Source organism: Nostoc sp. C96 (assembly GCF_059384975.1).
Genome location: NZ_CM182020.1, coordinates 1477672 through 1593014, shown reverse-complemented (window position 1 = coordinate 1593014; position 115343 = coordinate 1477672). Strand labels below are relative to the sequence as shown.

General features: G+C 40.6%; 96 protein-coding genes, 1 tRNA gene, 3 pseudogenes and 1 riboswitch (2 of these 101 only partly in view). Of the genes and pseudogenes, 58 read left to right on the top strand and 42 right to left on the bottom strand.

The annotated features are described in order from the left end of the window. Positions 1–3862 carry the 3' portion of a HEAT repeat domain-containing protein gene (locus tag AC504W_RS06835; protein WP_494876948.1) on the top strand. The gene continues 38 nt to the left of window position 1, outside the view, so only the last 3862 of its 3900 coding nucleotides appear in the window; its start codon lies beyond the left edge, outside the window; it ends in the stop codon at positions 3860–3862. A gap of 129 nt (positions 3863–3991) precedes the next feature. Here AC504W_RS06835 and AC504W_RS06830 read toward each other — a convergent pair whose 3' ends face one another. Then, complete coding sequence (locus tag AC504W_RS06830) at positions 3992–4852, bottom strand: N-acetylmuramoyl-L-alanine amidase (protein ID WP_494876946.1); 861 nt, start codon at positions 4850–4852, stop codon at positions 3992–3994. A gap of 432 nt (positions 4853–5284) precedes the next feature. Between AC504W_RS06830 and AC504W_RS06825 the strand changes: the two are divergent. The 3 genes and pseudogenes from AC504W_RS06825 to AC504W_RS06815 all read left to right on the top strand — a co-directional run. Beyond that, a pseudogene (locus tag AC504W_RS06825) lies at positions 5285–8143 on the top strand (phytase); the annotation flags it as partial. 219 nt (positions 8144–8362) lie between these two features. Continuing rightward, positions 8363–8455: pseudogene (locus tag AC504W_RS06820) on the top strand (glycerophosphodiester phosphodiesterase family protein); the annotation flags it as partial. 522 nt (positions 8456–8977) lie between these two features. Continuing rightward, positions 8978–11302, top strand: coding sequence for an esterase-like activity of phytase family protein (locus AC504W_RS06815; protein ID WP_494878597.1), 2325 nt, complete (start codon positions 8978–8980; stop codon positions 11300–11302). 265 nt (positions 11303–11567) lie between these two features. Here AC504W_RS06815 and AC504W_RS06810 read toward each other — a convergent pair whose 3' ends face one another. Continuing rightward, positions 11568–11918, bottom strand: coding sequence for an STAS domain-containing protein (locus AC504W_RS06810; protein WP_494876945.1), 351 nt, complete (start codon positions 11916–11918; stop codon positions 11568–11570). Between the two features lie 379 nt (positions 11919–12297). After that, positions 12298–17760 (bottom strand): trifunctional serine/threonine-protein kinase/ATP-binding protein/sensor histidine kinase, encoded by a 5463-nt coding sequence (locus tag AC504W_RS06805; RefSeq protein ID WP_494876943.1) that lies wholly within the window; start codon positions 17758–17760, stop codon positions 12298–12300. 672 nt (positions 17761–18432) lie between these two features. On the opposite strand from AC504W_RS06805, the gene AC504W_RS06800 reads away from it, so the two are divergent. Together AC504W_RS06800 and AC504W_RS06795 are read left to right on the top strand one after the other, a co-directional pair. Beyond that, positions 18433–18687 carry a DUF7219 family protein gene (locus AC504W_RS06800; RefSeq protein ID WP_494876941.1) on the top strand — a complete coding sequence of 85 codons (255 nt, stop codon included), beginning with the start codon at positions 18433–18435 and terminating at the stop codon, positions 18685–18687. 46 nt (positions 18688–18733) lie between these two features. Continuing rightward, positions 18734–19000 carry a hypothetical protein gene (locus AC504W_RS06795; protein ID WP_494876940.1) on the top strand — a complete coding sequence of 89 codons (267 nt, stop codon included), beginning with the start codon at positions 18734–18736 and terminating at the stop codon, positions 18998–19000. Between the two features lie 311 nt (positions 19001–19311). On the opposite strand, the gene AC504W_RS06790 is transcribed toward AC504W_RS06795, so the two are convergent. Both AC504W_RS06790 and AC504W_RS06785 read right to left on the bottom strand, forming a co-directional pair. Continuing rightward, positions 19312–19776, bottom strand: coding sequence for a CYTH domain-containing protein (locus AC504W_RS06790; protein ID WP_494876938.1), 465 nt, complete (start codon positions 19774–19776; stop codon positions 19312–19314). Positions 19777–19897: 121 nt separating this feature from the next. Then, a complete protein-coding gene (locus AC504W_RS06785) occupies positions 19898–22579 on the bottom strand; it encodes a PAS domain S-box protein (protein WP_494876936.1) in 2682 nt (893 codons plus the stop codon). A 711-nt stretch (positions 22580–23290) separates the two neighbouring features. Here AC504W_RS06785 and AC504W_RS06780 point away from each other — a divergent pair. Together AC504W_RS06780 and AC504W_RS06775 are read left to right on the top strand one after the other, a co-directional pair. Then, on the top strand, positions 23291–23623 hold the full coding sequence (locus AC504W_RS06780) for an antibiotic biosynthesis monooxygenase (RefSeq protein ID WP_494876934.1): 333 nt from the start codon (positions 23291–23293) through the stop codon (positions 23621–23623). A 179-nt stretch (positions 23624–23802) separates the two neighbouring features. Continuing rightward, positions 23803–25242 (top strand): deoxyribodipyrimidine photo-lyase, 8-HDF type, encoded by a 1440-nt coding sequence (locus AC504W_RS06775; RefSeq protein WP_494876932.1) that lies wholly within the window; start codon positions 23803–23805, stop codon positions 25240–25242. A gap of 209 nt (positions 25243–25451) precedes the next feature. Here the strand turns inward: AC504W_RS06775 and AC504W_RS06770 are convergent, their stop codons facing one another. Beyond that, on the bottom strand, positions 25452–25724 hold the full coding sequence (locus tag AC504W_RS06770) for a GlsB/YeaQ/YmgE family stress response membrane protein (RefSeq protein ID WP_096582765.1): 273 nt from the start codon (positions 25722–25724) through the stop codon (positions 25452–25454). A gap of 407 nt (positions 25725–26131) precedes the next feature. Between AC504W_RS06770 and AC504W_RS06765 the strand changes: the two genes are divergently transcribed. Continuing rightward, the gene (locus AC504W_RS06765) at positions 26132–26344 is read left to right on the top strand and encodes a bromodomain-containing protein (protein WP_096582767.1); all 213 of its coding nucleotides are present in this window, start codon (positions 26132–26134) and stop codon (positions 26342–26344) included. Between the two features lie 140 nt (positions 26345–26484). Here AC504W_RS06765 and pyrE read toward each other — a convergent pair whose 3' ends face one another. Further along, positions 26485–27105 carry an orotate phosphoribosyltransferase gene (pyrE, locus tag AC504W_RS06760; protein WP_494876929.1) on the bottom strand — a complete coding sequence of 207 codons (621 nt, stop codon included), beginning with the start codon at positions 27103–27105 and terminating at the stop codon, positions 26485–26487. A 101-nt stretch (positions 27106–27206) separates the two neighbouring features. On the opposite strand from pyrE, the gene AC504W_RS06755 reads away from it, so the two are divergent. After that, positions 27207–27623, top strand: coding sequence for a hypothetical protein (locus AC504W_RS06755; protein WP_494876927.1), 417 nt, complete (start codon positions 27207–27209; stop codon positions 27621–27623). 120 nt (positions 27624–27743) lie between these two features. On the opposite strand, the gene AC504W_RS06750 is transcribed toward AC504W_RS06755, so the two are convergent. Beyond that, a tRNA-Ile gene (locus AC504W_RS06750) sits at positions 27744–27816 on the bottom strand. A gap of 190 nt (positions 27817–28006) precedes the next feature. Here AC504W_RS06750 and AC504W_RS06745 point away from each other — a divergent pair. Together AC504W_RS06745 and AC504W_RS06740 are read left to right on the top strand one after the other, a co-directional pair. Continuing rightward, the gene (locus AC504W_RS06745; RefSeq protein WP_494876925.1) at positions 28007–28705 is read left to right on the top strand and encodes a hypothetical protein; all 699 of its coding nucleotides are present in this window, start codon (positions 28007–28009) and stop codon (positions 28703–28705) included. A 158-nt stretch (positions 28706–28863) separates the two neighbouring features. Then, positions 28864–30213, top strand: coding sequence for a hemolysin family protein (locus AC504W_RS06740; RefSeq protein WP_494878595.1), 1350 nt, complete (start codon positions 28864–28866; stop codon positions 30211–30213). Positions 30214–30271: 58 nt separating this feature from the next. Here AC504W_RS06740 and queC read toward each other — a convergent pair whose 3' ends face one another. Further along, entirely contained in the window at positions 30272–30946 is a 675-nt protein-coding gene (gene queC, locus AC504W_RS06735) for a 7-cyano-7-deazaguanine synthase QueC (RefSeq protein WP_494876924.1), read from the bottom strand. Between the two features lie 494 nt (positions 30947–31440). Here queC and AC504W_RS06730 point away from each other — a divergent pair, with 494 nt between their 5' ends. From AC504W_RS06730 to fcmC, 4 genes are all read left to right on the top strand, one after another. Next, entirely contained in the window at positions 31441–32520 is a 1080-nt protein-coding gene (locus AC504W_RS06730; RefSeq protein WP_494876922.1) for a Gfo/Idh/MocA family oxidoreductase, read from the top strand. A gap of 301 nt (positions 32521–32821) precedes the next feature. Further along, complete coding sequence (locus tag AC504W_RS06725) at positions 32822–33436, top strand: DedA family protein (RefSeq protein ID WP_096582779.1); 615 nt, start codon at positions 32822–32824, stop codon at positions 33434–33436. A 223-nt stretch (positions 33437–33659) separates the two neighbouring features. Further along, complete coding sequence (fcmB, locus tag AC504W_RS06720) at positions 33660–34808, top strand: filament morphology actin-like protein FcmB (protein WP_096582781.1); 1149 nt, start codon at positions 33660–33662, stop codon at positions 34806–34808. A gap of 5 nt (positions 34809–34813) precedes the next feature. Next, the gene (gene fcmC / locus AC504W_RS06715; RefSeq protein ID WP_103126536.1) at positions 34814–35332 is read left to right on the top strand and encodes a filament morphology membrane protein FcmC; all 519 of its coding nucleotides are present in this window, start codon (positions 34814–34816) and stop codon (positions 35330–35332) included. Between the two features lie 152 nt (positions 35333–35484). On the opposite strand, the gene AC504W_RS06710 is transcribed toward fcmC, so the two are convergent. After that, complete coding sequence (locus AC504W_RS06710) at positions 35485–35637, bottom strand: hypothetical protein (RefSeq protein WP_494876919.1); 153 nt, start codon at positions 35635–35637, stop codon at positions 35485–35487. A 170-nt stretch (positions 35638–35807) separates the two neighbouring features. Between AC504W_RS06710 and AC504W_RS06705 the strand changes: the two genes are divergently transcribed. Continuing rightward, positions 35808–38699, top strand: coding sequence for a tetratricopeptide repeat protein (locus tag AC504W_RS06705; protein WP_494876917.1), 2892 nt, complete (start codon positions 35808–35810; stop codon positions 38697–38699). 22 nt (positions 38700–38721) lie between these two features. On the opposite strand, the gene AC504W_RS06700 is transcribed toward AC504W_RS06705, so the two are convergent. Then, positions 38722–38943, bottom strand: coding sequence for a hypothetical protein (locus tag AC504W_RS06700; protein ID WP_494876916.1), 222 nt, complete (start codon positions 38941–38943; stop codon positions 38722–38724). 212 nt (positions 38944–39155) lie between these two features. On the opposite strand from AC504W_RS06700, the pseudogene AC504W_RS06695 reads away from it, so the two are divergent. From AC504W_RS06695 to AC504W_RS06670, 6 genes and pseudogenes are all read left to right on the top strand, one after another. After that, positions 39156–39365, top strand: a pseudogene (locus AC504W_RS06695) (transposase); the annotation flags it as partial. A gap of 133 nt (positions 39366–39498) precedes the next feature. After that, positions 39499–40119, top strand: a complete 621-nt coding sequence (locus tag AC504W_RS06690) for an RpnC/YadD family protein (protein ID WP_494878593.1) — start codon at positions 39499–39501, stop codon at positions 40117–40119. A gap of 426 nt (positions 40120–40545) precedes the next feature. Then, entirely contained in the window at positions 40546–41982 is a 1437-nt protein-coding gene (locus AC504W_RS06685; protein ID WP_494876914.1) for a phosphoglucomutase/phosphomannomutase family protein, read from the top strand. Positions 41983–42087: 105 nt separating this feature from the next. Beyond that, positions 42088–42672 carry an RdgB/HAM1 family non-canonical purine NTP pyrophosphatase gene (gene rdgB / locus AC504W_RS06680; RefSeq protein WP_494878591.1) on the top strand — a complete coding sequence of 195 codons (585 nt, stop codon included), beginning with the start codon at positions 42088–42090 and terminating at the stop codon, positions 42670–42672. A 53-nt stretch (positions 42673–42725) separates the two neighbouring features. After that, positions 42726–43196, top strand: coding sequence for a CRR6 family NdhI maturation factor (locus AC504W_RS06675; protein WP_494876913.1), 471 nt, complete (start codon positions 42726–42728; stop codon positions 43194–43196). Between the two features lie 80 nt (positions 43197–43276). After that, on the top strand, positions 43277–44215 hold the full coding sequence (locus AC504W_RS06670) for an RpnC/YadD family protein (RefSeq protein WP_494876912.1): 939 nt from the start codon (positions 43277–43279) through the stop codon (positions 44213–44215). A 162-nt stretch (positions 44216–44377) separates the two neighbouring features. Here the strand turns inward: AC504W_RS06670 and AC504W_RS06665 are convergent, their stop codons facing one another. Beyond that, positions 44378–45337 (bottom strand): glycosyltransferase family 9 protein, encoded by a 960-nt coding sequence (locus tag AC504W_RS06665; RefSeq protein WP_494876910.1) that lies wholly within the window; start codon positions 45335–45337, stop codon positions 44378–44380. Positions 45338–45513: 176 nt separating this feature from the next. Between AC504W_RS06665 and ispD the strand changes: the two genes are divergently transcribed. The 5 genes from ispD to AC504W_RS06640 all read left to right on the top strand — a co-directional run bounded on the left by ispD (position 45514) and on the right by AC504W_RS06640 (position 49412). Next, positions 45514–46206, top strand: coding sequence for a 2-C-methyl-D-erythritol 4-phosphate cytidylyltransferase (gene ispD, locus AC504W_RS06660; protein WP_494876909.1), 693 nt, complete (start codon positions 45514–45516; stop codon positions 46204–46206). A gap of 293 nt (positions 46207–46499) precedes the next feature. Beyond that, positions 46500–47054, top strand: a complete 555-nt coding sequence (gene scpB / locus AC504W_RS06655) for an SMC-Scp complex subunit ScpB (RefSeq protein WP_494876908.1) — start codon at positions 46500–46502, stop codon at positions 47052–47054. 66 nt (positions 47055–47120) lie between these two features. Continuing rightward, positions 47121–47906, top strand: coding sequence for a DUF928 domain-containing protein (locus tag AC504W_RS06650; RefSeq protein ID WP_494876907.1), 786 nt, complete (start codon positions 47121–47123; stop codon positions 47904–47906). Positions 47907–47983: 77 nt separating this feature from the next. Next, a complete protein-coding gene (locus tag AC504W_RS06645; protein ID WP_494876906.1) occupies positions 47984–48736 on the top strand; it encodes a DUF928 domain-containing protein in 753 nt (250 codons plus the stop codon). Positions 48737–49064: 328 nt separating this feature from the next. Beyond that, positions 49065–49412 (top strand): DUF760 domain-containing protein, encoded by a 348-nt coding sequence (locus tag AC504W_RS06640; protein ID WP_096582808.1) that lies wholly within the window; start codon positions 49065–49067, stop codon positions 49410–49412. Positions 49413–49463: 51 nt separating this feature from the next. Here the strand turns inward: AC504W_RS06640 and AC504W_RS06635 are convergent, their stop codons facing one another. Continuing rightward, positions 49464–50669: an HhoA/HhoB/HtrA family serine endopeptidase gene (locus AC504W_RS06635; RefSeq protein WP_494876905.1), complete on the bottom strand. Its 1206-nt coding sequence runs from the start codon at positions 50667–50669 to the stop codon at positions 49464–49466. A 273-nt stretch (positions 50670–50942) separates the two neighbouring features. Between AC504W_RS06635 and AC504W_RS06630 the strand changes: the two genes are divergently transcribed. The 5 genes from AC504W_RS06630 to AC504W_RS06610 all read left to right on the top strand — a co-directional run bounded on the left by AC504W_RS06630 (position 50943) and on the right by AC504W_RS06610 (position 57096). Beyond that, on the top strand, positions 50943–51104 hold the full coding sequence (locus tag AC504W_RS06630) for a hypothetical protein (protein ID WP_494876904.1): 162 nt from the start codon (positions 50943–50945) through the stop codon (positions 51102–51104). Further along, complete coding sequence (locus tag AC504W_RS06625; protein ID WP_494876903.1) at positions 51077–51256, top strand: hypothetical protein; 180 nt, start codon at positions 51077–51079, stop codon at positions 51254–51256. The genes AC504W_RS06630 and AC504W_RS06625 overlap by 28 nt, the downstream gene beginning before the upstream one ends. Further along, the gene (locus AC504W_RS06620) at positions 51243–53228 is read left to right on the top strand and encodes a GAF domain-containing sensor histidine kinase (RefSeq protein ID WP_494876902.1); all 1986 of its coding nucleotides are present in this window, start codon (positions 51243–51245) and stop codon (positions 53226–53228) included. Before AC504W_RS06625 ends, AC504W_RS06620 begins: the two co-directional genes overlap by 14 nt. Positions 53229–53246: 18 nt before the next feature. After that, positions 53247–56621, top strand: coding sequence for a PAS domain S-box protein (locus AC504W_RS06615; protein WP_494876901.1), 3375 nt, complete (start codon positions 53247–53249; stop codon positions 56619–56621). A gap of 97 nt (positions 56622–56718) precedes the next feature. Then, positions 56719–57096 (top strand): response regulator transcription factor, encoded by a 378-nt coding sequence (locus AC504W_RS06610; protein ID WP_494876900.1) that lies wholly within the window; start codon positions 56719–56721, stop codon positions 57094–57096. A 164-nt stretch (positions 57097–57260) separates the two neighbouring features. On the opposite strand, the gene AC504W_RS06605 is transcribed toward AC504W_RS06610, so the two are convergent. Beyond that, the gene (locus AC504W_RS06605) at positions 57261–57503 is read right to left on the bottom strand and encodes a hypothetical protein (RefSeq protein ID WP_494876899.1); all 243 of its coding nucleotides are present in this window, start codon (positions 57501–57503) and stop codon (positions 57261–57263) included. A gap of 418 nt (positions 57504–57921) precedes the next feature. Here AC504W_RS06605 and AC504W_RS06600 point away from each other — a divergent pair, with 418 nt between their 5' ends. Then, positions 57922–58113 carry a hypothetical protein gene (locus AC504W_RS06600; RefSeq protein ID WP_494876898.1) on the top strand — a complete coding sequence of 64 codons (192 nt, stop codon included), beginning with the start codon at positions 57922–57924 and terminating at the stop codon, positions 58111–58113. A gap of 44 nt (positions 58114–58157) precedes the next feature. On the opposite strand, the gene AC504W_RS06595 is transcribed toward AC504W_RS06600, so the two are convergent. The 5 genes from AC504W_RS06595 to AC504W_RS06575 form a co-directional block, all read right to left on the bottom strand. Beyond that, a complete protein-coding gene (locus AC504W_RS06595) occupies positions 58158–60599 on the bottom strand; it encodes a tetratricopeptide repeat protein (protein ID WP_494878589.1) in 2442 nt (813 codons plus the stop codon). Positions 60600–60671: 72 nt separating this feature from the next. Further along, entirely contained in the window at positions 60672–61130 is a 459-nt protein-coding gene (locus tag AC504W_RS06590) for a hypothetical protein (protein WP_494876897.1), read from the bottom strand. 402 nt (positions 61131–61532) lie between these two features. Continuing rightward, positions 61533–62669, bottom strand: coding sequence for an FMNH2-dependent alkanesulfonate monooxygenase (gene ssuD, locus AC504W_RS06585; RefSeq protein WP_494876896.1), 1137 nt, complete (start codon positions 62667–62669; stop codon positions 61533–61535). Positions 62670–62673: 4 nt separating this feature from the next. Beyond that, entirely contained in the window at positions 62674–63720 is a 1047-nt protein-coding gene (locus tag AC504W_RS06580) for a sulfonate ABC transporter substrate-binding protein (protein WP_494876895.1), read from the bottom strand. Positions 63721–63953: 233 nt separating this feature from the next. Further along, positions 63954–64709 carry a dienelactone hydrolase family protein gene (locus AC504W_RS06575; protein WP_494876894.1) on the bottom strand — a complete coding sequence of 252 codons (756 nt, stop codon included), beginning with the start codon at positions 64707–64709 and terminating at the stop codon, positions 63954–63956. Positions 64710–64901: 192 nt separating this feature from the next. Between AC504W_RS06575 and AC504W_RS06570 the strand changes: the two genes are divergently transcribed. The 4 genes from AC504W_RS06570 (at position 64902) to AC504W_RS06555 (ending at position 68757) form a co-directional block, all read left to right on the top strand. Next, a complete protein-coding gene (locus AC504W_RS06570) occupies positions 64902–65276 on the top strand; it encodes a VOC family protein (RefSeq protein WP_494876892.1) in 375 nt (124 codons plus the stop codon). A gap of 23 nt (positions 65277–65299) precedes the next feature. After that, the gene (curA, locus tag AC504W_RS06565) at positions 65300–66310 is read left to right on the top strand and encodes an NADPH-dependent curcumin/dihydrocurcumin reductase (RefSeq protein ID WP_494876891.1); all 1011 of its coding nucleotides are present in this window, start codon (positions 65300–65302) and stop codon (positions 66308–66310) included. 306 nt (positions 66311–66616) lie between these two features. Next, on the top strand, positions 66617–67633 hold the full coding sequence (locus AC504W_RS06560) for a FecCD family ABC transporter permease (protein WP_494876889.1): 1017 nt from the start codon (positions 66617–66619) through the stop codon (positions 67631–67633). A gap of 347 nt (positions 67634–67980) precedes the next feature. Then, positions 67981–68757: an ABC transporter ATP-binding protein gene (locus AC504W_RS06555; protein WP_096582836.1), complete on the top strand. Its 777-nt coding sequence runs from the start codon at positions 67981–67983 to the stop codon at positions 68755–68757. An 87-nt stretch (positions 68758–68844) separates the two neighbouring features. On the opposite strand, the gene AC504W_RS06550 is transcribed toward AC504W_RS06555, so the two are convergent. From AC504W_RS06550 to AC504W_RS06540, 3 genes are all read right to left on the bottom strand, one after another. After that, positions 68845–69465 (bottom strand): hypothetical protein, encoded by a 621-nt coding sequence (locus AC504W_RS06550; protein WP_494876888.1) that lies wholly within the window; start codon positions 69463–69465, stop codon positions 68845–68847. Positions 69466–69518: 53 nt separating this feature from the next. Then, positions 69519–70235: a cadmium resistance transporter gene (locus AC504W_RS06545; protein WP_494876886.1), complete on the bottom strand. Its 717-nt coding sequence runs from the start codon at positions 70233–70235 to the stop codon at positions 69519–69521. A 252-nt stretch (positions 70236–70487) separates the two neighbouring features. Continuing rightward, positions 70488–71102, bottom strand: coding sequence for a DUF1003 domain-containing protein (locus AC504W_RS06540; protein WP_494876885.1), 615 nt, complete (start codon positions 71100–71102; stop codon positions 70488–70490). A 221-nt stretch (positions 71103–71323) separates the two neighbouring features. Here AC504W_RS06540 and AC504W_RS06535 point away from each other — a divergent pair, with 221 nt between their 5' ends. The 4 genes from AC504W_RS06535 (at position 71324) to AC504W_RS06520 (ending at position 74417) form a co-directional block, all read left to right on the top strand. Further along, a complete protein-coding gene (locus AC504W_RS06535; RefSeq protein WP_494876884.1) occupies positions 71324–72250 on the top strand; it encodes a carbohydrate ABC transporter permease in 927 nt (308 codons plus the stop codon). Positions 72251–72266: 16 nt separating this feature from the next. Beyond that, on the top strand, positions 72267–72512 hold the full coding sequence (locus AC504W_RS06530) for a hypothetical protein (protein WP_494876882.1): 246 nt from the start codon (positions 72267–72269) through the stop codon (positions 72510–72512). A 154-nt stretch (positions 72513–72666) separates the two neighbouring features. Further along, positions 72667–73497 (top strand): metallophosphoesterase, encoded by an 831-nt coding sequence (locus tag AC504W_RS06525; RefSeq protein ID WP_494876881.1) that lies wholly within the window; start codon positions 72667–72669, stop codon positions 73495–73497. A gap of 86 nt (positions 73498–73583) precedes the next feature. Beyond that, entirely contained in the window at positions 73584–74417 is an 834-nt protein-coding gene (locus AC504W_RS06520) for a metallophosphoesterase (RefSeq protein WP_096582848.1), read from the top strand. Between the two features lie 699 nt (positions 74418–75116). Here the strand turns inward: AC504W_RS06520 and cbiE are convergent. The 6 genes from cbiE to AC504W_RS06490 all read right to left on the bottom strand — a co-directional run bounded on the left by cbiE (position 75117) and on the right by AC504W_RS06490 (position 82713). Then, on the bottom strand, positions 75117–76319 hold the full coding sequence (cbiE, locus tag AC504W_RS06515; protein WP_494876880.1) for a precorrin-6y C5,15-methyltransferase (decarboxylating) subunit CbiE: 1203 nt from the start codon (positions 76317–76319) through the stop codon (positions 75117–75119). Positions 76320–76323: 4 nt separating this feature from the next. Beyond that, entirely contained in the window at positions 76324–77529 is a 1206-nt protein-coding gene (locus AC504W_RS06510) for an MFS transporter (protein WP_494876879.1), read from the bottom strand. Between the two features lie 547 nt (positions 77530–78076). Beyond that, positions 78077–79687, bottom strand: a complete 1611-nt coding sequence (locus AC504W_RS06505) for a glycosyltransferase family 39 protein (protein WP_494876877.1) — start codon at positions 79685–79687, stop codon at positions 78077–78079. Between the two features lie 64 nt (positions 79688–79751). After that, the gene (locus AC504W_RS06500) at positions 79752–80567 is read right to left on the bottom strand and encodes a GNAT family N-acetyltransferase (protein ID WP_494876876.1); all 816 of its coding nucleotides are present in this window, start codon (positions 80565–80567) and stop codon (positions 79752–79754) included. 441 nt (positions 80568–81008) lie between these two features. Next, a complete protein-coding gene (gene radC / locus AC504W_RS06495) occupies positions 81009–81740 on the bottom strand; it encodes a RadC family protein (RefSeq protein ID WP_494876875.1) in 732 nt (243 codons plus the stop codon). 352 nt (positions 81741–82092) lie between these two features. Next, the gene (locus AC504W_RS06490; RefSeq protein WP_494878588.1) at positions 82093–82713 is read right to left on the bottom strand and encodes a TMEM165/GDT1 family protein; all 621 of its coding nucleotides are present in this window, start codon (positions 82711–82713) and stop codon (positions 82093–82095) included. Between the two features lie 303 nt (positions 82714–83016). On the opposite strand from AC504W_RS06490, the gene AC504W_RS06485 reads away from it, so the two are divergent. The 4 genes from AC504W_RS06485 to AC504W_RS06470 all read left to right on the top strand — a co-directional run bounded on the left by AC504W_RS06485 (position 83017) and on the right by AC504W_RS06470 (position 86996). Continuing rightward, positions 83017–83702 (top strand): IS1 family transposase gene (locus tag AC504W_RS06485; RefSeq protein WP_494873060.1). Its coding sequence is split into 2 segments (ribosomal slippage): positions 83017–83356 and positions 83356–83702, totalling 687 coding nucleotides; the frame shifts between segments, so codons are not numbered across the junction. Between the two features lie 328 nt (positions 83703–84030). Continuing rightward, positions 84031–84114: riboswitch (adenosylcobalamin-variant (AdoCbl-variant) riboswitch) on the top strand. Between the two features lie 61 nt (positions 84115–84175). Then, positions 84176–85642 carry a precorrin-3B synthase gene (cobG, locus tag AC504W_RS06480; protein WP_494876874.1) on the top strand — a complete coding sequence of 489 codons (1467 nt, stop codon included), beginning with the start codon at positions 84176–84178 and terminating at the stop codon, positions 85640–85642. Positions 85643–85662: 20 nt separating this feature from the next. Continuing rightward, on the top strand, positions 85663–86289 hold the full coding sequence (locus tag AC504W_RS06475) for a precorrin-8X methylmutase (protein ID WP_103126509.1): 627 nt from the start codon (positions 85663–85665) through the stop codon (positions 86287–86289). Positions 86290–86291: 2 nt separating this feature from the next. Beyond that, the gene (locus AC504W_RS06470) at positions 86292–86996 is read left to right on the top strand and encodes a precorrin-2 C(20)-methyltransferase (RefSeq protein WP_494876873.1); all 705 of its coding nucleotides are present in this window, start codon (positions 86292–86294) and stop codon (positions 86994–86996) included. 187 nt (positions 86997–87183) lie between these two features. Here the strand turns inward: AC504W_RS06470 and AC504W_RS06465 are convergent, their stop codons facing one another. The 5 genes from AC504W_RS06465 to ctpB form a co-directional block, all read right to left on the bottom strand. Continuing rightward, the gene (locus tag AC504W_RS06465; protein WP_494876871.1) at positions 87184–87411 is read right to left on the bottom strand and encodes a type II toxin-antitoxin system RelE/ParE family toxin; all 228 of its coding nucleotides are present in this window, start codon (positions 87409–87411) and stop codon (positions 87184–87186) included. Beyond that, positions 87395–87685, bottom strand: coding sequence for a type II toxin-antitoxin system Phd/YefM family antitoxin (locus AC504W_RS06460; protein ID WP_494876870.1), 291 nt, complete (start codon positions 87683–87685; stop codon positions 87395–87397). The genes AC504W_RS06465 and AC504W_RS06460 overlap by 17 nt, the downstream gene beginning before the upstream one ends. 38 nt (positions 87686–87723) lie before the next feature. Further along, complete coding sequence (locus tag AC504W_RS06455; protein ID WP_494876869.1) at positions 87724–88851, bottom strand: S1 RNA-binding domain-containing protein; 1128 nt, start codon at positions 88849–88851, stop codon at positions 87724–87726. A gap of 2 nt (positions 88852–88853) precedes the next feature. Beyond that, positions 88854–89822, bottom strand: a complete 969-nt coding sequence (locus tag AC504W_RS06450; protein ID WP_494878586.1) for a glycosyltransferase family 2 protein — start codon at positions 89820–89822, stop codon at positions 88854–88856. A gap of 130 nt (positions 89823–89952) precedes the next feature. Then, positions 89953–91290, bottom strand: a complete 1338-nt coding sequence (ctpB, locus tag AC504W_RS06445; RefSeq protein WP_494876868.1) for a carboxyl-terminal processing protease CtpB — start codon at positions 91288–91290, stop codon at positions 89953–89955. 326 nt (positions 91291–91616) lie between these two features. Between ctpB and AC504W_RS06440 the strand changes: the two genes are divergently transcribed. Next, positions 91617–92354, top strand: a complete 738-nt coding sequence (locus AC504W_RS06440) for a YdcF family protein (protein ID WP_494876866.1) — start codon at positions 91617–91619, stop codon at positions 92352–92354. A gap of 160 nt (positions 92355–92514) precedes the next feature. On the opposite strand, the gene AC504W_RS06435 is transcribed toward AC504W_RS06440, so the two are convergent. Both AC504W_RS06435 and AC504W_RS06430 read right to left on the bottom strand, forming a co-directional pair. Continuing rightward, a complete protein-coding gene (locus AC504W_RS06435; protein ID WP_494876865.1) occupies positions 92515–93861 on the bottom strand; it encodes a pentapeptide repeat-containing protein in 1347 nt (448 codons plus the stop codon). 193 nt (positions 93862–94054) lie between these two features. Beyond that, the gene (locus tag AC504W_RS06430; protein ID WP_494876864.1) at positions 94055–94684 is read right to left on the bottom strand and encodes a TetR/AcrR family transcriptional regulator; all 630 of its coding nucleotides are present in this window, start codon (positions 94682–94684) and stop codon (positions 94055–94057) included. 269 nt (positions 94685–94953) lie between these two features. Here AC504W_RS06430 and AC504W_RS06425 point away from each other — a divergent pair, with 269 nt between their 5' ends. Next, the gene (locus tag AC504W_RS06425) at positions 94954–95814 is read left to right on the top strand and encodes a tetratricopeptide repeat protein (RefSeq protein ID WP_494876863.1); all 861 of its coding nucleotides are present in this window, start codon (positions 94954–94956) and stop codon (positions 95812–95814) included. Between the two features lie 255 nt (positions 95815–96069). On the opposite strand, the gene AC504W_RS06420 is transcribed toward AC504W_RS06425, so the two are convergent. After that, positions 96070–96465: a response regulator gene (locus AC504W_RS06420; protein ID WP_096585573.1), complete on the bottom strand. Its 396-nt coding sequence runs from the start codon at positions 96463–96465 to the stop codon at positions 96070–96072. A 227-nt stretch (positions 96466–96692) separates the two neighbouring features. Between AC504W_RS06420 and gyrA the strand changes: the two genes are divergently transcribed. From gyrA to AC504W_RS06405, 3 genes are all read left to right on the top strand, one after another. Continuing rightward, the gene (gene gyrA, locus AC504W_RS06415; protein WP_494876862.1) at positions 96693–99194 is read left to right on the top strand and encodes a DNA gyrase subunit A; all 2502 of its coding nucleotides are present in this window, start codon (positions 96693–96695) and stop codon (positions 99192–99194) included. 5 nt (positions 99195–99199) lie between these two features. Continuing rightward, the gene (locus tag AC504W_RS06410; protein WP_494876860.1) at positions 99200–99886 is read left to right on the top strand and encodes a phosphatase PAP2 family protein; all 687 of its coding nucleotides are present in this window, start codon (positions 99200–99202) and stop codon (positions 99884–99886) included. A 126-nt stretch (positions 99887–100012) separates the two neighbouring features. After that, positions 100013–100195 carry a chlorophyll a/b-binding protein gene (locus AC504W_RS06405; protein ID WP_015111343.1) on the top strand — a complete coding sequence of 61 codons (183 nt, stop codon included), beginning with the start codon at positions 100013–100015 and terminating at the stop codon, positions 100193–100195. 136 nt (positions 100196–100331) lie between these two features. Here the strand turns inward: AC504W_RS06405 and rpoD are convergent, their stop codons facing one another. Both rpoD and gyrB read right to left on the bottom strand, forming a co-directional pair. Next, complete coding sequence (gene rpoD, locus AC504W_RS06400; RefSeq protein ID WP_096582886.1) at positions 100332–101507, bottom strand: RNA polymerase sigma factor RpoD; 1176 nt, start codon at positions 101505–101507, stop codon at positions 100332–100334. Positions 101508–103097: 1590 nt separating this feature from the next. Then, positions 103098–105035, bottom strand: coding sequence for a DNA topoisomerase (ATP-hydrolyzing) subunit B (gene gyrB, locus AC504W_RS06395; protein ID WP_494876859.1), 1938 nt, complete (start codon positions 105033–105035; stop codon positions 103098–103100). A 375-nt stretch (positions 105036–105410) separates the two neighbouring features. Here gyrB and miaA point away from each other — a divergent pair, with 375 nt between their 5' ends. After that, a complete protein-coding gene (gene miaA / locus AC504W_RS06390; protein ID WP_494876858.1) occupies positions 105411–106304 on the top strand; it encodes a tRNA (adenosine(37)-N6)-dimethylallyltransferase MiaA in 894 nt (297 codons plus the stop codon). A gap of 17 nt (positions 106305–106321) precedes the next feature. Here miaA and AC504W_RS06385 read toward each other — a convergent pair whose 3' ends face one another. Continuing rightward, positions 106322–106786, bottom strand: a complete 465-nt coding sequence (locus AC504W_RS06385; protein WP_494876857.1) for a GNAT family N-acetyltransferase — start codon at positions 106784–106786, stop codon at positions 106322–106324. A gap of 173 nt (positions 106787–106959) precedes the next feature. Between AC504W_RS06385 and AC504W_RS06380 the strand changes: the two genes are divergently transcribed. The 5 genes from AC504W_RS06380 to AC504W_RS06360 all read left to right on the top strand — a co-directional run bounded on the left by AC504W_RS06380 (position 106960) and on the right by AC504W_RS06360 (position 111711). Beyond that, positions 106960–107163, top strand: coding sequence for a hypothetical protein (locus AC504W_RS06380; RefSeq protein ID WP_494876855.1), 204 nt, complete (start codon positions 106960–106962; stop codon positions 107161–107163). Positions 107164–107721: 558 nt separating this feature from the next. Next, positions 107722–108948, top strand: a complete 1227-nt coding sequence (locus AC504W_RS06375) for a CHASE3 domain-containing protein (RefSeq protein ID WP_494879576.1) — start codon at positions 107722–107724, stop codon at positions 108946–108948. After that, on the top strand, positions 108893–109918 hold the full coding sequence (locus tag AC504W_RS06370; RefSeq protein ID WP_494879574.1) for a sensor histidine kinase: 1026 nt from the start codon (positions 108893–108895) through the stop codon (positions 109916–109918). The genes AC504W_RS06375 and AC504W_RS06370 overlap by 56 nt, the downstream gene beginning before the upstream one ends. A 27-nt stretch (positions 109919–109945) precedes the next feature. After that, a complete protein-coding gene (locus AC504W_RS06365) occupies positions 109946–110416 on the top strand; it encodes a response regulator (RefSeq protein ID WP_103126651.1) in 471 nt (156 codons plus the stop codon). 113 nt (positions 110417–110529) lie between these two features. Further along, the gene (locus tag AC504W_RS06360) at positions 110530–111711 is read left to right on the top strand and encodes a sensor histidine kinase (RefSeq protein ID WP_494876853.1); all 1182 of its coding nucleotides are present in this window, start codon (positions 110530–110532) and stop codon (positions 111709–111711) included. An 82-nt stretch (positions 111712–111793) separates the two neighbouring features. On the opposite strand, the gene AC504W_RS06355 is transcribed toward AC504W_RS06360, so the two are convergent. The 3 genes from AC504W_RS06355 to AC504W_RS06345 form a co-directional block, all read right to left on the bottom strand. Next, entirely contained in the window at positions 111794–113230 is a 1437-nt protein-coding gene (locus AC504W_RS06355; protein WP_494878584.1) for a sensor histidine kinase, read from the bottom strand. Next, the gene (locus tag AC504W_RS06350; protein WP_494876851.1) at positions 113227–113940 is read right to left on the bottom strand and encodes a DUF4079 domain-containing protein; all 714 of its coding nucleotides are present in this window, start codon (positions 113938–113940) and stop codon (positions 113227–113229) included. Before AC504W_RS06350 ends, AC504W_RS06355 begins: the two co-directional genes overlap by 4 nt. Positions 113941–114104: 164 nt before the next feature. Beyond that, entirely contained in the window at positions 114105–114572 is a 468-nt protein-coding gene (locus AC504W_RS06345; RefSeq protein ID WP_494876849.1) for a DM13 domain-containing protein, read from the bottom strand. A gap of 268 nt (positions 114573–114840) precedes the next feature. Between AC504W_RS06345 and AC504W_RS06340 the strand changes: the two genes are divergently transcribed. After that, positions 114841–115343, top strand: partial view of a glycosyltransferase gene (locus AC504W_RS06340; protein ID WP_494876847.1) — the beginning only. The gene runs 1792 nt beyond the window's last position; the window shows 503 of its 2295 coding nt (coding positions 1–503); the start codon lies at positions 114841–114843; the stop codon falls past the right edge of the window.

Genomic DNA, 115343 nt, shown 5'->3' with positions numbered 1-115343 from the left:
GAATGTACTCAGTCTGGTAGAAGCATTGCTGCAACTTTCAGAAGAGCAAGACTGTGAATCAAAACTTCCACTTGGCGTTGTCTGGAATGCTGAAAAGCTGCGAATTACCGGATATAAAAGCCAACAAACAAGAGGAAACAGAAGTAAAAAAACTGAAGTTGGTACAAAGAAAGACTATTTAATTAAGCAGATTAAAGATGCTGGCAAAACTTTAAAACTTCCCCCGCAAAAAGCAGAATCTAACGTTTCTCAAAAAGACAGAGAATTAGCCGAGCTTCAAACTGCACTTGACTGGTTGAAAAAGTTGGGAGTCCGAGAAGACCAAAAATCTACTAAGAGTCAAGGTTATTGGAAATTTACCCTGACACTAAAACATCAAACAGCGACGATAAAAGAGAATCTGGAGGTGGTTAAGCAGAAGTGGAAGGAATACCACCAAACGACAAATTTAAAAGAAACATCCCAGGTACAAACAACAGATAATAGCTTTGATTGGCAAGAAATCTGCGGCGCTATGCTGGAAAAGCACAAGCGTCTCACCACAAATGAGTTCCTGTTTGCTGATGATGAGATGAAATTTGAGCTAGAGGCAATTCATGTCCCTTTAGCATTGGTGGAGCGTAACAAACCGAAGAAGTGCAGCGAGGATATTTCCCCAGAACAAGGTTCGCGGCTTTATGAACCGAGTTATGAAGAGAAGCAGCGATTTGAACATGAGGCTTTTTTAGAGCAAGTTATCCGTGATGGTGTTGGTAAAACTCAAGGACACCGCATCGCTTTAATTGGGGAACCGGGTGCGGGAAAAACTACTCAGTTGCAAACTATAGCTTTTTGGATATTAAAAAAAAATCTGGGTTTACCAATTTGGATTTCTTTGGCAGACTTGCAAGGAAAGAGTGTAGAAAATTATCTGCTGCAAGATTGGCTGAAGAATGCTTTAAAAGTGGTGCGTGTAAAAGAAGAACAGGAAAACGCTTTTGTAGATTTATTCAAGAATAATTCTGTGTGGTTGTTGTTGGATGCAGCAAATGAAATGTCTTCACTCCAACCATTAACTGAGATTTCCCAGCAGTTGACGGGATGGGTAGAAGATGCGCGGGTTGTGCTGACTTGTCGGCTAAATGTTTGGGAAGCAAACGGCGGTGCTTTAGAAGAGTTTAAGACGTATCAGTTACTCAATTTTGCATATCCGCAACAAGTGCAAGAGTTTATTGGGCGTTGCTTTGACAAAAAGAATCCAGACAAAGGAAAAAGATTATGGAACGAATTAAATAAACCTGAACGTCAGCGTATCCAAGATTTAGTTAAAAATCCCTTGCGGTTAGCGCTGTTGTGTAGCACTTGGCAATACTCAGATAAAGGTTTACCGGAAACTAAAGCTGAACTTTATCAGCATTTTGTGGAAGAGTTTTATAAGTGGGAAAACCGCTTCCCTACTACCGAACAGCAGCAAGAGCAATTAAACGAAGCCTTGGCACGTTTGGCAAAACGGGCAATTGATCAAGAAACGTCACGGTTTCGGCTACGACATAAGTTTGTGCGTGAGGTATTAGATGATCCAAAACAGCAAAATTCTTTATTTTGGTTAGCGTTAAAGTTGGGATGGCTCAATGAAGTTGGACTGGCTGCGGAATTAGCAACGAAAGAGAAAGTTTACGCTTTCTACCATCCTACATTTGAGGAATATTTTGCAGCGTTGGCAGTTAAGAAGTGGAACGAGTTTCTGAATCATGTTCCCGACAACCCCGCGCTAGGCGTTTATCGCATTTTTGCCCCGCAGTGGAAAGAGGTGATTTTGCTGTGGTTGGGACGTGAGGATGTGGGGAAGGAGAAGAAGGAAGAGTTTATTCAGGTGTTGGTAGAATTTGATGATGGGTGCGGAGAATACAGAGCTATTGATAGAGTCAGAAGGGGATTTTACGAGTTTCGCGCTTATTTTCTCGCTGCTGCGGGGGTTGATGAATGGAAAAATTCTGTTAACGCAGATGCTATTGTGGCGGAGATCGTTAAATGGGATTGTGGTGAGTTTAAAGTTGAACAAAATGAGCTGGTAGAATTTCTCATACCAATCACACAGGGAGCAAAGACAGCAATACCTCAGACAAATCGCATAAAAGCGATTGATGCTTTGGTGGAATTAATCGGCAATCCACAACTGGATGATTATCCCCGAAGGCAAGTGGCATCTAGCTTAGGGGAAATTGGCTCTGGCAACCAAAAAGCGATTGATGTTTTGGTGGAGTTAATTGGCAATCCACAACTGGATGATTCTACCCAAAGGCAAGTGGCATCTAGCTTAGTGAAAATTAGCTCTGGCAACCAAAAAGCGATTAATGCTTTGGTGGAGTTAATCGGCAATCCACAACTGGATGATTCTACCCGAAGGCAAGTGGCATCTAGCTTAGGGGAAATTGACCTAGGCAACAAAAAAGTGATTGATACTTTGGTGGAGTTAATCGGCAATCTACAACTGGATGATTCTACCCGATGGCTAGCGGCATATAGCTTAGGTAAAATTGACCTAGGCAACCAAAAAGCGATTGATGCTTTGGTAAAGTTAATCGGCAATCCACAACTGGATGATTCTATCCGAAGGCAAGCGGCAGATAGCTTAGGGAAAATTGGCTCTGGCAACCAAAAAGCGATTGATGTTTTGGTGGAGTTAATCGGCAATCCGCAACTGAGTAATTATACTCTAAAACTAGCGGCATATAGCTTAGGGAAAATTGGCTCTGGCAACCAAAAAGCGATTGATGCTTTGGTAGAGTTAATCGGCAATCCACAACCGAGTAATTATACTCTAAAACTAGCGGCATATAGCTTAGGGAAAATTGGCTCTGGGAATCAAAAAGCGATTGATTCTTTTGTAGAGTTAATTGGCAAACCACAACTGGATGATGATACCCGATGGCTAGCGGCACATAGCTTAGGGGAAATTGACTGTGGCAACGAAAAAGCGATTGATGCTTTGGTAGAGTTAATCGGCAATCCACAACTAGATGATGATACTCGAAGGGACGCGGCATCTAGCTTAGGGAAAATTGGCTCTGGGAATCAAAAAGCGATTGATTCTTTGGTAGATTTAATCGGCAATCCACAACTGGATTATAATACCCGAAGACAAGCGGCAGAAAGCTTAGGGCAAATTGGCTCTGGCAACGAAAAAGCGATTGATGCTTTGGTAGAGTTAATCGGCAATCCACAACTGGATTATTCTATCCAAAGGCAAGTGGCATATAGCTTAAGGCAAATTGGCTCTAGAAACCAAAAAGTGATTGATGTTTTGGTGGAGTTAATCGGCAAATCACAACTGAATGATTATACCCAATGGCTAGCGGCATATAACTTAGGGCAAATTGGCTTTGGCAACCAAAAAGTGATTGATGCTTTAATAAAGTTAATCTGCAAACCACAACTAGATGATGATACCCGAAGAATTGCGGCATCTAGCTTATGGCAAATTGACCCTGGCAACCAAAAAGCAATTGATTCTTTGGTAGAGTTAATCGGAAAACCACAACTGGATTATTCTACCCGAAGGCAAGTGACAGAAAGCTTAGGAAAAATTGACTCTGGAAACCAAAAAGCGATTGATGCTTTGGTGAAGTTAATCAGCAAACCACAACTGGATGATTTTACCCAAAGGCTAGCGGCATTTAGCTTAGAGCAAATTATGTTAGAGGAACAGATGCCGAATGTTGTCAGCCTGTTGAAGGGATACTTATCACCTGAAACTTACAAAAATGACTTTAAGCAATTTGATAATTGCTACAAATTGATCTGGAAGTGCGCCCAAAGTATGCCCTACCCAGCTTTTTATCAAGCTTGGCATCAACAAGAGAAAGTGAAAGATGGAGAGTAGGAAAGAAAAACCTAACCCCCAACCCCTTCCCTACAAGGGAAGGGGAGTAAGACTCAAAGCCTCTCTCCTTGTAGGAGAGAGGTTTGGAGAGAGGTCAAAATGTACTGCACCCAACCAAGAAATGCTATATTATGACCTCTGCGCTCGATAAACTGGACTGATTTGACGATAAGTATTAAGTAAAGTCAGGAATTGATCAAAATCAAAACTTACTGGGTCAATTTTTTGACCAGAACGGTCAACTTGCTGATGGGTAGTGATGCGGTCTTCGGGAATTTGACTTTGAGCAATTAACCAAGCTAAAGAATGATATTGTTCTTCGGTATAACCGCTATGAGCTTTAATATAATTATCACCCCGGCCATCGGGTGGGGTTTCTAAAGAAACATGATAGGCAAAATTATTCACAGATGGCGATAAATTAGGATTAGTCTGGACAGTTTCAACGCCATTAAAGCTTTCAAATACTGAGTTAGCTGCCCCAAAAGCTCGCTTTTCTGGTGGTACTAAATAAACAACTGTGCCATCTAGTTTAATTAATGTATGATAACTTGCTTGGACACTTTCATCTTCATGGGGTGTCTGAAAAAAATTAATTGCACTATCGGCGGAATAACCAGTTTCATGTATGACGATAATTGGTTGATTGGTGAGTTTTACACCATTAATGTCTTGAGTATAGCGATCGCCATAATTACTTGGATCTACCGCAGCGATTTGATATCTCGGCTGATATCTCGCAAAAGCTTCTGTAGTTCTATATCTGCCAAGGTGTTGCTTGGGAGTAACTGAAGATTTGCTGGGTTGATTTTTAGAGGATTGCAATTGTGTTTGGGGATATTCACTCCAATTGCTAGTAATCTCTTGATTTGATGGCGTGATTGGATGCGTTTTTAATTGGTTAAGTTTGCCAATCAAGAGTGCCACACTCAAAGCCGTGAACATTAGAGAAATTAATAGCACCCTGGTTGCCCAGTCTCTAAAACTCATGTTTGCAGATTTCAGAATACAGCTAGTACAACAAGGCAAAAGTAAAAAGTGAGCCAGTGCGGTGGACGGGTTTCCCGGCATAAAGCAACTGGCAAACTCGCAAGAGGCAAAAGGCAAAAGAAAGAATAGTTATCCCCCAAGCCTTTTAGCAATTCCAGATGGTCTGTTTATTTCCGCCGTACTGTACTAGAAATAATCTTAATCGAAACGAGAGTTTAACTCCTGCCTTGTTTAATTAACCTTTTGCTAGACATTCCTTAACCTAGCTGGGATAGCCTGAAGCACTGAATCTAACAGTTATTTCATGGTGCGATCGCCAAGCTGTAAAGTACATCTTTGCAGTTTATATTGTCTTGCCAAATTTGCGTAGACGCGAAGCGGCTTGCCAGAGGCATCGCTTTCTCCTATTCTGCTTTATCCACACCCAAAAATATGCAAGCTGGTAAAACTATCACCAACGTCGGATTTTCAGGACAGCAAATTTTGGCTACAGGCCTTATTCCCTCTGATGTAGCCGGAATCGTCAATGGTACACCAACTCAAGTGGATAGTTTGTCTGGATTCAACCAAATTCTCACTTTGGATGCAGATTTAATTCCCACCGTTGCGCCGACTGTTGAAACTAACCCTGCTTTATTGGATGATGACATCCAAAATGCGGATGCAGATGACCCAGCTATTTATGTCAACGCCACCAATTCTGCCGACAGCTTGGTATTAACCTCAGTGAAAAATGGCGGGTTGCGAGTTTACAACTTGTCTGGGGAATTGTTGCAAACATTCAATCCGGGGGACATCCGCTACAACAATATTGATTTGCAATATGGCTTTAAGTTGGGTAATAACACAATTGATATTGCCGTAGCCAGCGATCGCGAAAATGATAAATTAGCAATCTTCAAAATTAATCCCAACCCCACAACTCCCGGTGCATATTTAGAAGATATTACTGATAGCAGCATCAGTACTATCTTCCAAGCAGCGCCCTTTAACCCGCCTTACTCATCTTCATCACGCAGTGCTTACGGTTTGGCACTATACCGCAGCCCCCAAACTAATGATTACTACGCCTTTGTTAGCCGTCGCCAAACCGGAGACGTAGCCCAGTTGAAATTAATCGACAAAGGTAACGGCCAAATTGGTGCTGAACTAGTGCGGGAATTTACCATTCCTACCACAGCAGGGCGATCGCCCCAAACTGAAGGGATGGTAGTTGACCAAGAAACAGGCTATCTCTACATTGGTCAAGAAGATGTCGGTATTTGGAAATTTGACGCAGAACCTTACGGTAGTAATACAGGTACACTGATTGATCGTGTCCGGGCTTTGGGCGGTAGTAATCTCACCGATGATGTGGAAGGATTAACTATTTACTATGGTAGCGATGGTCAAGGCTATCTGTTAGCTTCTAGCCAAGGCGATAACACCTTTGTGGCTTACAACCGTGCAGGTAATAACCAATATATAGGTAGCTTTGCTGTCGGGAATAACGGGTCAATTGATAGCGTACAAGAGTCTGATGGCGCAGATGTGATAAATGTGCCTTTAGGTGCTAACTTCCCCTCTGGTGTATTCATTACCCAAGACGGTTCTAATGAACCAGGAGTAATTGCTGATGGGGAGAATATCAGCAGTAACTTTAAATTTGTTCCTTGGGAAAACATCGCCAACGCCTTCCCCGATGCTTTAACCATCGACACCACTAGTTACAATCCCCGCAACCCCGATACTTCCCAGTTTGTCCCCAGAGTCACCCTCGAAGGCTTTGCTTCACTTCCTGCTGATACCTTCGCTGAGGGGCCAAGGTCTGGTAGTGCAATCACCGGAACCAACGGACGGAATGTCCCCTTCGCCGCCCAACCAGTACAAGGTTTTAGTGGTGTGCAAGTTGCGGATGATAATTCCTTCTACTTTTTATCTGACAACGGTTTTGGTAGTCAAAGTAACAGCGCAGACTACCTGTTGCGGATTTATCGCGCTGATCCGAGTTTCCGGGGTGCAGAACCGGGTGGGAATGGTAGCGTAAATATCTTAGACTTTATTCAGCTATCTGACCCAGATAATAAAGTTCCTTTCCAGATTGTGAATGAAAACACCAGTCAACGCCTTCTCACTGGTGCAGATTTCGATGTTGAATCTTTTGTAATTGCGGAAGATGGCACTTTCTGGGTTGGTGATGAGTTTGGCCCTTACTTACTGCACTTTGATGCAACGGGCAAACTGTTAGATGCACCCATTCCCACACCCAACATCACCGATCTCAATACTTTAAATGGTCAAGCACCAATTGTAATTGGACACCGAGGCGCAAGCGGCGAACGACCAGAACACACCCTTGGTTCTTATATGCGGGCGATAGAACAAGGTGCAGACTTTATCGAACCCGATGTTGTGGTAACAAAAGATGGTGTATTGATTGCCCGTCACGAACCAAATATCATTGCCACTACCAATGTTTTAGATCATCCAGAATTTGCCGATCGCCGGAGAACTAAAATTGTTGATGGTAACTCAGAGGATGGCTTCTTTGTTGAAGATTTTACCCTAGCGGAAATCAAAACCCTCCGCGCTATTGAACGTTTGCCAGGTATCAGAGGAACCAGATTCGACAACTTGTATGAGATTCCTACCTTGCAAGAAATCATTGATTTGGTGAAGCAGGTAGAAAGAGATACAGGTAAGAAAATCGGCATTTATCCCGAAACCAAACATCCCACCTACTTTGCATCAGTTGGTACACGTTTGGATGGCACACCAATTCATCAAGATATCAGTCAAAAATTAGTTGATTTGTTGGTTGCCAATAATTTTACTGATCCATCAAGAGTATTTATTCAATCTTTTGAGGTTGGTAATCTCAGGCAACTCAATGATGTGATTTTACCTGCGGCTGGGATTGATTTACCGTTAATCCAGTTATTAGATGCGATTGATACCAGACTTGACGGTTCGCTGATTGAGTATCAACCTTTTGACTTCCAAGTTAGTGGCGATTCTCGTACTTACGGCGATTTAAGAACACCCGAAGGTTTGCGAGAAATTGCTACCTACGCCGAAGGAATTGGCCCTTGGAAACGGATGATTGTATCGGTTCGCGGTGTTGATGCTAACGGCGATGGTCAAGCTGATGATGTCAACGGCGATGGTGTAGTCAACGACGCAGATAAAACCTTAACAGCCCCAACTTCTTTAGTGAGTGATGCCCATACTGCTGGCTTATTAGTGCATCCTTATACATTCCGCAACGAAGGGCTTTATCTCGCATCCGACTACAACGGTGATCCCCAAGCGGAATTCCGCCAGTTTATCAATTTGGGTGTTGATGGTTACTTTACCGATTTCCCTGGTACTGGTGATTTTGTCCGTGACCAGTTAACCGGAGAGTTTGTCCGATCTCCCCAAAATCCCGATGTCCGCAACCTGCAAGAGTTTAATACTTTAAGTGGTAATGCACCGTTAGTTATTGGACACCGTGGCGCGAGTGGTTCCCGCCCCGAACATACCTTAGAATCTTATCGATTAGCGATCGCTTTAGGTGCAGATTTCATCGAACCAGACTTAGTAGTTACCAAAGATGGCTATTTAGTCGCGCGTCATGAACCTAACATCATTGCCACTACCGATGTCTTAAATCATCCAGAGTTTGCTAATCGCCGCACCACAAAAGTTGTTGATGGTGTAGCGGAGAATGGCTTCTTTGTCGAAGATTTTACCCTAGCAGAACTGAAAACCCTCAATGCGATTGAACGTTTGCCGCAACTGCGCGGAACCAGATTCAACAATGATGGCTTGAAAATTCCTACCCTTGAAGAAATCATTGATTTAGTCAAGCAAGTTGAAGCCGAAACTGGGCGGAAAATCGGCATTTATCCCGAAACTAAGCACCCGGTTTACTTTGAATCAGTTGGTACACGCCTTGACGGTACACCCATCAACACTAATATCAGTCAATTACTGGTTGACACATTAGTTCGAGAAAATTTCACTGACCCCAACAGAGTATTTATTCAGTCCTTTGAGGTCGGTAATCTACGGGAATTGAAGCAAGACATCCTCCCCGCAGCAGGTATCAATATACCTCTAATTCAGTTAATTGGTGGTGCAGCGGGTAGACCCTATGACTTTGTGGTTAGCGGTGATACTCGCACCTACGGCGACTTAATTAGACCGACAGGACTTGCAGCGATCGCAACTTACGCAGCAGGTATTGGCCCGGATAAACGCTTGATTGTTCCGGCTACAACGGTAGACCGCAACGGTGATGGCAGACCAGATGATCTCAACGGCGATGGACAGATTAGTGATGGCGATCGCGTTTTGGGTACTCCCACAACCTTAGTACAAGATGCCCACGCCGCAGGTTTGCAGGTGCATCCTTACACCTTCCGCAGCGAAAGCTTTTTCTTGTCACCGAGCTACAACGGCGACCCCCTGGCAGAATACAGACAGTTCATCAATTTGGGTGTAGATGCCTACTTTACTGATTTTCCCGGTGTTGGTGATTTAGTCCGCGACCAATTTGTCGGACAGCCAGCCGTGGCTAACCTTGGTGGTTCTAGGGGTTTTGAAGGTTTAGCCATCAGTCCAGATAGACAAACTCTGTACCCATTATTAGAAGGTACTGTGGCTGGCGACCCTGCTGGTTCACTGCGGATTTATAAATTTGATGTCGCTTCTCAGCAATATCAAGGTCTGGTTGGTTATTACCATTTGGATAACCCCAACTACTCGATTGGTGACTTCACCGTAGTTAATGACCATGAGTATCTGGTGATTGAACGAGATCAAAACCAAGGTAGCGCCGCCCAATTCAAAAAAATCTTCAAAGTTGACTTCTCAAAACGCGATGCAAATGGCTTTGTTGAAAAACAAGAAATTGCAGATTTGCTGAATATTCAAGACCCCAACGACTTGAATCGAGATGGTAGCACAACATTTACCTTTCCCTTTGTCACCATTGAAAATGTCTTGGTGTTGGATGCAAACACTATCTTGGTTGCTAATGATAATAACTATCCCTTCTCTCAAGGTAGACCAGGAGATATCGACAACGACGAAATAATTCTTCTGGAGTTAGACAGGCCGTTAAATTTGGCTACCAGTGTGGTTAGCATTACCAGCACGACTCCTAATATCACAGAAGGTGATTCCACCCCTGGAACGTTCCGCATTTCGCGGGTTGGTAATACCAATACAGCCTTGACCTTTAATTACACCCTTGGCGGTACTGCTATTAACGGTAGTGATTACGACAGCCTCACAGGGACTGCAACCATTGCTGCTGGTAGATCCTACGTGGATATTGCCGTTAAACCAATTGATGATAATTTGGTCGAAGGTAATGAAACTGTGACTTTGAGCTTGGTTGATGGTAATAATTACAACCTTGGTACAACTAACACAGCTGCAACTGTTACCATTATTGATCGCGATCGCCCCCTCGTCCAAACTCCTAACAGTGATATCTTTACCATTAAAGGCAGTGGTGCTAAAACCAGACTGCAAGTAGACCTCACCAGACGCGGTGCAAACCGTACCAATGAACTTGGTGTGTTTACTGTAGATGATGCCGCAGGTAGAATCAACGGTATCGCCCCAAGTGAAGCAGGTTACACCGCAGCTGCTTTAGAAAGAGCAAAAACCATTTTCTCGGCGGTGAATCGTGGCTTGAACACTGCCGATATTTCCAGATTACTAGAATTTGACTCAGGCGATCGCCTCAGATTCTATGTAGTCAGCAATGGTACTAGTGATGATGTCCGTGCTGGTAATATCTCTAGCAACAGCGTCATCTTTGCTAATCCCAATACCCAAAGAATCACCGACTTAGGTAACGATAAATTCTCCCTCGCTTGGGAATTTCAACCAGGAAATGGTCAGCCTTTCCAAGATTTGGTAGTCAACATTCAATCTACCGACACAGTTTTACCAATTGGTACAGCATTACAAGGTCAATCACAAGCCGAACTCATTGACTTACGTAACGTTACAGAATTAGTCACGGCTGATTTTGTCGTTAGCAAAGATGCAGGTTACAGAAACTATGCCAGTTTCTATCGAGTCACCAATGTGAATGGTGGTATTGACCTCAACGGTGATGGTCAAGCAGATATCTTACCCGGACAAGCTGGTTACACCGAAGCGGCTGTCAGCCACCGTGTTCCTGGGATTGATCTCACAGCCAACACTGGTAGATCGACTTACTCTGCAACCTTGCAAGGAGGTTATATCTATGCACCATTCATTATTGCCAATGGCACACCAGAAGCAATTTTAGATAGTAATCCCAGAAATCCAGCGGTTTACTTCCCCTTTTTAGGTGCTAACACCAGACAAACCGACCAAATTGCTTTGTTAGGTAGTAATATCTTTGGCTTTGAAGATTTGCCAAGAGGTGGCGATCGCGACTTTAACGATTTAGTTGTCCGCGTTGATTTAAACATCGCCTAGTTTTGTCGTTCAGCTAAAATAACCACGCTGAAAAAGAAAAAAACATAGTCATAAATCATTCGTGAACAACAAGATCCCCGACTTTTCTAAGAAGTCGGGGATCTGAGCCTCTCAATTTTCGCAAATCAAATAGGATTGCTATATCAGCTATTTTTCAAATTGGTATTATTAGTAAGCATAGCAGTATAAAGTGGTTACATTAAAATTCGATTAGTTTACTATCAAATATTTTCTATCTCACTTTTGCGGGTGAAAATGATTTTTATTACTGCTGAGGAACCCGGTATAAATTTGTTAATATATAACGTTTACAGTCATCCTGATCAATAAAAACTTGCAAAAATTTATTTACTTTAGTTAATTCAAACAACATTCTAACCTGTTCATTAATAGAGCAGATAAAGAATTTGGCGTTAGCCTTGGATGCCATTTGCATTATAGACATTAACAAACCTAAGCCAGAACTATCTATAAATTTAATGTCTTTCATATCAATCAATATAATATTAGTGCCATTATTTATCAGGTCACTAATGCCGCTATGCAATTGATTGCCTCTAATTTTATCTAAAATCCCTGATGGTGCAACTACTGTTAGTCGAAGTTTAGTATTCATAAATTAATTACCCATTAATATTAAGTCCTTGATATAACAATCCTATGTGAGTTGTGAAAAAATATTCTTTTTAACGAACCACAAAGGACGCATACACGCGATAGCGGCTTCCCGCAGGGTAAGACACAAAGCACACAAATAAGGAGAAGAAGCAGAACGTCACAAATAATTTAGGATTGCTATAGCATTTATGCAATCAAAGAAATCAACCTTATAAGTTCTGGAAAAATTGCTTGTACTGGAGTTACTTTTTTTTGGGTAAATACTTTATATCGCAATTAGATGTTAAACGTCCATACTTAATAATTCTTTTTTGCTAAGTCTTTATCAATGAAGTAGCAAAGCTTTATTTGATAAAGTATCTCGAAACGAGAGGATGTTAATTTGCTTTGATGGGTAAGGTGATGATGAATTCTGTTCCTTGACCTAATATAGAATTGAGGTGAATTGAACCACTATGTTTCTCAGTAATAACTTGATGGCTAATTGATAAGCCTAAACCTGTACCTTTACCTACAGGTTTGGTAGTGAAAAAAGGATCGAATAAGCGAGATTGTATATGTTCGGGAATACCGATTCCGTTATCGGCGATGATAATCTCTACTTGGTTTTGTTCTTTTTTCGTAGTACGAATCAGAATCTGATTTGGGTTGGCGGTGATTTCTGATAAACTGCGACCCTGATTACTTTGTTCCAAGGCATCGATCGCATTTACAATCAAATTGATAAATACCTGGTTAATTTCTCTGGCGTAGCATTCTACTAACGGTAGCTCACCATATTCCTTGATGATGTTAATGGCTGGACGCTCAGGCTGTGCTTGCAGTCGATATTGCAACATGACTAAGGTGTTATCAATGCCTTCATGCAGATTTACAGCTTTGTATTCTGATTCATCTAAGCGAGAAAAGTTGCGTAAAGATACAACCATTTGTCGAATGCGCTCGGAACCCATATTCATTGATTTGAGAATATTAGGTAAATCATCTTTTAAGAAGTTAAATTCTATATTGTCTATTTCTGCTTGCAGAGATTGTGGCGGATGGGGATAGTGAAATTGATAGGCATTTAATATCTGCAATAGGTCTTGTGTATATTGATGAATATAATTCAGATTTCCATGTATAAAGGTAATTGGGTTATTAATCTCGTGGGCAATGCCGGCTACCAATTGTCCCAAAGCTGACATTTTTTCACTTTGTACCATCTGTGTTTGGGTACGATGTAATTCTTTTAAGGTTGTTTGCAGTTGCTCGTTTTTTTGGTTTAATTCTTGAGTGCGTTCTTTGACTCTATCTTCTAATTGAGCGTATAATCGTGCATTTTCTAAAGAGATGGCGGTTTGAGAAATTAATAAATGCAAAATTTCTCGGCGATCGCGCGTAAATGCTCCGACTGTCAAGTTATTTTCTAAATATAAAATGCCAATCAATTTACCTTGATGGAGAATTGGCGCACAAAGAAGACTCTTGGGTGAATATTGCAGTATATATGGATCAGCCGCTAGGGTTTTTTCGGTGGTTGCATTGTCAATTACAGCTAAAGAATGGGTATTTTTCACCTGATTTATCAGGCTAACGGGTACTGTTTGATGATCTTCAAAGGGCAGCGATCGCAAAACAATGGTAGGTTGTCCTAGTTGGCAAAGTGCTTCAATGAACCAAGAATTGCCTTTTGGCATCAGCAATGCACATTTATCGGCTCCGGCATTTTTGAGTATGACATCAAGTAAAGTGGAGAGTAATTTCTCTAACTCAATTTCACTGGATAGGGATTGTGAAACTTGGAGAATGCTGGACAAATCGAGGCTGGTGGAAAGACTAGCTTGATTAAAACTGGTATTATCAACTGTCTCAAAGGATGTAGAAATGATCGTCTCTGTTGGGTTCAGAGGTATTTGCTGTTTGTGCAGAATTGTTAGCAGTAGTAGGGGATAGCGACTTTCTAAATCGATTATTTTGGCTTTTGCACCCCAACGTACATAACAGTAATACGCATCAATCATGTAAATTTGAGCAATTTTTGGTTTGCCCCAAGCAAGATAAAATTTAGCCGCTAGTTCATTGGCTAAGGCTTCTTCGTTGAGAAGTTGGTTATCTTTGGCCAGCGCAATGGCGCGATCATAATGTTCTATTGCTGCTAATTTTTTACCACAAACTCGACACTTTTCTGCCTCCACTAAATGCCATTTATGCAGATGATTCATTGGAGCATATTGCGCCCATTGGTGCAGCGTTGTTTGATGGGTTTCTACTTCAATAAGAATTTTACTTTGCTCTGATTCTGGTTGTGTGGCAATGATTGTTAAGTGGGTGAGGGCAGTGTAGAAATGGAAAATGGGAATATGAATTAGTCCAGATAATGCCATTAAATAGGGTTGGACTTGGGTAATGTAGTCCAGAGCAGTCGCATAATTACCATAAGAGTAGGCAAGCAGCAGTTTGTAAATGTAAACAAAGGCAATTCCTGTGAGATCATTATCTTTTTGATGCTTCGGTAGCATCACCGTTTCATCATAGACCTTACCGATTAAGCGATCTGGTTGACTGACAGTTTCTCTTAATTGCTCAACTGTTTGCTGCATCATATCCAAATAAATATGCGCTGAATCTTGTTTCACTTGAGCTAAGACAGAACTGTAAGTAGGAAATTCCAGTATCAATGTGTCCAGATTTACACCCATGAACAGGGAAGTAAAGGCGTAAATTACTATGCTGTAGCCAGCATAGAGAAAATCACCAGTTTCCATACCAGTCCGATAGGCTTCTTTCAGAGTGGAAAAAGTTGGTAAAGGTGGTTGTCGGCGATGTTGAATGAAACAGCCAAACAGGGTAAGAGTACAACATTTTCGGCTTTGAGCATTCACCTCCTCTAGTAGGGAGAGTGCTAATTGACCAAACTCGTAGCCTGTTTCAACTTCGCCCAAAAATGAACACAGTACTACACCCTGAGTCACATATCCTACCGTCGAGGCGGGAGCATTCCCAAACTGGATGGACAAGCGCACCATTGTTGTACCGAGCAATGGTAATAAACCCGGATTACCCAGAAACACTGGTGCAAATAACATTCCTAACAGTTCCATTGCGGCTTGCGCTGTTGGTTCACTCATGATGGGTAAGTCAATGAGTTTGGCAATTTCTCTGCCATCTAGTTGCTGGTTCACCTCTGCTAAGGCTTTTTGCAGATGAATTTCGTCTAATTCTGTTGGGAATTCTACGCCCAATTGCCCTAGAGCCTCTCTACCGACGGCGATCGCCGCTAACATTTGGCTTCTAGATGTTTGGGCTGCAATTTGAATTTCATAGATTTTCACTTTGTCAAGAATGGTTTTAGCTTGCTGCAATACCAATGCAGCAAATTTTTCCATCCCATCAAAATCACCATTTAAATAACTGGCTTCGGCCGCTGCTACATATAGGTTTGAGGCTAATTCATACTGAGTTTGCCAGCAGTCTGACTCTAAAAGGGTGATCGCAATTTGTAAATAAGCAATGGCGGCGCTGTATGCAGTAGCTGTTTTTGCTTTTTCGCCAGCTTTTAAGTTGAGTTGGGCGAGGGTTTGGCGATCGCTTGTTTGGGTGATTAATGCCCTTCCTTGATTAAAATGCCCGACAATATCAAACAGTTTTTCTTCTTGCTCATGTTCCAAGAATTGTTTTTGGAGTAATTTACCAATTTGCAAATGAGTCGCCTGTTTTTGATCATCGGGAATTAGGCAATAGGCTGCTTGCTGTACTCGGTCATGTAAAAATTTATAAAAAACGGTCATTTGTTCTTGGTCATTGCTTGTTTGTTGCAGTTCTTCTACAGATGAAAAATCACCGTTAACCAATGACTCTTGTTGATAAAATTTATAAATATTATTAATGGGAAAAATCAACCCTTCTTGTAATGCTTTCCATAAAGCAGCCGCCGTCTCAATTTCTGATTGCTGCGAAACAATTGCCAATGTTGCTAAATCAAAAGAGTTACCAATACAAGCAGCTAACTGTAACACTTGTTGAGTTGATTTTGGCAGTTTTCGCAGTTGCCAACTCATAAAAGTTACAACATCATCTGTAATCGCTTGAGCAGCAATTTGGGTAATGTCGCATTGCCAACAGCCTAAATCTAAATCAAATTTAATGAGATAATCTTGATATAATGCTTTGAGAAATTGGGTTGTAAAAAACGGATTTCCTTGGGTTTTTTGATAGATTAATTGAGAAAGATTCCCTGCCAAGTTTGTGGCACATTTTAGAGTATCAGCAACTAATTGATTTATAGTTTCCTGCCCCAGGGCAGCTAAAGTAATTGTATTAATCGGTACTTGTTTTTCTTGGATTTCATTTAAAGTTAATATCAAACGATGACCTGGATTAACTTCGTTATCTCTGTAAGCACCAATTAACAAAAGATAATTTGTATCAGCCATTAATATTTGCATTAAATTTAATGATGCTGAATCAGCCCATTGCAAATCGTCTAAAAATATCACTAAGGGATGGTCTGGACTGGTAAAAACTTGAGTGAATTTTTGAAATAATAAATTAAAGCGATTTTGGGCTGCTGTCCCGAATAATTCTACGGCTGCTGGTTGTTCACCAATAATTCTGGCTAATTCAGGGATAACTTCAATAATTACTTGTCCGTTTTCGCCGACTGCATCTAATATTTGGGTTTTCCATTGCTGAATTTGTGCATCACTCTCGGTTAACAATTGCCCCATTAAATCTCTAAATGCTTGCACAAAGGCACTAAAAGGAATATTACGTTGAAATTGGTCATATTTGCCTTTGATAAAATAACCGCGTTGGCGCACAATTGGTTTATGAACTTCGTTGACAACAGCGGTTTTACCAATACCAGAAAATCCAGCAACCAAAACCATTTCTGTTGCGCCAGCACTAACTCTACCAAATGCTTTAAGGAGAATTTCTACTTCTAGTTCTCTGCCATAGAGTTTATCAGGAATAATAAAGCGATCGCACACATCTCTTTGGGCAATTGCAAAGCCATGAATTTCACCTGTTGACTTTAATTGATATAAGCAATTTTGTAAATCTGTTTTTAGTCCTAATGCACTTTGATAGCGGTCTTCGGCATTTTTCGCCATCAATTTGTTGACGATTTCTGAAAGTACCGCGGGGATTTGAGGATTAATTTCATGTACTAAAGGAGCTACCTTAGCAATATGACAATGCAGCAAGTCCATTGCATCATAAAACTGAAAAGGTAACTCGCCTGTGAGTAATTCGTAAAAAGTGACACCTAAAGAATAAAAGTCAGTCCGATAGTCAATTCCTCGGTTCATTCTCCCGGTTTGCTCTGGTGAAATATAAGCCAGTGTACCTTCTAGTACATTAGGATTCAGGATAGTATGAGTTTCTCGCGGTAACAAAGATGCAATACTAAAGTCAATTAATTTAACTTGTTTGGTTTCGGGATTAATTAAAATATTGCTGGGTTTAATATCTTTATGAATAATTCGCTCTCGGTAAAGTATTTCTAAGCAATTGCACAGAGCGATCGCAATCTGCAAAAATTCCATGAGGAATTCTACGTTAACCCTGGCTCTCCATTCTTGCAGAGAAATCCCTCCAAAATCTTCCATTACTAACCCATAGCCATTTTGATAAGTTTCCAGGCTGTAGGTTTGGATGATTTGAGGATAGTTGAGATTTTTGGCAATGGTGTATTGATTACGAAACTGCACTAGTTCGCTAAAGCTAGGATAAGGATTTTTTAGAAGTTTAATAATTACAGATGAAGCATCAGTCTCTCGAATAGCCCGATAAACCAAGGTTTTAGAGCCATTGTAAAGTTCTTGACTCAACCGATATCCGGGAATACTTAGCATAATACCAAATCTTAAATCTCAGATTTAGTATTCCCATACGCACAAAATATTTATCAGTACTGCCAAAATAGTTACAGTCATCAATCAACACCCCTAATTCCCATAGAGATAATCATTAAGCGCACATTTTTAGAGAATTGCTAAATAGTTTTACAGGCAATAAAATGTGTTTGCTAATACAAAAATTTTACGTATGTTTCAGGAATATCCCTAGACTAGCTGGAATCTTTCTCTACTAGAAAATAGCTGATGCTATTTATCCTATTTCACGAAAAAAATGATACAAATTCATCGGTTTTTTATTCTTTTCCCTTGCCCCTCTGCCCCTCTGCTCCCCTGCGGTCTAAACTGCAAACTAGGTGCTTAACAGCTTATTAGGCCTTACTCTACTAGATGCACAGATCCATTCCCAATTTATTATCCAAAATGGTATGGATTCTGTCTCTTGAAGAAGTTTATACATAAATTAATTTTATTAATTGGACAACTAAACCAAATTGCAGATTTTAAATCTACTGCATATACTGAACCTACAACACTGAGGAGAATGTATACCTTTTAACTGGTTTTTAATCAATATATGCTGTTAGATAGAGGTAAAAAATCTCAAATTAGCTCAATAATTTTTTTCTAACTCAATAATATTACTTATTTTTTCATTACCAATAATCTATGAATAACCATTCTCAAATAGACAAACACAATTTTATTTATCCACACTACCAATATTCAGGTGAATTCACACCGAACAATTTGGTGTTTAATGCTAATTTTCAAGAATTTTCACAACGAGTTAGCTATATTTGCAATCTTCAGACTGCGGGAAAACTTTCTGTTGACGAGTCTTACAAGCAAATTGAAACACTCTGGGAACAGTTAAAACAGTCTTTTCAAAGCTTAAATATTGAAAAAGACACAAATATTTGATTGTGAGGACTTATTTAACTTTTTTTTCATCAAAAATACTGAAACTATGAATAACTCAACTTTTATATCCCAGCCAGTTGGCGAAACCACTGATGTCGAAGTTTGGCTGGCTAGGGCTGGGCTAAAATTTACAGACTTAGGCAAAGATGCGGTAAGTACAGCCATCCGTAAGCAATGGCGAGAATATCAAGCTGCTGTCTATAAATGCTGTGTATTTCTGCACTTACCACCAGAGGCTGTTCAACTGAGTGATGTTTATGCCTATCTGAGAATACCTTGTATTACTTCGAGGAACTTTGAGATAAATTGTTAAATGAAACAGTCCTACCTTAAAAAGCTATCCATTAATTACATCTTTCTTAACCATCCTAAAATGCTTGTTGTGTAATCATCTTAAACACTCAGTTTTTTAAGCATACTTGATAAATTCGGTCTTTATATTCTCGCTAAAATTGATTTTTTATTGAGAATTAAGGACGAAGTAATCAGGGTTATAAAAAGCGTAATTGAATACTCTCGTAAATGTTGAGAAAAGTCCGAGTAATGGGTAGCTTTTTAAGGGTTTTAGGGGGAGCAAGAGAAATATTTAATACTTTTTAGATATCCTATTTAATGGGATGAAATTTACCATTTTGAAAAGGGAAATCTGGCTAAATTGCTATTGAAATATCTACTCTCATGAGAAACTTCTTCACCAATCCATTCTGGTAGTTCAATTTGTTGGTTGACATCGCTCAGTTCAACTTCTGCCACTATCAAGCCTTTATTGTCACCATCAAACTCATCAATTTCCCAAGTTAAATCACCTAATTTTACCTTGTATCGCACTTTTTCAATTAATGGGCGATCGCATAATGTATCTAGCATTTCTTGAGCATCAGCTAGGGGAATTTCGTACTCAAACTCAGACCGCGAACAATTCACACTAGGACTTTTAATTGTTAAATAACCTCGGTCGTTAGCAATACGTACCCTTACTGTCACTGCTTTTTGAGTAGCAATATATCCTTGACGATAGACACCACCCACACCCAGGTTTCTCCAACCGTCGCCTTTAACTAAAAATTTCCGTTCTATTTCTTTGGCCATGTTATTTCTTGAGTAATGGGTAGTTATATTATTCAGAATTCTAGTTGATTTTTAAACTAGAAAAATCAGGTTTAGGCTGCACCTAAGATTTTTTAAAAGTCAACCTTCTATCTAAAAAACCCTAATTTTGGTTTTTCAATACATACTGTAAACTGTTCAATAAATCTTTGGCAGTAAAAGGTTTTGGCAAAACTAGCTGAATATTGGCATTGGCAACTTCTGTCAAGTTTTCCTGGGGATTAAACCCACTCCAAGCAATAATTTGCACTTGAGGATTCATTTTTTGTAGGGTGCGAATGGCAGTTATCCCATCCATTTCCGGCATAATCATATCCATCAACACAGCTTTGATTTGATGCTTATGTTGGGCATAAAGTGCGATCGCTTCAATCCCATTACTAGCCGTCAAAATTTTGTAGTTGTAGTTTTCTAAGACGATGGTCGCAATCTCTAAAATTTTTGCTTCATCATCAACAACTAAAATTAATTCTCCTTCCCCTAAAGGTACTGCTAAGTTTTCGGTTTTGATTGCTTGACAGCCTTCTACTGCGGGTAAGAACAATTTAAATTTCGTGCCTTTACCGACTTTGCTAGATACATTAATAAAACCACCATGACTTTTAATAATGCCTAAAACTGTTGACAAACCTAACCCCGTCCCTGTCCCTATATCTTTGGTCGTAAAAAATGGCTCGAAAATTCTATCTAATATTTCTGGCTGCATTCCCACACCATTATCCGCTACAGTTAGCTCAATGTAATGCCCAGCTTGAGCATCCAAATTCATTTGGGCGTAGGCTTCATCAATCAATCTATTCTCTGCGAAAATTTCAATTTTACCGCCATCTGGCATAGCATCACGGGCATTAACTACCAAATTCATTAGCACTTGATGCAGCTGGGTAACATCTCCAGAAACAGCTAACAGATTATCAGGAATGGCGATCGCAAATTCAATAGATTTCGGGAATGTCTGTTTGGCAATTAGCAACATTTCCGAAATTAAGTGCTTAATCAGAATAATTGTGTTTTCTCCTTTAAACCCCCGCGCGAACGATAATACTTGTTTCACCAAATCTGCACCACGTTTGGCATTATTTTCGATAATTGCCATTAGCTGATAATAGCGCTCTGTGTCTTGGGGAAATTTTAGTTGCAACAGTTGAGATGCAGCTAAAATTGGGGTCAAAATATTGTTCAAATCATGGGCGATGCCACCTGCCAAAGTCCCAAGACTTTCTAATCTTTGCGTGCGGAAACACTGTTCTTCTAATTGTTTCTTTTGGGTAATATCAGTGTCAACAATCAAGATAGATTTAGGTTTTCCGCTACTATCCTGCATGAGTGTCCAGCGACTGGCGACAATAATTTCTTTGCCAGATTTGGTAACTTTATGTAATTCACCTTGCCAAGTACCACTATCAATTACTTTTTCTATCGCCGCTAAGATTTTTGGTGAGGATTGTTTAAATAAAAGTTCATCGGCGTTTTGGTCTACTGCTTCTTGTTCTGACCAACCATACAAATGTTCAGCACCTTGATTCCAAAAAAGAATCCGATTTTGCAAATCTCGCACGACAATTGCATCTGTGACAATATCCAACAAAGCTGCTTGTTCGAGAATTTTCTGTTCAGCTTGTTTGCGATCGCTAATATCTCTAGTTGTCCCCGTTAACCTACTTGGCTGACCGTCTTCGTTGTAATAAAGTTGACCTGTCGAATTCAGCCAGTGAATGCTGCTATCTGGCCAAACAGCACGATATTCAACAACAAATTTCACTCCTTGTTGAATAGTCGCTGTCACAGCCTGAGTAAAAACTTGCCGATCTTCAGGATAAACTAACTCCAAAAAGTCTTCCTTTGTTGGACACGCAGTCCTGTTAGGTAAACCATACAGTAGACCCATGTTAGCCGACCAAAGGGTTTCATCTGTTTGGATTTTCCAGTCCCAAATACCCATGTGAGCAGCTTCTAAAGCTAAACTGAGTCTGGCTTCACTCTCACGCAATGATTCTTCTTTTTGTTGGCAATAAAGTTTCTCTCTATTTTGCCAAGCTGCTTCAGCCTTTTGGTATTCAAATATTTTCTGCTGCAAACGCTGGTTTTCTGCCACTATTTTTTCTAACTCATCCTGAGTTCGGTGGAGTTTTTCTTCTACCATCTGAAGTTTTTTACGAGTTTTTTGAAGTTCTTGATGAGTTGATAGAAATGTAGACGATTTGTGTTCTATTCCTGGCTGAAGATCATGGTGAATAAAACAACTTATACCATTGATTTTGCGATAATTATTTTTTGGTTTCTGGCAGGCTGTTTTGATACCAACTATTATGTCCCGGTTGAAAGCTTGTACTAAAATACTATCAGTAATAATACCTGTTAATTTGCCTTGGTTATCTACAATTGGCAAATAACTAATTTGATAGTGACGTAACAGTGACCAAGCTGTAAATATATCTGTTGCATGACTTTGCCTGAGAGTAATTAATGCTGTTACCATCACCTCAGCCACTTTTGTTTGGGTGATATCAACTCCCGATGCAATGATATTTATTACATCTTTGGACGTAATTATCCCTAACAAATATCCAGTTTCTACAATTAAGACACAACTATTTTTTTGCTGATTACAGATATCAGCCTTTAAATATCTATTTAAGCTAGGCAGAGACAGACTTTGAGCTTGTTTCTGGCTCATCAAGATAATAGCATCAACTAGATAACTATCAGGGGTAACCGTTAAAGGAGCATGATTAATTAGATGATATAAAGTCGGCCAATTAATTAGCTGATTTTGTAATGGCATAGTTAATTCATCAATTAAATTTATGTTCTTAACCTGAGAACAAGATAGAGAATGCAACCTATAGCAAACAAGAGTTAAATATCATTTATTTAAATTTAATAGAGGATTATGCAATTTTAACTGCAAAAATGGCATTTTTTTTCTTAATTATAATTTAGCTATAGCTTCCAGATTTGATGGATATGTAGTTTCAGACTATTTAGCTAACTTGAGGGTAGTCAAATTCATTTTATTGTCAAATGCTGGATAGATGATCTATTGATTCAAAAAATAAATTGTCTGGATTATAAGTTTCTTGCAGCTTGGTATCTCACAAATGTAACTTTTTATTCTTTGGTTTAAACTATTAAACTTATCAATACCCGTTGTTTTCAAGCATTTTTAAAATTTAATCTTAAGTAATTGAGTTTTAAAAGCTACATAATCTATTCTGTAATAAATCTATAGAAAATATTAAATTTTTTAACTTCCTGCTTAATTAACAAAAATCAAGCAATTTCGAGAATTGTTGAGAATTGAATTTCCAAAAAGCAGGTAAAAAGACAGATTAAAATTAAATACAATAAATTTTAAGTTTTACTTATTTTTGCCATTAAGGCACTCTATAGTGATATTTTAGTTCTTCAGATAAAAAAAGTAACATAACAATAAATTGTAAAATAAATTACAATTTAAAGCTCAAATAAATCTGAATGTACGGAGAAAAATTTTATGGATTTTCAAGATTTTCTCAGACATAAATTTACTCATGTGGCAATGGGCGAATTCAAGCCTGGTAAATTTGAAGCTGCCAAACAACTTTATGAAGAAGCTGTATTAACATATACAAAAGGTTTCAAAGGAGCCTATCTGTTACAAGAACCAGGAACTGACAAAGGCATATCTATCATTTTTTGGGAAAGTGTAGAAGATATGGAAGCTAACCAAAATGAGGTTTACCAACACATTTTGAAAAAAATGATGCCTTTATTTGTTGAGCCACCAAAAACAGTAGTCTATGAACTAGTGTGTGAAATTAACCCGAAAGAAATAGATGAAGTGTGAGGTGTGAAATTTCGTCTTTTAGTCTTCGGCATTGAAAGTTCTGAGTAAAACACGCTATTTTCTCATCACTAGTATCTCGTTTTCTAGACTCTTTTTCATACTGACTAGTTTACGTAGTTCATAATGGCAACTTACTGCTAGGATTTAGCATAGTACAAGTGAACTGTAATAGGTAGGAAATGTCTGAGTTAATTCTGTTTTGGCATCGCCGTGACTTACGCATTTCTGACAATACTGGACTAGCTACGGCAAGAAGTCAAAGCCCAAAAGTTGTGGGTGTATTTTGTCTAGATCGCAATATTCTTGAACGTGATGATATTGCGCCTGTAAGAGTAACATATATGATTGGCTGCTTACAGGCATTACAGGAGCGATATGCCCAAATCGGTAGCCAACTCCTGATTCTCCATGCCGATCCTATGCAGGCAATTCCCGCCTTGGCTGAAGCTTTAAATGCCAAAGCTGTGTTTTGGAATTGGGATATAGAACCATATTCTCAAATACGCGATCGCAATATAATTGACGTACTCAAAGAAAAAGGCATTCAATTCCTCAACGAAAATTGGGATCAAATTCTCCACTCTCCCGCAGAAATTCGCACAGGTAGCAATGCACCTTACACTGTGTACACCCCATTTTGGAAAAATTGGGTTAGCAAACCAAAATTGCCCCCAGTAGACACCTTACAAACCCTAGAAGGATTAACCCCAGCCGAACAAGAAATTGCTCAAAAAGCAGGTGCAATTCCATTACCCACTGCCAAAGATTTAGGGTTCATCTGGGATGGTGACTTAATTCTCCCACCAGGAGAAGCCTCCGCCCAAGCGAGATTAGCAGAATTTACCTATAAAGCCATTACCGAATACCAAGAACAGCGCAACTTTCCCGCGACAGATGGAACATCCCAATTAAGTGCTGCGTTGAAATTTGGTGCAATTGGCATTCGCACTGTTTGGCAAGCTACAACAGAAGCACAAGAAAATAGCCGTAGTGAAGAAACAACAAATAGTATCCGCACTTGGCAGCAAGAACTAGCTTGGCGCGAATTTTATCAACACGCTATGTATAGTTTCCCCGAATTAGCTGAAGGTGCTTACCGTGATGCCTTTAAAAACTTTCCTTGGGAAACTAACGATACACACTTTCAAGCTTGGTGCGAAGGCAAAACAGGCTACCCCATAGTAGATGCAGCCATGCGCCAATTAAATGAAAGCGGTTGGATGCACAACCGTTGTCGGATGATTGTTGCTAGTTTCCTGACAAAAGACTTGCTAATTAGTCCGCAATCAGGCGAAAAATATTTTATGCAAAAGTTAATTGACGGTGATTTATCTGCCAATAATGGCGGTTGGCAATGGAGTGCTTCTAGTGGAATGGATCCCAAACCCTTGCGAATTTTTAACCCAGCCAGTCAAGCGCAGAAATTTGATCCAGATGGCGAATATATCCGCCGATGGTTGCCAGAATTGCGGTCTCTTGATAACGAATATTTAGTAACTGGTAAAATTACACCTCTAGAACGTCGCGCTGTTGGCTACCCTGAACCCATTGTGGATCATAAACAACGACAACAGCAATTTAAACAACGTTATCAACAGCAGAAAGAAATAATTAGGTAAAAACTATAGCAGATTCTAGATTGGTGAGATAGAACTTACTGTAAAGGTAAACATCTGTTTGCTCTTATTTGTATACTCCCTGTCAATAAAAACTATAATAATAGCGTTAGTTTCTCAGTGAACTAACGCTATTTTTTAAATAAGTTCAGGGATAAAATATTAACAAAATCTCCCTGATGTTTACTATAAATTAAAGTCAATTAAATCTATTAAACGGTACTACGGCGAGTTAGCAAATTCCACAAGAAGACAGCGACAATAGCACCTAAAACCGCTACTAGAATACCAGGAATGCTAAGAGTTGGAGCCGCCAGTGCAAAATTTCCCGTACTGAAGAATACTCCTAAGCTACCACCAACAAATGCACCTATGATACCTAACAAGATTGTTCCCAATATGCCGCCGCCTTGATGACCAGGGTAGATAGCTTTAGCAATAGCACCAGCAATTAAACCTAAAATAATCCAAGCAAGAATGTTCATTTGTTTTTTGTTTGTAGTTAATGTTTTTTCTGACAATTACAGATTAACAAGTTCAGTAAGTTCAGCCAATCTATCATCAGAATTAATTATTCGTAGCCTGAAGGGGTAGTTGAATGGCTGTAACTTCTTTGGAGGTATGCCGAAATCAATATAGGTAAAAACTCAAGAAAAAGCCCATAGCTGCTGTGAAGCTATGGGCTGATTAATTCATTGCTTGGTAATTGCAGTATAGGCATTTCTTATTAACCCTATCCTCTACTAGAAGAATTAAGCTTAAATGACAATTATGAACATTCTTAACAATCAAAAGGCGAATTTATTTCAACTTCTGGTAGAGTGCAACCATCAACTACCCACATAGGATCAATACAGTCAAACCCAAGCACAATTTCAGTGCATTGCAACTTATGACATTTAATTATCGATGGAAAAACGGCGCTCGACCAAATCGAGACGAAGCAATTAGACACAAATATTTGCTAGATGAAAACCAGTTTGACAATGAGCAAGACCGACAATTGGCCGAGGAATCTGCCAGGAGAATGCTAGGTGTACCTGTACCAACCTTAGATGAAGATAAATCGATATTACCCCAAGCAGATCCTGACAAAAAAGTATAAATGAACCTGATGCTGAGATGCCTGGCAATTGTTCAGACTCACACAAGATTATCGGGGTGTAAGTATGCAAAACACTTACACCCCGATACTTTTACATCTAAAAGCTACTTTTCTCAAAGTTTGGCGATTAACTTAGCACCTTAACTCGCTAATTCCCGATACCTTTGTTGAACTTCTGCAATTTCAAACAGCGCTTCAAACTTTAAACCAACAGACTGGTAAAGTTCTGCACCTCCTTGCTTGCGGTCTACAAGTCCAATTACTTGATCAACGATATATCCTGCATCTTTAAGGCGATTCACCGCTTTTAACGCAGACTGTCCAGTAGTCACCACATCTTCTAAAACTACGATTTTTGCACCTTCAGGCAAAGTCGGGCCTTCAATATAAGCTTTCGTTCCGTAACCTTTGGCTTCTTTGCGAATAATTAGTGCTGGGATGGGCCGATTTTCATAAACAGAAACCACGCTGACTGCTGTCACAATAGGATCAGCACCTAATGTTAAACCTGCCACAGCTTGAGTATCCGCAGGTAGTAAGGGAAATAATAAGCGTCCAACGGCTAAAGCACCTTGAGGATGAAGAGTTACCTGGGTTTTATTAATGTAATAGGTGCTACGTAGCCCTGAAGCCAGCACAAAATCACCTTCTTGATAGGCGAGTTGGCAAAACAAGTCTAGTAGCTTGTGGCGCAAAGTAGCTAAGTCAGCAGTGGCTGACCACATATCAGCCTGGGTAAGGGTTTCAGTAGAATGCGTCATTACAAATGATTATCAGTTGTGCTACACCAAAGGTTGAACTCATCAGAGTTCTGCAATTAAGCATAAGTTAAGATTTGCTCAAAATTGAGGAGTTAAGCAAGATGGGTATAAAGTTTAAGCCCTTTGGTGGTTTTTTAGTGCTTTTAGCTACAGGGTTCGTTTTTCCCTCTATGGCATTTGCTGAGACGGCAACACCTAATTATGAAACGGCTAATGAAGCATTTGAGCGAGCTTACTTCCGTCACGATCGCAATTTTTACGAAAATAACACTCCTAAGCGTCAGCTACAAAATTTTCTGGGTAATGGTTCCGGTTTCAAGGATTCTTTTCCAGAAAATGAAATAGCCCGTGATGCTGAATTGATGAACACTCTCTATCGAGATGTTATGACTCAGCAAGTCGGTAATGACCCTTATTTACGTACACCAGATTTACCCAATCCTTATGATACTTCTTTACTGGCATCTCCTCGCTTAAATAGTAACAAGCTTAAAGTCGGTACAGAATTCCGCTTTTAGAGTGCTGAGTGCTGAGGAGTTAAAAGAAGTGATTAGAAGTTTACCGAAGTGTGACACTCCAATTCACTTCTAAATTCTGCTTGATATAACTGATTACTCAGCACTCAGCACTTAAAAAAATCCAGGGTGCAGGAGTTGAACCTGCCTTGGGCGAATTATGAGTTCGCTGCCTCAACCGCTCGGCCAACCCTGGTCGAATATTAATTTTATCTCAAATTTACTATTTGTCTACCCTTGCACCACAGTTTATCAGATTTTTATACTACATAATTTAATTATGAAATGATGCACACTATGATTGATTAAGTTCTTTTAAGGATTGAGGCACATAACTTCAATGCTCTTAATATAGACCAGCATTCTTCAGCAACAGCTTATCAGCGATGAAAATAAATTCTACTGTAATACTGACGTTGATTCTGTTAATCCTGATGTTGGGCGCAGGGTCTGTAAGTGCGTTTTTAGGGTTTAATTTGGGAAGTTTGGCTCTTAAAGGAGTATCAACCCCAGATGGTCGTCCGACCACCAAATTCGCCAGCGCTAAGACCAATAACTCCCAACAGCCAGGAGTAACCTTATTAAAAGAAGAAGAAATATTAAAAATTGTTAAATCTCGGATTGATGGCAAGGCTAAAGCTGCCAAATCAGAAAAATTAGAAGACGACGAAGAAGATATTAACAACAAAAAGAAGCCACAAGAAAAACCACAGGAAGTAGTTGAAGAGAAACCCCAGCCAGGATTCCCCGTGAATGCCGAAAGTGAAGGTGTAACGTTTGCAGTGCAGTCGGCGCGTTATTCTGGTGGTGATTTACTTTTGAAAGTAAAAATGCAGAACAAAGGGAAAGATTCTGTACGCTTCTTGTATAGTTTTTTAGATGTTACAGACGACAAAGGTAGAACCTTGAGCGCCAGTACAGAAGGTTTACCAGCAGAATTACCTGCCAATGGCCCGACATTTTCCGGTACAGTGATTATTCCTACAGCTTTACTGGATGATGTGAATAAAGTATCTCTGTCGCTGACAGATTATCCTGCACAAAAACTCAAGTTAGATGTATCTGACATTCCTGTAGCAAGGTAGGAACGGGAAAGTTAAAAGTAAAAGGGCAAAAATCAAAAGAATTAATTTTTACCCTTCGGGTGTGCCATTCGCCAGCGGAGGGAAAACCTCTCGCAGTGCTGGACTTACCTTTTTACTTTTACCTTTTTACTTTAACGAGGTTTACAAGAGCTTTGGCAGTGATTGGTTTTCCTGGTTTAACTTGGGCAGATGTAGGGCTGCGATTATTATCAGTACTACTGCTGATTGCCATCAATGCCTTTTTTGTGACAGCAGAATTTTCGATGGTGACAGTGCGGCGATCGCGAATTCATCAGTTAGTTAAGGCTGGTGACATTCAAGCGATCGCCGTTGAGACATTGCAACGCAGTATTGATCGACTGCTATCCACAACACAGTTAGGCATTACCCTTTCTAGTTTGGCACTGGGATGGATTGGCGAAAGTACAATTGTTGTACTGGTTAGCACATGGTTGAAATCCTGGCCTTTACCAGCCACAACAACTAACTTTATCGCCCATTCGCTGTCAATTCCCATAGCCTTTTTTTTGGTAGCCTATCTGCAAATTGTCTTAGGGGAATTATGCCCAAAATCCTTAGCGCTGCTTTATTCTGAACAACTAGCGCGATTTTTAGGCCCTTCCGTAAAAGCGATCGTCCGTTTTTTCAGTCCCTTCATTTGGATTCTTAACCAATCAACTTTTTGTTTGTTACGAATTTTTGGTATTGAATACACAGGTCAAAGCTGGAGACCACCAGTTACCTCAGAAGAATTACAGATGATCATTGCCACAGAACGAGAATCTACTGGCTTAGAACATTCCGAACGTCAACTGCTAAATAACGTCTTTGAATTTGGTGATGTCACCGCCCAAGATGTGATGATTCCCCGGAATGGGATTATTGGCTTACCCAAAGATGCTACATTCCAGAATTTACTTCAAGAAATGACGGCTACAGGTCACTCCCGTTATCCCATTATTGGCGAATCTTTAGATGACATTCGCGGCATTGTTTATTTTCGGGATTTGGCGCAACCCTTAGCTATGGAGAAACTCACTTTTACATCCCATCTCCAACCGTGGATGCGTCCCGCCCGATTTGTCCCAGAAAACACGCCCTTGAGTGAACTATTGCCTATGATGCAGCAAGAAAAGCCAGCTATGGTCATCGTCGTAGATGAATTTGGCGGGACTGTAGGGTTAGTGACCATTCAGGATGTGATTGGCGAAATTATTGGCAATACAGGAGAACCAGCAAATAGCGAAGACTTGTTAATTGAGATTGTGGATCAGAACACATTTTTAGTACAAGCACAGATTAATCTCGAAGACCTCAACGAGGTTTTAAATCTCAGTTTGCCTTTAACGAGGGAATATCAAACCTTGGGCGGTTTTTTACTTTATCAGTTACAGAAAATGCCCAGCAAAGGTGAAATCTTTTTATACCAAAATCTTCAATTCACCATAGTCTCAGTTTTTGGGCCAAGGCTGCATCAAATTCAAGTTCAACGCTTACCGAGGGAATAAAGAAACGGGGCAGGGAGCAGGGTGCAAGGGGGAAATGCTCTCCGCCACTACCCATTTTCTAAGCATAAGGAAGTGGATCTTTTAATCCTAATTCATCAAAAGCTGCCAAGCGTAAGCGACAAGAATCACAAACTCCGCAAGCCACATCACCGCCGCTATAACAAGACCAAGTTAAATCCCAAGGAACACCTAAAGTATTACCAAGCTGGATAATTTCAGTTTTTTTCAGATTCACTAAAGGGGCGACAATCGCAGTTGGGTGGCCTTCTCGGCCTTGCTTGGTTCCGAGGCGAAACACTTCCTGCATTGCTTGGATGTAGTCTGGGCGGCAATCAGGATAACCGGAATAATCTAAGGCATTCACACCGATGTAAACTCTTTCAGCGGCGATCGCTTCTGCATAGCCCAAGGCAAAGCTTAAAAATATCGTATTCCGGGCAGGTACATAAGTTACAGGAATATTTTGCGACATTTCAGCCAAAGAACGTTCTTGGGGCAAATCGATTTTGTCATCAGTCAGTGCTGAACCACCCCATTGTCGTAAGTCAAAATTGACTACCTGATGTTCTACTACCTGTGCTGTTTGCGCTACGTGCCTAGCTGAGTTTAACTCTCGGCGATGTCGCTGTTGGTAATCAAAAGAAATTGCGTAACATTCACAACCATCAGCCTTGGCTTGATACAGTACAGTAGAAGAGTCTAATCCCCCAGACAACAAAATTACGGCTTTCATCTCGGCTGCCAAATTTTTAGATTTTAACTTGCCAAATCATCATATTAAAAAATTACAAATCAGCCTCACTCATCTTTTTTCTTACATACTGTACCAGTTTATAAACTGGACTATTATCTCGGTATGATTGTCGCTTTTTTTGTAGGTTTGCCGACAAAAAAATTATTTATTTACAACGTTTTAAGTTGGTAAATCTACTGCTAAACAAATGCCTAACTGAGATTGATAAATTTTCACCTACAATTTAGTTTATGTTTAAAGTTAATAAAAAAACACATTAGCTATTGTGCAAAGAGCAAAAAACTGATTGATTTAAAACTGAACATAAAAAAAGACAGCCAGATTGCGGGAACTATCGCAAACTTTGAAATTCTTCATAAACAGAGCCTCTATGTTACCATCTGGATGGTTTTAGACGGATCATACCTGGCTGTTCAGTATAAATGCCAACGGCCGCAGCGTCTCTAAATTTGGTGGTTGAGGAGAGAACAATAGTGCAAAATAGCATGTCAGTGGCAGAATCAAATTCATACACACAGCGCAATCAACCAAGACCGATTCGCGTAGGCGTAATCGGGGTGGGTAACATGGGACAACATCATGCCCGCGTATTGAGTTCAATGAAAGATGTTGAACTAATCGGTGTGGCAGATATCAATGTTGAACGAGGCTTAGAAACCGCCAGCAAATACAAGGTGCGTTTTTTTGAAGATTATTGTGACTTGCTACCCCATGTGGAAGCAGTGTGCATCGCCGTACCTACTCGCCTACATTATGCTGTCGGCATTAATTGTCTACTAGCTGGAATTAACGTTTTAATTGAAAAGCCGATCGCTGCTAGTATTTCGGAAGCAGAATCTCTAGTCAATGCAGCCGCTGAATCTGGGTGCATTTTACAAGTAGGTCATATTGAGCGCTTCAATCCTGCATTTCGGGAATTAAGCAAAGTCCTGAAAACTGAAGAATTGCTGGCGCTGGAAGCTCACCGGATGAGTCCTTACTCAGATCGGGCCAATGATGTTTCCGTCGTATTGGATTTAATGATCCACGACATTGACTTAATGCTAGAATTAGCCGCCTCCCCAGTGGTCAAACTGACAGCAAGCGGTACGCGTGCTTTAGACTCTGGTTATTTAGATTACGTGACAGCCACCCTGGGATTTGCCAATGGCATTGTTGCTACTCTCACAGCCAGCAAAGTCACTCACAAAAAAATTCGGCGCATTGTTGCTCATTGCAAAAACTCCTTTACAGAAGCAGACTTTCTCAAGAACGAAATTCTGGTTCATCGACAAACAACCACCAATTTAACTGACAATCGTCAGTTACTTTACAGACAAGACGGTTTGATTGAAAAAGTCTACACCACCAATATTCAACCTTTAAGCGCAGAGTTAGAGCATTTTGTCAATTGTGTCCACGGGGGAAATCAACCTTCCGTTGGTGGTGAACAAGCTCTCAAAGCCCTCAGATTAGCCAGTTTAATTGAGCAAATGGCTTTAGAAGAGAGAGTTTTTAACCCATTAGATTGGGAATCTGAATCCAGAGTCCAATCTTTAACTTCCACAATCTAACAGTTCTGCTCAATTGAATACATAAAATGTTTAGGGGCGTAATAATTGCGCCCCTAAAATTTGGCGGTGATGACAGGTGATAGGTGATAGTAGGGGAAATTGATTTTCCTAGTGTTGGGAACTAAAACCGGATTGAAGGAGGATTTATTCTCTTCCTGCTTCCGTGCTTTTCAACGTGGCGATCGCGGAAACAATCTTGCTGATTTTATTCCCAGTGTGTACTGATTATCAGTAAAGTTTTAAGAAGATTAACCCTAGATTAGGCAATTAAACTTGTGCAGCAATTTTAGGAATAGACTCAATGCTTGAATGGATTACTAATACTATCAGTTCCTTGGGTTACGTAGGCATTGCGCTGTTAATGTTCGTAGAGAACTTATTTCCCCCCATTCCCTCAGAATTGATTATGCCCTTGGCGGGATTTACCGCTAGAGCAAATCCAGACAAGTTAAATTTTTTTGGGGTCTTTTTTGCCGGAGTTGTCGGTTCTGTAGCTGGCGCACTTGTATGGTACTATCCTGGTAAGTTTTTGGGCGAACAGCGCTTAAAAAGGTGGGCTGATCAGTACGGCAAGTGGTTAACCATATCCAGCAAAGATATTACCAAAGCAAAGCACTGGTTTGATTCTCAAGGTAGCAAAGCAGTGTTAATTGGTCGTCTTGTACCGGGAGTCCGTACTTTGATTTCCGTACCGGCAGGCATTAGCAATATGCCTTTGCTACCATTTTTATTTTATACAACCTTGGGTAGTGCTGCCTGGGTAGGTTTGTTAACATACTCAGGATACGTGTTGGGTAGCCAGTATGAACTTGTGGACAAGTACCTTGCGCCAGTATCAAAAATTGTGCTTGGGAGCTTGGTTTTGGCATTTGTGGTCTGGGTACTCAAGCGTAGGCGAAAAAAGACTAGACACTAAAATACACAACCCTAATTTAAAGTTGTTTTAAAGTTGGGGGGTTACATCTGGTAAAAATTCGCCTACACTATGCCAAATAATGCTGAATTTGCGATCGCCTAACTCAGCATTAGGCGTATTCGTAGCTACACTTGACGAAACCTAGAATTTCTGGTATCTCGCATGTTTGTATGTAAGATGAGCAAGTTAAATTTTGACAGTTAAGAAAGGACTAGGAGCTTTCATGACAGACCAACCTTCCGCCGCTACCCCAATGAATGCTGCTGCTATCCCTCTCAACAGGGTTTCAGCATCTACCCCAATTAATACTGCTACTACTGCTAAAACTAATGGCGGTTCTGGCAAATCAATTCTCAGTGTGGACTTAGGCAGAACTTCTACCAAGACTTCTGTTAGCCGCGAACCCGGTAATGTGGTTTTCATCCCCGCCAATGTCAAACAAATGTCAATGGAGGAAGTCCGGGGCGGGATTTTTGAAGCCCGTGCTACTGATCCTTTAATGGATTTGTGGATGGAATACCAAGGCAGTGGCTTCGCTATCGGTCAACTAGCCGCCGACTTTGGCGCAAATCTCGGAGTTGGTAAATCTAAGGTAGAAGATGCACTGGCTAAAGTTTTGGCTTGTGCTGGCTATTTCAAGCTAAAAGACGAAATTTCCATTGTGTTGGGTTTACCTTTCCTCTCCTTAGAGCAGTTTGAAAAAGAAAAGGCTCAAATCATCAGTCAGCTGACTGGCCCGCACATAATGAACTTTAGAGGTGAAACAGTCTCTCTAAATATCAATAAAGTTTGGGTAATGCCTGAAGGCTACGGTAGTCTTCTGTGGTGTGAAGCTCAACCTAAAAAAGGCCCTGGTAGCCCCGACTTTACCAAAGTGTCGGCAGCTATTGTGGATATTGGGCATCAAACAATCGATTTGTTGATGGTAGATAATTTCCGCTTCGCACGAGGAGCTTCTAAGAGCGAAGACTTCGGGATGAGCAAATTCTACGAAATGGTAGCTAAAGAAATTGAAGGCGCAGACAGCCAATCTCTGGCGCTCATTTCTGCTGTGAACAAACCCAAGGGAGAGCGTTTTTATCGTCCCAAAGGCTCTAGTAAGCCCGCTAACCTTGATGATTTTCTCCCCAACCTGATTGAAATGTTTTCTCGTGACATTTGCAGCCGTGTCCTTGCTTGGCTCCCTGAGCGTGTGACTGATGTGATTATCACTGGTGGCGGCGGCGAATTCTTCTGGGAAGATGTGCAACGTCTGTTAAAAGATGCCAAAATCAACGCTCATTTAGCTGCACCATCTCGCCAAGCTAACGCCTTGGGGCAGTATATTTATGGAGAGGCGCAATTATCCGCCGTTCGCGCTGCTAGGTCTTAAAGCCAATGTTCCAATGGTCAAAAAAAGTAGTTAAATCGGTCACGTTCAACCCAGAAGTTGCAGACGAAAGCTTGTTGTCACTGGTGGAAAGCCATTTAGAGCCTCAACCAGAAAAGTCTTTTAGCGACCTCTGTAAAGAAGCCCTATGGCAATTTTTATGTGTCCCGGAAGCTGTCAAACCTGCTTCCAAACCAATAGCCGCAGAGTCGGTTGAACAGAAAATCGATGAACTGCAACGCCAAGTGGCTGACCTAGAGGAACGTTTTTTCGCTAAGGAATCGAATCGTTTGGAGGCGATGGAACGCCATATTGTGCAACTCACGCAACAAATGGCGCATCTAGCCATTTTGGTGACAGAGCGACCGCCGATTATTCACCATCAGCCTCCAACTTCACCAGCGCCAGCGCCTGTAGTGTCAACAGTCCCAGTCATGGAAATGGTTAACACTACCTACGCTGCTACACCTCCTGAAGATGTTGACCCTGTTATTAGTCGTCTCAGTCAGTTCTTAGATGATTTTTAAGAGACGGTTTGGATTGTGAGTATTATTATTTTTGAGAAATCCTTAGTAGTGCAGGCTATTAAGGATTATTAATTTTTATCAGCGCGATCGCCTAACATCTCCAGATCCCCGACTTCTTGAAGAAGTCGGGGATCTAAGTCTAAATGATAAATTTAGAGGGATCGCTTTAAATCATCTTCTTCTGTTTGCAGCAATTCCCAAATTAATAATGCAAGTTCAATCACCAGTCCTGAACCTGGGATGAACAAGTCAGCAATTAGGGGAATCAGAAAAAATGCGATCGCTATTAGTTTCTTAGCTGTCATTTACTTTGCCTCAAACGCTGAAGCAAAGGTAAATTTGGGGTAGTACAGGAAAGCAAAAGCTATTGTCTGTTTGCTGTAATGCGTGAATCTGCTGAGGTTCGAGTTTGGGGATGCTAGATTAAGTTTGGGGAATCCCGAAACTTTGTCGCAAATTTGGGCAAAAATCAGCAATGGCGCATGATAGCTATGGTGATGTAATCAAAGCGCGGGTAAGAAAGCTGTTAGAGAAGCTTTTGGCTTATGCCAATGACGAGTTAGAAGACGCTGAACTTTATAAAATTGCCCTTAACTGGGAAACGCCGCAGCAAGTAATAGTCAGAACACAGCTAAGAGTGCTGGCGGAACTTAGCGGTTTAAGCAAAGAACAAGTCCGAGACTCATTAAATGCACTGAAAGATTTTTTAGGTATTTTTAAACATTTGCGCGAACATCCGAAAGGTTCAGCAGATTGGCACTTTCAGCTGAAGCTTTGGCATGATAGAAGCGACAAAGACGGAAATTTGCAGAAATTTGATGCAGAATGGCAACGCCGACGAGAAGAATTACCCGGCGTGCAACGTGAGAAAGGTAAAAAAACGCAACCCGCGCCTACCCGTTACGAAAATATTCCCTTCAGTGGGGTGGTGGAGTTTGTCGGACGTGAAGCGAAATTGCAAGAACTCCATCAGTTGTTGCAGTCAAATCAACAGGTAGCCATTGCAGCGATTGCGGGGATGGGTGGAGTCGGGAAAACAGAACTCGCTTTGCAATACGCCAATTCGCACCGTGTTACTTATCAAGGCGGGATTTGCTGGTTATCCGCAGTGCAGGATGTGGGGTTACAACTGGTGCAGTTTGCAATGAATAAGCTGCAATTGAACATCCCAGATGATTTAGATTTAGCTGGGAGAGTGCAATACTGTCTCACAAAATGGCCTGAAGGTGAGGTTTTACTGGTAATTGATAACGTCACTAACTATCGAGATGAAGTTAGGTGTTATTTAGAGTCTGTTCCGGCTCGGTTTAAGCAGTTAATTACCACGCGGGAGAAATTACAACCGCTGATAGTGCGTTTAGATTTAGATGTGCTGACACCACTAGCTGCGATGCAGTTATTAAAATCTATAGTTGGTAGGGAAAGACTGCGACGTGAGTCGTTAGTTGCGAGAAGACTTTGTAAATGGCTGGGATATTTGCCCCTGGGTTTAGAATTAGTCGGGCGTTATTTGTTAGGCGATGAGGAAGTATCTTTAGCGGATATGCTGCAAGACTTGGAAAATGAGCGTCTGAAAAATCCGGCTTTAGTCGAAGTTCCACAAGAAATGAAGACTGAATTGGGTGTTGCTGCTGCTTTTGAATTAAGTTGGCGGCGTTTGCGAGAAAATGCTCAAAATTTAGGCTGTGTTTTGAGTTTATTTGCTTTAGCTCCAATTCCTTGGGAGTTAGTGGAGGGGATAACAATAAATAATGAGGCGCAAAATTGGAAGCAAGCTAGACGTGAGTTGTTACAGTTACATCTAGTTCAGTCCAAGGGTGATGGAATTTATCAACTACATCCCCTATTGCGGGAGTTTTTTCAAGATAAGCTCGAAGGCTTAGAGCAGAAAGAGGAATTTAAGCGATCGTTTTGCGAGGTAATGGTAGCAGTTGCTAAAGATATTCCTGAAATTCCCATTCTTGAGCAAATCGCCGCCCTGTCCCCCGCCATATCTCACATAGCAGAAGTAGCGAATCATCTCATTCAATACGTTAGCGATGAAGATTTAATTAGGCCTTTCATCGGTAATGCTAAATTTTACAATGGTCAAGGTTTATATAACCAAGCTTTACCTTGGTTTAAACAATGCTTAGAAGTCACCAAAAAACGCTTAGGTGAAGAACATCCAGATGTCGCAGAAAGTCTCAACAACCTAGCCTATCTCTACGACTCCCAAGGCAGATACAGCGAAGCCGAACCCCTTTACATCCAAGCTTTAGCACTCAGGCGCAAGCTTCTGGGAGAAGAACATCCAGATGTCGCAGAAAGTCTCAGTAACCTTGCGGGATTTTACAGTTGCCAAGGCAGATACAGCAAAGCCGAAACCCTTTCCATCCAAGCTTTAGCACTCAGGCGGCAACTGCTGGGAGAAGAACATCCAGATGTCGCAGTAAGTCTCAGTAACCTGGGGTTACTCTACTACCGCCAAGGCAGATACAGTGAAGCCGAACCCCTTTACATCCAAGCTTTGGCACTCACGCGGAAACTGCTGGGTGAAAAACATCCAGATGTCGCACTTAGTCTCAACAACCTGGCGGTACTCTACAACTCCCAAGGCAGATACAGTGAAGCCGAACCCCTTTCCATCCAAGTTTTGGCACTCACGCGGCAACTGCTGGGTGAAAAACATCCAGATGTCGCACTTAGTCTCAACAACCTGGGGTTACTCTACTACCGCCAAGGCAGATACAGTGAAGCCGAACCCCTTTTCATCCAAGTTTTGGCACTCACGCGGCAACTGCTGGGTGAAGAACATCCAGATGTCGCACTTAGTCTCAACAACCTGGCGGTACTCTACAACTCCCAAGGCAGATACAGCGAAGCCGAACCCCTTTCCATCCAAGCTTTAGCACTCACGCGGCAACTGCTGGGTGAAGAACATCCAGATGTCGCACTTAGTCTCAACAACCTGGCGGTACTCTACTACCGCCAAGGCAGATACAGCGAAGCCGAACCCCTTTACATCCAAGCTTTGGCACTCAGGCGGCAATTGCTGGGTGAAGAACATCCAGATGTCGCACTTAGTCTCAACAACCTGGCGGCACTCTACAACTCCCAAGGCAGATACAGTGAAGCCGAACCCCTTTCCATCCAAGCTTTGGCACTCACGCGGCAACTGCTGGGTGAAAAACATCCAGATGTCGCACTTAGTCTCAGCAACCTGGCGGCACTCTACGACTCCCAAGGCAAATACAGTGAAGCTAAACCGTTGTACATGCAAGCATTAGATATTCTTGAGCGACAGTTAGGAGCGAATCATCCTCATACTGTGGCTGTACGTGAAAGTTTAACAGATTTACGCGACTTTTTGAAATCACAACAGTAATTTTGATTTTTATTTCTTTGTTTTATCTCACGCAGAGGCGCAAAGCGCAGAGGAGAATGCAAGAGTTTTGTTTGAAATGAGAATTTTCTTGTTTTGGTTGAGAACATTCTTGTTTCAAGCGAGAATGCTTCTGTTTTGAACTCGAAATTTCGTGTTTCCAGTGAGGATGTTCCTGTTCCAAACGAGAATGTTTGAGTTCTAAACAAGAACGTTTCTGTTTCAAGGGAGAACGTTTCAGTTTCAAACGAGAATGTTCCTGTTCTGAGGCGGAATGATGGTGTTTTGAGGGCGATCGCTTGAGCTTTTTACTCGAAGTTTTGTGTTTGCAGGTGGAATGATGGTGTTTTGAAGGCGATTCTTTTACTTAAATTAGAGAATCATCAGCAATATAGCAAAACATTACTCAACTAAATCCAGTATCATAAGTTGCACATTTATAGTGCATCTGTAATTTCTATGTCAAAACAAGCCGATATTAGCACCAAACGCCTAATTAGCCTTGCACCTAACAATTGGGTAAAATGGGTAACACAAATTCCTGATATCGTTGCTGGAGAAATCCTCAATTCTGAATTTCAGTGGATTAGTAGAGAAAGTGATGTACTGATCCGCGCCGAAAGTCAGGAGTATGGGAAATTTCTCGTCCTCAATGAATTGCAATTGCGCTAAGCTAATCGTCATTTAAGTTGCACCATGTTCATGGTAATAAAAGCTGCAAACCCTCTCCCCTGCTCCCTGCTCCCTGCTCCCCTGCGGCCTCAATGTGCAAATTAAATGCTTAACAGCTTATAGCCCCGAAATGCCACGAAGGATGCGGGCGTATGCAGGGTTAGCAGAAGAAAAATATAAATTACCTACTTATCCTGTACTCATCAATATTCTCAAAAACAGTGATGTAGAAATACCTACAAAATACGAGTCTAATATTGCTGGGTTACAAGTACGGCAAGATTACCGCGTTATTAACCTCTGGGAAGTAGATGTTAGCATTGCCTTTGAACAACCTTTACCCTCATTACTTCCATTTGTGCCAATTCTTAAAGGTGGTCAAAACGAGTCTACAATTCGAGAAGCATTGCGTTTATTACAAAGAGATGAACAATTAAATCAACTCGAAACTGTCTTGGCGTTTTTTGCTACGTTTGTATTAGATAGTGCTTTAGTCCAACAAATTATGAGGTGGGATATGACAGTATTACGTTCTTCGCCTTGGTATCAAGAAATTCTGCGAGACGATAGGCTATCCAGCATCGAATTAACTCTAGAAGTAAAATTTGGCAATGAAGGATTGAATTTCATGCCAAAAATCTCTCAAATATCTGATATTGAAGAACTCAAGGCAATTCAACGTTCTATCCTCATTGCTCAAAATTTGGACGAGTTGAAGCAAGTACTCAAAAGATTAGAAAATGACAATTAAAGCTATTAAGATGAATTAGTGAAAACTTACCGATGAATCAAGAATTAACTCAAGCGTAGGCGTAGCCCGCCGCAGGCATCGCTTCCGAAATTCAGTTATTTCAGAATATCGAATAGAAAGAACACTTTCTTTTTTTACTCGGTGCTTTAACTGCTAAAGTAATTAGCTTAAAAAAAGCTGCGGAAGTAATGCAGCTAGAACCAGCAGAATTACTCAAAATTTTAGACTTGATGGGAATTGAGCTTTCCTATCTCTGTGAAGAAGATGTTGCTTTAGAAAAAAGCTGGTGAATGAATGCAGATTGTTATTAATTCATCGCCACGGATTTTTGTCATCTCAGCAATCAACACTAGTAAATAGACTCTTTTTTTACTCGATTTACTGAACAAGTGCTAAAATCCTCAGATGGACAGTTAGGATATCCCAATGCCAGTTGTAGCTAACGCAATCAAATTTGGTACAGATGGCTGGCGAGGCGTAATTGGTGAAGAATTCACCTTTGAACGTCTTGCTCTGGTAGCGCCAGTAGCCGCTAAAGTCTTATATGATACTTATTTCTCTACAGTTGGTAGCCGGACTATCATAGTCGGTTATGATCGCCGATTTATGGCGGAAGACTTCGCTCGTGCTGTTGCTGATGCTGTTACCGCCGTCGGATTTGATGTTTTGCTGAGTGAATCATTCGCCCCAACTCCGGCTTTTAGCTGGGCTGCTAAACAACTCAATGCTTTGGGGGCGTTGGTGATTACAGCTAGTCATAATCCTGGCTCATATTTAGGTTTAAAAGTCAAAGGATATTTTGGTGGTTCGGTATCACCAGAAGTTACTAAAGATATAGAAGCATTATTATCTGAGGGAGTGCCAAAAGCAGCTACTCCTGGGAAGTTAGAGAAGTTTGACCCCTGGCCTAGTTACACCACAGGGCTAGAAGGTAAAGTTGATATTGCCAAAATTCGAGAAGCGATCGCCTCTGGTAAGCTGACAGTATTCGCTGATGTGATGCACGGTGCAGCAGCAGGCGGACTAGCAAGATTATTAGGTGATCAAGTCAAAGAAATCAACAGCAACCGCGACCCCTTATTTGGTGGTGGTGCGCCGGAACCATTACCTAAATATCTTTCTGGCTTATTTGAAGTCATCAAAAGTCACAAACAAACCAATCAATCTGGTTTAACTGTTGGTTTAGTATTTGATGGAGACTGCGATCGCATTGCTGCGGTAGATCAAGACGCTAACTTCTTAAGTTCGCAGATATTAATCCCGATATTAATTGACCATTTAACTTTGCGACGTGGTTTTACGGGTGAAATCATCAAAACAGTCAGCGGTTCGGATTTGATTCCCCTTGTAGCAGCACTGCACAATTTGTCACTGTTTGAAACACCAGTCGGTTACAAATACATCGCCGATAGAATGTTAGTCTCCCAAGTACTTTTGGGCGGCGAAGAATCTGGTGGTATCGGCTACGGTAGCCACATTCCCGAACGGGATGCGCTACTTTCAGCATTGTATGTCTTAGAAGCGATTGTCGAATCTGGGCGAGATTTGAGCGAATATTATTCTGACTTGCAACAACAAACAGGCTTTAACTCTGCTTACGATCGCATCGATTTACCCTTAGCTAGTATGGAAGTGCGATCGCGTCTTTTGCAACAACTGCAAACTCAACCCTTAACAGAAATTGCAGGGAAAGCAGTCATTGATTGTCAAACAATCGATGGTTATAAATTCCGCCTCGCTGACAAAAGTTGGTTAATGATTCGCTTCAGCGGTACTGAACCAGTTTTGCGCCTCTACTGCGAAGCCGCAACCATCGAACAAGTACATCAAACCCTTGATTGGGCGAGACAGTGGGCAGAGTAAAATTTAGTCAAGGGTCAAGAGTCCATAGTCAAAAAGGCAAAAGTTTATCTTCAGTAAGAAAACACTATAGACTATTGACCATTGACCATTGACCATTGATTAATGATGACCAAACTACTCGTAGTCGCTACAAGCAATGCAGGTAAGTTGCGGGAAATGCAAGCTTATCTGGCTGATTCTGGTTGGGAATTAACGCTCAAACCAGAAGAACTAGAAATTGAAGAAACAGGGGATACATTTGCAGCTAACGCCTGTCTTAAAGCCTCCGAAGTTGCTAAAGCTACAGGACAATGGGCGATCGCTGATGACTCTGGCTTAGAGGTAGATGCTTTGAATGGTGTACCGGGCGTATATTCGGCGCGTTATGGCAAAACCGATGCAGACCGAATTTCTCGGTTATTAAGAGAATTAGGTGATGAAACTAACAGACAAGCACAATTTGTCTGTGCAGTAGCGATCGCCCGTCCTGATGGTGAAATAGTTTTACAATGCGAAGGGATTTGTCGAGGTGAAATTCTTTATGCACCCCGTGGTGATGGTGGTTTCGGCTATGATCCTGTGTTCTACGTTCCCGAAAAGCAATTAACTTTTGCCCAAATGCCACCAGAGGTGAAAAAATCGGTTAGTCATCGTGGTAATGCTTTTGCAGCGTTGCTACCACAACTGAGTACAATACTGAGTGCTGAGTAAAGTTTCTCATTCCTAATTTTTATAGACGTAGCAATTACCATTTACAAATTACTATGACTATTGCGATCGCACTCAATACAGACTCGATTAACACCTTAGATTTATCCCCCGCTTTAACGGTAATTGAACCACTGCTAAAAGAGGGAGCCGCCTCTTATGAACAGCAATTAAGCTTTAATCTCGATTATCCTCTCGACCCTGGAGATCCCCGCGAACTTTCCGAAGTTCCAGAGTTACGACTATGGTTTATTCGCTTAGATGCTAAATATCCCTGGCTACCTTTTTTACTAGATTGGAAAGCCGGGGAATTAGCTCGTTACACTGCCATGCTTGTACCACATCAATTCAGTACTAAAGAAGGCATTCAATATAATCCTGAAGCATTAGAAATATTTTTAATGCACAAAATATTTGTTTTAACTGATTGGTTAAAACAACAAGAAATCCCCAGTTCATCACGGCTCAAATCTATGGCGCAAATGCTGGGTTATGAATTAGATGACGGGTTATTTGAAATGTTTTAAATAATGGTTTACAGGCGAAGTTTTCGCTTTCGTCTGTAAACAAAATATTATTTGGTTGACTATTTAAAAAACAAAAATGAATGACTCGATTTATTCATGACCAATTTGCTAAAGACTATCTAGAAGAACTCCTGAAAACTTATGGGACAGTAGAAGCACCAAGGAGAGTAGCCGGAGAAGTGCGAGAAATTGATGTTTTGTTTTCTCCAGCAATACAACAGAACTCAAATTTAGAATTACTAGGACTATTAGGAAGATTAGCTGTTACTTCTGCTATTTTTGAACCGTTTCGTAATGCAGCATCCAAAGAAGAAATTTGTGATTGCCTTTTGAAACTACTAGAAGTGAGAGGAGAAATCCAAAGAGAAGCAAACCGGAATAGAACCCCAATTCAAGAATTGCAAATTCCTAAATTATGGATTCTCACTCCAACAGCATCTGCATCAATACTGTCAGGCTTTGGTGCAACTCAACAATTAGAATGGTTATCAGGAGTACACTTTTTACCAGAATACTTGCGAACAGCGATTGTTGCTATTCATCAATTACCACGTACTCAAGAAACTCTATGGTTAAGGATTCTTGGTCGAGGAACAGTGCAGAAGCAAGCAATTGATGAATTAGAAACGCTACCATCAAATCATCCATTTCGTAAGGCAACGTTAGAATTGCTGTACAACTTACAGCAAAACTTGGTAATATCCCCAACTCCAGAAGAAGATGATAGGGAATTAATTATGCGACTGACACCGTTGTATCAACAAAATAGAGAACAAGCTAAACAAGAAGGGCGGCAAGAAGGGCGGCAAGAAGGGCGGCAAGAAGGCCGACAAGAGGGAATTAAACAAGGAGAGCGTCTGGTTGTAGAAAATTTACTACAAGTACGCTTTGGCTTAGTAGACAATGAGTTGCAAGCAATTATTGAACAAATATTAATCTTACCACCAGCCGAATTTACTCCTTTACTGATGCAATTATCACGAGAAGAATTAATTGCTAGATTTAGTAGACAATCTTGATAGATAAAAATGGTGTGGTGCTGACACTAGTTACTCAGATTTCACCACACCACTTTATTCTGTATGATTGCTGATGATAGCAATAAAAATAACGATCGCAACAAACAGATTTACAGAACTCAGACTTAGAAGACGATTCCCAATCTAAAATCCAAAATTGGATCAGCCGCCCCAAATTTTTTCAGAAACTGTTGTGGGTGAAATATCTGCTACTTTCCCAGTGGGGGATTTAATGGCAAGAAATTTTTCACTTTTTGGTAACAACTTCCCTGGCTCTGAGGAGCCAAGTAGAGCGATGGTATAAGTCTGGGCTGCAATACTCAACTGTAATGCTGCACTTTCGGTAGACAGCATTAAGTTTGCACCTGCAATCATGGCTGTTAACTTACCTGCATTATCAGGCGATGTCACCTTAATTTCTGGACAGGATGCTCGGAGCGATCGCACAAACTTTTCATCATCCACACCTTGAATCACAACTATAGGCATATCTGGCTGCTTCAGGTGAAACTCTTGAATAATCTGCTGCCAATTCTCAACAGGATAAATTTTATCAGCACCCTTAGCTCGCAAGGCTGAATCAACACCTCCATAAATCAAGACGTAGCCTGTTTCATTTACCCCCAGACGTTTTTGTTCATTTTGTGACCATTCAATATCTGGTTTTGGCACATTTACGGCTAACTCTGGCAAAGGCGTGTTCATACCTAATGGTTTGAGCAACTCGTGATACGCCGCCGCTACATACTGAGATGGGTTAAACGGCACAGTATGAGTCAGAAAAGCTGCTCCTTTGCCTTGAAAACCAACACGCATGGGAATCCCGGTTAACCAGAGCATCAGTCCCACTAACCAGCTTTGCCCAAAAGCAATGGCGACATCATACTCGCGATCGCGAATTGTGCCTACCAAGTTACCCCAATCTGCTAGACTGTTGCGATCTTTATAATCAAAGGTCAGTACCTCGTGAACAGACTTGCTCACCTGGTAGGCAGCCTTTGACTGGGGTTCCGTAACGACATCTATTTTGGCGTTGGGATAATAACGCTTCAGATCATCTAGAGTCGGAAAGAAGAGAATTTGGTCGCCAATTCCGCCAGGTACAAGGGCTACTACTCGCATAATAATTATTGACGCTTACTCGCTCCTTATTTTAGGGGAATATAGGTATTGGATATTTAACGAAAGTCTGAAGTCTGAAGTCTGAAGTCTGAAATTGTATCTTTGGAGACTGCTGTAAGTCTTTTTGTGTCTACTTCAACCTTTATTTTTCATTAGTTTTGTAAGTGAGGAATTTTGTGTATTTATTAATTCCTGCTGCTGGTGTCGGCAAAAGAATGGGTAGTAACCGGAATAAACTTTTTCTTGAAGTACACTCAAAATCAATTATTGCTTGGACTTTGTTAGCGGCGGAAGCGGCGAGTTCTATCAAATGGATGGGAATTATTTCTCAACCTAGTGATTGGCCTGATTTTAAGAACATCATTGCTGATTTGCCCCTAACTAAACCTGTGGTATTTATTATTGGCGGTGCCACCCGGCAAGAATCGGTGTACAACGGTTTGCAAGCGTTACCACCAGAGGCAGAGCAGGTATTAATTCACGACGGTGCAAGATGTTTAGCTACACCGAATTTACTTAATGCTTGTGCCGCAGCAATTCGCCATTGTGCTGGTTTAATTGCTGCCATACCTGTGAAAGACACGATTAAAGTTGTTGATGACAGTGGCATAATTCAAAGTACCCCTGACCGAAAGTATTTGTGGGCTGCACAGACTCCCCAAGGATTTAATGTCCAGTTATTGAAACAGTGCCACGCCGAAGGTATACGTCAAGGTTGGGAAGTGACAGACGATGCGGCTTTATTTGAAAAGTGCGGTATAGAAGTTCGGATTGTGGAAGGTGAGGAGACAAATTTAAAAGTTACCACTCCCCAAGATTTAGCGATCGCAGAATTTATCCTGAGTCATCGAGAAAGAGCTAGGGGCTAGTACAACAAGGCAAAAGTCAAAAGTCAAAAGTCAAAAGAAAGAATAGTGATATCACAAGCCTTTTAGCAATTCCAGATGGTCTGTTTATTTACGCTGACCTGTACTAGTACTTTTTTTAACTCCCCACTTTTGATAATTACGAATTATTAAGCTATTTTTTGACTTTTGCAACAAAACAAAGTATAATCCCACACACTTGTTGATTGTCAGTTATCAGTCATCCGTTATCAGTTAAAAGTGACTAATGACTAATGACTAATGACTAATGACCATTGACCATTGACTAATACCCAATGAAAACAGCCACCGCGACCAAGACAGCAACTAAGATAGAAGCGATTCTCTACTTGAAGGGTAAACCCTTATCCCTCAGCGAAATAGCCGAGTATGCCGCTTGCGATCGCGCAACTGCCCAAGAAGGCATAATTGAACTGATAGATAATTATGCCCGCAGAGACAGCGCCTTAGAAGTTGTAGAAACCACAGATGGTTATAGCCTGCAACTGAGGTCGGATTTTCAAGATTTAGTGCAAACACTGATTCCGGTAGAATTGGGAGTAGGCGCATTGCGGACTTTAGCGGCGATCGCCCTCAATAGTCCCATTCTGCAAAGTGATTTAATTAACCTGCGTGGCTCAGGTGTTTATCAACACGTTCCTGAATTAGTCGAACTGGGTTTTGTCAAAAAACGCCGAGATAACGAATCCCGTTCTTACTCACTACAAGTAACACCCAAATTTCATCAGTACTTCCAAATCGAGCAACTTCCCCAACCATTTGATATTCAAGAACAACAACTAGAATTAGATTTAACTATTGAAGATGAGTTAGAAGATGTGAGGGAATAGAGGCTAGAAAAGAGATTTTTCCTGTTCAGCCTTGAGTCTTTCCATGAATAACTGAAGTTGATTTTTATGAAGTGCAGAATTGTCACAAAATCTTTGATTGGAGTTTTATTTCCAACATTATTGTTGTGGATGAATACAACCACTGCTCAGTCACAGTCTATGCCTGTAGAGCAAAACATAGATAACACAAAGATAGTACTAGGAGCGCCCATCCAGTATCAACACTTTGGTAATGGAAAACGAATGATCCGCATACCAGGACAAGCAGGAAGCACTTGTTTGCGAGGCAGAGGTAAAAATCATCTGACTGTTTTAGTCCCAGAAAATAATCCTGTATTAACTACTATTGAGCGTCCCAAACTATTTTTTTATCTTCCTAAAACTGCCAAAACCTCTGTACAAGGATTTGAGTTTTTTGTAGAAGATGCTGCTCAAAAAGTAATTTATCGAAAAAAATATAAGGCTAATCAAAAACCGGGAATTTTTAGTCTTGATATACCTGCTGATAAAAATCAGAAATTACTCGAAGTTGGTCAGCAGTATCATTGGTATTTAGCAGTAATTTGTCAATTTTCAGAGCCTTCTTACGATCAAGTTGTAGCTGGAACTGTCAAACAAATCGTTCCTGACAAAGAGTTGAATAATAAGTTAAAAAAAGCTTCGCCAAGAGAACGTGCGGCTTTATATGCAGCCAATGGCATTTGGTACGATAGTTTGGCTATCCTCGCGCAGTTACGTCGTCAGCGTCCAAGTGATGCTGCTTTACAAACAGATTGGCAAAGTCTTTTAGAGTCAGTCAAATTAGCAAATATCGTCCCAGAACCTTTATTGGGTGAGTTAGAAACTGAATAAAAACATTTTTTATTGACATTTCATAAAAGGCGTTGTAAGAAATCCTGATGAAGCCAAGAATTGTTAAAAAATCTCTAATGAGAATTTTATTTTCAACATTATTGTTTTCTGTAAATGTAATACCTGCTCAGTCGCAGTCTATATCTGTAGAGCAAAACATAGATAGCACAAAAATAGTACCAGGAGCGCCAATCAAGTATCAACACTTTGGTAACGGAAAACGGATGAGGCGGATAACAGGAGGTATAAGAGAAAATTGTTTGTTAGGCACAAATAAGAATCCTACTGTGTTAGTTCCGGAAAATCATCCTGTACTGACTACTGTTGAACAGCCAAAATTATTTTTCTATCTTCCCAAAACTGCGAAAACTTTTATACAAGGATTTGAATTGATTGTACAAGATGCTGATAAAGAAGTAATTTATCAACAAAAATACAAAGTTAATCAAAAATCTGGAATTTTTAGCCTTGATTTCCCTGCTGATAAAAATCAACCATTACTTGAAGTTGGCCGGGAATATGATTGGATATTCTTAGTAATTTGCAATAACTCAGACCGCAGCTTAGATCAAGCTGTGGCTGGAACTGTCAAACAAATCGTTCCTGACAAAAAGTTGACTAGTGAGTTAAAGAAAGCTTCGCCAAGAGAACGTGCGGCTTTATATGCAGGCAATGGCATTTGGTACGATAGTTTGGCTATCCTCGCACAGTTACGTCGTCAACGTCCAAATGATGCTGCTTTGCAAACAGATTGGCAAAATCTTTTAGAGTCAGTCAAATTAGCAAATATCGTCCCAGAGCCTTTATTGAGTGAGTTAGAAATTGAGTGAAAATTATTAAGTAACGCGATGTGCAACTTATTCTTGAAACCCCACTTCCATTCCTCTCCCCGAACCGGAGAGAGGCTTTGAATCTTGCTCCCCTTCCCTCGTAGGGAAGGGGTTGGGGGTTAGGTTTGAGAGAAAGTTGCACACGACGGCGTTAAGTAACCCAATATACTTGCTGCCTAGCTTGCATACCCTCTACTCCCCTACATCTCCGTATCCCCGCACCTCTGCCTTCTTTCAGGTAGATATAAAACCCATACCTGTGGAAAAGACGCTACCCTTGTACTATGGTTTAGAGTAGAATTAGCAACTAAGCTAAAAAAGACTGCCAATGGTGTTTGACCCTGACTTTTTGAATGACAACTCCGAGGAACACCCGAATCAACTTCTAAGCGAGAACTTTGAGGAAAACCCCAATCAGTTACTCCAATATTTGCAGCATCAGTCTCCTGATGTTCTAGCGCGTGTCGCCCAGTCTGTCAGCCCCGAAATTAAGCAAATCATTTCCCAAAACGTCCAAGGGCTGGTGGGGATGCTTCCCGCAGAAAACTTCAATGTGCAAATTACCACAGATCGAGAGAATCTCGCTGGGCTATTAGCATCGGCAATGATGACGGGGTATTTCTTGCGGCAGATGGAACAAAGAATGCAGTTAGATTATTTATCTGACGGTCAATAGTCAATAGTCAACAGTCAAAAATACTTGAGACTATTAACTATTGACTGATGACTATTTTTTGGGATAAATACCCGACTGCACTTTTAAACTCTGTATTTTGCCACTGCGGTTGATTTCAAGTACGAGAATATCTCCAACTGTGCTGGACTCTACTAGTTTCTGCACTTGGGCGGCTGTTTTAACGGGCTTTGCGTTCACTTTTTGAATTACGTCTCCAGGGAGCAATCCTGCCCGTTTTGCTGGCGAGTTATCGAGAACTCCCTTAATCACCACGCCAGTATTTTGCTTAATATTGAGCTTGTTTTCGAGATTAATTTGTTGTTTTTTTGTGGGAGATAAATCTGCCATTTCGATTCCCAAAAAAGGATGATCAACCCGCCCTTTAGTAAATAGTTCTTTGGCAACACGGGCGGCGGTTTCAATGGGAATGGCAAAACCTAATCCTTGGGCATCAGCGCGAATGGCTGTATTCACACCAATTACTTCACCTTGGGCATTTAGCAATGGCCCGCCAGAGTTACCTGGGTTAATAGCTGCATCAGTTTGGATGAAACTCACACGTTTCTCTGGGACACCAACTTGAGCGCTAGTGCGGTCTGTAGCGCTAATGATGCCAATGGTAACAGTATTATCTAAACCTAGAGGATTGCCAATAGCGATCGCCCACTGTCCGGGAATCAAATTTTGAGAATTGCCCAGTTTCACCGTCGGCAAGTTATCACTGGGAATTTTCACAACCGCCACATCTGTAATCGTATCAATACCTAATACTTTTCCCTCAAAAGTTCGACCATCTTTGAGGGTAACTTGGACTGTATCTGTATCAGCTACAACGTGGGCATTTGTCAGCAATTCACCATTTTCGCTCAAAATAAATCCTGACCCTGTACCGCGCTCAATTCGCTCCTGGGGAATTGCTTGTTCTTCTTCCCCAAAAAAGCGGCGTAATAGGGGATTTTTCAAAGCTTCTGAGATAGGATTTGCCACTTTTCTAGTCGCATTAATACGTACTACTGCCGGGCCTACTTTCTGCACTGCTGTGGCGATAAAATTCACGTTATCTCCACCAGTAGCTCCAATAGTACCGCTGGGGGCTAAGGGGGTGACAGATTCTGGAGGTAAAGCCGCCGTCACATTTCTTAACTCTCGAAATGAGTGATTTTGCGTCAGGAGATAGCGACTACCAAACAGACCTGCACCACCACCAACCAACAGTAAAGATAAATAAATAGCCAGTTGCTTCAAAGATAAATTCATAATAATTACGCTTAAGGACAGCAATGCAGTTGCTAATTTCTAAGTGTAGTCAAGCAATTGGTCAGTGGACAGATAAATTTAACATAGAGTTGCTTAATAAATATTGAAACTTAGACATTGGTGATGAGGCCAGAGCTTGACGCGTTGAGAGAATCACCAACATCCATTTATAGTTATACGGCTAATATTTCTGGGAAGACTAGTCTTAATTGATCAAGATTAGATCCCTAGACTGTGATGACAATTTTGTCCTGTGGCGAAGCAGCGAGAAAAATGGATAGTTGCGCTGATGCAACTGTGCTAATTTCTGGCTATCTCATCACCAGGAAGATTTATTCTGGGGGTCGGGCTTTAGTTTATTGGGTATTCATCATGCTGACCAATTCCCCATTGTCTTCAAACAGTTTATGGAATTATTTACACGCGATCGCCTAGAAATTCTCAAGAGGTTGTCCATTCAAAGTAGGATTCTCCCAGAAAATGTACAATTTGAACAAAATATTCAACAGCAACAGCTACAAAGCAAAAACTTAGTAGCAGGGGCGGAGGAAATTTCTATGGATGAGGTGTTGTATGTCCATAGTTAGCCTCAGAAAAATTCTGAGTAAAAAAGATTTATCCTCTTTGCTTCAGAACTTAGCCAGCCAAATCAACAGCGCTATTGAGATTGAACTGATAGATGGCACACAACTGATTAGTATTGGAGAACAAACTAGCAAAAACCGCTATCCCATCGAGGTTTCAGGCGAAAAAATCGGTTGGGTGGTTGGAGAAGAACAGACAAACACAATCGCAACCTTGCTCTCGTTGCTGGCAAAACAAGAAGTCGAGAAAAAAGAACTAGCGAAAGAACTACTAGAGCGATATCAGGAAATTGATTTGTTTCAGGACATCTCGACTCAACTAACGACGAGTTTGGATACGCGACAAATTGCCCAACTCGTGCTTCAGGAAATGAGTCAATTAATTGAATCATCTGCGGGGGTGCTAATGCTCTTAAGCCCTGATGCAACTACCTTGGAAATTATTGCCGAATTTGGCAAGTTTTTTGACCACAGTCAAATAGCATCAGCTAAAGGCATTATTGGCAGCATTGTGCAATCTGGTCGTGCAGAACTCGTCAATGATGTGCAAGCAGATCCGCGATTATGGGGGGAAAAAAACGTTGATGCACTAATTTGCGTACCGTTGCAAGCCAAAGAACGGATACTAGGAGCGATCGCTATTGGCTCAAACAAAATCGACGCATATAAAGCCGAACATCTCAAACTTGTGAGTATTTTTGCCTCTCAAACCGCAGTAGCCATTGAAAAAGCTGTGCTGTATGAGCAAAGCATTCAAGCAACAGCCCAGGCTAAAGCCCAAACAGAAAGGCTCCAACAGGCTCTGCAAGATTTGCAACTAGCACAAACTCAATTAATCCAAAGCGAAAAAATGTCCAGCTTGGGACAACTTATTGCCGGAGTTGCCCATGAAATCAACAATCCAGTTAACTTTATTTGCGGCAACTTGCGGTGTGTTTCCGAGTATGCACAAGACTTATTGCATCTGCTGCTAGAGTATCAAAAATGCTTTCCTGTAGCTCCTCCAGAACTGGAATCAGAATTAGACAATATCGATTTGGAGTTTATTATTCAGGATTTGCCCAAACTGCTAGATTCAATGAAACTAGGGAGCGATCGCATCGTAGAAATTGTCAAATCCCTGAAAAACTTCTCTCGTCACGATGAAGCCCAAATGACAGCCGTCAACATCCACGATGGAATTGACGGGACGCTGATGATTCTTCGCCATCGCCTCAAAGCGACTACCTATCACCCAGAAATTGCCATTATTAAAGACTATGCCAAACTTCCCCCAATTGAGTGCTATCCCGGACAGTTAAACCAAGTGTTTATGAATATCCTGGCCAATGCCATTGATGCTTTAGAAGAGTCATTAGTCTCAAAGGAATCACCATTGACAAATGACATAGAAAAAATGAGACTCCCGACCATTACCATTCGCACCCAAAATCTAGACAATCAGTGGGTGATCATTCGCATTGCTGACAACGGCCCAGGAATGCCGGAAGAGATTGTACAACGCATCTACGATCCATTTTTCACGACAAAAGAGATTGGTAAGGGAACTGGTTTGGGTATGGCCATCAGCCACCAAATTATTGTGGATAGACACCGAGGACTTCTCAAGTGTCGTTCTCAACCCGGTCAAGGCACAGAATTCTGGATACAGATTCCGGTGAATTTTGCCGTAGAAAACCCTGAAGTCAGCGAGGATAGTCAAAGTTCTGCTGCGATCGCCAGCATTCCCCCATCAGCTTATACATCTGATGCCGAAGGCTTTATTGCATCCACAACCCCCATATTCAACCCAACTGAACTGCTAATTCGCCATAGTCAACTGATCCGGCGACTTTCACAGCAGAATCCAGATATTGACATAACTTCACCAAATGAAATTTATCAAATGTTTCAACGTCATCCAATTTTATTAAAGCTTTACACCACATTGTTGTCCTGGTTTTGTTGTCCTAACCCTACCCAAATCCACCATTAACATCAGGAAACTATCAATATGTCTAGCCGACAACTTGACGAATTGAACCGTCATCTCTTAGAAAAATGTCCCGTTGGTCTGATACTGTGGCGCATAGATGGAACTTTGCTTGACATCAACCCTGTCTGTGCAGCTATTTTGGGGCGCACTGTTCCAGAAACTCTCCACCTTAACTACTGGCAAATTATTTCTCAAAACTACGTTACTGTCCAGCAAACCATCATCGCAGACCTCGAAAAAACTGGTTGCTACAGATCTGATGAACAAGAGTACATCCATAAAGATGGGCATTTGGTTGCAGTTAAAATCTCCGCAGTGATGATTGAACATCAGGGGGAAAAGCTGATCTGGTCGAGTGTCGAGGATATTAGCGACCTGAGAAAAGCCCAACAAGAACGCCAAAAATCGGAAAAAATCTTAAAAAAGAGCGAAGCGCGATATCGTTCTTTGGTGAAAACTAACACGCAAATTATCTGGGTGAGTACACCAGAAGGAATTTGCTTTGAACTCACCGACTGGATAGCCTACACAGGGCAAAGTTTAGCGGAAGCGGAGAACGGAGGCTGGATTGATGCCGTTCATCCTGACGATCGCGGCTACACCGGAGAAGCTTGGGGTATTGCTGTCGCTAACCTCAGTCAATATCAAATTGAATACCGCATACGCGGCAAAGATGGCAACTATCGCTATTTTTGGGTTTGGGGCGCACCTGTAATTGAAGATGATGGTAATGTGCGAGAGTGGATTGGTACTTGTACCGATATTCACGATCGCAAACTAACAGAAGCCGAAAATCAAAGACTGAAAGAACGCTATCGCTCTTTAGTAACTGCTACTTCTCAAATTGTTTGGGGCGCAACTCCAGAAGGTATGGGCATTAGCAGTGAAATGCTAACTTGGATAGCTTATACAGGCCAGACTGAAGCAGAAGTTGCAGGTTGGGGGTGGGTTGATCCAATTCATCCTGATGATCGTGATCAATCACAAGCAACTTGGAATGCAGCAGTGGCAAACCGCAGTATCTACCAAACAGAATATCGGTTACGGCGTAAAGATGGCATCTACCGCTATTTCTCAGTTTGTGGCACTCCGGTTTTAGCCGCAGACGGTAGCATCCGGGAATGGATTGGTACTTGTACCGATATTCACGATCGCAAACTCGCCGAAGCCGAAAATCAACGTTTATTGGATATGTTGAATCATTCCGGTGATGCCATCATTGTCCGCGATATGACCGATAAAATCTCTTACTGGAATCAAGGTGCGGAAAGGCTTTATCATTGGACGCGGGAGGAAGTTAAAGACCAATACATTTACACATTTCTCAAAAAAATCTTTCCTAAACCCAAAACAGAAATCACCGCAGAGTTATTACAGCAAGGTAATTGGGAAGGAGAAGTCCAACATATTACCCATGATGACAAACTGATTACTGTCCAGAGCCGATGGACATTGCAACGGGATGCGTCTGGTGAACCCTGTGCGGTATTGGAAATTAATACTGATATTACAGCCCGGAAACAAGCCGAAATTGCTCTACGCCAACTCAATCAAGAACTGGAAGCCAGAGTTGCCGAACGGACAGCCGCAGTCAAAGATACCCTCGCTGAAGCCCAAGGGTTAAATGCAATTTTGGATAACTTAGCAGATGGTTTGTTAGTAGTGGATATGTCAGGGCAAATTACCCACTTCAATCCGGCTTTTTTAGCAATGCAGGGATTGAGACCGACAGATCTCAAAGGCAACTATCAGGAACTACCAATTCCAGGTTTAGCACATCTAATTGAACAAACTCAATCCCATCCCCAAGAAGCATTTGCCGCCGAAATTGCCTTAGTAAAGGAACGCATTGGTCAGGCTGTAGCGACTGCTATCTTTAAACAGACCACAGCGGAAGAACCTGCTACTTGCTTTGGTTCAGCACTCCTAATTCGGGATGTCACAGCAGAAAAAGAAGTTGACAAAATGAAGACCGACTTCATTTCTACAGTCTCCCACGAACTGCGGACACCTTTAACTTCAGTATTAGGATTTGCCTCCATTATTAAAGAAAAGCTGGAAACCGATGTCTTCCCGATGGTGATTACCGAAGACCGCAAGTTGCAAAAAACGATTAAGCGGGTGGGTGACAATTTAAATATTATTGTGTCAGAAGCAGAACGACTGACATCTTTGATTAACGATGTTTTAGACATCGCCAAAATGGAAGCCGGGAAAGTGGAATGGCAAATGCAACCACTTGATCCGAGTGAGTTATTAGATTGGGCTACGACTTCTACCGCCGGATTGTTTGAAACCAATGGCCTGCAACTAGTCAGCGAGATAGAACCGGGAGTACCGCAGATAGTAGGCGATCGCAACCGACTGTTGCAAGTCCTCATCAACTTGATTTCTAACGCGGTGAAATTCACTCAATCCGGGACTGTTACCTGTCGTGTCAAACAACAGAACGACGGTGTATGTGTCAGCGTTATCGATACAGGTATCGGTATTGCCCCCGAAGACCAGCCCAAAGTCTTCGAGAAATTCCGCCAAGTTGGCGACACCCTCACCGACAAACCCAAAGGTACAGGGTTAGGATTGCCCATTTGTAAACAAATTGTTGAACATCATGGTGGCAGAATCTGGGTAGAAAGTGAACCAGGCAAAGGTAGCGTCTTCTCATTCTTGATTCCCATATACGCCAAGGATGACAAAAGCAATGGACAAATCAATCTAGATGCTTTGGTCAAGCAACTCAAAGAACATGTCATCACCACCAACAAAGTACTTCACGAAAACCGTAAAACCATTCTGGTAGTTGATGACGATGCCAATATTCGAGAATTATTGCGGCAGCAACTAGAAAACGAAGGCTACAAAGTTCGAGAAGCAAAAGACGGTATGGATGCAATTCATCAAATCAAAATCGCCCGTCCTGATTTGATTCTCTTAGATGTGATGATGCCTCAAATCAACGGCTTTGATGTGGCAGCAGTCCTCAAAAATGACCCCAACACAGCAGATATTCCGATTATCATTCTGTCAATTATTGAAAACAAAGAACGCGGCTATCACATTGGCATCGATCGCTATCTCACCAAGCCCATCAATACAGAACAACTCCGCAATGAAATTGGTTCACTGCTTTCTCAAGGTACTTCCAGCAAAAAAGTATTGGTAGTTGATAAAAATGCCTCAACTTTAAAAACCTTATCAGATGTTCTGCAAACTCAAGGATACAGCGTGATTGAAGCCTCCGATCCGCAAGAATGTATTCACAAAGCCCGTTCAGCTAAACCTGACATGATCATTATTGATTCCATCTTTTCCCATGAAACCGACCTGGTGAAAACCCTCCGGTTTGAAAAAGAGTTAGAAAATGTATTTTTTATCATGCTGTCTGATCGGTAATATTAACAAGGCAGGAGGATGAAATTTCAACTTCATCCTTCATACTTTTCTTTGATAACTTTTACAAACAATTTTTAAAATCGAATTAGATGACTATATGACGCAAAAAATTCTCATTGTGGATGATGAACCTAACATCGTAATTTTGTTAGAACAAGCTTTAGAAGCATTAGAAGATGAGGGTGTAGAACTTCTAACTGCGAGAAATGGAGAAGAAGCACTGGAAACTATTAAAACTGAAAAACCAAACCTAGTTTTTCTGGATGTGATGATGCCAAAAATGAATGGTTTGGAAGTTTGTCAGATAGTGAAACATGACCTCAAAATGAATGAAGTTTATATTGTGATGTTGACAGCCAAAGGACAGGAATTTGATAAACAGAAAGGAATTGAAGTTGGTGCTGACTTATATCTGACTAAACCTTTTCGCCCTAAAGAAGTGCTGGAAAAATCCATCCAGGTATTGGGATTTTGAATAAAAACTGACTACCGCTATATCTCTCAATTTTCACAAGCGATCGCGTAAAACACACGCTGCGCGATCGCTTGTGAGTTGACAATTAAGTAAGTAATTCTAAAAAAGCCCCTGCTTTGAGAATATGGATGTCTTGATATTTGTTAAATGATAATAGATGTTTATCACCCTGATTCGTGCATCAAATCATCTATAAAGTCTTCTCGCTCTTGTTCGGTCATAATATCCCAATTAAGCCCGCGTGACGCACTCAAAGAGCGCATCTGTAATTCTCCGTAATCAAGTCTACTTTGCCACCAAGCATCTTGTTCTGCTTTGATGGCTTGTAAGATCATACGCTGTTCTGGAACTGCTAATTGCTTTACCAATGATATAACTTGCTCAATATTAAGTTGAAGTGTTGCCATGTTTTTAGTACCTCAAGCTTCAATAATAATGAGACATAGCATATTCTTATGAGATCATCATATCAAAGCGATCGCTCATAGGGTTCGTTTTAAGCGATCGCCATTCTCAAAACAAACCCATCATACCCCACATATCGCCCGTGAATTGACTTGATGATGCTCCTGACTTTTCACGGGATCTGGAAAACCTCTCCCCTACAACTTTCTACGGTGTACACACAAGTCTAATAACCTAGCCCCATAACATTTTGATCCCCCCTAGCCCCCCTTAAAAAAGGGGGAACAAGAATCAAAGTCCCCCTTTTTAAGGGGGATTTAGGGGGATCAAACCACATTTTGCACCCAGCACAAAGATGTGTTTACACCGTAGACACCCTCAAAACACCATCATTCGACCTCAGAACTAGAAGATTCTCGTTTGAAACAAGAACATTCTCACTGGAAACAGGAAGGTTCTCGTTTGAAACAGAAACATTCTCGTTCAGAACAAGAACGTTCTCACTGGAAACAAGAATACTTTAGTTGGAAACAGGAACATTCTCGTTTGGAACATGAAAGTTCGGGTTCTGAACATGAAACTTTGAGTTCAAAACACGAAACTTGGAGATAAAAGCTTGATTGATGAGGTTGGGAAGGTAAATTTTCCTGTTCTCGTTAGAGAGAATCGCGTAAATTTGCTAAATTCTCACGACAAGTCACAGTATTAGGATGATTCGCTCCTAAACTTCGCTCCAAAATATTCAAAGCTTGGAGATACAGGGGTTCGGCTTGGTTATACCTTCCTTGGGAATAGTAGAGTTTAGCCAAGTTGTTGAGGCTGTTGGCGACAAGGGGATGATTGTCTCCCAGCAGGCGTTTATATAGTTCTAAAGCTTGGAGATACAGGAGTTCGGCTTGGTCATACTTTTCTTGGGAATAGTAGAGTTTAGCCAAGTTGTTGAGGTTGATGGCGACATAGGGATGATTGTCTCCCAGCAGGCATTTATATAGTTCTAAAGCTTGGAGATACAGGGGTTCGGCTTGGTCATACCTTCCTTGGGAATAGTAGAGTTTAGCCAAGTTGTTGAGGTTGGTGGCGACATCGGGATGATTGTCTCCCAGCAGGCGTTTATATAGTTCTAAAGCTTGGAGATACAGAGGTTCGGCTTGGTCGTACTTTCCTTGGGATTCGTAGAGTAATGCCAAATGGTTCAGGTTGGTGGCGACATCGGGATGATTGTCTCCCAGCAGGCGTTGTCTGAGTTCTAAAGCTTGGAGATACAGGGGTTCGGCTTGGTCGTACTTTCCTTGGGAACAACAGAGTTGAGCCAAGTTGTGGAGGCTAGTGGCGACATCGGGATGATTGTCTCCCAGCAGGCGTTTATATAGTTCTAAAGCTTGGAGAAACAAGGGTTCGGCTTGGTCGTACTTTCCTTGGGAATAGTAGAGTTGAGCCAAGTTGTTGAGGCTGGTGGCGACATCGGGATGATTGTCTCCCAGCAGGCGTTTATCGAGTTCTAAAGCTTGGAGATACAGGGGTTCGGCTTGGTCGTACTTTCCTTGAGAATAGTAGAGTGCAGCCAAGTTGTTGAGGCTGGTAGCGACATCGGGATGATTGTCTCCCAGCAGGCGTTGTCTGAGTTCTAAAGCTTGGAGAGAGAGGGATTCGGCTTGGTCGTACTTTCCTTGGGAATTGTAGAGTACAGCCAAGTTGTTGAGGCTTTCGCCGAAATCGGGATGATTGTTTCCCAGCAGGCGTTGTCTGAGTTCTAAAGTTTGGAGATAAAGGGGTTCGGCTTGGTCGTACTTTCCTTGGTAATAGTAGAGTAATGCCAAGTTGTTGAGGCTGGCGGCGACATGGGGATGATTGTCTCCCAACCGGTGTTGTGCTGTTGATAAACACTGTGTTCTCCAAGGTTCGGCTTGGGTATATAACCCTTGTCCTTCATAGAAGCGACTCAAGCCGAGGAAAGGCGAAATTAAATCTTCATCACTGACATCTTGAATGAAATTGTTAGCTACTTCAGTTATGTGTGGTATGGCAAGGGAAACAGCGTTAATTTCTTCAAGGGTAGGAGTCTGAGGAATTTGTTTAGCAACTGCTACCATTACCTGGCAAAACGATCGCTTAAATTCCTCTGCTTGCTCTACACCTGTAAACTTAAATTGGAAAAATTCCCGCAGTAGGGGATGTAGTTGATAGATTCCTTCACCTTTGCGCTGGAGTAGATGCAGATTCATTAACTTATCGTCCCGAATTTCCTCTAACTCCTCCTCATCTTTCTGTGTTAAGCACTGTTCTACAAAGTTCCAGGGTATGGGTGCGGCGGCAAATAAACTGAGTACACAGCCTAATAACCTATCATCCTCTGCTAATTCCTGCCAACTCAACTCAAAGGCGGCTTGCACTCCCAATTGTGCTGTCATATCGGCTTCTGGGTTCACAAGTGCAAGTTGTTCTAGTGGCTTTTCCTTTTCCTTTAATCGCCCCATCATTTTCGATATAGACAAATCCTGCTTCCGCGCCAGATATCGCCCCACCAACTCTAAACCCAAAGGCAAATACCCCAGCCATTCGCACAATTGATTTGCTACATCTAATTCTCTCTCAATTCGCTCTGGTGTTTCTGCCAGCAAAGACCGTAACAACTCCAACGCTGCATCTGGTTGTAATACATCTAAAGATAATTGCTTGATAGCTACACCCAACTTTTTGCGCGTAGTCATCAACACTTTAAATCTGGAAGATGCGCCCTGTAGGTAAGGTCTGATTTGCTGGTAATCTGTGAGATCATCCACCACCAGCAGCACATTACCCTCACGCCAATTCCGCCAGCAGTATTGTACTTGTGCAGGTAAATCAAATTCTTCTGGTGGCTTTAAATCAAGCTGAGTTCTGGCAAACCGCACCACTTGAACGCCCACATCCTCAACTTTCGCCTGTAACCAGCACAGTCCACCTTTGTAGTTTTCGCGCTGAGTCATGGCATATTGCAAGGCGAGTTCTGTTTTACCCAGTCCACCCATTCCCAAAATAGCCGCAATGGCTACTTGGTTATTTTCCTGCAATAGTTTGTCGAGTTCTTGCAGTTCTTCATCACGTCCGACAAATTTCACCACCCCACTCAGGGGTAAATTTTGCGGTATTTCAGGATTTGACTTTACCCGTTCCTGTTCGGGCGACTGTAGTCAGTTGTATGTGTTTTGCGGATTATTAATTATGATTTGTTGGGCAACCATTGACCCTTTTTCAGCTTGGATACTTTCTGCTAACTTGGCAAAGTTATTAACAATTGCTGGCTGCGCTTGAATTTCTGCGGCTAATTTTTGAATTTCCTCAGCCTTGGGGGATTTATCTTGATTGATTGTTGCTTCTACTTCCCGCACTGATTGAGCAATATCGTCATCTTTATCGGCTGCGGCTTTCAATTCCAACACAGCATTACCATAATCTAACGCTTCCTGTGTGTTTTCCTGTGACGTATTCGCTAACAAGGGCAGCTTATTTTTCTGGCGCAGCCGTGCGATTAACTCATTACTTTTTTCTAATGCTGCTTCTCCCAGCTTTTCGCCTGTTTTTTCTAAAGCCTTAGTTAAAACTATAGTAGCGATCGCAGTTCCTACGGCTGTTAATGTTACTGGTTCCATAACTTAACAATAATATTCCGAGATTATACTGATTTTTCCTCAGCATAACAGTTTCTCAACAGAGAAAAAATCACAAATTATAGCGTTTCCAATTCTGGTGTGGTACAAAATTAACCCTCCCCTTGGCAAGCTACGGTGTACACACAAGTCGGAAATTTGCAGTCTGAAACCGTATCCCGCCTAGAACTAAAGTTCCAGGCTCATAGCCAAAGTCTACTGAAGTAGACTGGAATCAATTTATTTTTGAGTCCTCTTGAGAGGACTTATGCTATTAGACTCGGAATTCATTCCGAGGCGGGACAGATGCACTACACGAATAGTTTTCCAATATTGTTTTTGCCCAGCTTTGGAGAAACGGGAGTTTGTACATCATGGTAGAAACACAAGTGCGATCGCCTGTAACTACACAGGTTGGGGTTTGAGCAAGTCTGTCTTATTAACAAACTCGTTAAAGGGTGTTGGTAACTGCTGTGGTATGGCGATTTGAGTAGTCTGGAGTGGTAAGCAGGGAAACAGTAATTCAGCAACGCGATAAGCTTCTTCTAAATGGGGATAGCCGGAGAATACGAAGGTATCAATTCCTAAATCGGCATATTCCAGCATTCTCGCTGCTACTGTGTCTGGATCTCCGACTAAGGCTGTACCTGCACCACCCCGCACTAAACCCACACCAGACCATAAATTTGGGCTAATTTCTAAGTTGTGGCGGCTACCACTGTGTAGCTGCGCCATCCGCCGTTGTCCTGCCGATTCCGACTGGGAAAAGCGTTTTTGGGCAGATGCTATTGTTTCGTCATCTAGATATTTGATCAGTTCGTTAGCTGCATCCCAAGCTTTTTGAGTAGTTTCCCGAACGATAACGTGCATCCGAATGCCAAAGCGGACTGTTCTCCCTTGTTCTGCTGCTAATCTGCGGACTTTGCTAATTTTTTCGGCTACTTGGGCTGGTGGTTCGCCCCAGGTTAAATACACATCAATGTGTTTAGCTGCAACTTGCAAAGCCGCATCAGAAGAACCGCCAAAATATAAGGTAGGATAAGGCTTCTGTACGGTTGGAAATTGCAGTTTCGCGCCAGCAATTTGTAAGTGACGACCATTGAATGTTACTTCGTCGCCTTGCATGAGCGATCGCCAAATTGTTAAAAATTCATCCGTCAGTTCATAACGCTGATCATGATCTAAGAAAACCCCATCTTTGGCTAATTCTTTAGAGTCACCACCAGTCACTACGTTTAAAATAATGCGACCGTGAGAAAGTTGGTCAAAGGTTGCTGCCATCCTCACAGATAATGCAGGTGACATAATCGCCGGACGAAAGGCAACTAAAAACCGCAAATTTTGTGTAACCGGAATCAAAGAAGCAGCCACAATCCATGTATCCTGCTTTTGTCCAGTCCCAATTAACATCCCGCCGTAGCCTAATTTATCCACAGCTTGGGCGATTTGCTGCATATAGGGATAATTGGCTTGTCGTCTGCCAATTGTTGTACCTAAATAGCGTTCATCGCCCTGAGTTGGTAAGTACCAAAATATTTCCATAGTCTTATCGTTGGCTAATAGTTTTTGGTGTTATGGCTGCATATTGTTCGCTAGTTAACATTGCGGCTTTGACATCAATGGGTTGAGGAATTACTTTTTCTTGGGCAAATAAATCAGCTATTTTTTGTTGACCTTCCATGATGTCTGGCGTGATTGGTCTTAAACCATAAGTCCGCCGTTTAATCATTGTGGTTAAAATGTCTTGATCTAATTTGAGATGCGGTGCAGTGATTTTCACCACTTCGTCGGTGTTCTGTTCTGCCCATTTACCCACATTATTGATTTCTTCAAGAATTACTCGCACTAACTCTGGATTTTCAGTGGCAAATTTGCGCGATGCCATATAATATCCTCCTTGGGTAGCAATACCACTAGCATCTCTCAGTACTCTGGCATTGGCAACTTTTTGGGCTGATGCTAAGTAAGGATCCCAAGTTACCCAAGCTTCAATTTTTCCTTGAATAAATGCTGCCCTTGCTTCGGTTGGTGGCAAACTAATTGGTTGAATATCACTATATTTCAACCCACCTTCTTCTAAGGCTTTGAGTAATAAATAATGTGATGCTGAACCTTTTTGAAAAACTACTTTTTTACCCTTCAAGTCTGCCAAAGTCTTAATTGGGGAATTATTCTGTACGATAATTCCACTGCCTTTACCAGTACTAGGTTTATTACTGGCAATGTAAACTAATTCTGTGCCAGCCGCTTGAGCAAATATGGGTGGAGTTTCCCCCACAGAGCCAATGTCAACTCTACCCACATTCATTGCTTCCATTAGTTGTGGCCCGGCGGCAAATTGCGCCCAATCGACATTAACCCCCAAGGGTTGTAAACGTTTTTCAATTACACCTTTTAATCTAACTAAATCCCCAGAGCTTTGATAGCCCAGATGGACAACTTTGGTTGTAAAACCTGCGGTTTTATTTTCTGCTTTTGGAGTATCAACTGAACAACTAACTAAGGTTGTTGAGATGGTAAATATTCCTGGAAGTATGAATAAAGAAACACGCTGAAAAATATTGATTTTTGGTTGTTGAACAGATGTGGTCATGATTATGAAAAGATGAATCAAAAGGTAGACACGATAAATCAAAGCCAGTTGTTTCTGACTTCATAAATTTCCCAAAAAATGAGTTGATGGGCTAATTTAAATGTGAACTAAAGATGAGAAACTCTACACAAGTAAAGATTGGTAATTATTAATTACCAATCATCAAATTTATGGCAGAGGTTGTGATTGGAGGAGTTGGAGGTATAGAGTTATGCTGAACAAGCGATTCAGGTTTAGACTGGCTGCAATTGCAAATTTTTTTGGAACAGTTCTAAAACATGGTTCCACGCATCAGCAGCAGCTTCGGCATTGTAGCTGGCGCGATGATTGCAAAAAAAGCCATGTTCTGCACCAGAATAACGAAAGATTGTATGGGGAATTCGGTGTTTATTTAATTCCGCTTCGATTAGTTCGGTTTGTTCTAAAGGAATGCCTTTATCTTCTGTTCCAAAGAAGGCATAAATTGGGTTTTTAATCTCTGGAGTCCTGGTAATTGTGGGTTCTCCACCGCCAGGTGTGGAGTTAGGAATTCCACCACCGTAGAAAGAAGCTGTGGCTTTGATATCTGGTAAGGTGGCGGCTAAGTAAACAACATGACCACCAAAACAGAAACCAATAGAACCGATCGCATCTCCTAGGACATTTGGTAAAGTTCTCAAATAGGCGATCGCCGCTTGAATATCACTCAATATCTCTGCGGCTTTGGTCTGATCCTTGGCGGCGCGACCTCGTTGAATATCATCAGGGGTGTAAGTCGCTTCAAAACCAGGCGCAGTTCGTTGAAACAACGCTGGTGCGATCGCCACATACCCTTCACTAGCCAATCTTTCCGCAACTTCCCGAATATGGATGTTGACTCCAAAGATTTCTTGAATCACAATGACTGCGGGAAATTTACCCTCTTTTGCAGGTTGCGCTAGATAAGCATCAATCTGCAAATCTCCATTTGGGACTTTAACTTGATTAGTCCGAATTCCTGTGTTTGTCATCTTAAGGATTAGTCCGCAATTCCTTTGAGGACAAGATTTTTATGATGTTTCTTGATAAATACTACTAAATCTTTACCGATTTGCCGTATTTTAAAAGTAGTATTTCACAAACCTCGTGTAAAGGCAAGCCCCTTGTCAGAATTAACCGAGTTTAAAGGTGAATGGTAATTTTCTACCAACAGGAGAATGAATATGAAACTTGAGGCAGTTCATCATATACAAGTGACTTATCCACTTGAGGTGGAGGAGGCAATATTATTTTTTTACAGCCAAGTTTTAGGATTACAAGCAATTAATCCACCTGAAGTGAGTGATTCTGGCGGGTGGTATCTGTTAGGAAACACAGAAATTCATGTTAGTCGAGAAGCAAACGCTAACAATCAAGCATCTAGACGACATATTTGTTTTCGAGTCAATGATGTGTATGGGTTTGCCGAGCATTTAAAAGCCTATGATGTAGAAATTCTGCCAGGAACACCAATTCCGGGATTTAATCGCTTTTTTATTCGTGATCCTGGTGGAAACCGGATAGAAATTGCCGGGTTTACACAAAACGACCGAGAGTAATTTAATTTACAAAGGAATAATTTGTGTCTGATTTAATTAACAAACAAATCTTGCTCAAAAGCCGCCCAGTCGGTGAACCAAAAGAAAGTGATTTCACCTTGGCGGAAGCACCAATTTCTCAACCTGGTGAAGGCGAAGTTCTCAGCCGGACAATTTATTTATCTCTCGACCCTTATATGCGTGGTTTGATTAGCGAGGGTGAGTCTTATGCAGCAAATGTGGAATTAAATTCAGTAGTTGTCGGCGGTACAGTCAGCCAAGTTATTCAATCAAATCATCCACAATTTCAAGCCGGAGATTTCGTCCTGAGTCGGAACGGTTGGCAAACTTATGCAGTAGCTAAAGGCGAGACACTGCGGAAACTTGACCCCAGCCAAGCACCTTTATCTTATAGTTTGGGTGTTTTAGGTATGCCTGGCTTAACTGCTTACGCGGCGCTTTTAGATATCGGTCAACCCAAACCAGGCGAAACCGTCGTAGTTTCCGCCGCTTCTGGGGCTGTGGGTGCAGTCGCCGGTCAAATTGCCAAAATCAAAGGTTGTCGAGTCATTGGCATTGTGGGCAGTGATGACAAGCGAGATTATATAGTCAAAGAATTAGGCTTTGATGTGGGGATTAATCGCAAAACTCAAGAACTTGATGCAGCATTGAAAGCAGCTGCACCTGATGGCATTGACGTTTATTTTGATAATACCGCCGGGGTGATATTAGAAACTGTGTTGCAGCAAATCAACCTGGGGGCGCGGATTCCTTTAGTTGGGTTGATTTCGGAATATAATGCCACATCCGCGCCGCCTGGCCCGAATTTAAGACCTCTGTTAATCAAACGCGCTTTAATCAAAGGTTTTTTGGTTAGTGATTACCAACACCGCGCTAATGAATTTGTCAGCGATGTTGCGGGTTGGTTAAAATCTGGTCAATTGAAATATCAAGAAGATGTTGTAGTTGGTTTAGAAAATGCGCCCCGTGCTTTTATTGGTTTATTGCGGGGAGAAAACTTTGGCAAGCTGGTTGTGAAAGTCAGTGAAGATTAAAAAGTAAAAAGTAAAAAGTAAAAAGATAATCCCCATAAATAAATTCAGGGGATTTAATAAGGACGTATTATTTCTCGCGCTGCGTGTCTCGAAATAAATTTAGCGAAAAGTTTGCGCGTCCGGGTCTCCCGGTGCAAAACTTTTCAAGACAGGGGCTTGGAACCATTTTTCTTTCTTTTGCCTTTTTACTTTTTACTTTTGCCTTGTTCGGTCAAGCACTGTTTAAGTTGGTGCATAAGGTAAAATAACAGCGATGTCTTACGACAAGCCACTTTGTGTCTACGCACCAGAAATTAACGTCTGTGAATGAAAATCCCGTTACTAGCCGCTGTTACTCAAAACCGCATACTCTGGGCTGTTTTGCTTATCAGTACAGCGCTCATGATTACTCTAGCGCTGTCTCTGTCTCAAGGCGCAGTACCCCTAAGTTTTTCGCAATTGTGGGCAGCGATTCTGCATCGAGGCGATCCCACTAACCAAACTATTATCTGGGATTTGCGACTTCCCCGCATCATCGCTGCTGTGATTGTGGGTGCAGCTTTGGGAATGTCTGGCGCACTACTGCAAGGAATGTTACGCAACAGTCTAGCTGACCCTTTTATTTTGGGAATTTCCGCAGGTGCAGGATTGATTGTGATTGTAATGATCACTTTGCACGTCTTCCCCATCGCTATTCCCTTGGCGGCGTGGCTGGGTGCAATGTTGACCTCAGCCATAGTGATTTTTCTCGGTCGTGCAGGTTCGGGAATTTCCATTGAACGGTTGATTTTAGGAGGTGTGGCAGTTAGTTCTTTATTAGGTGCAGTGCAAAGTACATTACTGTTACTCGCCGAAGATGGTCAAATTCAAGTAGCCTTAAGTTGGTTGGTGGGTAGCTTAAACGCTAGAGGATGGAAAGAAATTACCACTGCGGGGCCTTATATTATTGTGGCGTTGCTGGGCGGTTGGTTGCTGGCGCGGTCAGTGAATGTGCTGGCGTTAGGAGATGATTTAGCCGTTGGCTTAGGTGTATCATTAACGCGATCGCGTTTATTAATTGGTGGTGTTGCAACTTTACTCGCCGCCGGTGCAGTTAGCATCAGTGGTTTGATTGGGTTTGTTGGTTTGGTAGTACCGCATGGAGTTCGGTTACTAGTAGGTACAGACCACCGCTTTGTTTTACCACTGTCAGCCCTGGCGGGTGCATGGTTACTCACCTTTGCAGATTTACTTTCTAGATTAGGGGCGGTAGAACTACCCGTCGGTTCTGTGACTGCTTTGTTAGGTTCACCCTTATTTATCTGGTTGCTTTATCGTCGTTCTTCTGGACTGGGTAAGTCTTAATTTTAATGAGACAACTTTTTCTCCCAGCTTCTTTTTCCTAAAAGCTATGATGTACACACAAGTTGCTTAATTGGCAATGTCATAACGTCGCCTCACATTATTAATGTATCAAGTTACACCGTTAGTGCGGTGCTGCAAATTATTAATGTATCAAGTTACATTGTTAATGTGTCGTCTCATATTATTGATGTATCAAGTTACATTGTTAATGCGTCGTCTCACATGATTAATGTATCGACTGTCAAAATTAATTGATCTTATTGGGTGGCAATCCTCAAAAATTTGTGTGTATACGGTAGTTGAAGAGAAGTCAAATCTAATTTCTCGAATTTTACGTCTGTTTTAAAATGCCTCTAGAACTGCAAAATCTTACTGGTGGTTATACCGCAGAACCAATTGTGCAGAATATTAACCTCACCTTGCAAACAGGAGAATGGTTAAGTTTAGTTGGTGCTAATGGTTCTGGTAAATCAACATTACTCAAATTATTAAGTCGAATTCTGGCACCACAACAGGGAATTGTCTTACTTGACGGTAAAGCAATTCATTCTCAACCGCCGAATGTAGTAGCGCAGAAATTGGCACTATTACCACAACAACAAACTGTGCCAGTGGGCTTAAATGTTAGACAATTAGTGAGTTTAGGACGAACACCACATCAACCTTGGTGGCAATGGGAATTAACAGCACAAGATTGGCAAAAAGTTGATGTAGCAATTGAAAAAACACAGCTAGAAGATAAGCGCGATCGCCCAGTTGAACAACTATCTGGTGGTGAAAGACAACGCGCATTTTTAGCTCTGGCATTAGCGCAAGAACCAAAAGTTTTATTATTAGATGAACCTACAACTTATCTAGATATTAATTATCAATTGCAATTATTAGAACTGCTAAAAGATTTAAATCAACAACAGGAATTAACCATAGTCACAGTGTTACATGAATTAAATTTAGCTGCTCGTTATAGTTCTCGCATTGCTTTATTAAAACAAGGAAAACTTTGGGGAGTTGGTACACCAGCAGAAGTTTTAACACCACAGGCGATCGCTCAAGTTTTTGGGGTGGAAGCTGTGATTATTCAAACACCAGTTGGTTTACAAGTTTGTGCCATTTCTGCTGTATAAATGTGGTTCAGGCTAATAAATAAACTTATATACCCGACTTCTTAAAGAAGTCGGGTATATAGTCATTCACACATAATTCAACTAACTTTAATCTTCAATTGGTGCATTAGGAACTTTGGCATCAATATCAGCTTGAGTCAAGTTAGGCATTAACCAATCAATATCACCTGCTTTCAAAACATTGGCTGGGGTCACATTAAATTCCACCACACCTGTTTCTGGATTAGTTGTTGCAACTAATTGAGTACCATCCACAACTTTAATAGCCAAAGGTTCTGTTAAGCCTTCAATATCACCAGGTAATTTAGTTCCAACTGGTAGATAAACACCATCACAATCCCAATCATCATCTGTAACTTGACCATTACCCAAAAAGTAGAGAGTATTGCCTTGCGCTATTTTTTTGGCTTTATGTCCATAGACAGCTAGAGTTTTACCTGTTTCATTACGACACTGCGCCCAATTTCTTGCTGTTTCTAAAATATATTTTTGTAATTTCAAATCACCTAATTTCCGTTCAATTTGTTCTGGTGTATATTGTGAGTCAGCAGGAGTTTCTTTTAATTTCACCAGGTTATCAATTGCTTGAGTAACTTCTGTGTAATCAGGACTTTGTGTCAGATTTGGTTTACTAGCCCAAGAAGGTGGGGCGATGACTAAATTTACTAAAAGTACTAAAGCAACCAAAGCAATGCGAAGTAGTTTCATGATATTTATCCTCTTGAGTGTACAAACTTTTTAACGAACATTGATACCTAAATTTACCAGTCAATATTGGCAGATGTTTCTACCTGTGTATTGATGCCATACAGTTTGACTAATCCCATCAACACTAAACAGCTAACTGCTAAAGCAATGGGATGTAAAGAAGCACTATCTAAAATGATGAATACTCCTAAACCAATCAATACAAAGGGAACAATATTGTTGCCATATTGAGAAATCAAATTACAAATAGCAGGTTGACAAGTAAGTTTATATGTTCCATAACACCAAACACCAACGAGTGCTAAAAATACTGCAATAATGATGAGTAAACTAGAAAAATCAGCATTTGCAAATAATGGCATATAAATGCTGATGTTATCGCTACCATTGCCAATAGTAATAGCAGCCACACTAAAAGATTGGGGAGATAAAAAGCCAGCAAAGGGCGAAGATTTAGTTAAATCTTGCTCTGATTCTGTGGTTGAAGAAGCATCTTTATCTGGATTTAGTAGACGATTTAAGCCAATAGCGATGGGTGCAAAACCGAGAAACCCTATCCAGTGAGATGGCAAAATTAAACCACCTAAAAAACCAGCTAAACTAGCAATTACTAATGTAATAAAACCAAGATATTGACCAATCACAATGTGCCGCCGACGGAAATTTGCATTTACTTGCGAAAATAACAGCGTTAGAATGACTAAATCATCTAAGTTTGTAGCGGTAAAAGCTGTTATTCCAGTAGAAATTCCCGACATGATTCCATTCATTTATCTTTCTCCTTTATCTACACATTGAGATTGTGTCTGTTGTGCTTGATTGATGTCTGCAAATACTGGGTAAGTTGCTACTTTGTTAAATGTGGAGTTGTAGCCTTGCCAGTTAATTGAGTTGCTGAAGCAATTCAAATATGTGATTGTATGATAATGCTGGTTATACTTTCGAGTGGCAGAGTCAAGATTTTAGTCTAGAACAGGATCGAGATATTTAAAATTTAGACTCTCACTGTTGGTAATTCATGATTATCGACGAATGTATTGATCAATAACTTTGGCATTATCGACAATTGATTTATCATGTTTGCTGGCTTGTTTAACAGGTGCTGCTTTAGGAAATTTATCGTTAATTTGTACAATCAGTCCTGGTGCTAAGGCGACTTGATTATCTTTAATTTCTTTAGAAGTAGCTGCTAAATTTACTTTCATTTCTCGCAGCATTTGCTGTTGTTCTTTGACAATTTGAGTCAGTTCAGCGATTTGTTGCGAGTGCAATGTATCTAACTTTTCATGAAGTAATTCGATGTTTTGTCCGGCGCGTAAGTTTACTTGATGGTCAATCTCAGCGTTGCGGCGGTCAGTATCAGACTGACGGTTTTGACTCATCAAAACTATGGGTGCTGTGTAAGCTGAAGCGAATGAAAAAACTAAGTTGAGCATAATGAATGGTGACTCATCCCAATGGGGAACTCCTGGCGCTAAGTTCATTCCCACCCATCCAGCTAAAATGGTACTTTGACAAATCAGAAATTTCCAAGAACCTACCTGAGATGCAAGTTTATCCGCCAGGTGTTGTCCGCGAGTTAATTCTTCAGGTGTAATTTGTTTTGGCTCTGATTTTTGTCTAACTACTGGATTCATAATTTACCTCCGTGGGTGATTGCTGTCTGTGTTTTTGTCTATGGGTTTAATTTATGCTGTTCTTCTGATAAGTACAAATATTATTATTTTTTAAATTGATAGATTTAAGTGATTAATACAGCTACATACCCAAAAGTACTTAGATGACGTTTGAGCGATCGCTCTCCAACCCCATCTCTTCGTGTAATATGAGTTAGCTTTGCCGTCTCACCAATACTGTTATGAGTCAACTGACATCTAAAGATTGGATTCTCATCCAACAACGACTCACCCCGTACTTGTTTTTGCTACCTGCTTTAGTGCTATTGGGGTTAACTGTATTTTGGCCTGCATTACAAGCCTTTTACCTCAGTTTCACCAGCTACGAAGATATTTCCCAACCGCCACAGTTGATAGGTTTTACAAATTTCTTGCGTTTGTGGAAGGATGCAGTTTTTTGGAAAACTTTAGAAAATACTTTTCTTTATCTGGTGGGTGTAGTACCAATTTTGGTGATTGCTCCTTTAGGGTTAGCAATTTTGGTTAATCAAAAACTCCGGGGAGTTAGTTGGTTTAGAGCCGCATATTACACACCAGTGGTAATTTCAATGGTAGTTGCAGGTATAGCCTGGAAATGGTTGTATGCAGAAAACGGTTTACTTAATCAGTGGCTAAAAACTTTGGGAATTTTCCCCGAAGGAATTCCTTGGCTAACTAGTCCAGATAAAATCTTGGGGATTATTCCCATTTCTCTCGCCAGCGTAATGGCTGTGACTATTTGGAAGGGATTAGGTTATTACATGGTAATTTATTTAGCTGGGTTACAATCCATCCCCGCTGATGTGTATGAAGCCGCAGCTATTGATGGCTCGGATGGTATTCGCAAACATTGGGATATTACAATACCTTTGATGAGACCTTATTTAGCTTTAGTAGCAGTAATTTCAGCTATTTCTGCAACTAAAGTTTTTGAGGAAGTTTATATTATGACCCAAGGCGGCCCACTCGATAGTTCTAAAACTATTGTTTATTATTTATACGAACAAGCTTTTAGTAATTTAGATATTAGCTATGCTTGCACAATTGGGTTGATATTATTTTTAATAATTTTAGGACTGTCAGTTTTACGCTTAAGTCTTAATCAAGAAGGCGGAGATTCTATTGTCTAGAAAACTTATAGGATGTTTGAAAAGTCGTAAAGTATACCAACAACCCCTCTCCAAACCTCTCCCCGAAGCGGAGAGAGGCTTTGATGTTACCAAAAATATTTTTCAAACAACCTCTTATCAGATGTATTTATCTGCTGGCGATCGCACTTCACCCTCATTTATCAGTAAATCAGCGAAAGTTCATACTACTGTTGTGATTATTCTCACCCTGTTGTCTAATTTACTTGGTAAATGTTTCACTGAGTCAGCAATTATTTCTTGACCTGCTCATATAATTGATTTTTTATACTAACCACAGAAACACAGGGTTGAATAAAGATTTATCAAGTTTCTCCAAAGTGTTTAACCTGCAACTTTCAAATGGCGGATTGTTAGCTAGACTTTAAACGCTATGATTGAAATTTATTAAACCTATTATGCACTGGTTATTATCTGGGCCGTTGACTGTGGAAAAATTAACGGTTAAGATTGCGGGTTTACCTGCATCGTTACAAGGTAAGAAGTTGGTGCAGATGTCCGATTTTCATTATGATGGTGTGGCTTTGTCTGATGAGATTTTAGAAAAGGCGATCGCATTTAGCAACCAACTAAAACCAGATATAGTAATTTTAACAGGTGATTATGTTACAACTAGTCCGCAACCAATTCATCAACTAGTTTTAAAATTAAAGCAATTGCAAGCTCAAGCTGGTATTTATGCCATACTCGGTAATCATGATATATATTACCGACATTCAAAAACAGAAATTACCAAAGCTTTAACTAACATTGGTGTACATGTTTTATGGAATGAAGTTGTCTATCCTTTTGGTGATGAATTAGCGCTAGTGGGACTCGCAGATCGTTATTCACCAGAATTCAATCCTGCGCCAGTCATGGAGCAACTAGACCCAAATATCCCCCGAATTGTGTTATCTCATAACCCTGATACAGCGGAAATATTACAAACATGGCGGGTAGATTTGCAGTTATCTGGTCATAGTCATGGTGGTCAAATCGTGATTCCTGGCTTAGGGGCGGTTATAGCTTATCGCAAAAAAATAGTCCAAAAAATCCCCTACAAAATCCGGCGTTACTTTCCATTGTTACGCCGAGAAAATTATGTCCTCCGCCATTGGGAATGGGCGCAGGGTTTACATCGTGTAGGAAGCAATCTGCTATATGTCAATCGTGGTTTAGGAACTTATTCCCCAGGAAGGCTATTTTGTCCGCCAGAAGTGACATTGATTACCCTACAAAGAGAATAAATTGTGATTAAATTTTTACTATCTTTTAAGATGGTTTTTATTATTTGATAAGCTGTAAACGCTGCTATGAGGAGTGTTTCTGCACTATGCACTGGTTGTTTACGGGACGTTTAAGTGTAGATAAAATAACGGTTAAGATTGCCGGACTGCCGCAATCTTTAGCAGGTACAACATTAGTACAGTTATCAGATTTTCACTATGATGGAATGCGCCTTTCGGAAGAAATGTTGCAAGAAGCGATCGCAGTTACAAATGAAGTAGAACCTGATTTAATTGTCTTAACGGGTGATTATGTCACTGATGATCCTAGCCCAATTCATCAACTGGTGATGCGGCTCAAACATCTGCAAAGTCGCTGCGGAATTTATGCTGTACTTGGTAATCATGACATCCACTACAATCACTCCCAAGCAGAAGTGACAAATGCTTTCGCTAGTATTGGAGTTCATGTTCTGTGGAATGAAATTGCTTATCCCCTTGGCGAAGAATTACCTATAGTCGGTTTAGCTGATTATTGGTCGCGGGAGTTTAATCCTGTACCTGTGATGCAGCAACTAGACCCACTAACACCGCGGATTGTTCTGTCTCATAATCCTGATACTGCCAAGATATTAGAACAGTGGCGCGTTGATTTACAGCTATCTGGACATACGCATGGGGGTCATATTGTCATTCCCGGTTTTGGCCCTGCGGTTTTTTATTACAAGAAGTTACTCAAGCAATTACCAAAAAAACTGCGCCGACGGGTGCCATTTTTATTTGATGATTGTTCTAAAGTAGTGAGATATTGGGAATGGGCGCAAGGATTTCACAAAGTAGCAAATAATCAGTTATATGTTAATCGTGGTTTAGGAACTTATCGACCAGGACGCTTGTTTTGCCCACCGGAAGTTACGGTGATTACTCTAGTTTGTCAATAGTCAATAGTCAATAGTAATTTGTTGTTAATTCTTGGATAAAAACTATTAACCGCCTAAGTTACGACCGATCAACATCAGTAACTACAGGCGGTTTATTAAACAATATGCAATCGTTCGAGAAGATTGAAAAAACAGAAGAATTAACTCAAATAAGGTGGACAAATGCAATCGTTGTTCTCAGACTTCAACATCCTTGATTCTAAATAGGCAGGCATTTCTGGCTGTATGTTCAAAAACCTCCAATAAAATCAATAGAATTAAGGCGAAAACACTTCCATAGGATGTAATAGTTGAGTTGCGATCGCGTGGATCTTAGAGCAGGAGGTACAGGCTCTAATTTCAAGTTTTTTTATTTCACTTAAACTTAACCTTTTTGTACCTTGAATTTAATTTAGCACGCGGCAATTTTAATTACTATGTGTATTTACCAAATGTGAACACCGTTAATGTGTCGTAATATTCGGGTGAATTTTCTTAAAATTGGTGAGGCTTTTTAATTACATTTATATTAAGTTAATTTAAGCAAAATGACTGGAAGTCCCCGCTACACAGACAAAACCAACTCATACCATTTCACGAAAAAAATGAGACAAATTTATGGGTTTTTCATTCTTTCCCCCTGCTCCCTGCTCCCTGCTCCCTGCGGTCTATTTGTATCAAACTTAAAGTGAAACGGTATTACGTGGGTTGAATCGAAAATTATTTAACTGCTATCCATTGGGTAACAGGAGACATCCCTCGCCATCCGAGGAATTTACCAATAGGTTCTGCTTTTTGAATAGCAATCCGGGTAAAACTACCGCCAACTTTTTCGTACCATTGAAATAAGGTTTGCTCTCCTTCGATGGTGACGGCGTTCGCAACTAAACGACCACCTGGGGGTAGTGCTGACCAGCAAATATCAAATAATCCAGCTGCTGTAACTCCACCACCAATAAAAATAGCGTCTGGTGTGGGTAAGCCTGGCAAAACTGATGGTGATTTTCCGGCGATAATTTCTAGGTTGGGTGTACCCAAAGCTGTGGCATTATCGGCAATATATTGCAGTCTAGATGAATTTTGTTCAATGGCGATCGCTCGACACCGAGGATGGCTTCGCATCCATTCAATGGAAATTGAACCACAACCTGCGCCAACATCCCACAAAAGTTCTCCTGGTATGGGTGATAGGGTTGATAAAGTAATCGCTCTGACTTCTCGTTTGGTTAATTGTCCATCGTGATGATAGGCATGATCTGGCAATCCTGGTAATCTTGGTAAAGCGACAACGCCAATATCAGCTATACAATCAACGGCGATAGTATTCAAGTCAGCAATTTCTGTTTCACTCCAAGCTGCTGCTGTACTGACAATTATCCGTTCGTGAATCCCGCCGATACGTTCTAAGACAATAATTTTACTTTCACCGTAACCCCGACTGTTCAAAATTTGGGCGACAATTGGCGGGGTTTCCTTACCAGCGCTCAAAATTAATAACTTGGCTTGGGGATAAATATAAGACTGAAGCAAACTCGCAGGACGACCGCACAAACTTAAAGTCTCTACCTCAGTTAATGACCATCCCAGTTTGGCGCAAGCGAGGCTAAAGGCTGAAGGTGCGGGAATAATTGTGATTTCTGAGATGGGAATATGTTTGGTTAAGGTGACACCAACGCCGTAACATAGAGGATCACCGCTGGCTAAGACGCAGATTTGCTGACCACGACGGCTGATAATTTCTGCGATGGAGGCGCTAAAAGGAGAAGTCCAAGGAATTTTTTGGTGCTGGTCATCACTGGGAAGCATGGCTAAATGCCGATCGCCTCCTATAATAACCTCAGCTTGAGTAATTATAGAACGGGCGATCGCACTTAAACCCTGTAATCCATCTTCGCCAATCCCTATAATAGACAGCCATTTCAATGTTTTATTCCCCAGTCCTGATTCGAGAAACTTTCTTACACAAAAGAATACACAAAGTTACTACTAAAAAAGCAACTTCCGCCAATAAAAATGCACCGACAGATGTTAGACCAAGTTGTTTAATTAATAGTGAAACTATCGCCGTTCCGCCAGCACTACCACCAAAGTATAAACCTGTACCTAAGCCAGCCTGAGTTGCGGGTAGTTTGCCTAGTGCGAAGGGAATCATACTGATCAACACTAAACTAAAACTCATCCCAAAAGCCAGAATTAAGGCGATCGCCAAAATATAATTATCGTTTAATATTGTTAACCCCATCAAGCCTGTCATTGTTCCCAAACCCAGCAACATCGATTTATTTGCACCTAAATCTGCTGTCCAGTCTCCTAAAGGTACAGATGCAATTGCTGAGACTAAAAGTATCTCAGAAGCAATAAATTCTACTTGCAATCCTGGGAGTTGAGTTTGTAATTCTTGGGGAAAAATGGCAAATAACAGGTTAATTTCAAATCCTGTGGCTAACCCGATGACAAAAATCAGGCTTAACAACACAGTCGGCGTAGTTGCAGATTTATCTTGATGATATATGGTCGGGACAAAACTATGTTTGGGAGTGAATATTTGCAAAATATATGCGCCCAAGACTAAAGCGATCGCACCTAACATAAAGGTAATCGATGCACCTAGACTAGAGAGTAAAGTGTTGAATAATGGGGCGATCGCTCCCACTGTACCAAACACTAATACAAGAATGGCATTTGCTTGGGGTAATTCTGTTGTGGGGACAAACTGAGTTAAAAGTGCGATCGCCGGGCCACGAAATATAATCATGGCGATCACCCAAGCCGTCATCAGCACGGGAATAATCCAACGAATACCTGTGGGTAAATTGTAGTCAGCTAACAACGAAACACCGACAAACATTAATCCAGCTAACACCACCCCAAAGCTAATCATCGGTAAACGACTACCCAAGCGCTGCTGGATGCGATCGGAAATTCCCCCATTCAAAGGTTCAAGAACTGCGGCGATTAATCCTTGCACTATTCCCAGCCAACCAGCTAATTCAACTAATTCTAGTTCTTGTAATATTTTTGGTTGATAAAAAGCATATACCATCCAACTGAGGATGATTGCTGCTAGTAAAGCTGCTAATCCCCAAACTTGTCGCCATAATATTTCCCGGCTGGTGTTGCAAGAGTTAACCATTCTTCTGCCTTATACCCGTGGTGTGATTTTAAGACAAATTCTTCTATTTAAATCGCATTAAAAATTGCACAATTGGCAAACAGGGAAATGCTCACTTGTACAATTCATAACATCTAATTCATAAAAGGTAAGTAGGGCTTAGTGATATTACCAATAATACTTTCACTAAAAAATAACCTTACCTACATAATTTTGATCACCATGAATTTAGCAATTTCACTCATCCCTAGATTCACTTAACGTTATTTACTGTACATCTTTAATATCCGCAATTAAGTTAAATACTTTCTAAATTGTATGTTTAACGACAATTTTAGCTATTTTTACTTTTAGATAAACCTTACCATATTAACTAATTTATGTTATCTAACTTTGTATATAATCGATTACTTAATTAGTTACCCAGATTACATCAATAAAATCACTATTATGTCAATTTCCATGCTGGTATAGCAGTCAGATTTAATTTTTGAAACATTAAATTAGATTGCTATAGACTCATACAGTTTCAATGTACTGAAAATGGATGGTGCGGACAAATTATACTTTAACGTGAGCTTTGAGATTTACGTAATTCCCAAAGTGAGTAATATTCATTTCGATAAACAAGATTTATTGGGGATTGGTATTGAGTTGCTAATTGCTGTCGCCAAGTGTGAGAAATATTCAAGAAAAAAACCTGAGTATAGGTATCAGAAATATTCGGAATAAGTTGATTGTTCACCAATTTAAACTGAACTCGTGGTTCTACAAGATAACTTAAAGAAAACACATTGCCATAATTAATCCCCTCAGCATTGCTAATTAACAATGGACGTGCAGAGCGATTAATAATTTGAGCAGCTTGGAGATTATTGTAACTTACTCCTTTATGCCACCAAGTTTCAGCTTGATAATATACCCGCGAAGAAACTAGTCCACCAATAATTAATAGCGCTATAATTGTTTGCCAGATTCTTCGCCTTGTTAAACTGCCATTATAAAGTTGTGTAGCTAATAAATAAATAACAGCAATCTGCATACCTAAATAAGACGGCAAAAAATATGGTTCAGAACCTAGCTTAATTTCACCAGATATTAAGGCTGGTAAGATTAATGGTAGTGATGGTACTACAATCAAAATCACAATAAATAACCAAACTTTATAGTTCGTAGTGCGACAAAGTAAATAAATCGCGCATCCTATTAAAATTACCAAAAATGAACAGATTAAATAATTTAAATTGTTATCTAATACCAAATCTAAATCAAAAAATATTCTACTGATTTGTCTCAGTAAAAATGGGAATAAAGGTATTGGTGCTAACTGCGTTTGTATTCCCTGATTTGACAGTAAAAACTGAAAAAATTTAGCTAATCCAATGATCATCCAAGGAATAAAAGCAAAAAAAGCAACAATGGAGGCTAATAGATAAGCTCTAACAGTTTTATTTAGCTGAAATTGGGAAATTGTGATGACATAAATACTATGTGCGATCGCCAAAAATCCACTCCATAAACTGGTGTAGAGACTTAATACTAAAGTGACTGTATAAAGGCTCCAAATAGTAAACTGGTCTGGAGGTAGTTTACCTGGAGGTTTTGATTCTAAACGTAAGGCTCGCAGGAGTGCAGCACTGCTGATGATAATAGTGACTAACCAAAGAATATATTCTTGGGCTTCTGTGGCATATATTAAGTAAATTGGCGAGACAGCGGTAATTGCGATCGCTAACCAAGGTAATGATAATGGGACAACAAATAATTCCCGACATAACCAATAAATACCAGGAAATACTAATAAGCTAATACAAGCTGATAAACTCCTAATGGCTGTAACTGAATTGCCAAAAATTCCTAACCAAAATCGGGCGATCGCATAATAAAGCGGTGGATGCTGGGGATCTTCCTTCGCTAACGACATAATCGTATCACTCAGTCCCTTTTGTTGATTAATGCCTTGGAACTTAGCAAAACTTTCGGAGGTAATTACACGACCATTAAATAATTGCTGTTTGACTTCCGCAACTGTATAACCAGAAATTCGCAATGATGTATATGTTTCATCATGGGAATAAACTTTGCTATCTAGGTTAAAAAAGCGAAACAATACAGACATCACCAGCAAAACAATAATTAAAAACCGCAACCAACTAGGAATGATTGTGTTCTGCTGCATAGTTAGATAAATTATGAATATATTAGGGCGATCGCTACTCAACTTCCACTAAAAGCTTTTTTGCTCAAGGCAAACTCGGTTTTTTGGCAAAACATTTCGGTAAATGCCATCTTGTGAAGTTTTCTAGATTAGAAATTGTTAAAAAATCAATTGTTTTAAACTGCCGATCAATCGCAGGCAAACTACATATTTTCGCCCCAATACTTAAATAAGCTTGGACAATCTTCGGAATGTTTACCTCATATTTATCTAAACAATATTGATCAATTTCTAAACCATATTGCGAATTGGGATAAACTAAAATACTTGAATGTGTGAAATGATTTTTTTGAAAAAAATGATATGTACAAGCCGCTTCTCTAGCAGATTGTGTCATTAACGAAGCACAGCCAAAAAAATATTTATTTTGGCTCCAAATCAGATAATTAGCTAATCCTTCCCATAGCAATAGTAACGCTTGACTGTTACGAAATTCTTTAGCAATACACGCACGTCCAACTTCCACAGATGCTTGTAGCACATTATCAGGAATTGTGTTGAGATTAAACACATCAGCAGCATCAAAACCCAACCCTTGAGATGCCATTTGATAAGTTTGCATCCGATAAGTGCCAATTGTTTGACCAGTCTGTTGAGAAATCAGCATCAAATGATGACAAACTTCATCAAACTTGTCTCTATCCATCTGGGTTAGGCTAGAACTAGAAAATCCTAAACCTAGTTCCCGATTAAAGACTTCAAACCGCAAGCGGAAGATAGATTCTAATTCTTCTTCAGTTGCGGCCAGGCGCAAGATGTACTTATCGGTTTGCAGGACTGGAAAATCTGCCAAAGAAGAAGAATTGAGTGAATAATTGATGTTGCGGTAAGAAATTTCCATCTGTCTTCCAACTTAGATGTGCGGAGATATCCTAGTAAATTCATACGCTTGATCAAAACATTCGATGCACTAATATATCCAAGCGTTACAGACGCAATTGTCTAGGATATATTTCCAGAAAGGTTTTCTGATAAATCTTGACTTGGGAGCGTGTCAGGTTTATCTGATAATTCTTGCCAAACCTCTTCTGAAAACAGAGTTGATTTTCCCATTTCATCGACAATTCCTCTCTGCGTCATAATTTGAGAAGTCAGCAGAGTCACCAGAGTGAGAAATGGGTGCTTTTATTATGCCTATGGCTAGGAAAAAAATCTGGCAATAAGATACAAATTTGACGAATACATAGATTAATTTTGTTGTCAATAGACAATTTTCGAGATAGAGCAGGGGAGCAGTGATGTCAAGTTTGTATAAATACCAAAACTCTCCACCTGCGCTACATCAATCAAATTGAGGATAGTCATTCCATAAAGTTGTTATTTCGCGCAAACTTTGGTGATTTCCATTACCTAAAATTACATGATCTAGCAACGGAATACCTAATAACTGCGCTCCTGCTAATAATTGACGAGTCAATTCTATATCTTCTTGACTAGGTTCAATGTTCCCAGAAGGATGGTTGTGGGCGACTATTGCTCGTGTTGCACCTTGACGAATTACTTCCCGAAAAATTTCTCGTGGCGAAGCTAGGGTTTCGGTAGCAGTACCAATGCTAATAACTTGTGTACCTAACAAACGATTTTTAACATCCAATAACAATACGGCAAAACGTTCTTGGGTTTGCCACATTAAATCTTGACTAAGCGCCGCCGCCGCCGCCATTGGACTATCAATTGCAGCGCCATCTGAAGGACGGGAGAGAAAGGCACGTTTGCCTAGTTCTACCGCAGCTAAAATGCTGGTGGCTTTTGCTGGGCCGATACCAGGAACTTGCATTAATTCTGCTGGGGTAACTTCTCGCAAAACTGCCAATGGGTCACGTTGGTGTTTGCTTAATTCTTGTAAAAGATATTGTCCCAAACCCACTGCTGAGAGTTTTCCTGGCCCTTGACCAGTGCCTAAAAGAATTGCAATTAACTCCGCTGTTGCTAAAATTTTGGGGCCATGAGTCATCAAACGTTCACGCGGACGTTCATTTGTGGGGATGTCGGCAATTCTCAGACAATAGGTCATAGAAGCATTCAAAGAATAGTTACCGAGCAATACCTTTCGGTTAAGATATCTCTTCTTTGAGGCAGCAGGGGGGCGGAGGAGCAGAGGGGCAGGGAGAGGTTAGTGTCAATTCTCCCTTGCACCCCTGCACCCTTGCTTACCTTCTCCTAAAGGAGACGCTACGCGAACACGAGTAAATTCCTTATCCGAAAAGTATTGAGTTACCGAGATGGAACTATTTTTAGTTATCCCTTGTTTGCGCTCAAAATTATCTTAATTTGAGAAAATCTTTAATTTTGGCAAGTATTAGAGCATCAATTCACTAATCAAAAACCTCCTTCCCTACGAGGGAAAGAGGTCAACCTATTTCTCTTTACACTCCTTCTACAGCCGCAACCACGCCAAAAATCAGAAATAAGCATCCACCCATAAAGGTAAGTTGGCGTTCAGAAATGCGTCCGGCGATGAGTTTACCACCGATAACTGCGATCGCTGCACAAATACTATGTCCTAAAATTGCGCCAATTGTTACCCCAATTGGATTATTACCCGCCGCTAAAGCAATTGTGGCAATTTGTGTGCGATCGCCCCACTCTGCCATAAATGTTAATAAGAAGGCTTCTGTTAAAATTGCCGAAGGGGTTTTGCGCTTTGGTAGCTGTGCATCTGCTTTTTTCACAGCGGCTTCTGCTTCTTCTACAACATCTGCATCACAACTCGCCGCCGCCATTTTACTCGCGTCATATAACAGCTTAATACCGAAGGCCAGAAACAAAGCAATTTCCGCATAATGAATGTAAATTTTTGGGAGTAAAGATGCTGCTTGCCCAAATACCACCGAGAGGATAGTCATTGCTGCTAAGGCGGCTGTTACCCCAATAAACACCAAGCGCCGCGAATGGTGCATTGCCAAAATTACAGCAATAAAAAAAGTTTTATCACCAAGCTCAGAAACGGTAATTAATAATAAACCTGCGGTAAAAGCTGTTAACACTCTCTCAAGCTCCTGAAAAATTCGTAGCGATGTGAGCTTGAAGAGAGCCAAAAGACCTCACCAAGCTCACATCTTGTTTGTGAACTTAGTGAAGGTCTCGCTTTCAAATACTTAGCATTTGACATCTGAACCAGGCTTATCACCAGTATGTTGACTCAGATGAACTGGCTTTTAACTGAAAAAGTTATGCCAGTAGCTACTCCCCTTCGATTAACCTAAATGTTACATCTATCTATAGTTAGAGTCAATCATTAAATTTTAATGGGCGTTGCATAATAGAGGGATGACTTGAGGGTATCTACTGTGCAATGTCCATACTGCGGATCTACGAAAATTCGTAAGAACGGAAAGCGAAGAAGTAAACAAAATCACATTTGCGTATCATGCGCTCGCCAATTTATTGATTTGTACGAGCCACCAAAAGGATATTCTGAGGAATTGAAACAAGAATGCTTAAAAATGTACCTTAACGGTATGGGTTTTCGTGGGATTGAACGAGTCAAAGGAGTACATCATACTACTATTATTTATTGGGTCAAACAATTGGGAGAGAAACTTCCGGACGTACCGAAAGAAGATGTAATTCCAGAAGTTGGAGAACTTGATGAATTAGAGACATTTGTTGGTTCAAAAAAAACAAAATTTGGTTATGGACAGCAGTAAATCACTTTACTCAAGGTATTTTAGCCTGGGTTTTGGGAGACCATAGTGCCGAAACTTTTGAGCCATTGTGGAAAATTGCTAAACAATGGAAAAGCTATTTTTATGTGACAGATGGCTGGAAAGTTTACCCAAGCTTTATTCCAGATGGAGACCAAATTGTCAGTAAAACATATATGACACGAGTTGAAAATGAAAACACTAGGCTTAGACATTATTTAGCACGCCTTCACCGAAAAACTTTATGCTATTCCAAGACAGAAGAAATGCTGAGATACTCGGTTAAATTATTACTTCATTATTTGAAGTATCAAACTGTACCTACATAAATCGATTCATCCCTTCATTCAGCAACGCCTTTTAATGACTGTCGGCAACTACGATCATCTTAGCAGTTGCCACTGTGACCAGAGACTGTCAAATACAAAAAATATGTCAGCCATCGCTGATGACAGAATTTTTGGCAACAATCAAATGGAGTGTTAGGTGTAATCAAAATAACCTTGAGCAAAAGTGCGATCGCATCTGGTAGTAACTTACATTCATGGTCAGAAAAACACTCTCAAACTTTCATTCCTCTGTGCGTTAGTCTGATGATTAATGAAAAATGTGAAGTATTGAGCATTGCAAATACCGTCTCATGGTAAATTACTAAGGCTTGGAGTTGGGAAACTCCGGTGAAATTCCGGGACTGTGCCGCAGCTGTGAAGGGAAATCCCAAGTCAGAATGCCAACTCCGGGTGTGTCTAGAAGACACAATGATGATCTAATCTCTGCGTCGCACAGAGAAGGAGTTAGGACTTTGTTTTCGGGATTTACTGCCTGTCCAGGCTTATTTTATGCTACATCGGCTCAAGATGGCATTTTGTCTCGCCTGAGAATACCTGGTGGGATACTTAATAGTCAACAATGTCAGTCGATCGCAGACATAGCAGATAATTACGGTGGTGGCTACGTTGATGTCACAAATCGCGCTAACCTGCAAATTCGAGAAATTAGTCAAGGTATCAACAGCGAAGTTCTCCAGCAATTACAAAATTTGGGTTTAGGTTCTCACAATTCGGCTGTAGACCACATCCGCAATATTATGACTAACCCCACAGCGGGTATCGACCCAGAAGAATTAATCGATACTCGCCCTTTGGTGCAAAACTGGGATGACTATATAGCAGCGCATCCTGAACTCTCAGGACTATCAGCCAAGTTTAGCGTTTGCTTTGATGGCGGTGGAAAAATGGCGGTAAGCGATCGCCTCAATGATATCCTGTTTACTGCTGAGTTAATCGACACTCAAGTTTACTTGCGCCTGCATCTGGGATTAATTAAAAGCAAACCACCCATTGATATAGGAATTATCTTGTTGCCAGAACAATGTTTATCTATTTTGGCAGCTTTAGCAGATGTTTATTTACATCATATTGATATCAATAGTCAGCGTAAGCCACGTTTGCGAGAAGTTGTGAATAGTTTGGGATGGGAAAATTATCTTCAGCAAGTTGAGCAGCGGTTAAATTTTTCTTGGCAACTCTGTGAGAAGTTGATCAACACATCTTCTCAAGCAAAGAAGGAAGAATATTTCAGCCATATTGGTGTTCATCCCCAACGACAGGAAAATTTATTTTATATCGGCGTAGTTTTGCCTTTGGGTAGGCTTGAAAGTCAGCAAATCCGGCGTTTGGGCGATTTAGCAGCAAAATATGGTAGCGGGACTATTAGACTCACACCTTGGCAAAATTTGCTCATCACGGATATTCACCAAAAGAGCGTTATTGATGTTCAAAATAAAATAGCTGAATTCGGATTAGATTCTACAGTCACAAATATTAAAAGTTCATTAATTGCTTGTTCTGGTAAACAGGGTTGTGTCGCTTCTGCTACAGATACGAAAGGTCATGCTTTGGCATTAGCCGATTACCTAGAAACTCATGTTAAGCTAGATAGCCCAATTAATATTCACTTTAGCGGCTGTGAAAAATCTTGCGCTCAACATCACAACAGTGACATCACCTTACTAGGTGTGAGCGATCGCAATATAGAAAGTTATCACGTTTATGTTGGGGATAGAGAAAATCACGCAAAATTCGGTCGAAAAATCTATCAATACGTTAGTTTTGCAGAACTACCTGCATTGATAGAACAAATACTCAAAGTGTATAAAATTTATCGCTTTAATCATGACGAATCTTTTCTAGAATTTGTCAATCGTTATAGTATTACCCAACTAAAAGATCTATTGAAGAGTCCCAAAATCTGCGTTAATTTGCGTTAATCTGCGGTTTTTAATTAAAAATGTCCGAATATATCCGAAACGCTAACGAAATTTACCGTAATTCTTTTTCTATCATTCGGTCAGAAGCTAACTTAGATGTGCTGCCAATTGATGTAGCAAAAGTTGCTGTACGGCTGATTCATGCCTGTGGAATGACGGATATTGTAACTGACTTGGGATATTCATCCACAGCAGTACAATCAGCACGCGCCGCATTAACAGCAGGTGCGCCAATTTTATGTGATTGTCGGATGGTTGCCGAGGGAGTCACGAGGCGGCGACTACCAGCCAATAACGCAGTTATCTGCACCCTGAATTATCCCGAAGTCCCAGAACTCGCCCAAAAACTGGGTAATACAAGGTCAGCCGCAGCTTTAGAATTATGGCGATCGCACTTAGAAAACTCAGTCGTTGCCATTGGTAATGCACCCACCGCCCTATTTAGGTTACTCGAAATGTTAGACCAAGGAGCGCCGAAACCTGCGGTGATTTTGGGTTTTCCTGTTGGATTTGTGGGTGCAGCCGAATCAAAAGCCGCCCTAGCAGCAGATAGTCGGAATGTCCCATTTATGACATTACATGGTCGGCGGGGTGGAAGTGCGATCGCCGCCGCCGCAGTTAACGCCTTGGCAACGGAGGAAGAATAATCATGACAACCAAAGGCCGTCTGTATGGAGTTGGTGTAGGCCCTGGCGACCCCGAATTGCTGACAGTCAAAGCACTGCGGTTGTTGCAGGCTGCACCTGTAATTGCCTATCAATCAGCCACAGATAAAGAGAGTATAGCGCGGGCGATCGTTTCGCAGTATTTAACTGGCGAACAAATCGAAGTCCCCTTTCATCTCCCCCGCGCATTAGAACCAGAAAAAGCCAAAGCTATATATGACCAAGAAGTTGAACCAATTGCTCAACACCTCGCCGCTGGACGCGATGTCGTAGTTTTGTGTGAAGGAGACCCGTTTTTCTACGGTTCGTTCATGTATGTATTTACACGGTTATCTCAGCATTACCATACCGAAGTTGTCCCCGGTGTTTCCTCTCTCATGGCTTGTCCAGTGGCTTTAGGTGTGCCGTTCACCTACTACAACGATATTCTCACCGTTTTACCCGCCCCACTACCAGCAGAAGAATTAATCACACAACTACTAACTACTGATGCAGCTGCAATTATGAAATTAGGCCGTCATTTTACAAAAGTACGAGACATTTTGCAGCAGTTAGGATTAGCATCACGGGCATTATATATTGAACGGGCAACAATGTCACAACAGAGAATTGTCCCATTAAATGAAGTTGACCCGGCTGAAGTACCTTATTTTGCCATGATTGTTATACCCAGTAAAAATCGCTTATAAACAACTACAAAAATTTTAAGAAATATACGCAATGCTAAAATATTAATGGCTTGATATGCGATCGCGCTAATTTCAATAATCAAAATTCTTCTTGTTCGTCAACATCTTCACTCGTTAGAGGAGCTTGTGAACTATGACGCACATGAAGTATAAACACCGTATTTTCCCGAATCGTAAACAAAATTCTCTACTTGTTTCTTGACTTTCCGTAGATTAGTTGACGTATTTCTTGTGTAAAAGCATCATTTTCTGGTGCCAAAACACAACGTAATGGCTTTTCTTGTAAAGTTGCAATAGTATCCATCAATTCCCGAAACCACTTATCAGCATAAGCAGGGTTGCGTGTTGCTAACCAAGAATAAGCCGCCTCAATTTCTGTATTTGCCGTTTGAGTAGTTCTAACTTGAAATGCCATATTTTTGTCGCATTTCTTGTTCAAATTCGCTTAAGGTAGTTGTTCTATTTGCTTCCACATCTTCTAGTCCTTGCTTAATTCCAGCAATAGCTTCCAATTTCTCCAAAGTATCAAGCAACTTCTGGTAAGATTCAGCATCTTGAACTACAAGTTCAGCTTTACCATTAACTGTTAGCACTACAGGTTTTCCTGTTTGCTTCATCTCTTGTAGAAATTCTAGTGTATTGCTTTGAAAGCTGGAGAGTGAATGAATATTCTGGGTAATGTTGCTCATTTAGCTAAAGATAAAATAAATTAGGATTTTATTTAATACTATTGTAGCTTTGACAAGACATTTTGATAGTATCTACCAGCCATTTCCTCGGCTTTTTCATACACAATCAACGGGTCTTTTAACATATCTCCCGGCTCAGTTTCTAAATCGCTAGTTGATAGCGACACTCGCCCTCTTTCAACATCCATTGAGATAATTATTGCTCTAATCCAGTCACCAATTTGAAAGACCTTTTCTGGATGTTCAACAGGTTGTTGAGAAATTGCGGAAATATGTAGTAGTGCATAACATCCGCCAATATCAACGAAGACCCAATACTTCTCAATTTTATCGATACTGCCATCTACAATTTGACCAAGCTTAAGTGTTTCTAGTCGTGCCTTTGCTAAACGGCTACGATTATGAATTGTTCGTCTGGTGATGGAGTTCTCACGTAGTTCATATTGTTGATATAACTCAATTTTCCGTTGCTCATACCAACTCGCATCTAATTCACCTAAAGCAATATCTATTGGTAAATTTTTGTATAAACTAACAAGTGCGTAGACTTCTCTAATTTGACCGTTAGCTGCTAAATTTGCTATCCATAAAAGTACATCTTGTAAAGTTACTAACCATTGTTGTTCTAGGGTTAGTTGGTTCGATATGGTTTCACGTCCGGTTTCGGGAACCCTGCTATGTCCTCCTCCATACATTGCTAAACGTGTTTGCCAATTTTCACCAGAACTATTATTTGGCTGGAGCAAAGCACCCCAATTTGTATTACTCAGATTATCAATGTGCGACCATTTTGATGGTTGATATTCATCTTGAATAAATTTGATGATTCCATCATGAAAAGCCTTGAGCAATTCGCAACGTTCAACCGTAATGTTGAGGCGTTTTGTAGTATTTCTAGCAGACATCCACGGCTCAACCCGAAATTGCACAAGTAAATCGCTCAAACTCTCAGCTATCAGTTCTACTCCATAACCTTCCTCATCGATGATCATTTTTGCGGGTAGTTGGAAATCTCGAATTTGCCCCAACCAAATGTACAATTCTTGATATGGATCGAATGTAGATGATGTCCAAAGTTGAGTGCAAAGATCATCAGTTTCTATGCGGAGTAAAATCCATCCTCTCAGAATTTGATTATTCAAGGATTGGGTAAAAGTCACTCTCATTTTTACAACCAAGCTATTATCTTGGCATTTTCTGGTAATTTGGCGTTTTTCTGCCCAGCAATACGAGCTTGGATGACAAACACAGTCAGGGGAGTATTTAATAAATCTACGAAACTAACTTTACCTGCGATCGCCTTCACTGTATTTTTGGGTAATTCTTTGAACATCCAACGTCCTAACCGATGTCCATATTCTGCCAGCTTCAATTCTGGCATCAGTTCTATCCCATGTAATTCATGCAAATAGCGATTTGAACGTCCATAACGTCGCCACTGACTAGCCAGTTCTTTAAGTGTAGAACGATGGCGGTGCTGTACAGTCGCTTGGGGAGCAAACTCTAAACGCCCAAGATTTTGCCGCAAAATCCGCCAGCAGATATCTGCATCACCACCAGTCGTTAAATAAGGACGAAATAAGCCGGCTTTTTCTAAAGCAGTGCGGCGAATTGCTAAATTGGCAGTTTGTCCGTAAGCGCAAAAAGGGTGAGCTAAAGTATGCTTTTGCGATAAGATATCCTGAAGTTCGGCGTATTGTTCTAATAAACTGTTACCGGGGAGTGCTGTAATTTCCCCAGCAACAATTACCACCTCGGAATTTACAAAAGGTTGAATAAGTGATTCTAGCCATTGGGATTGGGGATGACAATCAGCATCAGTAAAAGTGATAATTTCTCCGGTTGCAGCGCGAATTCCTGTATTCCTCGCTGCGTAAGAACTTTGAATTTGATTTTCACTTAAAGCACTGATTTTAATTACTGAACTTGCCGCAGCTTCTTGGAGTAAGGCTAAAGTGCGATCGCTACTGTTATTGTCTACTAACAAGTATTCTACTCGGTCTTTGGGGTAGGTTTGCGCCGACAAACAAGCAATCAAAGCCGATAAATCTGTCTCGGCATTATAAATAGGAACAACCACCGACACCATAGGTAAAAATCTGGCGGCGGTGGTTGTGTCAACTGGCTGATAATTCATAAAATTATGGATTTTGGCAATGGGATTACTCATTATTATTCCCAATCCCAAAATCCTATAAAGGTTTAATCAGGCAGTTTTTCTCACTCCAGCAATTGAGTTAACAAACCCTTATACATGAATCGGTGTTCTAGAACTTCAAAGTTTCAGTACTAGCACTCACAGGTGGGATGTTTTGAATCACAGAAGACCGAGCAAAACTATTACTAGATAAAGCTGCGATCGCTCCAGCATACTGCGGATCGCTGGGAGTACCAATTAAATTAGGGTTAGATGCTAACTGACGCTCTTGAGCTTCTGTCAAATCTATCTTGATATCTGGTGCGATTCCCTTATGGTTAATATCAGTTCCCAATGGGGTGTAGTAGTGGGCGATAGTGACAGCTAAACCAGAACCATCTGATAATTCATGCACTGACTGTACTAAAGCTTTACCAAAGGTTTGACTACCAATAACTACTGCGCGTTTATTATCTTTGAGCGCACCTGTTAAAATTTCGCTGGCACTAGCTGAATTACCATCTACCAGTATTGCCAAAGGGAGTTTTGTCAAAGAAGTATGATTCGCCTTGGTTTGTTCACTGCTACCTTGACGGTCAACGGTGCGGACTATTGCACCATTATCCATCCACATCCGGGCAATTTCGATACTAGCCTGCAATAAACCACCAGGGTTCCCACGCAGATCTAAGACAAAAGCGTCAACTTTCTTACCATTCAAATCACGAATTGCTCGACGCATCTGATCTGCGGCGTGACCACTAAACTCTCTTAAGCGGATGTAACCTACACGGCGATTACCTTCTTGCTTGAGAGTGTAACTAACTGTTGGCACTTCAATTGTTGCCCGTGTCAGTTTCAAGTCAAACGCACCTTGTCCGCTTCTTTCCAAACGTAATGTGATAGGAGTACCTGCTTGACCACGAATTAGTTTGGAAGCATCATCCACCTTTAGTTTCAAAGTGGGTTTCCCGTCAATTGCTAATATCTCGTCCCCAGCTTTAATTCCTGCTTTCAATGCTGGAGAATTATCTATGGCTTCCACAACCGTCAAGCGCTGAGTCTTTTCATTCAGTTCCATCCGAATACCAATACCTGAGACTTCCCCAGAGGTTTGATTGGTAAGAGCCTCATACTGTTTGGGATCCATAAATCTGGTATACGGATCACCCAATTTTTGTAAAGCTTCGCGGATAGCTATGTATGCTTCTTGTTTAGAAGAATAATCTTTACTTAATAGGCTCTGCCTAGTTGCTTGCCAATCTTGTTGATTAAAAGTTCCATCAACATACTCACGATTTACCAGTTGCCATACCTGGTCAATTAAGGTTTTAGGGCTATCTTGTAGGGCGGCACGAACGCAGCGAGTCCAAGCAGGGCCAAATACGGTTACAGCGGCGGTTGTGGCGATCGCTCCACCAATCATGGCTAGTTGGAGCGGCGAGTAATGTTTCGCAGATTGGTTCATGTATATTAGCTGGAATGGTTGTTTTATTGAAAGTTTAGCAATCAGACTTTTCAGAGACTTTTAAGTTTTTATAATCTATTTTCAGTTAAGCTTTCTTCATTATTTTCCCCTCGGAATTACCCTAAAAATTTGGACTTACTTCCCATTAGTGTTGTAACCATACATCTGCTAAATAAGTTAGCAGTCTAATCTCACCCTATACAAGTATTGTGACACTTTTAACGGTGTCATATTTACACCCTATATTAATTTTATAAGATAGCATTTTGTTGGCTGGACTGCTGGCATTTTCTATATTCTTTAACTCAGCTTTTTTCAGCTATGACATGAGACATAAATTTACTCACAATTCATCAATTTCTGACAAGAGAAAATTAAATAAAACGTTGCAATTGCTACAAAAAATTTTACGTGGTTTATGCCTAGTTTTGGGTTGCTGGCTAATTTTCACAACTATAACCTTAGTTTCTGCTTCTTCCAAGCCGGTTGATGCTTTGTTTGTACTTGGTGGCAGTATTCGCCGTGAAATCTATGTTGCCCAACAAGCAAAACAAAATCCCCAAATTCCAATTTTAATTTCTCGTGGTTCTCTAGACCCCTGTATATGGCTGATTTTTCAAAGAGAGGCCGCAGATTTACAAAACGTTTGGTTAGAAAACTGCGCGAATTCTACTTTTGATAATTTCTACTATGGGGTTCCCATTCTAAAACGCTGGGGAGTACATAAAGTAAAGTTAATTAGCTCTCCCAGTCATTTCCCCAGAGCTAAATGGATGGCTCAGATTCTTTTAGGAGCGCAAGGAATTTGGGTAGAACCAGAGGTAGTTAAAGAAAAAGGTCGTCCGGCTAATCGGGAATATTGGTGGAAAACAGCATTTGACATCACACGAAGTTCATTCTGGGCAGTGGTTAGTCAATTTATCCAACCACAATGCTCACATGTTACCCAACTGACGGATGTGGATATGGAATTTTGGCAACGTCAAGGTTTTGTCTGTGAACGACAAGGCGGCTTAGGGAGCAAGGGAGGAAGAGGACAAGGTGGAACGGGTGTCGGGGAGTAAGGGTGTCATATCGTATCCAGTAAAAGACTTATCATCAAGACCGCAGGGGGAAGAAGAGTTTTGTCTTTCTGCACGGATATGCTGAATCATAACTGATTTGCCGGGTATGACATCAGGGGGTAAGGGTGTAAGAGAAAAACTAATGACCATTAACTCTTGACTATCTTCCCAACAGATTAGGGATACCTTCGCAACCACCGGGAATAGTGGCTCTAGTTGATTCTCCACCCCAAGCACAGCAGTAGTAACGGTTAGCCTCAGACATTCTTTGAACATTTGTGAAATCGGCATTTTCAATCACAGCCCCTGTGTGTTCACCAGTTTCGTAGTTGGGTGGTTCTGTACGACTACGGGGCGAAGCTTTCTCGACAGAACCATAAAATAAACGCACTCCATTCATATCAGCACTGTTGAGATTGGCATCATATAAAATGGTGCGGGAGAGGTTGGCTTTTACTAAGTCGCAAGCACTAAGGTTAGCACGGACAAGATTAGCTTCACTCAGGTCAGTCCAACGTAAATCTGTGCTAGAAAGGTCGGCAGTGGCTAACATGACACCTAAGTCAATGACGCGTACACCTTCTAAACGGTCTTCTGCATAACCACCCATACCATTGAGAATAGCTCGACCTAAGCGCCGATCGCGTTTTAAGGGTGTAAGTAATTTAGAACGGGAGAGAAAGCGGAGAATTTTGGCTTTACCACTGCCATCAACACTACTAAAAATGGCGGCTGTGCGGCCTTCGGCGATCGCTCTTTCTTGTGGCCAGTCTTCTAATAAGCCTTCTTCATCTAGCACCAAGTCCGAAATGCCTTGGAAATAAGAATCTATGGTTTGCTGCTGAGTAATGATATTTTGTTGAACTGTCAGCAAATTTTGTTGAATTGTTAGGTCTTTGGAAATAACGTATTGTCGCCACGCGACATAAACGGCAATGATGGCGATTAAAATTTGCCCTAATGCGCCAAACCATTCTGCTAAAGTCCCAGAGGCTTCCCAGTTGATTTTGCGTCCTAACATCAGTAGGCGATCGCCAATCCCAGAGAATTTGATCAAGCCCACAATGCCTGCTATTATTCCGAAGAAGCCGACAAACAAGGTTCTGTCTTCTGGTGTAAACCATTCTTTGAGAATATATTGCAACCAAGGTAATAGCATGGCTAGAGACAATACCAAAGTTAGCAAGGTGCCAATAATTCCCAAAATCCAGTTATTAACGATAACTCCCAGAAAAATCACAGCGATCGCCGCTATTGTTAGCATTAATGCCCTGGGCTTAACCGTGAATTGATGAGTAGGGCGTTGCTGCATATTAGAACGAGCTTGCTGCATCACGGCGGCATTCTGCGACGATTGCAAAGAGGAAATTGCCGCCAGCGCTTGTTGTGCTGTCAGTGCTTCTGAACTTAAATGACTATCCCTAGAGCCACCATCGAAGTCATCTGGCTCCTGTTCAGTTAAAGGTTCTCGGCTTGGTGGATTGGGAGAGTTAGATTCAATTGCCATGCTTTCTATTTTGCCCCAGTATACTCAGTTCAACAGCTGTTTTATGTTAACTGCTAAGAGGTAGAATTCGGCACAGGGCGATCGCTTTAAAAGGGAACAGGGAACAGGGAACGGATAATAGGGAAAGGGCCAGAGTTTGATACTTCATAACTCATAAATCCATAGATTTATTTAGTGAAGAATTTCCTGCTATTTAAATAGGTGCGATACCTAACCAAATTGCCTCTACCAGACTCTGCACAAATGAAAACACAACTTTTGGTTGATGTTCTAAATCAAAGTCTTTAACAGGTTCAGTTGTCAAACTAGTTTGAGAGAACGGTTTTTGCTCCGAAAGAACATAATTCATCAGAGTTCCGACTAAGATATGAGCAACTATTTTGGCATTTACAGGACGTAATCTACTGAGGCTAATTTCTCGCTCTAGAAAAGAAGTTAGTACTTTAACATCTTGCATTAATCCCTGTTCTTTTCTGGTACAAGGTTCGGGAAAAGCACTACCACGGGAACGCAGCATCATAAAGCGGGGCAGTACTTCACTGTAAAATTCTAAAATCTGAAGACATACCTGAATCAGATTTTCTTTGAGATTACCTGTACCGCATAAGTTTTCCAGTTCTTTCATCCACAAAGGTCTTTCTGGAAGACCCATAGCGGCAAAAAACAATTCTTCTTTCGTAGAAAAGCGCTTGAAAATTGAAGCCTCAGAAATACCAGCTAGTTGAGCAATTTCTATAGTTGAACCACCAAAACCTTGCTGAAGGAAAACTTTGCGGGCAGCTTCTAAAATTTGCTGATTAGTAATTTTAGGTTTACGAGCCATAAATTAGTAACTACACACTGATGAATTTATTATTGGTTAATGCTCATGTCAAGACTTGTGACAAAGGGAGTCGGGAGTAGGGAATAGAAAATTCTTGATGACTCAGCACGGGCTGAACGCCCCGCTACCGCTAACGGCAGTTTCCATTCAATTAAGCTAAGGTGATGAATACAGCTAGTGCTAACGACTGTAAACTTTACCTTTAGACTAAAGTAGAGATCGTTTAAGCTATCTGACAGATTACTGATTTGTGGGTAAGAGGCGGTAGTGTGCCGAAACACGTTCATTTGATTTCGTTTCTGGTTGCCTGTAGTTTGTTGAGTATACCCAAAGTTGCTCATGCACAGGCACTAATTCCCCATACGCTGCAATTAGATCCAGCAAAACTGGAGAAGCAAGGGCTGACTTTAGCACAAGAAGCAGCCCAACTAGCTCAATTTCAGCAGATTGATTTAGCTTTACCACGAGCGCGGTTGGCCAGCCAACTGGCTCCCAAAAATGATAAAGTGTGGCTGCTTTTGGGTGGTTTGCATTTACAAAATCGGGAATTTGAGCCAGCGCTTGCCGCTTTGAAAAAGGCACAATCGCTGAATCCCAAAAATGCAGACGTTTTTTTTGCTATGGGTTCGGCTAATTTTCAACAGAAAAAGTATGATGCGGCAATTGCTAATTATCAAGCAGGTTTAAAGCTGAAACCCAATGACCCAGAAGCTTTGTTTGATTTAGGTAACGCCTATTATATGCAGGGTAAATTACCAGAGGCGATCGCCCAATATAATCAAGCTGTAGGCCAAGATAAAAAATTCTGGGCTGCAATTAATAACATTGGTTTAATTCAATACGAACAGGGCAATGCTGATGCTGCTATTAAGCAATGGCAAACGGCTGTATCTATCGATAAACAAGCGGCTGAACCTTTACTGGCCTTAGCCGTGGCACTATATACTAAAGGCGATCGTCAGCAAAGTCTGACATTGGGAGCAACTGCTTTACGCATCGATCAGCGCTATGCTGATGTGGATTTTCTGAAAGAAAATCTTTGGGGTGAACGTCTATTATCTGATACAAAGAAATTTTTAGAACTGCCAAGTATTCAAGCAGCTCTACAGCAACAGCCTGCACCACAGTAAAGTCAAAAGCGCAAAGTTAAGCCAGTCATGTGCGGGGGTTCCCCGCACGGCGTTGCTCTTCGCCTAACTTTGTAAGAAGGCAAAAAGCAAAAGGTAAAAGAATTTTGACTTTTCACTTTTTACTTTTGCCTTCTTTAACTACTTGCGAAAAACCGTATATTATAGTACATCTATACTAGACAAAGAGCAAATATTCCCCCAAAAATATTTTTGGGGGAATATTCCTCAGAGAGTCTAGTTAATTTTTAGTGGTGATTAATGGGGAAGAAGTGCCATGATTTGGTCAACAAATTGTTGGTGGTCAACAACAGGCTTGGAGATGTAACCGTCAGCACCACTTTGCTTGAGAAAGTTTTCGCGATCGCCTTCCATCGCGTGTGCAGTCACCAAAATTATAGGTAAATTTGCTGTTTGCGGATCAGATTTCAACATTTGGGTAATTTTGATGCCATCAACAGACTTACCTTGATAAACACTTCTAGACAAAGAAACATCCATTAAAATTAGATCTGCTTTCCCCGATTGAGCAATTTGAATCACTTCTTCAACATTTTCGGTATGTTTGACATCTAAGCCACCGCGTTTAGTCAAAATTTTGGAAAAAACGCGAGCATTAATTAGATCGTCTTCAACAATTAAAACGGTTTTCATGAGAATTTTATTAATAGAGGTGAAGGGGAGAACGCACTGAGCAGCAAAGTTGTCTAGCTCTTTTTTAATCATTAATGTATGTTCCCGTCATCAAGGATAATACTACTGCCGTTTATCCAGTGACTAACAAGATTGTGTTAGGAATCCCTTTTCATCCGTTATGCTGTGTTTGCTGCATTGTTCAGTTATAGAGATTTTTGTGTAGTTAACTTTCAGGGAAAAAACTCATGGCAAAACAGTTAAACCTTCTCTCAACGGGACAGGTAATTACAACAGCCCTGCACACCGAGATGCAACGGTCTTACTTAGAATATGCCATGAGTGTGATTGTTGGGCGGGCATTACCAGATGTGCGTGATGGCTTAAAGCCTGTGCATCGCCGCATTTTGTATGCCATGCACGAACTAGGTTTAACACCAGATCGGCCTTATCGTAAATGTGCGCGTGTTGTTGGGGATGTACTGGGTAAATACCACCCCCACGGGGATCAAGCCGTTTATGATGCTTTAGTTAGGCTGGTGCAGGACTTTTCTAGTCGTTATCCCTTACTGGCAGGACATGGCAACTTTGGTAGTGTTGATAATGACCCACCAGCAGCAATGCGCTACACCGAAACTCGTTTAGCATCCATTAGCCATGAGGGAATGCTGACAGAAATCGGTGAAGAAACTGTGGAATTTGTCGGTAACTTTGATAATTCCCAACAAGAACCAACGGTATTACCTGCACAATTACCCTTTTTGTTACTCAATGGTTGTGCAGGAATTGCTGTGGGTATGGCGACAAACATTCCACCGCACAATTTGGGGGAAATTGTTGATGGCTTAATCGCCTTAATTGACCAGCCAGATTTATCTGATGAAAAGTTATTAGACTTAATTCCTGGGCCAGACTTTCCCACTGGGGGCGAAATCGTTGGTGATACTGGTATCCGGGAGGCTTATAGCACAGGTAAAGGTGGAATTGTTCTGCGAGGAGTTGCCCAAATTGAAGAAGTTGCTGGTGGTAAAGGAACGAAGCGCCGGACAGCAATTGTGATTACGGAATTGCCTTATCAGGTGAATAAGGCAGGCTGGATTGAAAAAGTCGCAGAATTAGTTAATCAAGGTCGTTTGCAAGGAATTTCGGATATTCGAGATGAAAGCGATCGCGAAGGTATGCGGGTAGTCATTGAACTCAAACGCGATACTAACCCCCAAGAAGTGCTGCAACATTTGTATCACCAAACCGCTTTGCAAAGTAATTTTGGGGCAATTCTGCTGGCAATTGTCGAAGGACAACCCCGACAATTAAGTTTGCGGCAATTATTACAAGAGTTTTTAAATTTCCGAGAAGCAACCTTAAACCGTCGCTATGGTTACGAATTGGGTAAAGCAGAAAGTCGTTTACATATAGTGGAAGGGTTGCTGAAAGCCTTATCTCAAGTGGATGAAGTAATTAGCATTTTGCGCCAAGCTGCTGACGGTAGCACAGCCAAAATTAATTTGAGTAGCCAACTGAATTTGAGTGAATCACAAGCAGATGCAATTTTAGCAATGCCTTTGCGCCGTCTGACTGGTTTAGAACAACAGAATTTACAACAGGAATTTGAGCAACTAACTACACAAATTGCCCTCTTGCAAAACTTACTGAGCGATCGCCGCGAACTATTAAAGTCGCTGAAAAAAGATTTGCGATCGCTCAAGCGCAAATATGGGGATTCTCGACGAACTAAATTACTCTCTGGTATTACCGAGGAGTTGAAGAGCAAAGCCGCAGAGGGTGCCAAAAGTCGCAAGACAGAAGAAATTGAGGAAAATCACCCACTTGAACAGCCAGCTGAAGAAGCAATTCTAGAGTTTACCCAACGAGGTTATGTACGCCGCCTTTCAACCTCTGGGAAAAAACCAAAAGCAGAAAATGGTCTCCCCGATCATGATTTCCTCATCCAAACTGAATTAACCGATACCAACAAAGATTTACTCATCCTTACCAGTGGTGGCAAAGTCTACCCGGTACGTGTGGGTGATATTCCCTTAACTACTGGCCGTTCTCCACGGGGAACTCCATTGATCACTACACTCACAACTACTGCTCAAGTTAGTCAAGAACCTGTAGTCAGTCGCTTTTTATTACCAGAAGATTTAGACTCTAAGCAAATGATTCTCCTGACAAAACAAGGCAGAATTAAGCGCTTATCTTTGGCAGAATTTACCAACCTGACTCGTCGCGGAATTACGATTGTCAAGCTCAAAGACGATGATGAATTGTTATTTACCCAGTCCACAAACTCAGGTGAGCATTTAATTTTGGCTAGTTCTGGTGGACGTTTATTGCGGTTTGCCGTAAATGACGAACAACTACCAGTTATGGGTCGAACAGCTATGGGTTTACAAGCTTTTCGACTGTTGAGAAATCAGCAAATGGTTGGCTGTGCCACGGTGGGTAAAGATGATCATTTACTATTAGTTACTCAACAAGGATATGCCAAGCGTATGGCGGCAAGTCAATTAAGAGCAGCTAATCGAGGTGATTTAGGCACGCAAGCACTGAAATTTGCAGCTAAAACTGACAACTTAGCGAGTATGGTAAAGGCGACTACTCCAGAAGTGGCGCTGGTGACAAATAAAGAGCGTGTAGTCCGGCTAAATGTAGACACAGTACCCATTTTGGGTAGAGATGCTACAGGTGAAATTATCCTGCAACTCAACCGAGATGAAAAAATTATTGCTGTTGCTGAAGTACGTTAGTGCAGATGCTCCGAAAAATTGCCAATTTTTGGTTGCGACACATACATCCTCGTCTAGCTACTTTAATTGCCACATTTGGTATTTTTGGGTTAGCTAGTTGTCTATTTATTCTTTTTGTTTTAGCAGAGCTTTTTGAAGAAGTTTTAGAGCGAGAAGCTTTTGCATTTGATACCTATTTTTTGTTGTGGTTGCATCAGTTTGCTAACCCCAGCTTAGACAATGTGATGCTGACAATCACGAACCTGGGCAATCCGAGTGTGGTGGTGCTGGTTGTAGTTGTTAGTTTAGCCATACTTTGGTGGCGGCGTTACTTTCAGGAAGCAAAAATATTTGCGATCGCTTGTTTGGGAGCTTTGATTCTGAATACTGGACTAAAGTTGCTATTTACTAAACCTCGTCCCCAACTTTGGCCTCAGTTAATTACGGAAACATCTTTTAGTTTTCCCAGTGGCCATGCTCTAGGTTCTTTGGTGCTATATGGATTTCTCGGTTACTTGTTAGCAACTCACTATCCCCGATTTGCTCAATTTATTTACAGTGTGACAGTTATGGCGATCGCGTTTATTGGAATTAGTCGTCTATATTTAGGGGTACATTGGCCTACAGATGTCATTGCAGGTTATGGAGTCGGGTTTCTCTGGCTGACTATCTGCATTGCTATGCTGAAACTACAACAACTCAGACAAAGCTAGGTTTTTTCAAATATGTCAAGCTTTAATAGCAAAAATAAAATTTAACGTTACATTTTTTAAAGTTAGTTGTTATATTAATTTACATAGGGCAATAAACCTTAGTAAATCCTGTTTGGAGTTCCAACAATGACTAACACAACCACAAAAATCACTGCTCCTGTAGTTGAAGATCGCAACGCTTGGCGTTGGGGTTTTACTCCTCAAGCAGAAATTTGGAACGGTCGTTTGGCAATGATTGGCTTTTTATCTGCTGCATTGATTGAATTGTTCTCCGGTCAAGGCTTCCTGCATTTCTGGGGCATTCTTTAAGTTTTAAGTAATGTAAATTATCTAAGAATATGAAAAATAAAAACCTGGTAGCAATTAACTACCAGGTTATTTATTTTTGGTTATTTGTCATTGATCAATAGTCATTTGTCAGAAACTTATGACTATTAACTATTAACTACCGAATATATTCCTTGAGGACGCTGTTACGGTTGGGGTGACGTAATTTGCGGAGGGCTTTAGCTTCAATTTGGCGAATGCGTTCGCGGGTAACGTTGAAGATTTGACCAATTTCCTCCAGGGTTTTCATCCGACCATCATCCAAGCCGTAGCGCAATCTCAGAACATCGCGCTCACGAGGGCTGAGGCTGTCGAGGACTTTTTCTAAATCTTCACGCAACAGATTTTTAGAAACCTGATCTTCTGGAGTTTCACCATCAGATTCAATAAAATCACCCAATCGAGAATCTTCTTCTTTACCAATGGGTGTTTCTAATGAGATGGGTAGCTGTGCAGATTTAGCAATAAACCGCAGTTTCTCGATGGTCATTTCCATCCGAGTAGCGATTTCTTCCTCAGTAGGTTTGCGACCCATTTCTTGAGAAAGTAGCTTGGTGGTTTTCTTGATGCGGGAGATAGTTTCGTAAAGGTGAACTGGTAGGCGGATAGTACGAGACTGATCAGCGATCGCTCTGGTAATAGCCTGACGAATCCACCATGTAGCGTAGGTGGAGAATTTATATCCCTTTTCGTGGTCAAACTTCTCAGCCGCACGAATCAAACCAAGGCTACCTTCTTGAATCAAATCTTGGAATGACAAACCACGATTCATGTATTTCTTGGCAATAGAAACCACAAGCCGTAGGTTCGATTGCACCATCTTATCTTTTGCTCTGCGACCAACGTGCAGGCGATAGCGAAAAGCAGGTAATGGTAATTGTACTGCTTCTGCCCATTCGCTATCACGAGGATCGCGGTCTAACTGTTCTGAGAGTCTTTCTCGGACTCTTTCTAATTCCAATAAATCTGCAATTTTTCGCGCTAATTCGATTTCTTCGTCAGCCCGCAACAAGCGAATTCGCCCGATTTCTTGCAAGTAAAGACGAATTGAATCTTCGGTGTAGTGCTTTTTCTTGCTTTGTGTGCGACGACGCGATTTAGCGGCTTTTCCAGACTTTGCGTCGTCCTCATCAGACTGAGGCTCTAAAAATTCATCCATTTCGCCATCATCAACGAGAAGCAAGTCATCCTCTTCTTCAATTAAGAGGTCTTCTAACTCCTCAAAATCAGGCTGATTTATTATTTCTAGGTCAGGCTGAAAATTGCTTTCGAGTACGTTGTTAGCCTGGTTCATGCCGCGTTCCTCATGCTCCTTGCAGAATCAATTACTTCAATTAATCAAGATGTATTTAGCGCTCTTTTTATGAGGGCTAGTTAACAACCGAAAATCGGGTTTTAGGCTGTTTTCCCTGAAAGTTTTTCGGTAGTTTTACTCCATTTTGGAGTAGTTATTTATTGAAGTGTGAAAAGTCGCGTTTACTGCTGACTTACTCACTTTATTAACAGTCGCGTGTTGCTGTCGCACACAACTTTTAACTTCTTTGTTTAAAACAGGGCTTGTCTTTGTCTTGATCAAAAATTAACCACTCCATATAAACAATTATGAGCGTTGGCATATTTTCTTACAAAGACTGTTCCGATTGTAGCCTGTTTCACAAAAATTGCACTCTTTTTGTGTGTTAATCATGAAGTCATTAAGTAAGTTGAAGCCACTATTATCAAAAAGATATTAAAAAGGGTAGGTGTTCCCTTAAATTTTTTATAAACCTTTTTGAAATTACAGTGGACTCATCTTTACATTCAAAGGAAATTAATCTCACCTTCACACAATCTTAGGTATTAACTACAACATTAATTACCTAGAATCCTCGTGTTTTATATTAACTTGGGTGAGAAGTATTTAGAGGCATATTTTTACATTTCCTTTATAAATGACTCATCCCAAACAGTGATGCAGCAAGTCTCGCTAGGTAGAGCAGCAAGAGTGATACTGCTTGTCTAAACACACTGAACTTGAGTTGATACCATCCGCCTTAACTAAGGAGTTGAGGTTGTGGCAGAATCTGCCAGATGGCGTTCAATGGAATGTTAACTGAGTTGGTCTTATTCACACATTAGCGCACAGATGAGATTTCAACCCTATGAATCTTGACAAACTGCTCCTATTGTATACAAAGATATTTTAATCAATTTATAAAGAATTTGACAGTTGATAATTTAGATATTTATCTGCCTAGGGCAAAAGTTTATTAGATACAGACAAATTATCAATTTTAGCTAAAGCAACATCAAGATGTTTGGATATTTGCTCCCACAAATTTCTGGTGCTAGTCACTAGTAAGTTGGACATAAAGCAGTTATAGCATTGGTGGAGAATGTATTAGTTAATTCTGATTACGTACGAATATGTTAAATATACTACTGGTTTATGCAGAAAATTGTTGCTTGGTGTAATCTTCAACATCCTCAAATATTTAACCAACTTTGTAGGTAGATAATCTTCAGTTTGGCACCTCAAGGATAACAAATGCTTTTCTAGCTTGGATGAAATTTGGATACACAAATTATTGATTTGGAATGATTGACTCTGGAAAACGCCAACCCCAGTGATATTTATGAATTAAACCCAAATTTTTTATAGCTTGACAAGAAAAAGCTTTTATGCGGTACCTAAAAATAAAACTAATCACCTTAGTAATTAATAATTATGTATTTTATCAAACAACTTCCTGATGAAGGAAATAATACTTAGAAAAAATTTGCTTGATGTTTCTAGCTAGAAACGATGCAGTTAATAGCCGATCGCCCAAAAGAAAAAAGGTAATGAGCGATCGCCCATTACCCACCATTACTGCACATCAGGATAATTGATATTAGCTTGATATTATATATCTAGCTCAGCAAAATTGAGTTTAGAACCGTAGGTTTCGATAAATTCACGTCGGGGCGCAACGCGATCGCCCATTAAAATAGTGAAAATGCGATCAGCTTCGGCAGCATCTTCAATTTCTACTTGTTTGAGAGTGCGGGTTTCTGGATTCATTGTAGTTGTCCAGAGTTGTTCGGGCATCATTTCGCCCAAACCTTTGAAACGTTGGATAGTGTAGTTAGCATTAGCTGGGAACTTAGCAATGGCTTGTTGCAGTTCTCGCTCACTATAACAGTACTCATGATTCTTGCCGCGTTCTACCTTATATAAAGGAGGACAAGCGATATATATGAAACCTTGTTCGATGAGCGATCGCTGATATCTGTAGAAAAATGTTAACAGTAATGTGCGGATGTGCGCCCCGTCTACGTCCGCGTCGGTCATGATAATAATGCGGTGGTAGCGCAGTTGGGTAGAGTCGAATTCTTCGCCTTTTACGCCTAAACCCAAGGCTGTAATTAACGCCTGAATTTCGTTATTTTTGTAGATTTTGGAATCGTCAGTTTTTTCGATGTTGAGGATTTTACCACGTAGAGGCAGGATAGCTTGGGTGCGGCGATCGCGTCCTTGTTTAGCGCTACCACCCGCAGAATCACCTTCCACAATATAAATTTCCGATTCGCCAGGATCACGAGAACTACAATCAGCTAATTTTCCTGGTAATGGCGAAGATTCTAAGACAGATTTGCGTCTGACTAATTCCCGTGCGTGGCGTGCGGCTTCTGCGGCTTTAAAAGCTTGGATGGCTTTATCTAAGATAGAGTCTGCTATCCCCGGATGAAATTCGAGGTACTCAGTTAAAACTTCCCCTACCAAGGAATCAACAATTCCCCGTACTTCAGTATTACCCAGTTTAGTTTTGGTTTGTCCTTCAAATTCGGGATCGGGGACTTTGACAGAAATGACTGCTGTTAAACCTTCACGGACATGTTCCCCGCTGAGGTTGGGTTCATTTTCTTTGATTTTATTGCGCTTGCGGGCGATCGCATTTAACGTCCGAGTCAGTACCGCCTTTAAACCTTCTAGGTGGGTTCCGCCATCAACGGTGCGGATATTATTCGCAAAACCCAACACGTTGTCTGTATAAGCATCAGTACACCACTGCAACGCAACTTCTATCTGCACATTGCTGCGTTCGCCTTGTACATAAATAATTTCTTCATGTAGCGGCTGCTTATCGCGGTTCATGTAAGCGATATATTCTTTAATCCCACCCTTATATTCATAGGTTTCAACTTTGGGTGTATCGCTTTTAAGAAGTTCTAAACGATTGTCTGTGAAAGTAATTTTCACCCCTGCATTCAGATAAGCCAATTCTCGCAAACGGCCTGCTAGGGTGATGTAATCAAATTCAATCCCAGTCGTAAAGATTTGTGTATCTGGTTTGAAAGTTACGGAAGTCCCGGTTCTCGCTTCTTTATAAGGCTTTGCTACCAGTTCAGTAACGGGAACACCTCTCTCATAACGTTGGGTATGAACCTTTTTATCCCGCCAAACCGTAACTTCGACAACTTCTGATAAAGCATTAACTACAGAAATCCCAACCCCGTGTAATCCTCCCGAAACTTTGTAGCCGCCACCGCCAAATTTACCACCAGCGTGCAGCACTGTCATTACGGTTTCCAAAGCCGATTTCCCAGTCCGCGAGTGCGTATCGGTAGGAATACCCCGACCGTCATCTGTTACACTCACAGAACCATCTGCATTAATCTCTATTTCTATATGGGTGCAGTATCCTGCTAATGCTTCATCAACAGAGTTATCTACCACCTCATAAACTAAATGGTGGAGTCCTCGCGGCCCGGTAGAACCAATGTACATCCCCGGTCGTTTGCGGACGGCTTCCAGACCTTCCAGAACTTGAATCTGATCGGCACTGTAACTGCTCGTCATGAAAATTCTCCTGATGCGTGGGGTTGAAATCGCCCAAAGGCTGAAAAAGCAAAAACACACCAAAATTCTAACACAAAAGCCTTAGTGACGACTGTAGGGCAATTCTATGAGAAGTTTATCTAGGGGATGTATCCCCATAAGTTTTCCCGATAGATCATCTAATTTTTTCCGAAATCACTTTTTTCAGCACTAATGGACACAGAGTATTTTTAAAGATGATTTTGTTAAACCTCAATAAAAATACTTCTTTGAGAGGTTAACACGGTTCTCATCTATTGAGAATATAGTACAAAAATACTAAACTGCCATGTTAACACAAAGGGGTTAGGGAGATGAACTATTGACAATTGACCATTGACAATTGACCATTAGCCAATGACCAAATTAATTGTTATTTGTGGAGCGACTGCAACAGGTAAGTCTGGTTTAGGGCTAAGTTTAGCTAAAAGATTGGGTTCTGTGATTTTCAGTGCAGATTCCCGTCAAGTTTACCGTGAGTTTAATATTGGCACAGCTAAACCAACGTTAGCAGAACAAAAATTAGTGCCACATTATTTAATAGATATCTGCAAGCCAACAGACACTATGACGGTAGCAGATTATCAAGAGCAGGCACAAGCTTTGATTGAGTCGGTTGGTGTCGAGCCAATTTTCTTAGTAGGTGGAACTGGTTTATATATACGTTCCATAGTTCAAGGAATGAAAATTCCCAAAGTTGCGCCTAATGATGAATTGCGATCGCAATTAGCATCTCTCGGACAAAATCAACTATATGGTATGTTGCAACAAGTTGATCCTGTTGCCGCAAATAAAATTCATCCTAACGATCCCGTGCGGACTTTACGCGCATTAGAAGTATTTTATATAACTGGAATTCCTATCTCTAATCAACAAGGAGAAAACCCACCAGATTATCCAATTTTACAGATTGGCTTAGATTGTGATGTTGATAAATTAGACGCACGCATTCACAAGCGAACTGAACAGATGATTGCCGATGGGTTAGTATCTGAAGTTGAATATCTTTGCCAAAAATATGGTACTGATTTATCTTTGTTAAATACCTTGGGATATCAGGAAATCAAGCAATATTTAGCTGGTGAGATTACTTTAAATACAGCCAAAGAATTAACAGTTTTACATACACGACAATTCGCCAAGCGACAACGTACATGGTTTAGAGCATATCCGCAAATTGAGTGGTTTAATGCAGACGATCCTGATTTGATAGAGCAACTTTGGCAGCGTGTAACTGAGTTTATTAATTAAACTTTACTTTTTGCTTCCTACTCCTGGCAATATTTCATAAATACTATAGGCACTCTGAACAGTTGTTTAGCAAATTGAGAGATGCCAAATTTCTGCTTGAGAGATGGCGGAATATTTTCAAAATCAACTGTGACAAAACCAAAGCGACTATAAAACTGTGATAAATTTTCACCCAAGCATTCTAAATATAGTGGTTCTGTTGCTTGACTTATGAGATGCTGAGTGAGCAAACTGCCTAACCCACGTCCTCTCCAAGTTGGTTTAACAACTAAACTACCCAGTTCTTGTACACCTACAAAATTACGTAGTTGTCCACAAGCAATTAAATTACCCTCACATTCAAGCACAGAAAACTGTTGCCAACGTAATTGGGTAGGGTCAAGTTTAGCTAAAAATACTAATGAACGAATTGACCACTTATCAGCCGATGTTGCCTGACGCAAAATACATCCAGATGGTAATGATAAATTGTTTGAGTACATTCAGTATAGTGGGGCTGTTTGTGTTTAAATTCTGACGACTAGCTCCTGAGTTCGGTTGTTCTAGTACTTCCGAGAGAGTAAAAATTTATTCAGAACCAGATTTTAGATAGATAACTTTACATTCTTCATATCTCTACAATAAAGCCAAGAATAAAACGTAGGAGTTTATAGTTATGGCTGAAGAACAAAAACAAAAATCTTCTAACAATCAAGATACCACCCCTACAGCTTCTGGTGGCTATCAAACCCCTTTACAAGAAGATATTCGTAAAACTGGAGATGCGTCTAAGTCTGATGCGAGAAAGACAGCTACACCAGAAGCACCTGGAGAAGATGATGTAGCAGGTAGCCCTAATCAAGGTACTGAATCACGTTAATTTTATTCAGATGTGTAGAGCCTAAATAATTTGGTAAAAATTATTTAATGATTTTTAGTCAGTAAAAGTTGAGTGGGTGATGCCAGCAAAAGCATGATTACCCACTCAATTTTTATAGCAGGATTTACGAAAAAATAGAGTAACTCCGTCATTACGAGCGATAGGGAAGTAATCTCTCTTGACGCTGAGATTACGGTTCCGGTTGCAATGACAATATCGGCGTTGCGTAAGTCCTATCCTACATAGTTGAGACTAATTTGTAATGATAAATAATTAAAAAATATTGATAGTTAATTCTGTCATCTATCAATAGACATATATTTAGTGTTCAAAATACTATGTCACCCAATAATTGGCATAGCTTTTGTAAATTATTGCTTTTGATAAATCTTGATAATCTAAGTAGTTAGAAATTTAGCCATTAATAAATATTAAATATAAGCAAAAGTTTGAGTTTTTTTCCACTTAGTGGAAGTATCATCTGATTGATATCTTTTGCTGTTTAACTATTAAGAATATATATTATTTAGTTCTCAACTGAACTTCTGCGAGTTGCTTATGAATAAACTTTCAGAAAAATTTGTTGCAGGTGGTTTTGGTGTGGCATTACTACTGCTGTGTGGGGTGGGGATAACATCTTTTATCAGCTTCCAGCGGTTAACACAAGAAAAGCAATGGGTAATTCATACTCATCAAGTTATAGAAGCCTTAGATCACCTGCATCTTGGTTTGAGTAATGTAGAAAATGCCCGTAGTAATTACATTTTTACAAAAAAGGCAATTTATAAAGTAGTTTATGAGCAGGAAAAGCAAAAGGTAACTCAACAAATTCAATTAATCAGGAATTTAACTAGGGACAACTCTCAGCAACAAGCCCAGATTCAGAAAATTGAAACTAGCCTCATATATAAATTTGATTTATTACAGAAATCCATTGATATTTTTGAACAACAAGGTTTGTCAAAAGCCGTAGAAATTTATCAAACTAATCTGGCTTTTAATATAGACGCACAACTTAAACATCTCACTCAAGTAATGGAGAGTGAAGAAAAAACCTTATTACAGCAGCGGATAGCCAATACAGATGATAGTTTTAGTCAAATTATTTTTGTAGTGGCTTTAGGATATGGCTTGAGTTTTTTTCTGATAGTAGTGGTTTATTTGCTGCTGCAAGAGCAAATTCGGATTAATAAGCTTTTATCAGCAGAAGCCATTCTTTTAGAACAGCAAGCAGCAAAAGCAAAACTAGTAAATATTCTAGAAACTGTCACTGATGCTTTTGTCGCTTTAGATGTGAATTGGTGTTATGCCTACGTTAACCAAAGGGCAGGACAAATTTTCAATCGTCGTCCTGAAGACTTGATTGGCAAAAATATCTGGGAAGAGTTTCCCGAAGGTGTGGGACAACAGTTTTATTATGCTTATTACCAAGCTGTGGCAGAACAGAAGGTAATTGAGATGGAAGAGTATTATCCACCGTGGGAGCGTTGGTTTGAAAATCGAATTTATCCCAGTCGAGAAGGGTTATCAATTTTCTTTCAAGACATCACGCGCCGCAAATTAGCAGAACTGGCTTTAGAAAACAGTGAAAAACGTTATCGTTCATTGGTAATTGCGACATCTCAAGCAGTTTGGTTAGCTGATGCAAGGGGATTTCCCAAAGAATATTCTTCTTGGGTAACTTTAACCGGGCAAAGTCAGGAAGAAATTGAAAAATGGGGATGGCTGAATGCAATTCATCCTGAAAGACCGGGATTTTTCTCAGTTTTTATGGAATCAGGCTAAGGAATGGAAAAGTCCTTATAAGCTAGAACATCGTGTGCGAGTGGCTGATGGTAGCTATCGATTTTTTGCTGTGCGGGGAGTTCCTATATTAGATGGTGATAACGAGATTCAAGAGTGGATAGGGACTCACACGGATATTACAGAGCGCAAACTAGCAGAGGACGCACTACAACAGGCGAAAGCCGAATTAGAAATTAAAGTGCAGGAACGTACAGCGGAATTACAAAAGCTGAACGAAGAATTGAGGAACTCGAATCAAGAATTAGAACAGTTTGCTTATGTGGCTTCCCATGATTTGCAAGAACCATTACGGGCTGTCACAGGCTATAGCCAACTATTAGTGGAAGAATATCAAGAACGGCTAGATGAGTCTGCCCAAGAATATTTAGATTACATCATTGATGGTGCGAAACGAATGCAGCAGTTGATTCAAGACTTGCTGGCCTATTCTCGTGTAGGGACACGGGGTCGAGCATTTACATCGACTGACTGCAATGCTGTACTTAGTGAAGTTCTGAGTAATTTACAGATGGCGATCGCCGAAAGTCAAGCTATCATCACTCATGAGCCATTACCTAACGTACTCGCAGATAAAACTCAGCTAGTACAATTATTTCAAAATTTGATTGGTAACGCTATCAAGTTTCACCGCAAAGATGTGCCACCACAAATTCATATTAGTGCAGTGAGGCAGGAGAAGAGTATGGGCGTAGGGGAAGAAAATTTTACTCAGCACTATGTTTGGTTGTTCTCAGTCCAAGATAATGGTATTGGCATTAAATCCCAATATCTTGAGCGGATTTTTGAAATTTTCCGTCGCCTACATACCCGTCGAGAATTTCCGGGTACAGGTATTGGTTTGGCTATTTGTAAAAAAATTGTTGAACGCCATAATGGTCGCATCTGGGCTGAATCTCAGCTAAGGGTAGGTACAACTTTTTACTTTACTCTTCATGAATCAGTTACCTGAAAAATTTTGGATAAAGACATGTAATATATGGTTAATAACAGTATCGAAAATGGTCAGGTATGTCGGTGTGTGGAAATTTTGCTAGTTGAAGACTCTCCTAGTGACGCTAATCTCACTATGAAAGGCTTTGTCAATGCCAAAATTGCCAACAACTTGCACTGGGTAGAAGATGGTGAAACAGCAATGAATTATCTCCGCCAGCAAGGAGAGTTCGCTGATGCGCCTCGTCCAGATTTAGTTTTACTCGACTTGAATTTACCAGGGATGGATGGACGGGAAGTCCTGACGGAAGTTAAATCTGACCCCAGCCTAAAACGTATTCCTGTTGTTGTGCTGACTACCTCAACAGATGAACAAGACATACTACGTTCCTATAATCTCCGTGCTAATTGCTATGTCACAAAACCCATTGATATCTACCAGTTTATTGAAGCTGTGCAGTTAATTAAAGATTTTTGGTTAGCAGCGGTCACGCTTCCACCAGATTCATCAATTTAATAATGTCTTTTTCTATTTGTCCAATATGAATTATGATTGAGCATTGTTTTGACAATGAAAAAATCAAATGATTATTGGGCAAGTTTACATAAATATATTTTATGCAAAAAATAATGATTCAAGTTCTCTTGGTAGAAGATAGTCCTAGTGATGCCAAGCTACTGCATCAAATATTTTTACATGCCTATCAACAGGAATTAAAGATACTGCATGTTGAAAGATTGTCTGAAGCAATAGAGTTAAGTTTAGTGAATCAGAAACACTTAAAAGATGGTTGGGAAAGTGCAACTCTCAAACAAGATAAATTTGATGTTGTCTTGTTAGATTTAGGATTACCTGATTCTGTGGGAATAGATACTTTAAAAGAATATCGAGCCGTAGTACCAGATATTCCTGTAGTGGTTTTAACTGGGCTTGATGATGAAGAATTAGCCATGCAAGCATTAGCAGAAGGCGCTCAAGATTATTTAGTGAAAGACCAAATTACCATCCAGCGATTAGTACGTGCTATTCGCTATGCAATTGAACGAGAAGAAATTCTGAATAAGTTAAGAGAGAGTGAAGAAATTAGCCGTCAAGCATTAGCTAAAGAACAACAACTTAATGAGCTAAAGTCTAATTTTGTGGCAATGGTTTCTCATGAGTTTCGTAACCCAATGACTACAATTAGGACTGCTATGGATATACTGCAACATCAAAATAACTTGAATGAGGAGCGAAAAAGTTTCTATTTTGAACGTGTGCAAGATGCAATTAATCACATGCTTCAGCTACTCGATGAAGTGTTATTTTTGAGCAGAAGTGAGGCTGCCAAATTAGAATATAAACCTGCACTTTTAGATTTAATTAGTTTTTGTGAAGAAATCACAGATGTTCTGCAAATGAAGGCGGTTGGTCAGCAGAATATTATCTTTAACTATGCAGGAAAATGCAACATTAGCTATATGGATGAGGAATTACTGTATTGTATTTTAACTAATTTAATTTCTAATGCTGTTAAATATTCTCCGCCACAAAGTAATGTCTGGTTTAATTTAGATTGTGGAGAAGATATGGTAGTTTTTCAGGTGCGGGATGAAGGTATTGGTATCCCTGAAAAAGACCAAATAAATCTATTTCAGACTTTTTACAGAGCTAGTAATGCGCGGCGAATTCAAGGAACAGGCTTAGGGCTGGCTATGGTGAAAAAGTGTGTAGATTTACATGGTGGTGAAATTAGTATAGAAAGTAAGCAGAATATGGGAACTACGGTAATAGTAAGACTGCCGTTAAATTCTCATGGTGAGAGTAAATAGTTGGCTAAAAATAAAGTTAAGTAATTAAGGTTATTATTTGTCAGTGTGAAATAATTTAGGAATCAAAAAATATTAATAGTCATTAGCTAGAGCTTGATAAATAAGCAGACAATGTAATTGTAAATATACTCCCTTCACCTAAACGCGATCGCACCGTTACATTTCCATTCATCCCCTCAACTAAAGTTTTTACAATGGATAGTCCTAAACCACAGCCACCAGTGGAACTAGTACGGGCTTCATCTATACGATAAAATCGCTCAAAAATTCGTGATTGATGTTGTAAAGGAATACCATAACCTTGATCACAAACTTGAATGATAGCTTGGTCTGCTTGTTGATAAAACTTAATAGTGACAGCAGTTGTTGGATCAGAATACTTAAAGGCATTATCGATTAAATTGAGTAAAACTTGTTTGAGGCGATTGTAGTCAGCTTTAGCCTCAATTGGCTGGTTAGTTGATTCAATTGTAATCTGGCGATCGCTATAAGTTTTCGCCATGACCACAATTTCTGAGATTAAATCATTTAACAAACAACGTTCGAGGCGAAATAGCAAATTCCCACTATCCGCTCTGGCTAAATCGAGCAAATCTTGTAACAGCCGAATGGTACGTTCAGCTTCAGCTGCGGCTGTGGCTAAAGCTTCTTGTTGAACTTCGGTTAAGTTATTCTGCCGTCGCAAAACGCTTTGCAAATAGCCATGTACGATGGTTAGAGGTGTACGTAATTCATGAGATACATTACTGACAAATTGTCGCTCTTGCTCCCAAGATTGGAACAGACGCGATAACATCATGTTGTAAGTTTGAGTTAATTCTCTAACTTCGCTGGGTGCTTTATCTAAATAAAGTTGCGCTTGTCCTAAGTCTGCAATGGAAATGACTTCTGTCATTTGACTTAACTGGCGTAGGGGTTGCAGGGAACGTTTGATGTAAAATGCGATCGCCACAGAAATAATTGTAATAGTGACAACACTGCCAATCCCCAAACTCTGCACAATCACTAAAAACATACTTTGTTCTTGAGTGACATCCTGGACGACAAATAATGTTCCCACATTCTGACCTTGTAACCTCAAAGTACTACCACACATTACAAAGTAGGTTTTACCCATTTCTTGGGCTATGGGTTTAATTGATGTCTGAGTTAAATCCATTAACTCAGATACTTTTTTTTTGGGTAATTTATTTAAGTTATCTGATTGGGCTATTATTTGATTTGTGGAATTTTTGACCCACAAATATGTATTTGCTGTACTTAAATTATTAATTGCCTTTTGCAGTCCATTTTCTTCTGGTAAAACTTCAGTATATAGTTCTACATAATAAGGCAAATGTTGGGTAATTTGTTGAATATTAGTTTTATAACTACTAATTAAAAATTGCTGCATTTTCCAGCTTGTCCAGATAGCTAGGCTACCTAATCCTAAAGCCGAAACCGCAGCAATTCCAATTGTGAGTCGAACGCGTAGTGAAAAAGGATCAATTGTGCGAAAAATTTTCTGAATTTGATTCACTTCGGTGGTTGAGGGGTTGGTGTTGGACAAGTTTTGTTAACATAATCACACTGATAAATATAAGGTTCCTGCCAACTTAAGGGAATTTGTAATAAATCTCTTGTACCTGTTAATCCTTGTCCAATAAACAGTAAAAGAGCAACACAGTTTAATATTGTATGAATTACCCGCCAGCGATGAGACTTATAAATATCTTGCACAATTGCCAGAGAAAAAACCATCAGTAGTGATGCGGTAATACCAATATAGTAGTGTGACCAGTACCACTCATTAGTCAGGCGATAAACACCATCTTGACAGCCTAGAACTACTAAACCAATACCCGTTAAAATTGCAAAAATCCCTCGCCATAACTTTTGTTTTGCTTGATAAATTAATACTAAAGAAGCAATAGTCGCCACAAACATTAATATGATAAAAATTACTTGAAAATTAGCAGTATTCCATAATTGCTTTTTGATAATATTTTTACCAATGGGATAGGCTAACCCGACTAATGTTAAGCCAACAACGGCACTGGTTAACCAATCACCTAACTGTTTATGTTCTTTACCAACTACAGGTGGAATTTTGCTTTTATTTTCAGTTAAATTTTGCAAACGACGTTGACGTGTTTGCCAAGCAAAATTCACAACATTCCCAATCAAAGGAAAGACAAAAATTACTGCGATCGCCGGATGTAAAAGCCCAAGAAAATCTGCTATTTCCATAATTTTTTGTATGATAACTATCAAAACAGAATATATCCATCAGTAACCAGAATTCAGAATTTTCTTGGAAGTAGTGAATAAATGGGTTGAATACCAGATAATTTGGACTTGGCGACTCCATGAGCATCTTGATTTTCATTTCTGAATTCTGACTGATTTTTCAATTAACCACCTAAACTGGCATAACCAAAAGTAGCATTAAATTTGCGACACCAAACTGCTACTGATCTATATCCAGACAATTGTAGATTTCTTGGTATAACGTAGCTTTGACTACCATTAAATCGTCTCAAACGACCAATTAAAACATAATCTTTTCTTTTTAAACCATAGATTTGGGGTGCAGCAGAGCGATGTAAAATAACATACACATCAGGGCCGCTACTGGTACTAAAATTGCGATCAAACTGCAAATATCTGGTGTTATTTCTTGTGACAATGCTGACTTTTCCTTTCGTTGCGTGTTCTCCACGGCGAAAGAAAGCAGACTGACCTACAGCAGCAGCCACTTGAGTAATTGCAGTTTGAGCAACAGGTATTGAAGGGGGTGTCTGATATGCAGTGACTTCGTTAATAGAGCCTAGGCTAACAGTTGCAACCATACCAAGGATAGCGAAACTATTAAATTTCATAGTGTTTACATCCTCAAATATATGTATATGAGGAAAATTTATAGCTGTCTGTGATGATGAATATTAAATTAAGCTGAGAATTAGTTAAAAATTTAGTTCAGCCATTTTTATCAGAATTTAATCTCATTAATTTTAAACTTATTTATCCAGAAAATAGCTATAAAATTGATTTTTTCATCTAATATTTGAGGGTGAGTATCGTCAATAGACTATATAATATTTTCATCTAAATAAGTTAAAATATTTAGTTATTTAGGAGATTAATCAAGTGCAAAAACGTGAAATTGCCAGACTTAATCTTTTGAATCAGAAACAGAGGCATTCTGATCATCTTATTAATCAAAGAGTTTTTATCTTTCGCCTAGTGGCGCTAATGCTGTTGAGCATTGTGATCTTATCTGGCTTGCTGGTAGCAGGTTGGTTTGCTGGTGAGATGACAATTGATGGATTTTTTGCTCAAATTTATATTTGGCAAATGAACCCGCCAATGTGGTTAGAAGCGCCAATGGTAAATAATAAATATTTACTTTCACTAACTTTGGCATTGCTCATCACAATGTTTGTTGTGATGAAACTTTCACCTCAGCCGCGAGTTTGGTCGCAGCGGTTAATAGTCGGCATATTAATTATCTTAACTTTGCGGTATTTATTATGGCGATCGCTCTCTACCCTTAACCTTGCAGATCCATTAAATGGTGCAATTAGTTTGGGGCTATTTGCTTTAGAGATTGTAATGATTTCTAGCAGCTTAATTGAACTATTTTTAATGTT

Excerpts from the sequence above, each read along its gene's own strand:
- AC504W_RS06830 (WP_494876946.1), bottom strand. The coding sequence starts at position 4,852 with ATGAGTTTTAGAGACTGGGCAACCAGGGTGCTATTAATTTCTCTAATG.
- AC504W_RS06810 (WP_494876945.1), bottom strand. The coding sequence starts at position 11,918 with ATGAATACTAAACTTCGACTAACAGTAGTTGCACCATCAGGGATTTTA.
- AC504W_RS06805 (WP_494876943.1), bottom strand. The coding sequence starts at position 17,760 with ATGCTAAGTATTCCCGGATATCGGTTGAGTCAAGAACTTTACAATGGC.
- AC504W_RS06800 (WP_494876941.1), top strand. The coding sequence starts at position 18,433 with ATGAATAACCATTCTCAAATAGACAAACACAATTTTATTTATCCACAC.
- AC504W_RS06795 (WP_494876940.1), top strand. The coding sequence starts at position 18,734 with ATGAATAACTCAACTTTTATATCCCAGCCAGTTGGCGAAACCACTGAT.
- AC504W_RS06790 (WP_494876938.1), bottom strand. The coding sequence starts at position 19,776 with ATGGCCAAAGAAATAGAACGGAAATTTTTAGTTAAAGGCGACGGTTGG.
- AC504W_RS06785 (WP_494876936.1), bottom strand. The coding sequence starts at position 22,579 with ATGCCATTACAAAATCAGCTAATTAATTGGCCGACTTTATATCATCTA.
- AC504W_RS06780 (WP_494876934.1), top strand. The coding sequence starts at position 23,291 with ATGGATTTTCAAGATTTTCTCAGACATAAATTTACTCATGTGGCAATG.
- AC504W_RS06775 (WP_494876932.1), top strand. The coding sequence starts at position 23,803 with ATGTCTGAGTTAATTCTGTTTTGGCATCGCCGTGACTTACGCATTTCT.
- AC504W_RS06770 (WP_096582765.1), bottom strand. The coding sequence starts at position 25,724 with ATGAACATTCTTGCTTGGATTATTTTAGGTTTAATTGCTGGTGCTATT.
- AC504W_RS06765 (WP_096582767.1), top strand. The coding sequence starts at position 26,132 with ATGACATTTAATTATCGATGGAAAAACGGCGCTCGACCAAATCGAGAC.
- pyrE (WP_494876929.1), bottom strand. The coding sequence starts at position 27,105 with ATGACGCATTCTACTGAAACCCTTACCCAGGCTGATATGTGGTCAGCC.
- AC504W_RS06755 (WP_494876927.1), top strand. The coding sequence starts at position 27,207 with ATGGGTATAAAGTTTAAGCCCTTTGGTGGTTTTTTAGTGCTTTTAGCT.
- AC504W_RS06745 (WP_494876925.1), top strand. The coding sequence starts at position 28,007 with ATGAAAATAAATTCTACTGTAATACTGACGTTGATTCTGTTAATCCTG.
- queC (WP_494876924.1), bottom strand. The coding sequence starts at position 30,946 with ATGAAAGCCGTAATTTTGTTGTCTGGGGGATTAGACTCTTCTACTGTA.
- AC504W_RS06725 (WP_096582779.1), top strand. The coding sequence starts at position 32,822 with ATGCTTGAATGGATTACTAATACTATCAGTTCCTTGGGTTACGTAGGC.
- fcmB (WP_096582781.1), top strand. The coding sequence starts at position 33,660 with ATGACAGACCAACCTTCCGCCGCTACCCCAATGAATGCTGCTGCTATC.
- fcmC (WP_103126536.1), top strand. The coding sequence starts at position 34,814 with ATGTTCCAATGGTCAAAAAAAGTAGTTAAATCGGTCACGTTCAACCCA.
- AC504W_RS06710 (WP_494876919.1), bottom strand. The coding sequence starts at position 35,637 with ATGACAGCTAAGAAACTAATAGCGATCGCATTTTTTCTGATTCCCCTA.
- AC504W_RS06705 (WP_494876917.1), top strand. The coding sequence starts at position 35,808 with ATGGCGCATGATAGCTATGGTGATGTAATCAAAGCGCGGGTAAGAAAG.
- AC504W_RS06690 (WP_494878593.1), top strand. The coding sequence starts at position 39,499 with ATGCCACGAAGGATGCGGGCGTATGCAGGGTTAGCAGAAGAAAAATAT.
- AC504W_RS06685 (WP_494876914.1), top strand. The coding sequence starts at position 40,546 with ATGCCAGTTGTAGCTAACGCAATCAAATTTGGTACAGATGGCTGGCGA.
- rdgB (WP_494878591.1), top strand. The coding sequence starts at position 42,088 with ATGACCAAACTACTCGTAGTCGCTACAAGCAATGCAGGTAAGTTGCGG.
- AC504W_RS06675 (WP_494876913.1), top strand. The coding sequence starts at position 42,726 with ATGACTATTGCGATCGCACTCAATACAGACTCGATTAACACCTTAGAT.
- AC504W_RS06670 (WP_494876912.1), top strand. The coding sequence starts at position 43,277 with ATGACTCGATTTATTCATGACCAATTTGCTAAAGACTATCTAGAAGAA.
- AC504W_RS06665 (WP_494876910.1), bottom strand. The coding sequence starts at position 45,337 with ATGCGAGTAGTAGCCCTTGTACCTGGCGGAATTGGCGACCAAATTCTC.
- scpB (WP_494876908.1), top strand. The coding sequence starts at position 46,500 with ATGAAAACAGCCACCGCGACCAAGACAGCAACTAAGATAGAAGCGATT.
- AC504W_RS06650 (WP_494876907.1), top strand. The coding sequence starts at position 47,121 with ATGAAGTGCAGAATTGTCACAAAATCTTTGATTGGAGTTTTATTTCCA.
- AC504W_RS06645 (WP_494876906.1), top strand. The coding sequence starts at position 47,984 with ATGAGAATTTTATTTTCAACATTATTGTTTTCTGTAAATGTAATACCT.
- AC504W_RS06640 (WP_096582808.1), top strand. The coding sequence starts at position 49,065 with ATGGTGTTTGACCCTGACTTTTTGAATGACAACTCCGAGGAACACCCG.
- AC504W_RS06635 (WP_494876905.1), bottom strand. The coding sequence starts at position 50,669 with ATGAATTTATCTTTGAAGCAACTGGCTATTTATTTATCTTTACTGTTG.
- AC504W_RS06630 (WP_494876904.1), top strand. The coding sequence starts at position 50,943 with ATGGATAGTTGCGCTGATGCAACTGTGCTAATTTCTGGCTATCTCATC.
- AC504W_RS06625 (WP_494876903.1), top strand. The coding sequence starts at position 51,077 with ATGGAATTATTTACACGCGATCGCCTAGAAATTCTCAAGAGGTTGTCC.
- AC504W_RS06620 (WP_494876902.1), top strand. The coding sequence starts at position 51,243 with ATGTCCATAGTTAGCCTCAGAAAAATTCTGAGTAAAAAAGATTTATCC.
- AC504W_RS06615 (WP_494876901.1), top strand. The coding sequence starts at position 53,247 with ATGTCTAGCCGACAACTTGACGAATTGAACCGTCATCTCTTAGAAAAA.
- AC504W_RS06610 (WP_494876900.1), top strand. The coding sequence starts at position 56,719 with ATGACGCAAAAAATTCTCATTGTGGATGATGAACCTAACATCGTAATT.
- AC504W_RS06605 (WP_494876899.1), bottom strand. The coding sequence starts at position 57,503 with ATGGCAACACTTCAACTTAATATTGAGCAAGTTATATCATTGGTAAAG.
- AC504W_RS06590 (WP_494876897.1), bottom strand. The coding sequence starts at position 61,130 with ATGGAACCAGTAACATTAACAGCCGTAGGAACTGCGATCGCTACTATA.
- ssuD (WP_494876896.1), bottom strand. The coding sequence starts at position 62,669 with ATGGAAATATTTTGGTACTTACCAACTCAGGGCGATGAACGCTATTTA.
- AC504W_RS06580 (WP_494876895.1), bottom strand. The coding sequence starts at position 63,720 with ATGACCACATCTGTTCAACAACCAAAAATCAATATTTTTCAGCGTGTT.
- AC504W_RS06575 (WP_494876894.1), bottom strand. The coding sequence starts at position 64,709 with ATGACAAACACAGGAATTCGGACTAATCAAGTTAAAGTCCCAAATGGA.
- AC504W_RS06570 (WP_494876892.1), top strand. The coding sequence starts at position 64,902 with ATGAAACTTGAGGCAGTTCATCATATACAAGTGACTTATCCACTTGAG.
- AC504W_RS06560 (WP_494876889.1), top strand. The coding sequence starts at position 66,617 with ATGAAAATCCCGTTACTAGCCGCTGTTACTCAAAACCGCATACTCTGG.
- AC504W_RS06555 (WP_096582836.1), top strand. The coding sequence starts at position 67,981 with ATGCCTCTAGAACTGCAAAATCTTACTGGTGGTTATACCGCAGAACCA.
- AC504W_RS06550 (WP_494876888.1), bottom strand. The coding sequence starts at position 69,465 with ATGAAACTACTTCGCATTGCTTTGGTTGCTTTAGTACTTTTAGTAAAT.
- AC504W_RS06545 (WP_494876886.1), bottom strand. The coding sequence starts at position 70,235 with ATGAATGGAATCATGTCGGGAATTTCTACTGGAATAACAGCTTTTACC.
- AC504W_RS06540 (WP_494876885.1), bottom strand. The coding sequence starts at position 71,102 with ATGAATCCAGTAGTTAGACAAAAATCAGAGCCAAAACAAATTACACCT.
- AC504W_RS06535 (WP_494876884.1), top strand. The coding sequence starts at position 71,324 with ATGAGTCAACTGACATCTAAAGATTGGATTCTCATCCAACAACGACTC.
- AC504W_RS06525 (WP_494876881.1), top strand. The coding sequence starts at position 72,667 with ATGCACTGGTTATTATCTGGGCCGTTGACTGTGGAAAAATTAACGGTT.
- AC504W_RS06520 (WP_096582848.1), top strand. The coding sequence starts at position 73,584 with ATGCACTGGTTGTTTACGGGACGTTTAAGTGTAGATAAAATAACGGTT.
- AC504W_RS06510 (WP_494876879.1), bottom strand. The coding sequence starts at position 77,529 with ATGGTTAACTCTTGCAACACCAGCCGGGAAATATTATGGCGACAAGTT.
- AC504W_RS06505 (WP_494876877.1), bottom strand. The coding sequence starts at position 79,687 with ATGCAGCAGAACACAATCATTCCTAGTTGGTTGCGGTTTTTAATTATT.
- AC504W_RS06500 (WP_494876876.1), bottom strand. The coding sequence starts at position 80,567 with ATGGAAATTTCTTACCGCAACATCAATTATTCACTCAATTCTTCTTCT.
- radC (WP_494876875.1), bottom strand. The coding sequence starts at position 81,740 with ATGACCTATTGTCTGAGAATTGCCGACATCCCCACAAATGAACGTCCG.
- AC504W_RS06475 (WP_103126509.1), top strand. The coding sequence starts at position 85,663 with ATGTCCGAATATATCCGAAACGCTAACGAAATTTACCGTAATTCTTTT.
- AC504W_RS06470 (WP_494876873.1), top strand. The coding sequence starts at position 86,292 with ATGACAACCAAAGGCCGTCTGTATGGAGTTGGTGTAGGCCCTGGCGAC.
- AC504W_RS06465 (WP_494876871.1), bottom strand. The coding sequence starts at position 87,411 with ATGGCATTTCAAGTTAGAACTACTCAAACGGCAAATACAGAAATTGAG.
- AC504W_RS06460 (WP_494876870.1), bottom strand. The coding sequence starts at position 87,685 with ATGAGCAACATTACCCAGAATATTCATTCACTCTCCAGCTTTCAAAGC.
- AC504W_RS06455 (WP_494876869.1), bottom strand. The coding sequence starts at position 88,851 with ATGAGAGTGACTTTTACCCAATCCTTGAATAATCAAATTCTGAGAGGA.
- AC504W_RS06450 (WP_494878586.1), bottom strand. The coding sequence starts at position 89,822 with ATGAATTATCAGCCAGTTGACACAACCACCGCCGCCAGATTTTTACCT.
- ctpB (WP_494876868.1), bottom strand. The coding sequence starts at position 91,290 with ATGAACCAATCTGCGAAACATTACTCGCCGCTCCAACTAGCCATGATT.
- AC504W_RS06440 (WP_494876866.1), top strand. The coding sequence starts at position 91,617 with ATGAGACATAAATTTACTCACAATTCATCAATTTCTGACAAGAGAAAA.
- AC504W_RS06435 (WP_494876865.1), bottom strand. The coding sequence starts at position 93,861 with ATGGCAATTGAATCTAACTCTCCCAATCCACCAAGCCGAGAACCTTTA.
- AC504W_RS06430 (WP_494876864.1), bottom strand. The coding sequence starts at position 94,684 with ATGGCTCGTAAACCTAAAATTACTAATCAGCAAATTTTAGAAGCTGCC.
- AC504W_RS06420 (WP_096585573.1), bottom strand. The coding sequence starts at position 96,465 with ATGAAAACCGTTTTAATTGTTGAAGACGATCTAATTAATGCTCGCGTT.
- gyrA (WP_494876862.1), top strand. The coding sequence starts at position 96,693 with ATGGCAAAACAGTTAAACCTTCTCTCAACGGGACAGGTAATTACAACA.
- AC504W_RS06410 (WP_494876860.1), top strand. The coding sequence starts at position 99,200 with ATGCTCCGAAAAATTGCCAATTTTTGGTTGCGACACATACATCCTCGT.
- AC504W_RS06405 (WP_015111343.1), top strand. The coding sequence starts at position 100,013 with ATGACTAACACAACCACAAAAATCACTGCTCCTGTAGTTGAAGATCGC.
- rpoD (WP_096582886.1), bottom strand. The coding sequence starts at position 101,507 with ATGAACCAGGCTAACAACGTACTCGAAAGCAATTTTCAGCCTGACCTA.
- gyrB (WP_494876859.1), bottom strand. The coding sequence starts at position 105,035 with ATGACGAGCAGTTACAGTGCCGATCAGATTCAAGTTCTGGAAGGTCTG.
- miaA (WP_494876858.1), top strand. The coding sequence starts at position 105,411 with ATGACCAAATTAATTGTTATTTGTGGAGCGACTGCAACAGGTAAGTCT.
- AC504W_RS06385 (WP_494876857.1), bottom strand. The coding sequence starts at position 106,786 with ATGTACTCAAACAATTTATCATTACCATCTGGATGTATTTTGCGTCAG.
- AC504W_RS06380 (WP_494876855.1), top strand. The coding sequence starts at position 106,960 with ATGGCTGAAGAACAAAAACAAAAATCTTCTAACAATCAAGATACCACC.
- AC504W_RS06375 (WP_494879576.1), top strand. The coding sequence starts at position 107,722 with ATGAATAAACTTTCAGAAAAATTTGTTGCAGGTGGTTTTGGTGTGGCA.
- AC504W_RS06370 (WP_494879574.1), top strand. The coding sequence starts at position 108,893 with ATGCAATTCATCCTGAAAGACCGGGATTTTTCTCAGTTTTTATGGAAT.
- AC504W_RS06365 (WP_103126651.1), top strand. The coding sequence starts at position 109,946 with ATGGTTAATAACAGTATCGAAAATGGTCAGGTATGTCGGTGTGTGGAA.
- AC504W_RS06360 (WP_494876853.1), top strand. The coding sequence starts at position 110,530 with ATGATTCAAGTTCTCTTGGTAGAAGATAGTCCTAGTGATGCCAAGCTA.
- AC504W_RS06350 (WP_494876851.1), bottom strand. The coding sequence starts at position 113,940 with ATGGAAATAGCAGATTTTCTTGGGCTTTTACATCCGGCGATCGCAGTA.
- AC504W_RS06345 (WP_494876849.1), bottom strand. The coding sequence starts at position 114,572 with ATGAAATTTAATAGTTTCGCTATCCTTGGTATGGTTGCAACTGTTAGC.